The 113691-nt window shown below is 72.9% G+C and carries 101 protein-coding genes and 1 pseudogene (1 of these 102 only partly in view); 54 read left to right on the forward strand and 48 right to left on the reverse strand.

Going from position 1 to position 113691, the window contains the following annotated elements; genetic code table 11:
• Window positions 1-142: 142 nt before the first annotated feature.
• Together HHX33_RS24785 and HHX33_RS24790 are read right to left on the reverse strand one after the other, a co-directional pair.
• Window positions 143-1366 (reverse strand): PP2C family protein-serine/threonine phosphatase, encoded by a 1224-nt coding sequence (locus HHX33_RS24785; RefSeq protein WP_220502177.1) that lies wholly within the window; start codon window positions 1364-1366, stop codon window positions 143-145.
• Between the two features lie 112 nt (window positions 1367-1478).
• A complete protein-coding gene (locus tag HHX33_RS24790) occupies window positions 1479-2177 on the reverse strand; it encodes a methyltransferase domain-containing protein (protein WP_182876818.1) in 699 nt (232 codons plus the stop codon).
• Between the two features lie 211 nt (window positions 2178-2388).
• Here HHX33_RS24790 and HHX33_RS24795 point away from each other — a divergent pair, with 211 nt between their 5' ends.
• A complete protein-coding gene (locus HHX33_RS24795) occupies window positions 2389-2589 on the forward strand; it encodes a hypothetical protein (RefSeq protein ID WP_133305924.1) in 201 nt (66 codons plus the stop codon).
• 20 nt (window positions 2590-2609) lie between these two features.
• A complete protein-coding gene (gene glpK / locus HHX33_RS24800) occupies window positions 2610-4127 on the forward strand; it encodes a glycerol kinase GlpK (protein WP_182876712.1) in 1518 nt (505 codons plus the stop codon).
• On the opposite strand, the gene HHX33_RS24805 is transcribed toward glpK, so the two are convergent.
• Window positions 4128-4814 carry an HAD hydrolase-like protein gene (locus HHX33_RS24805; protein WP_182876713.1) on the reverse strand — a complete coding sequence of 229 codons (687 nt, stop codon included), beginning with the start codon at window positions 4812-4814 and terminating at the stop codon, window positions 4128-4130. It abuts the gene before it with no gap.
• Between the two features lie 209 nt (window positions 4815-5023).
• Here HHX33_RS24805 and HHX33_RS24810 point away from each other — a divergent pair, with 209 nt between their 5' ends.
• The 7 genes and pseudogenes from HHX33_RS24810 to HHX33_RS24835 all read left to right on the forward strand — a co-directional run bounded on the left by HHX33_RS24810 (window position 5024) and on the right by HHX33_RS24835 (window position 10741).
• Window positions 5024-5755 carry an alpha/beta hydrolase gene (locus HHX33_RS24810; protein ID WP_182876714.1) on the forward strand — a complete coding sequence of 244 codons (732 nt, stop codon included), beginning with the start codon at window positions 5024-5026 and terminating at the stop codon, window positions 5753-5755.
• A 24-nt stretch (window positions 5756-5779) separates the two neighbouring features.
• The gene (locus HHX33_RS24815) at window positions 5780-6682 is read left to right on the forward strand and encodes a LysR family transcriptional regulator (RefSeq protein ID WP_111699485.1); all 903 of its coding nucleotides are present in this window, start codon (window positions 5780-5782) and stop codon (window positions 6680-6682) included.
• Between the two features lie 216 nt (window positions 6683-6898).
• Window positions 6899-7873, forward strand: a complete 975-nt coding sequence (locus tag HHX33_RS24820; RefSeq protein WP_182876715.1) for an ABC transporter substrate-binding protein — start codon at window positions 6899-6901, stop codon at window positions 7871-7873.
• A pseudogene (locus tag HHX33_RS36440) lies at window positions 7870-8142 on the forward strand (ATP-binding cassette domain-containing protein); the annotation flags it as partial. The gene HHX33_RS24820 and the pseudogene HHX33_RS36440, both read left to right, overlap by 4 nt.
• Before the next feature lie 187 nt (window positions 8143-8329).
• A complete protein-coding gene (locus HHX33_RS36445; protein WP_396785655.1) occupies window positions 8330-9445 on the forward strand; it encodes an ATP-binding cassette domain-containing protein in 1116 nt (371 codons plus the stop codon).
• Window positions 9442-10254 (forward strand): SDR family NAD(P)-dependent oxidoreductase, encoded by an 813-nt coding sequence (locus tag HHX33_RS24830; protein ID WP_182876716.1) that lies wholly within the window; start codon window positions 9442-9444, stop codon window positions 10252-10254. Before HHX33_RS36445 ends, HHX33_RS24830 begins: the two co-directional genes overlap by 4 nt.
• 61 nt (window positions 10255-10315) lie before the next feature.
• Entirely contained in the window at window positions 10316-10741 is a 426-nt protein-coding gene (locus HHX33_RS24835; protein WP_182876717.1) for an ester cyclase, read from the forward strand.
• Window positions 10742-10864: 123 nt separating this feature from the next.
• Here HHX33_RS24835 and HHX33_RS24840 read toward each other — a convergent pair whose 3' ends face one another.
• Entirely contained in the window at window positions 10865-11638 is a 774-nt protein-coding gene (locus tag HHX33_RS24840) for an enoyl-CoA hydratase-related protein (protein WP_182876718.1), read from the reverse strand.
• A gap of 106 nt (window positions 11639-11744) precedes the next feature.
• On the opposite strand from HHX33_RS24840, the gene HHX33_RS24845 reads away from it, so the two are divergent.
• Entirely contained in the window at window positions 11745-13079 is a 1335-nt protein-coding gene (locus tag HHX33_RS24845) for a PLP-dependent aminotransferase family protein (RefSeq protein ID WP_182876719.1), read from the forward strand.
• A gap of 113 nt (window positions 13080-13192) precedes the next feature.
• On the opposite strand, the gene HHX33_RS36455 is transcribed toward HHX33_RS24845, so the two are convergent.
• The 3 genes from HHX33_RS36455 to HHX33_RS24860 form a co-directional block, all read right to left on the reverse strand.
• Entirely contained in the window at window positions 13193-14590 is a 1398-nt protein-coding gene (locus tag HHX33_RS36455; RefSeq protein ID WP_182876720.1) for a lectin, read from the reverse strand.
• A 295-nt stretch (window positions 14591-14885) separates the two neighbouring features.
• Complete coding sequence (locus HHX33_RS24855) at window positions 14886-16568, reverse strand: MBL fold metallo-hydrolase (RefSeq protein WP_182876721.1); 1683 nt, start codon at window positions 16566-16568, stop codon at window positions 14886-14888.
• Window positions 16569-16590: 22 nt separating this feature from the next.
• Window positions 16591-18072, reverse strand: coding sequence for an MFS transporter (locus HHX33_RS24860; RefSeq protein WP_182876722.1), 1482 nt, complete (start codon window positions 18070-18072; stop codon window positions 16591-16593).
• 79 nt (window positions 18073-18151) lie between these two features.
• Between HHX33_RS24860 and HHX33_RS24865 the strand changes: the two genes are divergently transcribed.
• Window positions 18152-18820 carry a winged helix-turn-helix transcriptional regulator gene (locus HHX33_RS24865; protein WP_182876723.1) on the forward strand — a complete coding sequence of 223 codons (669 nt, stop codon included), beginning with the start codon at window positions 18152-18154 and terminating at the stop codon, window positions 18818-18820.
• Between the two features lie 30 nt (window positions 18821-18850).
• Here HHX33_RS24865 and HHX33_RS24870 read toward each other — a convergent pair whose 3' ends face one another.
• Window positions 18851-19900 (reverse strand): thioesterase domain-containing protein, encoded by a 1050-nt coding sequence (locus HHX33_RS24870; protein ID WP_182876724.1) that lies wholly within the window; start codon window positions 19898-19900, stop codon window positions 18851-18853.
• Window positions 19901-20356: 456 nt separating this feature from the next.
• Here HHX33_RS24870 and HHX33_RS24875 point away from each other — a divergent pair, with 456 nt between their 5' ends.
• Window positions 20357-21811 carry an acyl-CoA carboxylase subunit beta gene (locus tag HHX33_RS24875; protein WP_182876725.1) on the forward strand — a complete coding sequence of 485 codons (1455 nt, stop codon included), beginning with the start codon at window positions 20357-20359 and terminating at the stop codon, window positions 21809-21811.
• 127 nt (window positions 21812-21938) lie between these two features.
• Here the strand turns inward: HHX33_RS24875 and HHX33_RS24880 are convergent, their stop codons facing one another.
• Window positions 21939-23342, reverse strand: a complete 1404-nt coding sequence (locus tag HHX33_RS24880; protein ID WP_182876726.1) for an MFS transporter — start codon at window positions 23340-23342, stop codon at window positions 21939-21941.
• A 129-nt stretch (window positions 23343-23471) separates the two neighbouring features.
• Here HHX33_RS24880 and HHX33_RS24885 point away from each other — a divergent pair, with 129 nt between their 5' ends.
• Window positions 23472-24314: an SAM-dependent methyltransferase gene (locus tag HHX33_RS24885; RefSeq protein ID WP_182876727.1), complete on the forward strand. Its 843-nt coding sequence runs from the start codon at window positions 23472-23474 to the stop codon at window positions 24312-24314.
• On the opposite strand, the gene HHX33_RS24890 is transcribed toward HHX33_RS24885, so the two are convergent.
• Window positions 24281-25465, reverse strand: coding sequence for an MFS transporter (locus HHX33_RS24890; RefSeq protein ID WP_182876728.1), 1185 nt, complete (start codon window positions 25463-25465; stop codon window positions 24281-24283). The two genes, HHX33_RS24885 and HHX33_RS24890, sit on opposite strands and share 34 nt — an antisense overlap.
• Window positions 25466-25618: 153 nt before the next feature.
• On the opposite strand from HHX33_RS24890, the gene HHX33_RS24895 reads away from it, so the two are divergent.
• Window positions 25619-27343 carry a DEAD/DEAH box helicase gene (locus tag HHX33_RS24895; protein ID WP_111701466.1) on the forward strand — a complete coding sequence of 575 codons (1725 nt, stop codon included), beginning with the start codon at window positions 25619-25621 and terminating at the stop codon, window positions 27341-27343.
• 69 nt (window positions 27344-27412) lie between these two features.
• On the opposite strand, the gene HHX33_RS24900 is transcribed toward HHX33_RS24895, so the two are convergent.
• On the reverse strand, window positions 27413-29341 hold the full coding sequence (locus HHX33_RS24900) for a cytochrome c oxidase assembly protein (RefSeq protein WP_182876729.1): 1929 nt from the start codon (window positions 29339-29341) through the stop codon (window positions 27413-27415).
• 380 nt (window positions 29342-29721) lie between these two features.
• Here HHX33_RS24900 and HHX33_RS24905 point away from each other — a divergent pair, with 380 nt between their 5' ends.
• The 4 genes from HHX33_RS24905 to HHX33_RS24920 all read left to right on the forward strand — a co-directional run bounded on the left by HHX33_RS24905 (window position 29722) and on the right by HHX33_RS24920 (window position 33160).
• Entirely contained in the window at window positions 29722-30303 is a 582-nt protein-coding gene (locus tag HHX33_RS24905) for an MFS transporter (protein ID WP_182876730.1), read from the forward strand.
• A gap of 199 nt (window positions 30304-30502) precedes the next feature.
• Complete coding sequence (locus tag HHX33_RS24910) at window positions 30503-31252, forward strand: YcnI family protein (RefSeq protein ID WP_182876731.1); 750 nt, start codon at window positions 30503-30505, stop codon at window positions 31250-31252.
• A gap of 180 nt (window positions 31253-31432) precedes the next feature.
• A complete protein-coding gene (locus HHX33_RS24915; RefSeq protein WP_182876732.1) occupies window positions 31433-32392 on the forward strand; it encodes an ATP-binding cassette domain-containing protein in 960 nt (319 codons plus the stop codon).
• An 18-nt stretch (window positions 32393-32410) separates the two neighbouring features.
• Window positions 32411-33160 carry an ABC transporter permease gene (locus HHX33_RS24920; protein ID WP_182876733.1) on the forward strand — a complete coding sequence of 250 codons (750 nt, stop codon included), beginning with the start codon at window positions 32411-32413 and terminating at the stop codon, window positions 33158-33160.
• A gap of 96 nt (window positions 33161-33256) precedes the next feature.
• Here the strand turns inward: HHX33_RS24920 and HHX33_RS24925 are convergent, their stop codons facing one another.
• From HHX33_RS24925 to HHX33_RS24940, 4 genes are all read right to left on the reverse strand, one after another.
• Window positions 33257-35422: a peptidase domain-containing ABC transporter gene (locus HHX33_RS24925; RefSeq protein WP_310741515.1), complete on the reverse strand. Its 2166-nt coding sequence runs from the start codon at window positions 35420-35422 to the stop codon at window positions 33257-33259.
• A gap of 103 nt (window positions 35423-35525) precedes the next feature.
• The gene (locus tag HHX33_RS24930) at window positions 35526-36524 is read right to left on the reverse strand and encodes a TIGR04500 family putative peptide maturation system protein (protein ID WP_182876734.1); all 999 of its coding nucleotides are present in this window, start codon (window positions 36522-36524) and stop codon (window positions 35526-35528) included.
• 8 nt (window positions 36525-36532) lie between these two features.
• Window positions 36533-37507 carry an MvdC/MvdD family ATP grasp protein gene (locus HHX33_RS24935; protein WP_182876735.1) on the reverse strand — a complete coding sequence of 325 codons (975 nt, stop codon included), beginning with the start codon at window positions 37505-37507 and terminating at the stop codon, window positions 36533-36535.
• 85 nt (window positions 37508-37592) lie between these two features.
• A complete protein-coding gene (locus HHX33_RS24940) occupies window positions 37593-37751 on the reverse strand; it encodes a hypothetical protein (RefSeq protein WP_182876736.1) in 159 nt (52 codons plus the stop codon).
• A gap of 263 nt (window positions 37752-38014) precedes the next feature.
• Here HHX33_RS24940 and HHX33_RS24945 point away from each other — a divergent pair, with 263 nt between their 5' ends.
• From HHX33_RS24945 to HHX33_RS24985, 9 genes are all read left to right on the forward strand, one after another.
• Entirely contained in the window at window positions 38015-38239 is a 225-nt protein-coding gene (locus HHX33_RS24945) for a hypothetical protein (protein ID WP_182876737.1), read from the forward strand.
• A gap of 87 nt (window positions 38240-38326) precedes the next feature.
• Complete coding sequence (locus HHX33_RS24950) at window positions 38327-39331, forward strand: N-acetylglucosamine kinase (protein ID WP_310741516.1); 1005 nt, start codon at window positions 38327-38329, stop codon at window positions 39329-39331.
• Entirely contained in the window at window positions 39328-40971 is a 1644-nt protein-coding gene (locus tag HHX33_RS24955; protein ID WP_310741517.1) for a glycoside hydrolase family 3 protein, read from the forward strand. Before HHX33_RS24950 ends, HHX33_RS24955 begins: the two co-directional genes overlap by 4 nt.
• Window positions 40972-41108: 137 nt before the next feature.
• Entirely contained in the window at window positions 41109-42929 is a 1821-nt protein-coding gene (locus tag HHX33_RS24960; RefSeq protein ID WP_182876738.1) for an ABC transporter substrate-binding protein, read from the forward strand.
• Entirely contained in the window at window positions 42926-43960 is a 1035-nt protein-coding gene (locus HHX33_RS24965; protein ID WP_111697543.1) for an ABC transporter permease, read from the forward strand. The genes HHX33_RS24960 and HHX33_RS24965 overlap by 4 nt, the downstream gene beginning before the upstream one ends.
• A complete protein-coding gene (locus tag HHX33_RS24970; RefSeq protein WP_111697544.1) occupies window positions 43957-44880 on the forward strand; it encodes an ABC transporter permease in 924 nt (307 codons plus the stop codon). The genes HHX33_RS24965 and HHX33_RS24970 overlap by 4 nt, the downstream gene beginning before the upstream one ends.
• A 5-nt stretch (window positions 44881-44885) precedes the next feature.
• A complete protein-coding gene (locus tag HHX33_RS24975) occupies window positions 44886-45929 on the forward strand; it encodes an ABC transporter ATP-binding protein (protein WP_244301842.1) in 1044 nt (347 codons plus the stop codon).
• Entirely contained in the window at window positions 45926-46954 is a 1029-nt protein-coding gene (locus HHX33_RS24980) for an ABC transporter ATP-binding protein (protein WP_182876739.1), read from the forward strand. The genes HHX33_RS24975 and HHX33_RS24980 overlap by 4 nt, the downstream gene beginning before the upstream one ends.
• Window positions 46951-47943, forward strand: a complete 993-nt coding sequence (locus HHX33_RS24985; RefSeq protein ID WP_310741518.1) for a GNAT family N-acetyltransferase — start codon at window positions 46951-46953, stop codon at window positions 47941-47943. The genes HHX33_RS24980 and HHX33_RS24985 overlap by 4 nt, the downstream gene beginning before the upstream one ends.
• A 38-nt stretch (window positions 47944-47981) precedes the next feature.
• Here HHX33_RS24985 and HHX33_RS24990 read toward each other — a convergent pair whose 3' ends face one another.
• Complete coding sequence (locus HHX33_RS24990) at window positions 47982-49088, reverse strand: exo-beta-N-acetylmuramidase NamZ domain-containing protein (protein WP_182876740.1); 1107 nt, start codon at window positions 49086-49088, stop codon at window positions 47982-47984.
• Between the two features lie 30 nt (window positions 49089-49118).
• Between HHX33_RS24990 and murQ the strand changes: the two genes are divergently transcribed.
• The 3 genes from murQ (at window position 49119) to HHX33_RS25005 (ending at window position 52046) form a co-directional block, all read left to right on the forward strand.
• On the forward strand, window positions 49119-50021 hold the full coding sequence (murQ, locus tag HHX33_RS24995) for an N-acetylmuramic acid 6-phosphate etherase (RefSeq protein ID WP_182876741.1): 903 nt from the start codon (window positions 49119-49121) through the stop codon (window positions 50019-50021).
• Between the two features lie 58 nt (window positions 50022-50079).
• Window positions 50080-51159, forward strand: a complete 1080-nt coding sequence (locus tag HHX33_RS25000; RefSeq protein WP_310741519.1) for a serine hydrolase domain-containing protein — start codon at window positions 50080-50082, stop codon at window positions 51157-51159.
• A gap of 74 nt (window positions 51160-51233) precedes the next feature.
• The gene (locus HHX33_RS25005; RefSeq protein WP_182876743.1) at window positions 51234-52046 is read left to right on the forward strand and encodes a DUF1206 domain-containing protein; all 813 of its coding nucleotides are present in this window, start codon (window positions 51234-51236) and stop codon (window positions 52044-52046) included.
• A 101-nt stretch (window positions 52047-52147) separates the two neighbouring features.
• Here the strand turns inward: HHX33_RS25005 and HHX33_RS25010 are convergent, their stop codons facing one another.
• Both HHX33_RS25010 and HHX33_RS25015 read right to left on the reverse strand, forming a co-directional pair.
• A complete protein-coding gene (locus tag HHX33_RS25010) occupies window positions 52148-53368 on the reverse strand; it encodes a hypothetical protein (RefSeq protein ID WP_182876744.1) in 1221 nt (406 codons plus the stop codon).
• A 54-nt stretch (window positions 53369-53422) separates the two neighbouring features.
• Window positions 53423-53929, reverse strand: a complete 507-nt coding sequence (locus tag HHX33_RS25015) for a hypothetical protein (RefSeq protein WP_182876745.1) — start codon at window positions 53927-53929, stop codon at window positions 53423-53425.
• A gap of 184 nt (window positions 53930-54113) precedes the next feature.
• Between HHX33_RS25015 and HHX33_RS25020 the strand changes: the two genes are divergently transcribed.
• Window positions 54114-56963 (forward strand): BTAD domain-containing putative transcriptional regulator, encoded by a 2850-nt coding sequence (locus HHX33_RS25020; RefSeq protein ID WP_182876746.1) that lies wholly within the window; start codon window positions 54114-54116, stop codon window positions 56961-56963.
• Window positions 56964-57055: 92 nt separating this feature from the next.
• Here the strand turns inward: HHX33_RS25020 and HHX33_RS25025 are convergent, their stop codons facing one another.
• Window positions 57056-57640 (reverse strand): TetR/AcrR family transcriptional regulator, encoded by a 585-nt coding sequence (locus HHX33_RS25025; protein ID WP_182876747.1) that lies wholly within the window; start codon window positions 57638-57640, stop codon window positions 57056-57058.
• A 142-nt stretch (window positions 57641-57782) separates the two neighbouring features.
• On the opposite strand from HHX33_RS25025, the gene HHX33_RS25030 reads away from it, so the two are divergent.
• Complete coding sequence (locus HHX33_RS25030) at window positions 57783-58739, forward strand: SDR family NAD(P)-dependent oxidoreductase (protein ID WP_182876748.1); 957 nt, start codon at window positions 57783-57785, stop codon at window positions 58737-58739.
• Here HHX33_RS25030 and HHX33_RS25035 read toward each other — a convergent pair.
• Window positions 58736-59731 (reverse strand): helix-turn-helix domain-containing protein, encoded by a 996-nt coding sequence (locus HHX33_RS25035; RefSeq protein ID WP_182876749.1) that lies wholly within the window; start codon window positions 59729-59731, stop codon window positions 58736-58738. The genes HHX33_RS25030 and HHX33_RS25035 overlap by 4 nt on opposite strands.
• A 275-nt stretch (window positions 59732-60006) precedes the next feature.
• On the opposite strand from HHX33_RS25035, the gene HHX33_RS25040 reads away from it, so the two are divergent.
• From HHX33_RS25040 to HHX33_RS25055, 4 genes are all read left to right on the forward strand, one after another.
• Complete coding sequence (locus HHX33_RS25040) at window positions 60007-60519, forward strand: hypothetical protein (RefSeq protein ID WP_182876750.1); 513 nt, start codon at window positions 60007-60009, stop codon at window positions 60517-60519.
• Between the two features lie 169 nt (window positions 60520-60688).
• Window positions 60689-61711, forward strand: coding sequence for a zinc-dependent alcohol dehydrogenase family protein (locus HHX33_RS25045; protein WP_182876751.1), 1023 nt, complete (start codon window positions 60689-60691; stop codon window positions 61709-61711).
• Between the two features lie 95 nt (window positions 61712-61806).
• A complete protein-coding gene (locus HHX33_RS25050; RefSeq protein ID WP_182876752.1) occupies window positions 61807-62352 on the forward strand; it encodes a TetR/AcrR family transcriptional regulator in 546 nt (181 codons plus the stop codon).
• A gap of 24 nt (window positions 62353-62376) precedes the next feature.
• A complete protein-coding gene (locus tag HHX33_RS25055; protein ID WP_182876753.1) occupies window positions 62377-64533 on the forward strand; it encodes an MMPL family transporter in 2157 nt (718 codons plus the stop codon).
• A 90-nt stretch (window positions 64534-64623) separates the two neighbouring features.
• On the opposite strand, the gene HHX33_RS25060 is transcribed toward HHX33_RS25055, so the two are convergent.
• The 6 genes from HHX33_RS25060 to HHX33_RS25085 all read right to left on the reverse strand — a co-directional run bounded on the left by HHX33_RS25060 (window position 64624) and on the right by HHX33_RS25085 (window position 69445).
• Complete coding sequence (locus HHX33_RS25060; RefSeq protein ID WP_030509898.1) at window positions 64624-64968, reverse strand: RNA polymerase-binding protein RbpA; 345 nt, start codon at window positions 64966-64968, stop codon at window positions 64624-64626.
• A 192-nt stretch (window positions 64969-65160) separates the two neighbouring features.
• Window positions 65161-65922, reverse strand: a complete 762-nt coding sequence (locus HHX33_RS25065) for a hypothetical protein (RefSeq protein ID WP_182876754.1) — start codon at window positions 65920-65922, stop codon at window positions 65161-65163.
• Between the two features lie 43 nt (window positions 65923-65965).
• Window positions 65966-67315, reverse strand: a complete 1350-nt coding sequence (locus HHX33_RS25070) for an MFS transporter (protein ID WP_182876755.1) — start codon at window positions 67313-67315, stop codon at window positions 65966-65968.
• A 46-nt stretch (window positions 67316-67361) separates the two neighbouring features.
• Window positions 67362-68159: a glycerophosphodiester phosphodiesterase gene (locus HHX33_RS25075; RefSeq protein ID WP_182876756.1), complete on the reverse strand. Its 798-nt coding sequence runs from the start codon at window positions 68157-68159 to the stop codon at window positions 67362-67364.
• Between the two features lie 57 nt (window positions 68160-68216).
• The gene (locus tag HHX33_RS25080; protein WP_259402832.1) at window positions 68217-68798 is read right to left on the reverse strand and encodes a TrmH family RNA methyltransferase; all 582 of its coding nucleotides are present in this window, start codon (window positions 68796-68798) and stop codon (window positions 68217-68219) included.
• On the reverse strand, window positions 68795-69445 hold the full coding sequence (locus HHX33_RS25085; protein ID WP_182876757.1) for a class I SAM-dependent methyltransferase: 651 nt from the start codon (window positions 69443-69445) through the stop codon (window positions 68795-68797). Before HHX33_RS25085 ends, HHX33_RS25080 begins: the two co-directional genes overlap by 4 nt.
• A 144-nt stretch (window positions 69446-69589) precedes the next feature.
• On the opposite strand from HHX33_RS25085, the gene HHX33_RS25090 reads away from it, so the two are divergent.
• The 3 genes from HHX33_RS25090 (at window position 69590) to HHX33_RS25100 (ending at window position 72115) form a co-directional block, all read left to right on the forward strand.
• Window positions 69590-70150, forward strand: a complete 561-nt coding sequence (locus tag HHX33_RS25090) for an RNA polymerase sigma factor (RefSeq protein WP_138460647.1) — start codon at window positions 69590-69592, stop codon at window positions 70148-70150.
• On the forward strand, window positions 70150-71058 hold the full coding sequence (locus tag HHX33_RS25095; protein ID WP_182876758.1) for a hypothetical protein: 909 nt from the start codon (window positions 70150-70152) through the stop codon (window positions 71056-71058). Before HHX33_RS25090 ends, HHX33_RS25095 begins: the two co-directional genes overlap by 1 nt.
• Before the next feature lie 136 nt (window positions 71059-71194).
• Complete coding sequence (locus HHX33_RS25100; protein ID WP_182876759.1) at window positions 71195-72115, forward strand: hypothetical protein; 921 nt, start codon at window positions 71195-71197, stop codon at window positions 72113-72115.
• Window positions 72116-72469: 354 nt separating this feature from the next.
• Here HHX33_RS25100 and HHX33_RS25105 read toward each other — a convergent pair whose 3' ends face one another.
• Genes HHX33_RS25105 through HHX33_RS25115 form a run of 3 tightly spaced genes read right to left on the reverse strand, consistent with a single transcriptional unit; the run spans window position 72470 to window position 75374 of the window.
• Window positions 72470-73417, reverse strand: a complete 948-nt coding sequence (locus HHX33_RS25105) for a VWA domain-containing protein (RefSeq protein WP_111697566.1) — start codon at window positions 73415-73417, stop codon at window positions 72470-72472.
• Window positions 73414-74334: a DUF58 domain-containing protein gene (locus tag HHX33_RS25110; protein ID WP_111697567.1), complete on the reverse strand. Its 921-nt coding sequence runs from the start codon at window positions 74332-74334 to the stop codon at window positions 73414-73416. The genes HHX33_RS25105 and HHX33_RS25110 overlap by 4 nt, the downstream gene beginning before the upstream one ends.
• Complete coding sequence (locus tag HHX33_RS25115; RefSeq protein ID WP_138460648.1) at window positions 74331-75374, reverse strand: AAA family ATPase; 1044 nt, start codon at window positions 75372-75374, stop codon at window positions 74331-74333. Before HHX33_RS25115 ends, HHX33_RS25110 begins: the two co-directional genes overlap by 4 nt.
• A gap of 124 nt (window positions 75375-75498) precedes the next feature.
• Between HHX33_RS25115 and HHX33_RS25120 the strand changes: the two genes are divergently transcribed.
• A complete protein-coding gene (locus HHX33_RS25120) occupies window positions 75499-76251 on the forward strand; it encodes a hypothetical protein (protein WP_220502172.1) in 753 nt (250 codons plus the stop codon).
• A 25-nt stretch (window positions 76252-76276) separates the two neighbouring features.
• Here the strand turns inward: HHX33_RS25120 and HHX33_RS25125 are convergent, their stop codons facing one another.
• Genes HHX33_RS25125 through HHX33_RS37370 form a run of 3 tightly spaced genes read right to left on the reverse strand, consistent with a single transcriptional unit; the run spans window position 76277 to window position 81329 of the window.
• On the reverse strand, window positions 76277-77281 hold the full coding sequence (locus HHX33_RS25125; protein WP_182876761.1) for a hemerythrin: 1005 nt from the start codon (window positions 77279-77281) through the stop codon (window positions 76277-76279).
• Window positions 77281-77925, reverse strand: a complete 645-nt coding sequence (locus HHX33_RS25130; RefSeq protein ID WP_182876762.1) for a hemerythrin domain-containing protein — start codon at window positions 77923-77925, stop codon at window positions 77281-77283. The genes HHX33_RS25125 and HHX33_RS25130 overlap by 1 nt, the downstream gene beginning before the upstream one ends.
• Window positions 77926-77969: 44 nt before the next feature.
• Entirely contained in the window at window positions 77970-81329 is a 3360-nt protein-coding gene (locus HHX33_RS37370) for a BTAD domain-containing putative transcriptional regulator (protein WP_182876763.1), read from the reverse strand.
• 217 nt (window positions 81330-81546) lie between these two features.
• Here HHX33_RS37370 and HHX33_RS25140 point away from each other — a divergent pair, with 217 nt between their 5' ends.
• The gene (locus HHX33_RS25140) at window positions 81547-82314 is read left to right on the forward strand and encodes a TSUP family transporter (protein ID WP_182876764.1); all 768 of its coding nucleotides are present in this window, start codon (window positions 81547-81549) and stop codon (window positions 82312-82314) included.
• Window positions 82315-82477: 163 nt separating this feature from the next.
• Here HHX33_RS25140 and HHX33_RS25145 read toward each other — a convergent pair whose 3' ends face one another.
• The 3 genes from HHX33_RS25145 to HHX33_RS25155 form a co-directional block, all read right to left on the reverse strand.
• Window positions 82478-83707, reverse strand: coding sequence for an MFS transporter (locus tag HHX33_RS25145; RefSeq protein ID WP_182876765.1), 1230 nt, complete (start codon window positions 83705-83707; stop codon window positions 82478-82480).
• Between the two features lie 538 nt (window positions 83708-84245).
• Window positions 84246-85025, reverse strand: a complete 780-nt coding sequence (locus HHX33_RS25150) for a DeoR/GlpR family DNA-binding transcription regulator (protein WP_111697576.1) — start codon at window positions 85023-85025, stop codon at window positions 84246-84248.
• A 41-nt stretch (window positions 85026-85066) separates the two neighbouring features.
• Window positions 85067-85459, reverse strand: a complete 393-nt coding sequence (locus HHX33_RS25155; RefSeq protein ID WP_182876766.1) for an ArsR/SmtB family transcription factor — start codon at window positions 85457-85459, stop codon at window positions 85067-85069.
• Between the two features lie 109 nt (window positions 85460-85568).
• Here HHX33_RS25155 and HHX33_RS25160 point away from each other — a divergent pair, with 109 nt between their 5' ends.
• Both HHX33_RS25160 and HHX33_RS25165 read left to right on the forward strand, forming a co-directional pair.
• Entirely contained in the window at window positions 85569-86009 is a 441-nt protein-coding gene (locus HHX33_RS25160) for an ArsI/CadI family heavy metal resistance metalloenzyme (protein ID WP_182876767.1), read from the forward strand.
• A gap of 56 nt (window positions 86010-86065) precedes the next feature.
• Complete coding sequence (locus HHX33_RS25165) at window positions 86066-86767, forward strand: Clp protease N-terminal domain-containing protein (protein ID WP_182876768.1); 702 nt, start codon at window positions 86066-86068, stop codon at window positions 86765-86767.
• A 163-nt stretch (window positions 86768-86930) separates the two neighbouring features.
• On the opposite strand, the gene HHX33_RS25170 is transcribed toward HHX33_RS25165, so the two are convergent.
• The 4 genes from HHX33_RS25170 to HHX33_RS25185 all read right to left on the reverse strand — a co-directional run bounded on the left by HHX33_RS25170 (window position 86931) and on the right by HHX33_RS25185 (window position 93139).
• Window positions 86931-88379 carry a xylulokinase gene (locus HHX33_RS25170; protein ID WP_182876825.1) on the reverse strand — a complete coding sequence of 483 codons (1449 nt, stop codon included), beginning with the start codon at window positions 88377-88379 and terminating at the stop codon, window positions 86931-86933.
• Between the two features lie 110 nt (window positions 88380-88489).
• On the reverse strand, window positions 88490-90253 hold the full coding sequence (locus HHX33_RS25175) for a PQQ-dependent sugar dehydrogenase (RefSeq protein WP_182876769.1): 1764 nt from the start codon (window positions 90251-90253) through the stop codon (window positions 88490-88492).
• Between the two features lie 166 nt (window positions 90254-90419).
• The gene (locus HHX33_RS25180) at window positions 90420-91496 is read right to left on the reverse strand and encodes a PQQ-dependent sugar dehydrogenase (protein ID WP_182876770.1); all 1077 of its coding nucleotides are present in this window, start codon (window positions 91494-91496) and stop codon (window positions 90420-90422) included.
• 134 nt (window positions 91497-91630) lie between these two features.
• On the reverse strand, window positions 91631-93139 hold the full coding sequence (locus tag HHX33_RS25185) for a nitrilase-related carbon-nitrogen hydrolase (RefSeq protein ID WP_182876771.1): 1509 nt from the start codon (window positions 93137-93139) through the stop codon (window positions 91631-91633).
• A gap of 230 nt (window positions 93140-93369) precedes the next feature.
• Here HHX33_RS25185 and HHX33_RS25190 point away from each other — a divergent pair, with 230 nt between their 5' ends.
• From HHX33_RS25190 to HHX33_RS25215, 7 genes are all read left to right on the forward strand, one after another.
• Window positions 93370-94503 (forward strand): sensor histidine kinase, encoded by a 1134-nt coding sequence (locus HHX33_RS25190; RefSeq protein WP_182876772.1) that lies wholly within the window; start codon window positions 93370-93372, stop codon window positions 94501-94503.
• Window positions 94504-94507: 4 nt separating this feature from the next.
• Window positions 94508-95188 (forward strand): response regulator, encoded by a 681-nt coding sequence (locus tag HHX33_RS25195; RefSeq protein WP_182876773.1) that lies wholly within the window; start codon window positions 94508-94510, stop codon window positions 95186-95188.
• 66 nt (window positions 95189-95254) lie between these two features.
• Complete coding sequence (locus HHX33_RS25200) at window positions 95255-96247, forward strand: helix-turn-helix transcriptional regulator (protein ID WP_182876774.1); 993 nt, start codon at window positions 95255-95257, stop codon at window positions 96245-96247.
• A gap of 4 nt (window positions 96248-96251) precedes the next feature.
• Window positions 96252-96851, forward strand: coding sequence for a class I SAM-dependent methyltransferase (locus HHX33_RS25205; RefSeq protein ID WP_182876775.1), 600 nt, complete (start codon window positions 96252-96254; stop codon window positions 96849-96851).
• A 143-nt stretch (window positions 96852-96994) separates the two neighbouring features.
• Window positions 96995-97117: a hypothetical protein gene (locus HHX33_RS36465; protein WP_259402833.1), complete on the forward strand. Its 123-nt coding sequence runs from the start codon at window positions 96995-96997 to the stop codon at window positions 97115-97117.
• A 452-nt stretch (window positions 97118-97569) separates the two neighbouring features.
• The gene (locus tag HHX33_RS25210) at window positions 97570-97968 is read left to right on the forward strand and encodes a VOC family protein (protein ID WP_111697586.1); all 399 of its coding nucleotides are present in this window, start codon (window positions 97570-97572) and stop codon (window positions 97966-97968) included.
• Window positions 97969-98430: 462 nt separating this feature from the next.
• Window positions 98431-98952, forward strand: a complete 522-nt coding sequence (locus tag HHX33_RS25215) for a hypothetical protein (RefSeq protein WP_182876776.1) — start codon at window positions 98431-98433, stop codon at window positions 98950-98952.
• A gap of 177 nt (window positions 98953-99129) precedes the next feature.
• On the opposite strand, the gene HHX33_RS25220 is transcribed toward HHX33_RS25215, so the two are convergent.
• The 3 genes from HHX33_RS25220 to HHX33_RS25230 form a co-directional block, all read right to left on the reverse strand.
• Entirely contained in the window at window positions 99130-99714 is a 585-nt protein-coding gene (locus HHX33_RS25220) for a TetR/AcrR family transcriptional regulator (protein WP_310741520.1), read from the reverse strand.
• A 615-nt stretch (window positions 99715-100329) separates the two neighbouring features.
• Window positions 100330-100803: a DUF1348 family protein gene (locus tag HHX33_RS25225; protein WP_182876777.1), complete on the reverse strand. Its 474-nt coding sequence runs from the start codon at window positions 100801-100803 to the stop codon at window positions 100330-100332.
• Window positions 100804-101014: 211 nt separating this feature from the next.
• Complete coding sequence (locus tag HHX33_RS25230; RefSeq protein WP_182876778.1) at window positions 101015-103075, reverse strand: cellulose binding domain-containing protein; 2061 nt, start codon at window positions 103073-103075, stop codon at window positions 101015-101017.
• Between the two features lie 190 nt (window positions 103076-103265).
• Here HHX33_RS25230 and HHX33_RS25235 point away from each other — a divergent pair, with 190 nt between their 5' ends.
• Complete coding sequence (locus tag HHX33_RS25235; RefSeq protein WP_182876779.1) at window positions 103266-103745, forward strand: pyridoxamine 5'-phosphate oxidase family protein; 480 nt, start codon at window positions 103266-103268, stop codon at window positions 103743-103745.
• A 41-nt stretch (window positions 103746-103786) separates the two neighbouring features.
• Here HHX33_RS25235 and HHX33_RS25240 read toward each other — a convergent pair whose 3' ends face one another.
• From HHX33_RS25240 to HHX33_RS37375, 3 genes are all read right to left on the reverse strand, one after another.
• The gene (locus HHX33_RS25240) at window positions 103787-104272 is read right to left on the reverse strand and encodes a hypothetical protein (RefSeq protein WP_182876780.1); all 486 of its coding nucleotides are present in this window, start codon (window positions 104270-104272) and stop codon (window positions 103787-103789) included.
• A gap of 441 nt (window positions 104273-104713) precedes the next feature.
• Window positions 104714-105487 (reverse strand): SDR family NAD(P)-dependent oxidoreductase, encoded by a 774-nt coding sequence (locus tag HHX33_RS25245; protein WP_182876781.1) that lies wholly within the window; start codon window positions 105485-105487, stop codon window positions 104714-104716.
• A 143-nt stretch (window positions 105488-105630) separates the two neighbouring features.
• Window positions 105631-106425, reverse strand: a complete 795-nt coding sequence (locus tag HHX33_RS37375) for a MarR family transcriptional regulator (RefSeq protein ID WP_310741521.1) — start codon at window positions 106423-106425, stop codon at window positions 105631-105633.
• A gap of 112 nt (window positions 106426-106537) precedes the next feature.
• Between HHX33_RS37375 and HHX33_RS25255 the strand changes: the two genes are divergently transcribed.
• The 3 genes from HHX33_RS25255 (at window position 106538) to HHX33_RS25265 (ending at window position 112199) form a co-directional block, all read left to right on the forward strand.
• Window positions 106538-109825, forward strand: coding sequence for an efflux RND transporter permease subunit (locus tag HHX33_RS25255; RefSeq protein WP_182876782.1), 3288 nt, complete (start codon window positions 106538-106540; stop codon window positions 109823-109825).
• Between the two features lie 149 nt (window positions 109826-109974).
• The gene (gene purB, locus HHX33_RS25260; RefSeq protein ID WP_182876783.1) at window positions 109975-111402 is read left to right on the forward strand and encodes an adenylosuccinate lyase; all 1428 of its coding nucleotides are present in this window, start codon (window positions 109975-109977) and stop codon (window positions 111400-111402) included.
• Between the two features lie 8 nt (window positions 111403-111410).
• Window positions 111411-112199, forward strand: a complete 789-nt coding sequence (locus HHX33_RS25265) for a GNAT family N-acetyltransferase (RefSeq protein ID WP_182876784.1) — start codon at window positions 111411-111413, stop codon at window positions 112197-112199.
• An 8-nt stretch (window positions 112200-112207) separates the two neighbouring features.
• Here the strand turns inward: HHX33_RS25265 and HHX33_RS25270 are convergent, their stop codons facing one another.
• The 3 genes from HHX33_RS25270 to HHX33_RS25280 form a co-directional block, all read right to left on the reverse strand.
• A complete protein-coding gene (locus tag HHX33_RS25270) occupies window positions 112208-112585 on the reverse strand; it encodes a VOC family protein (RefSeq protein ID WP_182876785.1) in 378 nt (125 codons plus the stop codon).
• Window positions 112582-113382, reverse strand: a complete 801-nt coding sequence (locus HHX33_RS25275; protein WP_182876786.1) for an ArsR family transcriptional regulator — start codon at window positions 113380-113382, stop codon at window positions 112582-112584. Before HHX33_RS25275 ends, HHX33_RS25270 begins: the two co-directional genes overlap by 4 nt.
• A gap of 64 nt (window positions 113383-113446) precedes the next feature.
• Window positions 113447-113691 carry the final stretch of an HAD family hydrolase gene (locus HHX33_RS25280; RefSeq protein WP_182876787.1) on the reverse strand. 496 nt of this gene lie beyond the right edge of the window, so the window shows 245 of its 741 coding nt (coding positions 497-741); the start codon falls outside the window, past its right edge — the gene reads right to left on this strand; the stop codon is at window positions 113447-113449.

The following is a 113691-nucleotide window of genomic DNA, read 5'->3' on the forward strand; positions in this document are numbered from 1 at the left end:
GATCACCCATCCCCTCAGCCACGCCCTCGCCTGGTCCCAACACCGACGACACCACCAAGCCCGCGCCCGAGCCAGCCACTACTGGAAACGCTGGCTCCAACATCACGAAATCAGGCTGTAGTACTAGTGGGGGAGAGGCGGCTCAGGGGTTGAGCTTCTCGTGGGCGGCGCCGTGCCATTCGAGGAGCAGCACGGTGGCGTCGTCCTGCAGCCGGTGATTCTGGTAGTCCATCACGGTGCGGATCAGCCGCCGCAGGGTCTCGGGCACCGGCAGCCCCGCGGCGTTCTGCTTGATCATGAACTCGACGAACCGGCCCAGGCCGAACTCGCCGCTGTCGGGGTTGCGCATCTCGGTGATGCCGTCGGTGTAGAGGAGCAGCCGGTCGCCGGGCTCGAGTTGGTCCCGGCAGAGCGTGACGGGAAGCCCGAGATCGAGTCCCATCGGATGGGCGGGCGGGCACTTCAGGGTGGCGATCCACCGGCCCCCGCGGATCAGCACCGGCGCGTGGTGACCGCGGTTGACCCAGCTGAACACGCCGGTGTCCAGGTCGAGGTCGCCGATGATCGCGGTGACGAAGCGGTCGGCCCGGCCGAACTCGTCGATCAGTATTCGCTCGATCATCTCGCTGTTCTGCGCCAGGCCGTGGCCCTGCCGCCGGTTGTTGCGGCAGGCCGCGACGGCCAGGTTGGCGGTCAGCCCGGCCGACACGTCGTGTCCCATCGCGTCGAAGACGCCGACGTGCGCCACGTTGCCGGAGGTCGAGTAGTCGAAGGCGTCCCCGCCGATCTCGTACGCCGGTTCGAGGACCGCGCCGATCGCCACCGTCGGCGTGGCGAAGGTGAGCGGGGGCATCAGGTTCCACTGCATCTCGGCCGCCACGTGCATCGGCCGGGTGCGCACGAGCCGCGCGTAATAGTCGCTGAACGACCGCCTGCTCACGACGATCAGGGAGATCAGGGAGGCGATGTGCCGCATCCGGTCGCCGAGGCCGGCGTCCTCGGCGGCGGGCCTCATGTGCAGGACTCCCAGGCGCTCGGTGCCGTCGAGCATCGGAACCCACCACTGGACCGGGTTGTCGCCGCGCAGCGGGCGCACCTCCTGCAGGGCGCGGCCGGCCAGAGTGGTGTCGATCTTCAGCTCCTCCGGCTGGGCCTCCTCCTCGGCCGGGCCGCACAGCCTGCGCAACACGTTCTGCTGCAGGTCGCAGAGGTAGACGGAGATCCCGTCGAAGCCCGCCAGGTGTTTGTAGTTGTCGATGAGCGCCGGAATGCCTTCGAACGCCGTCAGGTGGCTGTCCGCCAGCATGTTCGTCAGCGCGCCCAGCAGATCGCGGTCCTGAGAAGAAGGGGGGATGCCCTGCTCCATCCTGCTCACCCCCAGGGGTCCTTCACTACCTACCTTCGATGCTGCCCTTCATCCGGTTCTGGGCCAACTGGTATCGACTTTTTTGGACACGGATGACCAGTGCTTCACCGGCTCAGTCGAAGAAGCGGGCCAGCCGCCGCTCGTCCGCGGGCGTGGTGCCGTCCTTCGCCGGCACGAGGTCCGCGTAGACCGTGGACTCGTCGCGGGTGACCAGCAACGGGAACCAGCACCGGCCCGAACCGTCGGGCCGGCACAGGTGCTTGAAGGTCGCGACGTCGATCAGCCGCAGGTGGGTGGGGTCGGCCACCGCGTTGACGTGCCGCCACCAGGGGGCGAGGACGTGCAGCACCCCGCCGGGCCGCAGGATCCGGTGACACTCCCGCAGCAGGGGCAGGTAGTCGGCGAGGTGCTCCAGCACGTGCACCACGAAGACCTGGTCCACCGACTCGTCCGCCAGGGGCACCCCGCGCGACAGGTCGGCCAGCACGTCGACCATCGGCCCGGGGGACAGGTCGAGACCGAGGTTGTCGCGGTGCTGCTTGGTGCCGCCGCAGCCGAGATCGACGACCCGGGGGGTGACGCCGGCCACCCGCACCCGGTCCCACACGGCGAGCACCCCGGCCAGCCGGCCGAGCCGCTCCCGCAGCACCGCGAGAGCGGCGGCGTCCGGCACGTCTCCCTCGACGTGCGCAACCGCGCCGTCGAAACACACCCGCACGTCCAGGCCGCGCAGCCGGGGGTCGTGCGCCAGCAGGTCCGCCGCCGCCTCCTCCAGGTCCCGGTCGACCAGGTCACGCCGCCGCCTGTCCATCCGCACGCCCCCGCCGCTCCCGGCCCGCCGCCGGCTGTCTGACGTGTACCCGCCGCGGACCCCCGGGGACCGTCGCGCACGCACGCTCCGTACGGGTCTGTGAGAAGGTGAATGAGGACCGTACAACGGGGGCAGGTGAGCGGTCATGTGCGATCCGCGGACCGGGGGGACCGGCGGGCGGCGGAGAGGACACGTGGGAGGAGACGCGGACGTGGTTGCCGAAAGATCCGGAGCGCGGGACGCGAGAGGCACCTCACCGGAGCCGCTGACGCCGGAGCCGGACGACGGCGGGCTGGAGAAGATGATCGGCGGAAAGACCGACATCGAGACACCGGCCGCCGAGACGCCGCCCCCGACCGGTGACGAGTCGGCGATGCCCGAGCCCGAGCCGGAAATCGGCCCGACCTCCTGAAGGCCCGGTGAACGGCTGACATGGCTGACTACGTCGGCGCGGTCGACCAGGGGACGACCAGCACCCGCTTCATGATCTTCGATCGGTCCGGCAACGAGATCGCCCGCCACCAGCTGGAGCACCAGCAGATCCTGCCGCAGGCGGGCTGGGTCGAGCACAACCCCACCGAGATCTGGGAGCGCACCCGCGCGGTCGCCGAGACGGCCATGCGTACGGCGGGCCTGCGGGCGTCCGACCTCGCGGCGCTCGGCGTCACCAACCAGCGTGAGACGACCGTCGTCTGGGACCGGCGCACCGGCCGCCCGTACTACAACGCCATCGTCTGGCAGGACACCCGCACCGACCGCATCGCCGCGGCCCTGGAACGGGAGGGCAAGGGCGAGGTGATCCGGCGTAAGGCCGGGCTGCCGCCCGCCACCTACTTCTCCGGCGGCAAGATCCAGTGGATCCTGGAGAACGTCCCCGGGGTTCGCGAGGCCGCCGAGCGCGGAGACGCGGTCTTCGGCACCACCGACACCTGGCTGCTGTGGAACCTCACCGGCGGCGTGGACGGCGGCGTCCACGTGACCGACCCCACCAACGCGAGCCGCACGATGCTGATGGACCTGGAGACGCTCGACTGGGACGACGAGCTGCTGTCGTTCTTCGGCGTGCCCCGGCGGATGCTCCCCGAGATCCGGCCGTCCGCCAATCCCGGCCTGTACGGCGTGACCCGCGCGGGCGGCCCGCTCGGCGGCGAGGTCCCGCTCGCGGGCGACCTCGGCGACCAGCAGGCCGCGACCGTCGGCCAGGTGTGCTTCGAGCCCGGCATGGCCAAGAACACCTACGGCACCGGCAACTTCCTGCTGCTCAACACCGGCACCGAGCTCGTGCGGTCCCGGCACGGCCTGCTCACCACGGTCTGCTACCAGTTCGGCTCGGCCAAGCCCGTGTACGCCCTGGAGGGGTCGATCGCGGTCACCGGCTCCGCCGTGCAGTGGCTGCGCGACCAGCTCGGCATCATCTCGGGGGCGGCGCAGAGCGAGGCGCTCGCCCGGCAGGTCGAGGACAACGGCGGCGTCTACTTCGTGCCCGCGTTCTCCGGCCTGTTCGCGCCGTACTGGCGCGCCGACGCCCGGGGCGCGATCGTCGGCCTGTCCCGCTACAACACCAACGCCCACCTGGCCCGCGCCACCCTCGAATCGATCTGCTACCAGACCAGGGACGTCGTCACCGCGATGGAGCAGGACTCCGGCGTCGTCCTCGACGTGCTGCGGGTGGACGGCGGGGTGACGGCCAACGAGCTGTGCATGCAGCTCCAGGCCGACATCCTGGGCGTGCCGGTCTCCCGGCCGGTCGTCGCCGAGACCACCGCGCTCGGCGCGGCGTACGCCGCCGGGCTCGCCGTGGGCTTCTGGAAGTCCACCGACGATCTCAGGCGCAACTGGCACGAGGACCGCCGCTGGGAGCCCACCTGGACCGGCGAGCGGCGCGAGCGCGGCTACGCCGGATGGCGCAAGGCCGTCCAGCGGACGCTCGACTGGGTCGACGTCGACTGATCACGGATACGGAGGGGCCTCCGTCGTCCGCGACAGCACGTCGAGCAGCAGCCCGGGCGTCTCCACCACGGCGAGGAGCCCGGCGCCGGCGAACACAGGTGCGCCGAACTCGGCCGGGTCGCCGAACCCCCACGTCACGGCGACGGTCCGGACGCCGCACGCGGCGGCCCCGGCGACGTCCTCCAGGCGGTCGCCGACCATGACGGTCGCGTCCGGCGGCGCGCCGAGGACGTCGAGCGCGTGGCGGACCACGTCCGCCTTGTGCCGCCGCGACCCGTCCAGCGTGGCCCCGGCGACGTACGCGAAGAAGCCGTCGAGGCCGAAGTGCGCGAGGATCTTCGCCGCGAAGACGGCCGGTTTCGACGTCGCCACCGCCAGGGTCCAGCCCTCGGCGACGAGGGTCTCCAGAACGGCGGGGATGCCGGCGATCACCTCGTTCTCGTACATCCCGGTCTCGGCGAAGCGCTCCCGGTACGCGTGGATAGCGTCGCCGAGGCGCTCCTCGGGGACGCCGAGCATCAGGAAGCCGTCCTGGAGGGGAGGGCCGATCAGGGCGCGGAGCCGTCCGTGGTCCACCTCCGGGAGCCCGACGGCGGCCAGGGCGTGCCGCAGCGAGGCGACGATGCCGATCTCGGGGTCGGTCAGCGTGCCGTCGAGATCGAAGAGGCAGTAGCGGGCATCGGTCACGTGAGGCCGTCCGTTCGCGGTGGTCGTGCAGCCAGGGTCGTGCAGGCAGGGTCGTGCAGGCAGGGTCGTGCAGGTGGGTACTATTCCAGCCGGTCGTCCCGTCGCTTCGCACGGGTGCGGCAGCCGTACAGGACCTTCCCCCTGGTGCGCGCGGACGCGGAGGTGATCACGCGAGCCGCGGGTAGACCGGTGAGCGGGAGGTGAGGCCGATGACCACGCCGGAGCGGAGCCGTCCCCACGCGGAGCCCGAGGAGGGCGTGCGGCACGGCCGGCTGTCCGCCCGTCCCGTGGCCGTGCCGCGGGCGGCGTCGCCTCCCGAGCCCGGGATCCACCGCCTCGACGGCCGCGCCCTGCTGCACGTGCCGCCCGGCCTCGGGGACGGGCCGGCCCCGCTCGCCGTGGTGCTGCACGGCGCGGGCGGCACGGCGGAGCAGGCGCTGGAGTGGCTGGCCCCCGAGGCCGCCCGTCTCGGGGTGCCGCTGCTCGCGCCGCAGGCCGTCTCGGCCACCTGGGACGTGATCGTCGGCGGGTACGGCGCGGACGTGTCGAGGATCGACGCCACCCTGGAGGAGACGTTCGCCCGCGTGGCCGTCGAACTCGGCGGCGTGGCCGTCGCCGGGTTCTCCGACGGCGCCTCCTACGCGCTGTCGCTGGGGCTGGCCAACGGCGACCTGTTCCACGCCGTGCTGGCGTTCTCTCCCGGCTTCATGGCTCCGATGATCCGGCACGGCCGGCCCCGCGTCTTCGTCTCGCACGGCACCTCCGACCGGGTGCTGCCGATCGACCGCTGCAGCAGGCGCCTCGTCCCCGAGTTGCGGGACGGCGGGTACGACGTGACGTACGAGGAGTTCCGCGGCGGGCACCGGGTCCCGCCCGAGGTCGCCGCGGCCGCCGTCCGATGGTGGCGGAACCCTATCCCCGATGGTCCCTTATTCATGTAGGTAATAGGGGTTATTATCGCGGGTATGGGAGCACTGCTCGACCTCGTGCAACTGCGAACGTTCGTGGCCATCGCCGACTGCGGTGGCTTCGGCCGGGCCGCGTCCGCGCTGCGGACCAGCCAGCCGACCGTGAGCCAGCACGTCCGATCGCTGGAACGCGTCATCGGGCAACCGCTGGTGGAGAAGACCGGCAGGTCCACCCGGTTCACGATGGCTGGCGAGACGCTGCTCGTGGAGGCGCGGCGGCTGCTCGCCGTCCACGACGAGGCCCTCTGCCGGCTGGGGGCCGAGCGGACGGCGGGGCTGACCGTCGGCGCCGTCGAGCACGCGGGTTACCAGACGCTGCCCGACCTCCTCGGCGCGCTGATGGCGGCGCTGCCCACGCGGGACGTCGTGTTCCGGCTGGACCGCAGCACCCCTCTCGCCGAGGCGACCCAGAAGGGGACGCTGGACATGGCGCTGATCCTCGGCGTCGTGCCCGGCGTCGGCGGCAGGCAGGTCGCCGCGCTGCCGCTGCGCTGGCTCGCCGCGCCGGGCTGGTTCCTCCCGCCGCCGGACCGGCCGGTGCCGCTGGTGGCCTTCCAGGAGCCGTGCGCCCTGCGGCGGCAGGCCGTGAGCGTGCTGGAGGGGCTCGGCTGGCCGGTGCGGATCACCACGGAGGCGGTCAACCTGGAGGGTGTGCTGGCGGCGGCCCGCGCCCGGCTCGGCATCGCCCTGCTGCCCACCGCGTTCGGCGTGCCGAAGGGCCTGGAGGAGATCACTCCGCTCCCCGCGCAGGACCCGGTCGGGCTGCGCCTGCTGAGCAGGCGGGGGCTCGACCCGGAGATCGAGTCGAGTGCCTGCGCGGCCCTGCGCGAATTCTTCTCCTCGGTCGCGGAATTCCCCGGCGCGCTCGCCGCACAGGTTGCCATAGGGAATTCGAATTGATTTCAATCGGTATCGCAAATGGGTCGGCGACAATGGCCTAATAAGTTGACCGTCGCGTTTTGTCGTGGTGTGATTCCGTCGATGTCCTGAATTCTCCTGGTCCGCGGGACGGGAATTCGCCAATCGATCCGCCGGTTCCGCCGGGTTCCGGCTATTTCGGCGCGCCCGCGTGCCCCGCCCTCTTCTTTTCCCATCGCGACAGAAAAGGCCTCACCGATGTCAGTGAGCGACGACACCGCCACCCACGTGGACGGCGAACCGGCCGGGCGACGGGGCAGCCTGCGGTCCAGGCGTCCGGCGGTCGTGGCGGCCGCCCTGGTCGTAGCCGCGGCCATCGTCCTCGTCCTGGTCGTCACGACAGGCGGACGGGACGAGCCGTCCGCCGGACGGGCCGGCGCGGCCGGCCCGGTGGCCGGCGGCACCCTCACCTACGCGCTCGCCGGCACGCAGGTGTCGCTCGACCCCGCGGTGGCGGCCACCGCGGTGACCGGCCTGATCGACCGCAACATCTTCGACTCCCTGGTCGTGCAGACCGGTCCCGCCACCTTCGGGCCCTGGCTCGCCACGAAGTGGGCCGTGTCCGCCGACGGACGGACCTACACGTTCACCCTCAGGGACGGCGTCACCTTCCACGACGGCACGCCCTTCACCGCCGAGGCGGTGAAGGCGACGCTCGACCACGTGGTGGACCCGGCCACCAAGTCCGCCTACGCCGCGTCGCTGATCGCGCCGTACGAGAAGTCGCGGGTGGTGGACGACCACGTCGTCGAGGTGACGCTGAAGCGGCCGTTCACCCCGTTCCTGCAGGCCCTGTCGGTGCCGTACCTGGGCATCCAGAGCCCGGCGGCGCTGGCGAAGCCGGTCGCGGACTACCGCCCGGTCGGCACCGGCCCCTTCTCCTACGTCTCCTGGGAGAAGGACCAGCGGGTCACGCTGCGCAGGAACGCCATCCTGGCCACGGTCAACGTCGGCACCGCGCTCATCGCCGGGGCGTCGCTGAGCTTCCTCGGGCTCGGCCCGCAGCCCCCCGCCCCCGAGTGGGGCGCGATGCTCGCCCAGTCGCGCGACTACCTCGACGTGAGCTGGACCCTCGCCCTGTTCCCCGGGGCGGCCATCACGCTGACCGTGCTGTCCGCCACCGTCGCCGGGCGGGCCCTGCAGGCCCGCTACGAAGGACGGGAGGCCCGATGAGCGGCGACCACCCCTCCGCGCCGCTGCTGGAGGTGGCGGGGCTCTCGGTCGGCTTCGCCACCCGGCGCGGCGTCGTACCGGCCGTACGGGACGTCGACCTGTCGCTGCGCGCGGGGGAGTGCCTCGCGGTGGTGGGCGAGTCGGGATCGGGCAAGAGCGTCACGGCCCGGGCGCTGCTCGGCCTCGCCGGCGCGGGCGCCCGGGTGACCGCGCGGACGCTGACCTTCGAGGGACGGGACCTGCACACGCTGGGCGGCGGCCAGTGGCGGCGGCTGCGCGGCCGCCGCATCGGCTACGTCCTGCAGGACGCGCTGACCTCGCTCGACCCGCTCCGCCGGGTCGGCCTGGAGGTGGCGGAGGCCCTGGAGGTGCATGGCCTGGCGCGCCACGACGACCTAGCGGGGACCGGCGGCGGCCCTGCCGGCGTCTCCCGCCCACCCCTACACCGCCGACCTGCTGGCGGCCGTGCCCGGCCTGGACGGCCCGGACAACCCGGGCGGCGGTCCGGTGCGAGGGCTGCCGATCGTCCGGACCGGACCCCCGGCCGCCACCGGCTGCCCGTACGCCCCGCGCTGCGCGCTCGCCGACGACCGCTGCCGCTCCGAGCCGCCGCCCCCCGTGTCGTACGGAGAGGACGGGCCGGACGGGGAGGACGGGCCGGACCAGCAGGACCGGATGGTCCGCTGCTTCCACCCCGGGCGGGCGCGGCCCGCCACCGCCTCCCGAGCGCCGGCGGCGCCGGCCCGGGTGAAGGACCATGCCGTCGTCTCGGTGCGGGGCGTCACCAAGCGCTACCGCTCCCCGGACGGATCGTGGCGTACGGCCGTCGGCGACGTGTCGTTCGACCTGCGCGCGGGGGAGGCGCTCGGCCTGGTCGGCGAGTCGGGGTCGGGGAAGAGCACCACCGCGCGGATCGTGCTGGCGGAGATCGTCCCCGACGCCGGGACGGTGCTGCTCGACGGCGAGCCGTGGAGCGGGCTGCGCGAGCGCGACCGGCGCTCGCGGCGCTCCCGGATCCAGCTCGTCGACCAGGACCCGCTGAGCTCGTTCGACCCGCGCTTCACGGTCGAGCGGGTCGTCGGCGAGGCGGTGCCGGAGAGGATGCCGCGACGCCGCAGGCGTGAGCGGCTCGCCGCGCTGCTCGGCCGGGTCGGGCTCGACCCCGCCCTGCTGGACCGCGTGCCCGCCCGGCTGAGCGGCGGCCAGCGCCAGCGGGTCGCGATCGCCCGCGCGCTCGCCCCGGGCCCCGAGGTGATCGTCTGCGACGAGCCGGTGTCCGCGCTCGACGTCACCGTGCAGGCGCAGATCCTGGCCCTGCTCGCCGAGCTGCGGCGCGGGGCCGGGGTCGCGCTGCTGTTCATCTCGCACGACCTGGGCGTCGTCCGCCAGGTCTGCGACCGCGTGGCCGTGATGAAGGACGGAAGGCTGGTCGAGACCGGCGCCGTCGCCGACGTCTTCCGCGCCCCGCGCGCCGCCTACACCGCAGAACTGCTCGCCGCCGTCCCGCGGATCGACGCGGGGCGTACGGCGGGAGCACTCCCGCACGCCGATGTCAACCTGGAGGCCCCATGACCTCGCCCAACCCCTCCTCTGGCTCCGCTGACTCCTCGGCCGGCCCGGGTCCGCGCGCCGTCCTCGTGACGGGCGCGGGGTCGGGCATCGGCCGGGCCACCGCCGAGCTGTACGCGGAGCGCGGCGTCGCGGTGCTCGCCGTGGACCACGACGAGTACGCGCTCAAGGAGCTCGCCGTGCTCGACGGCGTGCTGACGCTGGCCGGCGACGTGTCGCGGGAGGAGACCAACCACGCCGCGGTGGAGCTGGCGGTCCGCGAGTTCGGCCGCCTCGACGCGGTCGTGCTCAACGCCGGCATCGGCGGCACCCGGCCGTGGGAGTCCCCGGGGGCGGTGGAGGCCGCGGAGCGGATCTTCGCGGTCAACCTCCGCGGCCCGATCCTGGGCATCAGGGCCGCCGTGCCCGCCCTGCGCGCCGCCGGGGGCGGGGCGGTCGTGGTGACCGCGTCCGTGGCCGGGCTGCGCGCCGACCCCGGCAACTGGGCGTACAACGCGTCGAAGGGCGCGCTGATCAACCTCGTCCGCGCGGCGGCCATCGACCACGCGCCCGACGGCATCCGGGTCAACGCCCTCGCCCCGGGGCTCACCTGGACGCGGATCAACGCCGGGGTCCGCCGGGACCCCGTGCTCACCGCCGAGATCGAGCGCCGCATCCCGCTCCAGCGGTTCGCCGAGCCCCGCGAGCAGGCCGAGGCCGTCTGGTTCCTCACCTCGCCCGCCGCGTCGTACGTCACCGGGACCGCCCTGGTCGTCGACGGCGGACTCGACGCGAGCCTCGGCATCCTCCCGCTGCCGCCCGTACGCCCGTGACCCGCACGCCCGTGACCCGCACGCACCGACCACAGCGACCGACAGGAGAAGGAGACCGCCGATGAGCACGACGGAGACGAGCATCACCGAGATCAACCGTACGGTGGCCAGGCGTTTCTACGAGGAGGTCGTCTCGCAGGGGCGGCTCGACGTCCTCGACGAGATCGTCGCCGACGAGGCGACGGACGGCGCGGTGCCCGCCGGGGGCAACCTCGGGCGGGCGGGGTTCGTCCAGCACATCACCTGGCTGCGCTCGGCGGTCGAAGGCGTGACCGCGACCGTGACGGACACCGTCGCCGAGGGCGACCGGGTCGTCGTCTACTGGACCATCGAGGGCGTGCAGCGCGGCGAGGTGTTCGGCGCCCCGCCGAGCGGACGCCGCTTCAGCGGCCAGAGCATCAGCACGATCCGGTTCCGCGACGGCAGGATCGTGGAGTACGAGGTGCTCCCCGATCGCCTGGGCATCCTGCAGCAGCTCAGCAGTTGAGGCAGCCGTCAAGGAGCGCGGGGAGGGGCGCTGCGGGGGGCGCGGCGCCGGCCGGTCGCGTCCCCACAGCCGGCTCATGCGGCCGGATCGTGCCGCCTGCTCGTGCGGCCGGCGAGTCGGCCTTCAGGGCCGGCCGGAGCGGTCGAGGAACCGGCGCAGGCCGTCCCGCACTCCGTCGGTGGACACGGTGGCGGCGAAGCAGGCAGCCTCGACCGCCAGTCCTTCGTCGATCGGCAGGTTGATTCCCCGGGTGACCGACCGAAGGCAGGCCGCGACGGCCGTCGGCGCGTGCCGGGCGATCCGGCCGGCCAGGTCCCGCGCGGCGCCGAGCAGGTCGGCGGCGGGCACGACGGCGTTGACCAGTCCGATCTCGGCGGCCCTGGCGGCGGGGATCGGATCGCCGGTCAGGATCATCTCCAGGCCGCGCTTGCGGCCCACGTGGCGCGGCAGCCGCTGGGAGCCGCCGAACGGCGGAGGGAACCCGAGGGTGATCTCGGGCTTGGCGAACGCCGCGTGCTCGGCGGCGAGCGCGAGCGGGGCGGCTTCGACGATCTCGCAACCGGCGCCGTAGGCGAGCCCGTTGACCGCGACGATCACGGGCTTGGGGAACTCCTCGATCCGCCGGGTCAGCGCGTGACCACGGCGGACGATCTCACGAAGGGCCCGCTCGGTCCCGCCCGCGACGCTGGCCGCGAGGGAGGGGATGTCCGCCCCCGCGCTGAACGCCCTGCTGCCGGCGCCGGTCAGCACGACCACGCGGATCGCGTCGTCGGCGTCGAGGCGGTCGAGCGCGGAGAGCAGCGCGTCGACGGCCGGATAGTCGAGCGCGTTGAGCTTGTGTTCCCGGCCGATCGTGATCGTCGCCAGGTGGTCGCTTCGCTCCACGTGGATGGTCATGCCCGGGGCTCCGTTCGCTCCGTACGCGGGGAGGTGGTCGCGCCGAGCCTAGGAACCGTATTCTGGGACGATCCAGAAATCGTCCCAGATACAGGGCTCACCCGGCATGCGGCCACCGTCCTACAAGGGGATCGTCGACGAGTTCGCGGCGGCGATCCGCTCCGGCGCGCTCCCGCCGGGAGCCCGGCTCCCGGCGCACCGCGATCTCGCCCGCGAACGGCGGATCGCGCTGGGCACGGCCACCCGCGCCTACGCCGAGCTGGCGGCGATGGGGCTCGTCGTGGGGGAGCCGGGGCGCGGCACGTTCGTCCGGCACCGGTCCGGTTACGACGGGCCGGAACCGTCACGCGCCCTGCCGGTGCCGCGCGTCGCCGACCTGTCGTTCAACCAGCCGCTGGCCCCGGACCAGGCCGGCGCGCTGCGCCTGGCCCTGCGGACCCTCGCCGCGTCGGGGGACGTCGAGTCGCTGCTCCGCCAGCACCCTCCGGGCGGACGCCGCCACGACCGCGCGGTCGTGGCCACCTACCTGCTCGACCGCGGGATCGACGCCGCGCCGGACGACGTCCTGCTGACGGGCGGGACCCAGCAGGCGCTCGACGCCGTGCTGCGCGCGCTGACCAGGCCCGGCGACGTGCTGGCCGTCGACGCGCTCAGCTACCCCGGCATCAGGCTCCTCGCCGCGGCGCACGGCCTCGACCTCGCGCCGGTGCCCGTGACCCCGGCGGGCCCCGACCTCGTCGCGCTCGACCGGCTGTGCCGCGCGCGGCCGGTCCGCGCGATCTACACCATGCCCACCCTGCACAACCCGCTCGGCTGGGTCCTCGACCGGGAGCGGCGCGCCCGAGTCGTCGAGATCGCCCGCGCCGCCGGCTGCCTGATCGTCGAGGACGGCACGTACGCGTTCCTCGACGCCGCGCCGCCCCCTCCGCTGCGGGCCCTCGCCCCGGAACGCACCTGCTACGTCGCCGGCCTGTCCAAGAACGTGGCGGCCGGGCTCCGGTTCGGCTTCGCCGTGGTGCCCGGACGGCTCGCCGGGGCCGTCACCAGGAGCCTTCGCTCGGCCGCGTGGAGCGCGCCGGGGCTCGTCACCGCGCTCGCCACCGGCTGGATCGGGGACGGCACGGTCACCCGGCTGGAGGAGGCCCGCCGGCGGGACGCCGCCGCCCGGCAGGGCATCGCCCGGGCGGCGCTCGGCGGCATGGACGTCGTCGCCCACCCCGGGTCGTACATCGTCTGGCTCGGCCTGGAGCCGCACCAGCGTCCCGACCACGTGGCGGCCGTGCTCGCGCAGGAGGGGATCCTCGTGTCCACCGCCGACGCGTTCGCCACCGGCGCCTGGAGTCCCCCCGCGATCCGGCTGGCGCTGGCCACGCCGCCCCTGGACGACCTCGGGCCCGCGCTGCGCCGCCTGAGATCCGCGATCGAGGCGATCCCGCCGTGACCCACCTTGACCCGCCGCAGCCCGCCGTGACCTGCCCGCGTGTCCGGGCCCGGGCCGGGTCTCCGGCGCCGGGCTCAGGCGCGAGGTCGCCAGGTCTCAGGTACGGCGGGGTCTCAGGTGCGGGTCCACCGCTGGTTCGAGCCGCCGTTGCACGTCCACATCTGCACCTTGGTGCCGTTGGCCGTCTGGTTGCCGTTCACGTCCAGGCACAGGCCCGACTGGACGCCGACGACGGTCCCGGAGGAGTTGACCGTCCACCTCTGGTTGGCGCCGCCGTTGCAGTCCCAGATGCCCACCGGGGCGCCCGCCGTGGTCCGCTGGTCGAACACGTCGAGGCACTTCGTGCCGCCGAACGTGCGCAGTTCCCCGGAGGAGGTCAGGGACCACTTCTGGCCCGCGCCGCCGTTGCAGTCGTAGATCTGGAGGGTCGAGCCGTTGTTCGCGGCCCCGCCGGCGACGTCGAGGCAGCGCCCCGACTGGGCGCCGACCAGTGTGAAGCTCTGCTGCGGAGTCTGCGTGGCCGCCCAGGTGCCGGTCGCCGTGTCGATGGTCCAGGAGTCGTAGAACGCGCTCATCGAGGCGGTGGAGCCGCTGATCGAGAGCGGCAGCCAGACGGGCGTCGAGCTGTTGAGGTCGTTGGGGTTCCACCGGTCGCCGACGTAGACGTACGTGGTGCCCGACGACCCCGTGACCGGCACGACGGAGGAGGTCTGCGAGTCGAACGTGCGGCTGCCGTTGGGGGCGAACGTGGTGAAGCCGCTCCACGGCCCGGACAGGGAGGTCGCGGTGGCGTACGCGTTGTCGTTGGTGGACCAGCCCGTCAGGTGCGAGGCGAACAGGAAGTATCGTCCGTTCACCTTGACCATCGCCGGGGACTCCAGGTCGGCGAGCACCGCCGTCGTGCTCACCGCCTGGGTGTAGTCGGCGGACAGCCGGTCGATGCGCAGGCCGTGGGCGCGGTCCTCGGTCAGCAGGTACGCCGTGCCGTCGTCGTCCTTGAACAGGCCCAGGTCCCGGCTCTCGAACCCGAGCGGACGCGAGGAGCCGCGGTAGGTGTACGGCCCGCACGGTGTCGGGCTGGTGGCCACCCCGGCCCGCGCGTCCCCGTAGGAGGAGTTGTCGATGTGCACCCACATCACGTACTGGCCGGTCGACGAGTTGTAGATCACCTTCGGCCGCTCCACGATGCGCCCGGCGGCGAGGTCTCCGCTGCTCTGCCGGCTCAGCGCGTTGCCCTGCCGGGTCCAGGTGGCCAGGTCGGTCGAGGAGTAGCAGGCGACCGCCGTGAACGTCGCGCCTGCGGTCTTGTCCTCGCCGACCATGTAGTACGTCGAACCGACCTTGAACACCCCGGCGCCGTGCGCCTGCAGCCGGTTGCCCGCCGTGTCGTACCACAGGACGCCGGGGCGAAGCGTCGCGGGGGCGGCGAAGACCGGTGCGGGCATGATAAGCCCGGCGATCGTCAGGACGGCCGTGCCGAGCGCCGTGAACCACGCGCGCATGCGTCTCATGGGTGCCTCACCTGGTGGACGGGACGGGCGGGGCCGCGATCGGCGCCGCCCCGCCGGCCAGGCCCGGACGGGGGCCGCGATGAGGAACCAGGCGAAGCGCCGGCGTCACGTGGCCGGGGAGGCGGAGCGTCGATCTTCGGCTTCGGGCGTCCCCGGACCATAGACGCGGTCCGGGGACGGGGGCAACGGCCGGCCCGCCCCGCCGGCTCGCTCACCCGCGATGACCTCGCCCCCGGCCGCCCGCCCCGCCCGGGAAAGCCGAAACTTTCACGTCCGGCGCCGCCGAGTGCCGGGATCAGCCGGCCGGTTTGAGTTCGAGGCCGGCGAGCGAGGCGTAGTGCATGAACTTGAACGGGTTGAGCATCTGGTTCCGCGCGACCATCGACTGCAGCAGGCTCTGCCGCAGGCCGGCGAGCTCGGGAACGCCGGGGTGGCTGAGCAGGCCGAGGTCGACGATGTGCAGGGCCAGCGGGTGCTCGCCGCGCCGGGCGAGTTCGAGCCCCGCCGTGACGAAGGCCGAGGCGCTCCCGCCACCCAGCAGGTCCAGGGCGGCCGACAGTTCGCCGGACGTGAAGCGTTCGACTCCCTCACCGCTCCGGTGCCAGTATCCGGTCCGCTGGCGGTGCACGCGCTGGATGAAGTTGTCGCGGGTGACCAGGTAGGGCATGACCGAGGCGGGATGATCCCTGAGGCTCGCCGGAAGATGGTCGAGCCGAAGGATCTCGGTGAGCGTCAGCCCGTCCGAGATCCCGGCCGTGATGACCTTCTCCAGGTCGCGCAGCGCCGCCAGCAGCCCGGGGAAGGCCTCGATCGTGTAGTTCTCGGTCAGCGCGGGATGCCCGTGGACGAGCTTGCGCGGGTGCAGGTCCATGACCGCCTGCATGGCTTGGAACAGGCCCTGCGGGGAGCCTTCCGCGAGGGTCGGCGCGCCGAGATAGGGCATGCACATGTCGCCGGTGAAGGCCACTTCCAGGCCTGGGAGGTGAACGACCAGCCCGTCCTCGGTCTCGCCTCCCGGAATCGGGACGAGGGTGAAGTCCAGTCCGCCGATCGTCAGCTTCTCCACGTCGTGCACGAGCCGATCGGGCTCGACCCGGGCGCGCCGGTCGTGCCCGACCGGGAGGTAGTAGCCGAGCGGCGGCGGGCCGGAGCTCTGGAGCGCGAGTTCGTGGGGGAAGTTCGCCTGGGCGATCACCTCGGCGCCGTCGGCCGTGAGCGCCTCGAGTCCGCCGATGTGGTCCCAGTGGGCATGCGTGAGGATCACGTGCGTGACCGGCAGGTCGGTGATCTCGCGAAGGTCGCGGAGGGCCGCGGCCGCGTGCTCGGGTGTGCTCGCGGCGTCGACGGCGACCACCCCGGTGCCGGTGACGACGAAGCCGACATCGGCGAAGTCGTAACCCTGCGCCACATGGACGCCCGGTGCGTGTTCGACCATGCGCCGGGGGACGAAACGGAACCCGTCTTCGGGGCTCCCCCAGTGGTCGGTGATCAGGTGGTCGGTGGCCGGGTCACCGGCGCGGCCGCGCGCCCGTGCGGCCTCCTCGGTACGGCCGAGCAGGTCGTACGCGCGTGACAGCGCGGCGTGGACGGGCCGCATGAAGCCCGGCGGGAACTGGTCCTTGACCATGAGGACGAACTCCAGGTCCGCCACGACGGTCTCCGCGCGGCCCGCGCATCCGGGCAGACCGGCCAGGGAGGTTCCGCGGTAGTAGTGGGGCAGCCCCAGGTCCAGGGAGGTGGCGGCGTCGAGCTTGGCGATCGCCGCCCCGGCCTGGCCGTCCAGACGGGCCTGGAAGGCGCCGGCGAGCGCCAGCAGGAGCCCGTCGCCCGGCGTCCGGGACGACAGGTCCGAGAAGAACTCGAACCCCTCCATGTCGAGCCCGGCGGCCCTGAACTGGTTCGCCAGCACGATTCTGACGCGCCGGTCGGCGTTCGGCCACGTGGCCACCTGGGAGAGCGCCGCGATCTCACCGTTCATGTCTCTTCTCCTGATCGTGTCGTCAGCCGGCCGGGTGCCGGTCGGCCGCATCCGGCGTGCCGGTCGCGCCGGGTCGTGGCCGGCGGATGAGTGCGAGGGCGAGGGCGGCGCCCGCCGCGGTGGCGATCATGAACCACCGGACGTCGTCGTGGGCGCCGATCACGGTGGACGCGGTGGGGGTGCCGAAGACGGCGACGAAGGCGGCGACGCCGAGGGCCGAACCGATCTGGCGGAACATGGTTTGGGCGCCGATGCCGGTGGCCAGCGTCCGTGGCGCCAGGGTGGAGGTGGCGGCGATCGTGAACGCGGGCAGGGCCAGGCCCACTCCGCTGCCGCCGATGAGCATGGCGGGGAGGAACAGGGACCAGTAGGCGGGCTCCGGTCCGATGAACGCGACCCACATCACCGACCCGGTTCCGAACAGCAGGGCGCCCGCGCCGCCGACGAGTCCGGGCCCGACGCGCTGCGCGAGCCTGCCGGCGAACGGCGCGCACACCGCGGCCGCGACGGGTCCGGGAGTCAGGGCCAGCCCGGCCCGCAGGATCGAGTAGTGCCAGGTCCCGGTGAGGAAGAGCACGTTGGCGAGCAGCATCGCCGAGAACGCGGCGGAGAACAGGGCCGCCGACAGGCTCGACAGCGCGAACGCCGGGACGCGCACGATGCTCAGCTCCAGGACCGGGGCGCGGTGACGCCGGGAGCGCGCCGCGAACCCGGCCGTGAGCACGACGGCGGCGGCGAAGCAGCCGATCACCCGCCCGTCCCAGTGCCACGAGTGCCCCTGGACGAGGCCGAGATTGGCGAGGGAGACGGCGGCGACGAGGATGACGGTGCCGAGACCGTCGGGCAGCGGCGGACGGGCGGGATCGCGGATCTCGGGCAGCACGCGATACGCGCCGGCGAGCACGATCACGGTCAGGGGAACGTTGACGATGAAGATCCAGTGCCAGCCGACCTGAGTGAGGAGCCCGCCCAGCGACGGGCCCGAGGCGGCGCCCACCGCGCCAAGGGCGGACCAGGCGCCGATCGCGGCCGCCCGGCGCCGCGGTGGGATGGAGGGCAGCAGAAGGCCGAGTGAGGCCGGGGTGACCGCGGCGGCTCCGGCTCCCTGCAGGACGCGGGCGGCGATGAGGAACCCGAGGGACGGTGCGACCGCGCACAGGGCCGAACCCAGGCCGAACGCGAGCAGGCCGGCCGTGAAGACCCGGCGCCGGCCGACGACGTCGCCGAGTCTGCCGGCGGGCACCAGCAGAGCGGCGAAGACGATCGCGTAGGCGTTCAGGACCCAGGACACGTCGGCGACGGTGGAGTGGGCGAAGTCGGCCTGAATCGCCGGGACGGCGATGTTGACGATGAACACGTCGAGCGTGGAGACGAACACCGCCAGCGCCAGCACGGCGAAGACGGCACGTGGGTGACCGGCGCCCGGGGGAGGGGTGAAGGGGGGCGGGCCTGAGGACGGATCCGCGTCCGCGGCGGCGGCGGCTCGCCTGTCGAGAGTAGCCATGGACGTACTTCTAAAGTGATTAGACAAGAAAGTCAAGCAGGTGTGTGATTCTCTCAAGTGCCCCTGGTAGGCTGAGGTTGTGCGCTCCTATGGTCAGTACTGCTCCGTGGCCAAGGCCCTCGACGTCATCGGTGATCGGTGGACGCTGTTGATCGTTCGTGAGCTTCTGGCCCGTGGTCCCTCCCGCTACACCGACCTGCGCTCCGGGCTGCCGGGAATCGCCACGAACCTGCTCGCGGACCGTCTGCGCGACATGGAGGCCGCCGGTCTCGTGGAACGTGAGGACGCCCCGCCTCCGATCGCCACCACCTTGTTCCGGCTCACCGATCGAGGAGGCGAACTGGAGCCGGTCCTTTCCGCGCTCGGCCGCTGGGGCGTGCCCCTGATGCGCGACTACCGGCCCGAGGACGCCTTTCTCGGCCAGTGGCTGCGCCTGCCGGTCCGGATGTTCCTCGCCGACCACGAACCCGATCGGCCCTCGGTCTCGATCCAGATCCGCGCCGGGGACCAGGCGGTGGTGATCGACGCCGACGGCGGCCGGGTCTCGCTCCGCCTGGGAGCCGACCCGGACGCCGACGCGACGATCACCGGCCCGCCACCGCGCGTCCTCGCCCTCTTCAGCGGCAGCGTCGCCCTCGATGACGCCGAGGAGCAGGGTCTGCGGGTCACCGGCTCCCGCGAGGCCGTCCAGCGGGTCCTGCCCCGCGCGGGAAGAGCCGCCGGCGCGGACGGGACCGCCTCCGCCTGAGCTGACCTGTCCCGGCGGCCGAGAGACGGCTCACGCCGCCGGTTCGTCGAGGCGGAGCGTGCCGATCCAGGTGCGGATCGCCTCCGCGGTCGTGCCCGCGTGCTCCTCCAGCGTGGTGAAGTGGTCGCCGGGGATGTCGGCCGTCTCGTGCGACACCGGCCAGTACGCCTGCCAGCGCGCCGGGTCGGCCGGGTCGACCGTGGTGCCGCGCAGCGGCTCCACGGCCCGCAGCAGCAGGATCGGCGTGTCCAGGGGCTTCGGCTGCCAGCCGATGAACAACCGGTTGTAGGCGCCCATCGTCGTCAGCCTGGTGTCGTGCAGCGTCATGTCGAAGCGGTCGACGCGTTCGAGCATGCCGCCGATCATGGCGCCCTGCCACCACTCCATGCCCTCCTGGGCGGAGGCGTCGATCGGGTAGCTGTCGATCAGCGCCAGCCCCGCCGGTCGAAGGCCCTGCTCCTCCAGGGCGAGGGTCACGGCGTGCGCCACGGCGCCGCCCATGGAGCGGCCGACGACCACGAACGGCTCGTCGTCGGCCACGCACCGGCGCAGGCCCTCGACGTTCATCTGGATCAGCGTCTCCAGCGAGCCGGGCAGCAGGTCGTCCTCCCCGTCGGTGAACCCCGGCGACGGCACGACGCACACGTTCCGGTCGTCCCGGAACGCCTGCCCGAACCGGGAGTACTCGTGCGGCCCGGAGATCGCGCTGAGCGCGGGGAAGCAGACCACGGAGACGCGGCCGGGGCCGGTCGCGAGCCTGACCGGGGGGAACGCCTGCCGGTCCCGGTCCGGCGCGGCGAAGCGCTCGCGTACGTGCGATGCCGCGACCAGCAGTCCCGCCGCCTCGTCGTGCTTGCCCGTCTCGTGCATGCGGCGGTGCAGCGCGGCGAGCCCTCCCGTCGGAGCCGATCCGGTACGGCGGGCCGCACCGGCCGGGTCCTCGGCGGAGCCGGGCAGTTCACGGTCGAGGTACGCCGCGACGGCCTCGGGGGTGGGGCGGTCGGGGGGGACGATGTTCGACTTGAGGGAGCCGAGCAGCAGCGGGCGTTCGCGGTCCTGGCCGTAGACCGCTTCGTCCATGCTGAGCGTCCGCCCCTCGTCGAGCCTTGCGTCGATTCCCGCCGCGTTCTCCATGGCCGGCCGGCGTGCCGGCCAGGAAAAAGCCGGCCGTCACCGTCCCGCCGCCCGGCCACTCGGCCCGCCCGCTCACGCCGCTTCCGCCGGAAAGGAGAAATCCGCCCGCCCGGTCGCGCCCACGTGGCGGAACGCGCCGGAAAAGGGATGTGAGCGGCCCGCGGACTTTCTCGCCGGAGCGACGCCCTCCGGCCGGGACCGGCACAATCGACATTTGCACGAATTTCGTGAAATAGTCAACTGTGATGACGAACACGCTTCTTCCGGGCTATCCATAAGGATTTCTTTTGATATTCCATCAAATATTCTGATTAGACCGTGAGAATGGCTCGCGGCTACCGTTCCGGAGAAGGAAAGGCCGGGCCGGACGACCGAGCGGAAACGCGAGCAGGGGGTGCGCCGATGACCGCTGCGCAGACGGAGACTGCCCAGACGGAAACCGTGCGGGAGGACCGGGAGGATCAGGACGATCGCGATCCCGCCGCCCGGCTCGCCCGTCTGCTGGACGCGGACTCGGCGGCGCCGCTGCATCCCGGGGACACGAGCGGCGTGCTGGCGGTCACGGGCCGGATCGGCGGGTCACCGGTGGTCGCCTTCTGCACCGACGCGACCGTCATGGGCGGGGCGCTGGGCCTGGCCGGGGCCCGGCACATCGCCGCCGCCGTGGACGAGGCGCTGCGGCGGCGGGTGCCGGTCATCGGGGTCTGGCACTGCGGCGGGGCCCGCCTCGCGGACGGGGTCGAGTCGTTGCACGGAGCGGGCCTGGTCTTCGCGGCCAACACCCGCGCCTCCGGGCGCGTGCCGCAGATCTCGGTCATCGTGGGTCCCGCGGCGGGCGCGGCGGCCTACGGCCCGGCCCTGACCGATCTGATCGTGATGTCCGGGGCGGGTCGTGTGTTCGTCACCGGTCCCGACGTGGTCCGCCGCGTGACGGGCGAGGACATCGACATGGAGCGCCTCGGCGGCGCGGACGCGCACGGCCGCCGCTCCGGTGTCGTGCACGTGGTCGCCGGTGACGAGCAGGGCGCCTTCCGGCGCACCCGCGTGATCGCCGGCCTGCTGACCGGGACCGGGCGGTTCAACCTGGAGCGCCTGACCGACGACCGGGATCCCGCCGCCCTGCTGCCCGAGTCGGCCCGCCGCGCCTACGACATCCGCCCGGTGATCCGGGCGCTGCTCGACGACGGCGCGGACGGTCCGGCGTTCGTGGAGATCCAGCCTCGCTGGGCGCCGAACATCGTCGTCGGCCTCGGCCGCCTGGCCGGGCACCCGGTGGGCGTCGTGGCCAACAACCCGCTGCGCATGGGCGGCTGCCTCGACTCGGCGTCGGCGGAGAAGGCGGCCCGGTTCGTCCGCATGTGCGACGCCAACGGCGTCCCACTCGTCGTGCTGGCGGACGTGCCGGGCTATCTCCCCGGCGTCGACCAGGAATGGGGCGGCGTGGTCCGCCGGGGGGCGAAGCTGCTGCACGCCTTCGCCGAGGCCACCGTGCCCAGGGTCACGGTGATCGTCCGCAAGTCCTACGGAGGGGCGTACATCGCCATGAACTCCCGCTCCCTCGGCGCGACCGCGGTCTTCGCCTGGCCCGGGGCGGAGGTGGCGGTCATGGGCGCCGAGGCGGCCGTGGGCGTCCTGCACCGGCGCCGCCTCGCCGCGACCGGGTCCGAGGAGGAGCGGGAACGGCTGCTCGCCGAGCTGGTCCGCGAGCACGAGGAGCGCTCGGGCGGGGTCGGCCGGGCGCTCGAACTCGGGGTCGTCGACGAGGTGATCGACCCGAGGACCACCCGGCGGCGGGTGGCCGAGGCACTCGCCGTGGCGCCCGCCTCGCGCGGCGCGCACAACAACATCCCGCTCTGACACCCCGCGCCTTGCCCACCCCGCGGCTCAGCGGCCTCCCGGCCTGGACACGGGGTGGTCTGAGTAGCTCCTGGCCTCGACCCAGCAGCTCCCGGATCCGGGTCCCGGCGGGCCTGCTGCGGAGTTCTCAGTGGTTCCGGGCCTGCGGGCCGGGGACGGCCTCGCCGGCGACGTCGGCCTCGGTCCTGGGCGTCACCCGCCGCCGTACGGCCAGGCCGAAGCACGTGACGGCCAGGCTGAAGACGCCGGCCACGACGAACGGACCGGCGGGGCGCCACGCGTCGAACAGCGCGCCGCCGAGCGCCGAGACGATCATCACGCCGGCCGCGCCGCAGAGCGTGTGGACGCCGAACGCCGACCCCCGCACCTCCGCGGGCGCCTGCTGCGCGAGCAGCGGGCCCGCCGTGGTGATGGCGGCGATCTCACCGACCCCGATCAGCACGGCGACCAGCATCATGCCCGGGCCGAGGGGATCGGTGACGAGCAGCGTCGACAGGTAGGCGACGGCGGCGACGGCCTGCGCCAGGACGACCAGGTCCTGACGCCGCATGCGGTCGCCCAGCCACCCGAACAGCGGCGCCCACAGCAGCGCGACCATCTGCGACACGCCCACCACCGCGCCCGCCTTGGCCAGCGCCGCCGCACCAGTGAGGCCGCCGTGCTCCGTGCCGTAGTTCTTGATCCACAGGGACATGAAGGCGACCACGATCGCGAGGTCGGCGCGGGCCACGAACGACGCCGCGTACGACAGGGCCACCCCCGGGTCGCGGACGAGGGCCACGCCCTCGCGCACCAGGCGGACCAGCGGCACCCGCGCCGCCGCGACGGGCCGCCGCCCGGACAGCGTCAGCCACAGCAGGCCCGCCGCGGCCACGATGCCCGCGGCGATCAGCAGGAACGCCGTGCGGGCCGCCCGCACCGGCTCCATGCCGCCCGACTCCAGCGTCTGCGGCAGCCGCACCAGGACCAGCACGGCGACCAGTGCGCCCAGCCCGCCGAAGAAGCCGACGAGCCCGTACGACGCGCCTCGTGACCTGCTGCGCACATAGTCGATCGCGATCGTGGACAGCATCGCGTTGATCGCCGCGACGCCCAGGCCGAACACCACCCGCAGCCCGGCCAGCGCGGCCGTGTTCCCGGCGAACGGGAACAGCGCGGTGCCGGCGGCGCACAGGGCCAGCCCGGCGACCACGATCACCCGCCGCCCGAACCGGTCGGCCAGCGCGCCGTACCACGCGAGGCTCACGACCATCGCGATCTCGGCCGCCGTGTTGAGGAGGCCGACGACGGTGCCCTGCCGGGACTCGGGCAGGCCCAGGATCACGCTGAGGACGTGCGGCTGGGCCGACGGCAGGAAGGAGATCACCGCCGTCCCCGCCGTGGCGAGCGCCAGCAGGGCCCACATGTTGCCCTTGGTGACGCCGTCGGCGAGCCACGCGCCCAGCACGCGGCGTGCCCGGGAGGACTCGGCGCCGGGCTCGCGGCCAGGCGCGGGGCCGGCCCCTGGGGCGGTCTCGGGGGGTGCGGGCATGAGGCGATCATGACACCGGACGATGCGCCTATTCGGGAAATATCGCGTTCTTCATTGCGATCGGATGAGATGGCTTCACTTTCCCGCCTCCGGCTACGATGATCGCCTCTGGCGAGGGGGGAGATCTCCATGGATCCGGGGGAAAGCGGGACCGGTGGCGAGCCCGTCGTGGCATCGGGCGCCGGGGCTGGTTTCGATCCGAACGTGCCCAACGCGGCCCGGATGTACGACTATTTCCTGGGCGGCAAGGACAACTTCCCCGCCGACCGCGCGGCGGCCGAGCAGGTGCTGAAGCATGTGCCGGAGGTCCCCCTCGGCATCAGGGAGAACCGGGACTTCCTCGTCCGCGCCGTGCGGTTCCTCGCCGGCCGGGGCATCCGGCAGTTCCTCGACATCGGCGCGGGCCTGCCGACCCAGCGCAACGTCCACCAGGTGGCGGCCGAGCACGCGCCCGGCGCGCGGACGGTGTACGTCGACAACGACCCGCAGGTGCTCGCACACGCCCGCGCGCTGCTCCAGGACAGCCCGGAGGTGCGGGTCGTGCAGGGCGACCTGCGGCGGCCGGAGGAGATCCTGGCCCATCCGGACGTGCGCGACCACCTGGACTTCACGCGGCCGGTCGCCGTCCTGCTGCTCGCCATCGTCCACTTCCTGCCCGACTCCGACGAGCCCCGCCGCATGATCGGCCGGATCCGCGACGCGCTCGCCCCCGGCAGCTACCTGGCGATGTCGCACGTCGCGGTCGACGAGCGCCCGGAGCGCGGGCCGGACGTGGAGCGGGTCTACCAGGGCGCCTCCGCGCAGTTCGTCGCCCGCCGGTCGAGCGAGATCACGCCGTTCTTCGAAGGGCTCGACCTGGTCGAGCCCGGCATCGTCAACCTGCACCAGTGGCGGCCCGAGCACGACGCGTTCGATCCGCGCCTGCTGGGCGTCGACAGCTACTTCCTGTGCGGGGTCGGCGCCGTCCGCTGAGGTGCGTCCCGCGCGGAGGGCGCGAGCCTGCCCGCGCCGAGCGCGACCGCCAGCAGCAGCACGGCGACCAGCCCGAACGAGGCGGGCAGCCCGGTCAGGGAGGCGATCCCGCCGATCGCGCTCGGTGCGACGAAGCCCGACGCGTAGCTGACCGTGGCCGCTCCCGCGACGCCCTCGCTCGGCGTGCGCCCGGCGTGGCCCGCCGCCGCGAACACCAGCGGGACGACCACCGCGATCCCCAGGCCGATCAGCATGAACCCGGTCGCCGCCGGGACCGGGGAGCGCGCGGCCACCACGAGCAGCGCGCCGAGCGCCGCCAGCGCGCCGCCGCCCCTGACGGTCGCGACCGGGCCCAGCCTGCGGACCACCGCGTCGCCGCACAGCCGGCCCGCCGCCATCGTGCAGGCGAAGGCCGTGTACGCGGCGGCGCCCACGGCCTGGGACGCGCCGGTCACCTGCCCGAGGTAGACCGCGCACCAGTCCTGGGCCGCGGCCTCGCCGAACACCGCGCAGAAACCGACCAGCCCGATGACCACGACGCCGCGCGACGGCAGCACGAAGTGCGGCGGGGCCGCCTCCTCCTCGCCCGCCCGCACGTCGAGCAGCAGCGGCCCCACCGCCAGGGCCACGAGGAACAGCACGACCGCGGCCCCGCCCAGATGCGCGCGGGCGTCGAGCCCCGCGTTGGCCGCCAGCGTCCCCACCGCGCCGCCCGCGAGCGTGCCCACGCTCCACATCCCGTGCAGGCCGGACATGATCGGACGGCCGAGCCGCTGCTCGGCCACCACCCCCTGGGCGTTCATCGCGACGTCGCCGACGCCGGCCACCGCGCCGTACAGCAGGAGCGCCACGCACAGCAGCGGCAGGTTGGGCGCCAGCGGGGGCAGGACGAGGGCCAGGCACCACAGGCCGATCGAGACCCGCGTGACGGCCCGCCCGCCGAACCGGTGCGTGATCCGGCCCGCGGTCGGCATCGCCAGGATCGAGCCCACGGCCGGCGCGAGCAGGGCCAGGCCGAGGCCGCCGGGCCCCACACCCACGTGATCCTGGATCCAGGGGATGCGGGAGGCGAAACCACCGGTCACCGCGCCGTGCAGGGCGAAGACGACCGACACCGCGAACCTGGCGCGTCTCAGTTCCCGAAGATCCACGGTCGTACGCTATTGCGTGCCCGGCCGTGCGGACGCCCCGGGCCCGTAAGGTCACCGCAGGTGCGCCGCCGAGTGCGGGGGGTGCCATTCGGGGTACGGGCGGAAAGACCGTTAGGGTCTTCCCGTGCACATCCGCCCCATGAGGAGCTTGACATGTCCGTGAACGAGATCGAAGACGGACCCGGCTTCGCCGACCTGGCGCTTGGCCCGGAGCTCCTCAAGGCGCTGTCCGGCCTCGGTTACGAGGAGCCCACCCCCATCCAGCGGGAGGCCATCCCGCCGTTGCTGGAAGGCCGCGACCTGCTCGGGCAGGCCGCCACCGGGACGGGCAAGACGGCCGCGTTCGCGCTGCCCATGCTGCAGCGGCTGCACGGCGTCCTCCGCGCGGCGGGCGGGGAGGAAGGCGGCGAGCCCGGCGGGCTGGTGCTGGTGCCCACGCGCGAGCTCGCCGTCCAGGTGTCGGAGGCGATGCACCGCTACGGCCGCGACCTCGGCACGCGGGTGCTGCCCATCTACGGCGGCCAGCCGATCGGCCGGCAGCTGCGGGCGCTGGAGCGCGGGGTGGACGTCGTCGTCGCCACGCCGGGCCGCGCCCTCGACCACATCGGCCGGGGGACGCTGCCGCTGAAGGGGCTGCGCATGGTCGTCCTCGACGAGGCCGACGAGATGCTCGACATGGGCTTCGCCGAGGACATCGAGGCCATCCTCCAGGACATCCCCGAGGAACGGCAGACCGTGCTGTTCTCCGCGACGATGCCGCCGCGCATCGACGGGATCGCCCGTCGCCACCTGCGTGAACCCGTCCGCATCAGGATCGAGCGGGAGGCGCCCGCCGCCGGGGAGGCGCCGCTCATCCGGCAGAGCGCCTACATCGTGAGCAGGGCGTACAAGCCGGCCGCGCTGGGCCGGGTGCTCGACGTGGAGGCGCCGACCGCGGCGATCGTGTTCTGCCGCACCCGCGAGGAGGTCGACCAGCTCACCGAGACGATGAACGGCCGCGGCTACCGCGCCGAGGCCCTGCACGGCGGCATGGGCCAGGAGCAGCGCGACCGGGTGATGGGCAGGCTGCGCAGCGGCACCGCCGACCTCCTGATGGCGACCGACGTGGCCGCGCGCGGCCTCGACATCGAGCAGCTCACGCACGTCATCAACTACGACGTGCCGTCCGCGCCGGAGTCGTACGTGCACCGCATCGGCCGGGTCGGCCGGGCCGGTCGCGAGGGCGTCGCGATCACGCTCGCCGAGCCCCGCGAGCACCGGATGCTGAAGACCATCGAGCGGGTCACCCGCAGCAGGATCACGGTCGAGAAGGTGCCGACGGTCGCCGACCTGCGCGCCCGCCGCCTGGAGCTCACCCGGGCCGCGCTGCAGGAGAGCCTCATGGAGGACGGCGACCTCGACCGCTTCAGGGTCGTCGTCGAGACGCTCGCCGACGAGTTCGACCTGGTGGACATCGCGCTCGCCGCGGTCAAGCTCGCCCACGAGTCCACCGGAGCCGCCGCCGACGAGGAGGAGATCCCCGAGGTGACGCCGCGCGCGCCGCGCCCCGAGCGCGGGCCGCGCGAGGGCCGTGACGACCGGTACGGACGCGACGACCGGCGCGGGCGGCGCGGCGGCGGCCCGATGAGCCGGGTGTTCGTGGGCGCCGGCCGCAGCGCCGGGGTGCGCCCCCAGGACATCGTCGGCGCGATCACGGGAGAGACCCGGGTCACCGGGCGGGAGATCGGCGCCATCGAGATCGCCGACCGGTTCACGCTGGTCGAGATCCCCGACGCCGCCGTGGACGAGGTGGTCGAAGCGCTGCGCCACACCACCATCAAGGGCAAGCGGCCCACCGTGCGCAGGGACCGCGACGGCGCCCCCCGCGGCCGCCGCTGACGGTCCCGTCGCGGCCGCCGGCTCCGATCCACCGCCCGTGGTCACCCGCCCGTAATCACTTGCCCGTGGTCACCCGCTCGTGGGGCTGGCGGCGCGTTCTCCGCGTTCTCCCGTGGCGTCTCGCGCCGCCGTCCTGCGCAGGGCCGCCCGCCACCGGCCGAGCAGCAGCACGAGGAGGGCCGCCAGGACGGCGACGCTCAGCCCGGTGCCGAGCAGCGCCCCGGTCCGCTGGTCGGCCGCCGGATCCGGGGCCCAGGGCAGCCCGAGCGCCGCGTACCACTGCGGCGCCTGTCCCGGACCGGTGAGCACCGCCAGGCCCGTCCAGATCCGTACGGCGATCGCCGTGGCGAGCATCCACGCGCGGACCTGCGGCCGGATCGCCCACGGGAGCGGGTCGACGCCGGCCGCGACGACGAAGAAGAGCACCCCGGTGACGATCACGACGGTCTGCGCGGCCAGCCGCAGGGCGAGGCTCGGCTGGGCGAACGCGAACAGCCCGGTCAGATACAGCGCCGGGTACGGCAGCGCGTACAGGGCCAGTGCCACCATCGGATGGGACAGCGTGCGGGCCGCCGGGCCGTCGAGCGCGTCCGGGCCGGGGTGGGCGCGCCGCCACAGCGTGAGCGGGGCGCCGGCGGCGAGCAGGACGGGCCCCACCGCGCCGAGCAGCGCGTACTGCGCCGCGTGGGCGGAGAACAGCGCCGGCGCGTACGCCGCGACCCCTCCCGACGTGGCGTAGGCGAGGACCAGCAGGCCCGCCAGCCAGGAGACGGTCCGCCCGGCCGGCCACCCCGCGCCGTCCGCCCGCTGCCGTCGCACGCCGGCCAGGTAGGCCGCCGCGGCCGCCGCGAGCAGGAGCAGCGCGATCGGGTCGGGCCGCACGTCCGTGGCGAGCGCGCCGGGGGTGAACGGCGGGAGGGCGTACCCCAGGGCGTCGTGCTGGTGCTCGGCCTCGCCGGCGGGCGGCGCGCTGCGCCCCAGCGCCACGGCCAGCGCCAGCGTGCCGGCCATGACCGTGATCTCCCCGGCGGCCAGCCGGACGAACGGCGCGCGGGACACGCCGGTCCGCAGCGCCTCGATCGTGGCGCGCCGGTGCCGCCACCCGAACCAGCCCAGCGCGGCCAGTGCGGCGATCTTGGCCAGCACGAGCAGACCGTACCTGGACTGCCACAGCGGGGGGAGTGCGCCGAGCCGGACCCAGGCGTTGAGCGCGCCGGACGCCGCGGCGGCGGCGAAGCAGCCCAGGGCGAGCGTGCTGAACCGGCCCACCGCGACGGCCAGGCCGGGCGCGGCGCGCAGGTGCGCGACGAGGGCGTAGAGGCCGCCGGTCCACAGCACGACGGCCGCGACGTGCGCCATCAGGCTGAGGACGGCGAGATTGTGGTCGGCCGCCGAGGCCGAGTGCCCCACGTACGCCGGGGGGAGCACCGCGAGGATCGCCACCGCCAGCAGCACCGCCCGCCAGGCGCGTCCCCATGGCAGGAGGGACCCGGCGGCGAGGGCCACGGCCGCCGCCGCCACCACCGCGAAGGCCTGGCCCTGCGGGATGTTCAGCAGGAAGACGGTGAGCGCGCCGGAGCGCATCGCCTGGCCCGCGGGCAGCCCCAGGAAGTCCGACAGGGTCAGGACCTCGGTGACCATCGCGCTCAGCGCCCACCCGGCCGCCCACGCGGCGGCGGCCCGGGCGAGTGACCGGGTGGTCCCGGCGTCCGCGGCCCCGGCGCCCGCACGGCCGGTGCCCGAGGAGCCGGCGGGGACCAGGACGACGGACGCGAGCAGCACGCCGACCGTCGCGGCGGCGCACACGTCGAGCACGAGGCGGGCGACGGGCAGGCCCCAGGTGGTCAGCACTCCGGGTGAGGGCAGCCCCTCGATGGCCGGGCGTGGCCCGGCGCCGCCGAACCACAGGGCGAGCACCAGCACGGCCGCCGCCGTCGCCACGACGGCGGTGACCGGCCCGGCGGTGATGAAGCCGCCACGGCGCGGGGGAGAGGTCATCGGGGGGTCCCTCGGTTCGGCACCGTTGATCGGTCATGAGTATGACCGGTATGTGGCCGTTAGGGGAGTCCTGCCGCACTCGCCGGCCGCCGTCTCGGCGTCCCGGTTGAAAACTTCGGCGCCGACGGCGCCGTCCGGTGCCCGGGCGCGCGCGACCGGGAGGATGCGGTCCGGTCCTGGGCGCGGATCCAGGTGGACGCGCCGCAGGCGTGAGCCGGCGGCGGCTTCCCGGCACCGCGGAGGTCTCGGTGCCCGGGAGGAATCTTCGTGACCGGCGCGGCGACGCGGCGAGGCCGAGGCCGGGGCACGCGGAGCAGGCATGGAATCGCTGCACACGACTCAGGGCCGAGATCACGGCGATATGCGATAATCCCCGCGTCATGCGCGCCACGCTCTCCTTCCGGCTCGCGCGGTCGGCCGCCTTCGCGGCCGTCAGCGTGCTCCTCGCCATGGGCGCGCACTGGTTCGCCGGGGGAGGCGGGCCCACGACCGGGGCGCTGCTCACCGGCGTGCTCGCCGTCACGGCGGGCGCGGCCGTCGCGGCGGGCCGGGAACGGTCTCCCCAGGTGATCGTCGGGCTGCTGGTCGGCGCGCAGGCGTTCCTGCACCTGCTGTTCGACGTCACGGCCTCCGCGGGTGAGCCCGGCCACCTCACGTGGCACGGCGGCCTCACCACGCAGACCGGCATGCTCACCGCCCACCTCACCGCCGCGCTGCTCACCGGATTGTGGCTGTCGCGCGGCGAGGAGGCGCTGTGGTCGGTCCTGCGCCGGATCGGCGCCGGGGCGGCCCACTGGCTCACGATGCTCGCCACGCTGGTGGCGCTGCTGCGGGCCGGTCTCGCGGGGACCACCCGTCCGCGCGTGCGCGCCACACCGGGACGGCCTCGCCCGCCGCGCCCGGCATGGGTGCTGCGGCACGCGGTCGTCCGTCGCGGGCCACCCGTTTCTCCCGTCTTCTGAGCTTCCCGCGCGAGCGGCGCGTATCTCCCGGCGGAGGCCTCTCCTCCGTCGTCCCCCGGCACGGAGAGACATGCCCTGCGGAGAACAGCGGCGCCAAGAGGCCTCGTGCCGCCCGGCGACGCTGCCTTCCGGCCGTCCTCTGACGGCACCCCCTGCTCGCGCGTTCCCGGCATTTCAGTACAGAGACTGGAGAACCCCCATGACTTCAACCGTCCGCCGTGTGTCGGCGGTCGCCGCGGGTGCCCTCGCCGTCACCCTCGGTCTCGCCATGCCCGCCCTCGCCCACGTCACCGTCAACCCCGGCACCGCCGAGCAGGGCGGCTGGACCAAGATCGCGTTCCGGGTGCCCAACGAGCGCGACAACGCCTCCACCACCAAGGTGGAGGTGGCGTTCCCCACCGACCATCCGCTGCCGTTCGTCTCGGTCCGCCCGGTGTCCGGGTGGAAGGTCAAGGTCACCCAGGGCAAGCTGCCCCAGCCCGTCGTGTCCGACGACGGCGACAAGATCACCGAATCGGTGCTGAAGATCACCTGGACCGGGGGGAAGATCGAGTCCGGCCAGTTCCAGGAGTTCGAGGCCTCGGTCGGCCCGCTGCCCAAGAACGTGGACGCGCTGGAGTTCCCCACCGAGCAGACCTACTCGAACGGCGAGGTGGTCAAGTGGGCGGACCCGCCGAAGGCCGACGGGTCCGAGGCCGAGCACCCGGCGCCCACGCTCAAGCTCGTCGCGCCGAAGGCGGAAGAGGGTGGCGACGAGGCCGCCGCGGCCTCTCCGTCCGCCGCCGCGGCCGCCGGCCCTGACGTGGCGCCGTCCGTGGCCGCGGTGGCGGAGGACGACGACGAAGGCGGCAGCGGCGCCGCGGCCCTGGTGCTCGGCGGTCTCGGCCTGCTGGCCGGCCTGGTCGGGGCCGGCGCGGGCATCACGGCGCTGCGCCGTTCCCGCGGCTGAGCGGTCCTCCCGCCCGATCCGAACGAGCCCTCTTTCCGGCACCTCCGGGAAGAGGGCTCGCGCCTTCCGCGACCCCTCGTCATGATCCCGTGGCGGGGGCGGCGGGGTGCCGTGAAAAGGTGTTGACTCTCGCCCCAGGGGAGCCGTCAGGCTGGTGTCCCCCTGATCACCGGAGAGCAAATGATCATCGAAGCGCACGACCTGCGCAAGACCTTTCACGCGAAACGAGGACGAGGCAAGAAGGAGGAGGTCGAGGCCGTACGCGGCATCGACCTCCAGGTCGAGCGGGGCGAGGTCTTCGCGGTCCTCGGCCCGAACGGCGCGGGCAAGACCACCACCGTCCGGATGCTCGCCACCTTCACCCTGCCCACCTCGGGCAGCGCCCGGGTGGCGGGTTTCGACGTCGCCAGGGAGGCCGCCAAGGTCCGGGAGAACATCGGCTACGTCAGCCAGGCCGGCGGCGTCGACGACACCGCCCCCGGCATCGAGAGCCTGCTCCTCGCCGCCCGGATCAGCGGGATGTCCCGCCGGCAGGCCCAGGCCAGGGCGGACGAGCTGCTCGCCGCGTTCAGCCTCACCGAGATCGCCAACCGCCCGGCGAAGACTCTCTCGGGGGGTCAGAAGCGGCGCTTCGCGATCGCCGTCGGACTGGTGAACGCGCCGCCGCTGATCTTCCTGGACGAGCCGACCACCGGCCTCGACCCCCAGAACCGGGCAAACCTCTGGGACGAGGTCCGCAAGCTGCGTGAGCAGGGCACCAGCGTGCTGCTCACCACGCACTACCTCGACGAGGCCGACGCGCTCTGCGACCGGCTGGTCATCGTCGACCACGGCAGGATCGTCGCGAGGGGAACGCCGGAGGAGCTCAAGAAGGAGGTCGCGGGCGACGTCGTGACGCTCCGGCTGGAGGACACGGACGCCGCCCGGAAACTCCTCGACGCGCAGCCGTACGTCAAGGAGGTCCGGGCCGAGCCCGGCGTCGTCCGCGCGTACCTCGACGACGGGGAACACGGCCTGATGCACATGCTGCGCACCCTGGAGGAGAACGGCCTGGGCATCCGGTCGGTCTCCCTCGAACGCGCCACCCTCGACGACGTGTTCCTCAAGCACACCGGCCGCTCGCTGCGCGACGCCGCCTGACCTCCCGGGACTCACACGATGACTCGACACACGATGCTCTTCCTCGGCTACGAGCTCAGGAAACTCTTCGCCAACCCGGTCTGGCCGTTGTTCGGGATCATGCAGCCGGTGCTCTACCTGGTGTTCTTCGCGCCGCTGCTGAGGAGCACGGTCCCCGGCGGGAAGATGACGGACGTGCTCGCGATGTTCACGCCGGGCTCCATGATGATGATCGCCTTGTTCGGCTCGATGTTCGCGGGCTTCGGCATGATCAACGAGACCCGCAACGGCATGCTGGAGCGGCTCGCGGTCAGCCAGGCGTGGCGCCCCGCGATCATCCTCGGCCGGCTCGTCAAGGACGTGATCGTCCTGGTCCTGCAGGCGATCCTGGTGATCGGCATCGCCGCACTGATGGGCCTGCGGATCGGGCTGGCCGAGATGCTCCTCGTGCTGCTGCTCATGGCCGCGACCGGCCTGTTCGCGGCCAGCCTGTCCTACGGCCTGGCGCTGACGCTGCGGGACGAGAACGGCATGTCGCAGCTGGTGCAGTTCTTCGCCATGCCGCTGACCCTGATCGCCGGGCTGTTCCTGCCGGTCTCGCTCGGGCCCCAGTGGCTGCAGACGCTGGCGAAGTTCAACCCGCTCTACTACGCCGTCGAGGCGGGCCGGTCGCTGTTCCGCGGCGACCTGAGCGCCGAGACCATCCCGGTCGCCTTCGCCCTCTTCGCCGCACTCACCGCGCTCACCCTGGTCTGGTCGGTGCGCTCCCTGCGCAACCTGGCCGGCTGACCACGAGACGGACCCGCCCGGTCCGCCCGGGCCGGGGCCGGCGCGCCCGGACCGGTGCGGGTTCCGATGACCGCCGAGCGCTCCTGACGAAGCGTCTCAGGGGCCTGGGAGGCGTGTCGGGGGAGCGGATCGCGAGACGACGGCCTGGGCGGCGAGGAGTTCCGCGTACCTGCCGGGCACGGCCATCAGTCGTTCGTGAGTGCCGCGCTGGACGATGCGTCCCGCGTCGAGGACCAGGATGAGGTCGGCGTCCCTGACCGTGCTGAGGCGGTGGGCGATGACGATCCTGGTCTGGGGGAGCCGGGCCAGGTTGGCTTCGACGGCGGCTTCGGTTGCGCTGTCGAGGTTGCTCGTGGCCTCGTCGAGCAGGAGCACCTTGGGCCGGGACAGTACGGCGCGGGCCAGGGCCAGCCGCTGCCGTTGGCCGCCGGACAGGCCGCCGCCCTCGGTCAGCATGGTCTCGTAGTTCATGGGCATCGCCATGATCTCATCGTGCAGTGCGGCCAGTTCGGCCGCCGCGACGATGCGCTCCAGTGGGGCGTCGGGGTCGTTGAGTGCGATGTTCTCCCGTATGGTGCCGTTGAACAGGGACGGGTCCTGGGTGACGACGCCGAACTGGCGGCGCAGGGTGCGCAGGTTGAGCTCGCCGGCGGGGACGCCGTCGTAGCGGATCTCGCCCTCGACCGGGGTGTGCAGTGCCAGCAGAAGCCGGGCCAGCGTGCTCTTCCCGGAGCCGGAGGCGCCTACCAGCGCGACCTTCTGACCGGGGCTGATCGACACCGACACGCCCCGGAGGGTCCACGGGCCGCGCGGGTCGTGCCGGAAGCCGATGTCGCGCAGTTCGATCCGGCCGCGCAGGCGCAGCACCTCGATGCCCTCGTCGGGTTCCGGAGTGGAGATGAGGATGTCGGAGAGCCGGTCGAAGTGGGCGCCCGCCAGCTGGAGGCTCTGGAGGCTGGTCATCAGCGAGCCGAGCGGGGTCAGCGCGGCCAGGGCGATGGCGTTGAGCGCGATCAGCGCGCCGACGGAGAGGTCTCCGTCGAGCACCCGCCAGGCACCGATCCACAGCAGCGCGAGCGGCGTGATCACGTGGATCGCCGACACGACGGCGTCCAGGAGACCGTGGGTGAGACCTACGCGCGCGTCCGCTTCGAGTTGCTGTTCGAAGTGATCCGACCACTGTTTCATCGCTCTGCGCTCGGCGCCCGAGGCCTTGAGCGTCTCGATGCCGCTGAGCGTCTGGATCAGAGTGCCCTGCGATTTCGACAGAGCCGCCAGTTCCTGCTGCGTCAGCATGTGGACGCGCCGGGACGTGGCCAGCAGGAGCAGCGACTGGAGCAGGACCACGCCGGTCAGCGCCGCCCCGAAGATCGGGTCGCGGGCGTAGACGACCACCACGTAGCCGACGGCGAGCGGCCCGTCGAGGACCGCTGTGATGATCTGGCCGGTGAGCAGCTCTCGCAGGGTCGACACACTGGAGGCGCGAGTCACCAGGTCGCCGGTGCCCCGCTGAGTGAAATACGTGTAGGGCAGCGCCATCAGGTGGCCGACCACTCCCCGGCTGAGCTCCTGGTCGGCACGGGTGCGCACCGCCACCAGCAGCGCCGCCCGCAGATATCCCAGGACGAGCTGGGCCGCCCCCGTGATCAGCACCGCCACTCCCAGCAGCGGCAGCAGGTCGGCGCGCCGCGGCAGGACCGTGTCCAGCAGCATCTCGGAGAACAGCGGCAGGACCAGGCCGACCAGCTGCAGCAGCAGCGAGGCCGCGACGACCTGCGCGAGCAGCCCGCGCCGGCGTCGCAGCAGGGTCCGTAGGAATTCCCGCCGCCACGCGCCGGCCAGTGACGACGATCCGCGCCGGAATCCCGCGCCCGGCTCGAAGACGAGCAGGACACCGGTGAACCCCGCCGCGAACTCCGGCGGGGTCAGCCGCCGGCGCCCCTGACCGGGATCGACGATGTCGACCCGGTCGACGGCCCACCGCTCGACCACCACGAAGTGATTGGACTCCCAGTGGGCGATGGCCGGGAGCGGCGCCCGGGCCAGGTCGTCGGGGGCGAGCTGGAACGCCTTGGCGGTCAGCCCGTGTTCGCGGGCACCCGCGACGATGGCGCGGGCGCTGAGGCCGTCGCGGCCGACGCCGAGGCGACTCGACAGCTCGGTGACGGTCGTGCGGTGACCGTGATGGTGCAGCACCATGGCCAGGCACGCCGACCCGCACTCGGTCTGCGTGTTCTGGAGCACCACCCGCAGGCGGTTCACCGGGCGCCCTCGATCAGCACGGCGACGGCCCCGCCCGCCACCGCCAGGAGGGCCACGACGAGCCAGAGCAGCGGAAAGCAGGGGCCACGGCGACGGGACACGGTCACAGCCAGTGCCAGGTGACGGCGGCCTTGGCGCGCCGTTCGGCCATGTACTCCGCGAAGCCCGCGCGACCGGCGGCGGCGAGAGTGCGGGGGTCGGCGAGGTCCGCGGGCCGGCGTTCGCGGACGACGCCGAGCAGGTGGCCCTTTCCATGGGGCACGGGGCCGGTCACGGCCCCCGCGGGGGCGGTGCGCATGGGTTCGGGCAGGTCGAGGGCGGGGCCGTCGGCGGTGGTGACGGTGATCCGGTCGCGGGAGGAGAGTGCCTGGATGAGGGCGGCGACGGGGTCGGGGGCGCCTGCCAGCTCGGTGAGGCGGTCTTCAGGACCTTCCGCCCACAGTGCCCAAACATGGTCGAACTCGGACGGGTTGCGCTCCAGATAATCGCGTGCCGTCTCCTGCTCGATGCGGGCGCGAACCCGCTGTTTGAGGGCCAGACCGAAGATGTGATGGGTGTAGGCCGTCTCGTTCAGACCGACGTCGGTGAGCCAGCGCATCATGTCGGCGCGGCTGCGCAGGCCGTTCCTGACCCTGTAGGCGTCGGACGCCTGCTGGAGTTCCTCCTGAGTGGGCGGGGGCTCCCTGCCGGCCATGTCGCTCAGGATGCAGTAGTCGATCAGCTCCTCCTGCATCGTGCTGTCCCGCTCGGTCCGGGTACGCAGGGTGAGCAGAGCGTTCTGGATGAGCAGGGCGAAGCCGTCGACGGTGACGACCCGGCCGGAGGCCCAGTGAGTGGAGTGATCCAGGGTCCAGGGCACGCCGTCGTCGGCCGGGGCGGTCAGCGCCACGCTTCCCCCGTCGGGGTGGGCCAGCACCAGGTCGTAGTCGACGATGGGGCTGCCGGGCCGTACGTCGGCCACGAGCTGGGCGCGGGTGGCGGGCCGGGTCGCACGCCACTCGGCGACGGCCCGCCGGGCCTCGGGCACGGCGTCGCGGCGGCGTGGCAGCGTCCGCAGCAGGTCCACGGCTTCGGTCAGGGCGGCGTCGAAGGCGCTGGTCATAGGGTGGTTCACCTGTGCGGTTCGGCGGCGATGAGCCAGTCGGCGATGGCGGCGGCGATGGGCAGGCCGGTGGTGGCCTCGATCCAGCCCCACTGCCCGGCGGGGTTGATCTCCAGGTAGACGTACTCGCCCTCGGGAGTGACGATCATGTCGATGCAGCCGTAGTGCAGACCGAGCGAGGCGGTCAGCTCCAGGCAGCGGCGCTCGACGTCGTCGGGCAGGCGATGGATCGCGTAGGTGGAGAAGGTCTGCTCGTAATGGCGGTAGTCGTACCTGGTCGCGCGTGATCCCTGGGAGTGGATCTCGGCGGGGAACACCTGGTCGCCCACCACGGTGATGCGCAGCTCGACGGCCTTCTTGACGTACGGCTGGAGAATGGCCGGGGCCAGGGCCAGCCGGTGCCTGTCGGTGAGACGGCGGCGCGTGACCGGCGTGGTGTAGTGCGAGTGGTCCTCGCCGTCGATCCGGAACTCGACGTACTCCACCACCTTGGCGATCAGCTCGCCTCCGGCGTCCTCCCAGAACGGGATGAGGTCCTCGTCGTCGTTGGTGACGAGAGTGTCGGGGGTGGTGAAGCCCAGGGCGGCCGCGACGCCGAGATTCACGAGCTTGTTCTGGGTGCGGACGATGTCGGAGGTCCTGGCCGGCAGCCAGCGGCTCTCGACGGTGTGCTCCCACCCGTGCAGCAGGATGGCGGCGATCTTCTCGACGTACTTCCGGTGGTTGTCGTCGGTCACCGACTCGGGTGCGTGCGGATGCGTGGGATGGCGGTTCCAGATCGTGGTGAACTGGGAGCAGTCGTACTCGCGGCCCTCGACGCGCAGCGTGTGCCGCCAGGATCCGCCGGTCAGGCGCGAGCTGATCGTGCTGTCGGCGGGGTAACCGCCCGGATCCCACCACAGGAACTCGGCGCCTCGTTCGACGAGTTCGGGGACGACCATCTCCACCGACGCGTCGTTTCTGGCGCTGAGTATCAGAATCACCGAATTTCCTATCATTGACGAAGGCGGCGTGCCCGGTACGCACGGGCACGCCGCTTCACAGCAACGTGGCTTCAGGCGTGGGGCGTCACAGGAGGACGTCCCGCCTGTCGATGGTCTGGCCCTGCTGGCTGCTGGACAGCCACACGCACGGGTGCCACTCGATCTCCTTGCCCCCGACGATGTCGTCCAGGGCGTCCTCGGGCAGCTCAGCGGCGCTGCCGAGGTCGTCGAAGCGAATGCTCATGTCTCGCACCTCCTCTCCGGGAATTCCCGACGAACTCTCGCGACGCCGTCTTGGATCTTGGTTGGAAGTGGCTTGCACCCCCCGGAGGAACCGGAGCGTCTCTTCTCGCCGCGAACGCACCTTCGCCTCAGGGTGACGGCGAGTGCGGCGACCCCCAGGCCCCGGGAAGCGCGACCTCGCGGCCCCGTGCCGCCCGCACCCGCATAGGAGACGGGTGCTTGGGGCATTTCACCAGGTATCGGGGCCTGGTGATTGGGGGAGTCATGGCTGTGACAGCGGACCTTGCCAAGCTGCTCGACCGCGAGTACGAGGACAAGAGCCTGGAGGAGATCGTCAAGGCGCCGGTGGAGGCGCTCGCGGGCGTGACCGCGGAGGACGCGGAGATGCTGAAGAAGGCGTTCCACATCAAGACCATCGGTGACCTCGGCCGCAACAAGTTCTTCCGGGCGGCCACCGCGATGGTGGACCTCACCGACAGCCAGAAGTAGCCCGGCCCCCCGGCCGCTCCGGCCACCGTTGTAGAAGATTTCCACCGACTTATAGGTTGATGGAAGGCATCTCCATAGGGAGCGGTCGTGGGGGCTCTGTTCATCGGCGTGGACGGGGGAGGCACCAGCACGCGCTGCGTCGTGGCCGGGGAGTCGGGCGAGATCGCCGGACGGGGACGGGCCGGCGGCGCCAACGCGATCTCGGTTCCCGACCCGGCGGCCAACCTGCGCGCCGCGCTGGCCGGCGCGCTGACTGGCGTCGACCCGGCCCGGGTCGCCGGAGGCGTGTTCGGCCTCGCCGGAGTCGCCGGCGCGGCCGAGCCGGCCGAGCGGGCCTGGCGGGAGGCAGGGCTCGCGGGACGCCCGGTGGTGGTCTCCGACGTGCTCGTGGCCTTCACCGGAGCGACCGTCGAGCCGGACGGCGCGGTGCTGGTGGCCGGCACCGGCGCGATCGGCGCCCGCGTCCGCGCCCGCCGCGTCGTACGGCGGGCCGACGGGCTCGGCTGGCTGCTGGGCGACGAGGGATCGGGCGTGTGGCTGGGCCGCCGGGGCGCCGCCGCGGCGCTGAACGCGATCGACGGCCGGGGCGCCCCGACCCTCCTGGTCGCCCGGGTGGCCGAGACCGTTCTCGGGCCGGGCTCGGCCGGGGAGGACGACGGGCCCGCGCTCGCCGGGGAACTGGTGGCGGCCGTGTACGCGCGGGTCGCCGAGCAGGGGCCCGCCTGGCTCGGCACGCTCGCGCCGGTCGTGGACGCCGCCGCCCGCGAGGGCGACGAGGTGGCGCGCGGCGTCGTCGGGGAGGCGGCGCGCAGGCTGTGCCGTACGGCACGGGTGGTGTGCGGAGAGGGCGTCACGTGGGGCGGGGCGTGGGCGAGGGGAGGCGGAGGTCCGCTGGTGCTGGCGGGTTCGCTGCTGACCGAGCCGACCGAGCTCGCTCACCTGGTCTGGGCGGAGCTCGGCAGGTGGGCCGAACTGGTGCCCGCGCGGGACGCCGCGGCGGGCGCCGCGGCCCTCGCGCTGCGGGCCGCCCTCGGAGACGATCCCCGGGCCGCCGCGGCGCACCGCGCGCTGATCGGGCAGGCCGTCCGGTGACCGCGGGCCGGGCGAGCGGCGACGGCCTGGACCGGCTGGCGATGGCCGTGCTCCAGCCCGGGTTCGACGGCACCGCACCGCCCGACTGGCTGCTCCGCGCGCTCGCGGACGGCCTCGGCGGCGTGGTGCTCTTCGCCCGCAACGTCACCCGCGCCGCCCCCCGCACCGCCGACCGCAGCGCCGATCGCGACGGCGACGACGCCGGGGCGGCGGGCGGCCCAGGCCCAGTGAACGGCCCAGTGGACGGTGCGGTGGGCGGCGCAGGGGACGGGACGAGTGCGCTGGTCGCCGCGCTGCGCCGGGAGCGGCCGGACGTGGTCGTGGCGGTGGACGAGGAGGGCGGCTCCGTCACCCGGCTGGAGGCCGCGACGGGAAGCTCCTGGCCGGGCAACCTCGCGCTGGGCGTCGCGGACGACGAGTCGCTGACCCGGCGGGTCGGGCGGCAGATCGGCAGGATGGTCGCCGCGGCCGGTGTCACGCTCGACTACGCCCCGGTCGTCGACGTGAACGCCGACCCCCGCAACCCCGTCATCGGCGTGCGCTCGTTCGGCTCCGACCCCGAGGCGGTCGGCCGCCACGGCGCGGCGTGGATCGAGGGCCTGCAGAGCGCGGGCGTGGCCGCCTGCGCCAAGCACTTCCCCGGTCACGGCGACACCGTGACCGACTCCCATCTCGCGCTGCCCGCCGTACGGGCCGCGCGGGAGGTGATCGAACGGCGCGACCTGCCGCCCTTCCGGGCCGCGATCGCGGCCGGGGTGCGCGCGGTGATGTGCGGGCACCTGCTCGTCCCCGCCGTCGACGCGCTCCCGGCGACGCTGAGCCGGGCCGTGCTGACCGGTCTGCTGCGCGAGGAGATGGGGTTCGGCGGGCTCGTGGTCACCGACGCCATAGAGATGCGCGCGGTCGCCGCCCTGCACGACCCCGGCGAGATCGCGGTGCGCGCGCTGGCCGCCGGGGCGGACGCGATCTGTGTCGGGGTGTCCTCGGCCAGAGGAGAGAGCGTGTACGCGCTGCGCGACGCGATCACCGCGGCGGTCCGCGAGGGGCGGCTGAAGGAGGATCGCCTCGCCGAGGCGGCGGGCCGGGTCCGGGACCTGGCCGCCTGGTACGACGCGCGGGCGGACGCCAGGGCGGCGGCGGCCGGGGACGCCGACGAGGGCCTCGGGCTCGCGGCGGCCGCCGCCGCGCTGCGGGTGACCCCCGGACCCACAGGACCTGCGGCGAGCGAGGCTGAGGCGGTGGGGCCGGGCGTGCTGACCCGGGCGCCACTGGTGGTGAGCATGGCGGCGCGCCCCAGCCAGGCCGTGGGCCGCGTCACCCCCCTCACCCTGGGCCAGGCGCTGGCGGAGATCCTGCCGGGGACCACGACGGCCGAGGTGAACGACGAGGAGGACGCGCCGGGCCTGCTCGCCACCCTGGGCGACACCGGGCGCCCGCTGGTGATCGCCGTCCACGACGCCGTACGGCACGCCTGGATGCGGCGCCTGCTGGAGGAGGCGCTGCGGGCCCGGCCGGACGCCGTGGTGGTCGAGACGGGGGTGCCCGGGACGCCCGCCGGGCGGCTGTACCTCGCCACCCACGGCAACTCGACGGCGTCGGCGCGGGCGGCGGCCCGCTGGCTCGCCGGCCGGTCGCAGTGACCGCAACCGGAAGGGTGTTCCCGCAGGTCACGGGCGTCGGTAAAAATTAACTCCATAGCGGTGTCCAGGCATGGAAAAAATTGACGGGTCGCGAGTGCGCCCGTATTGTCCAGGCAATCGGGAACCAGGAGCAGCCCATGAAGCGACTCGCAGCGATCATGGCAGTGGCGTCGATCGCCACGGCCACCGCCTGCGGCACTACCGGGACGACGGAGACCGCCCGCACGGGCGGCGGCGTGTTCACCACGATCGACGGCAGCAAGCAGATCAACGCGAGCGCGCCGATCAACCCGTTCAACCCAGTCGGATCGGTCTTCTCGGGATACAACGGCATGGCGCTGGCGTGGCCCAAGAACGACCCCACCGATCCCAACCAGTTCTACCCGGCCATCGCCGGAAGCTGGACGACGTCCCCCGACCGGTCGCAGGTCGACATCCACCTGCGCCCGGAGGCCAAGTGGTCCGACGGCGTGCCCGTGACCAGCGAGGACGTGCGGGTCTCGATCGGTCTCGCCTACACCCAGGGCGGCACGGCGTACGCGCTGGACCCGAAGGCGGCCGGCGCCGCCGCCGACATCCAGGTCGTCGACCCCACGACCGTGCGGATCACGCAGGGGGCCAACCGCAGTTCGACGTTCCTCGCCAACCTGCTGTCGACCGTGGTCGTGCCCGCGCACGTCTTCGGCAAGCTCCTCCCGGCGGACTTCTGGCAGCTGCTCAAGACCGCCCAGCACGGTCAGGGCGCGGCGGCCGACAAGGCGAAGAACACGATCACCGGGCTCGCGGAGAAGGTCATCGCCTTCGACCCGGGCCACGACGTGTCGGCCGGGCCCTTCGTGCTGGAGCGGGTCAACCCGGGCGCGGCGCTGCTCACCCGCAACCCCTACTTCTACGACCGGCAGAAGATCGCGCCGGACAAGGTGAAGATCCTCAACTACACCGGCAACGAGCAGATCTGGAACTACCTGATCGCCGGCCGGCTGGACAACGCCCCCTTCACCTCCGTGCCCACCGCCGTCATGAACCGGATCCGCGAGGCCCGGGGCAGTAAGGTGATCAAGGGCTACTCGCCGGTGGCCGTCTCGCTCGCGTTCAACCAGGCGCACAAGCCGTACGACAACGTGCACGTGCGGCGGGCGCTGGCCTACCTGATCGACCGCGCCCAGGTGACGAGGATCGCCTCCCCGGAGGGCGGCACCCCCGCCGCCACCACGTCCGGCATCCACGCCCAGGCCGCCCGCGCCTGGCTCGGCTCCGGGTTCGACGGCCTGGAGCAGTACCGGATGGACCCCGCCAAGGCCGACGCCGAGCTCAAGGCGGCGGGCATGACCAAGCGCAACGGCCGGTGGGCCATGCCGGACGGCAGCCCCTGGAAGGTGCGCATCCACGTGCCCGCGTCGTTCTCCGACTGGGTCGCCGCGGCCAAGTCGATCAGCAGCCAGCTCGCCGACCACGGCGTCGACGCGAGCGTGGTCACCGCCGCCGACTACACGCTCTACCTGGGCGAGCTGGCCGACGGGAAGTACGACCTGGGACTGTGGCTGATCGGCCTCGGCCCGTCGCCGTACAACATCTTCCAGCGGCTGTTCGGCCAGGCGAACGGCTGGCAGATGTTCGGCGGGCGGCTGCGGCACGTCGCGCCCGGCACCGAGGGCAACTGGATGGGCGGCCCGGAGAAGGTCGACGCCGGCGCGGCCGGGGTCGTGAACCCGGGCGAGCTGACCGGCAGGCTGAACTACGCGTCGCAGGACGAGCAGAAGCGCATCGTCGGCATCCTGGCCAAGGTCGCCAACGAGCAGCTGCCGGTCGTCCAGCTCTGGGACTACGTCAACACGCAGTTCGTCAACACCTCCCGCTACACCGCGTTCCCGCCCGACGACGACCAGGCCCTGCGGCTGTCGTCCGGCGTGTGGATGCAGCTCGGGATGATCAGGAAAGCGGAGAAGGGGCGGGTATGACGCAGACGGTCCCCGGGCGGCACCGGGCCGCCGCCATCGCCAGGAAGGTCGCGGGCCACGTCGTACGCGGCCTGGTCATGATCTGGGCCGTGGCCACGATCAGCTTCGTCATCATCCGGGAGATCCCCGGCAACCCGGTGCTCGGGCAGTACGAGAGCCTGATCCAGAAGGGCATGTCGCCCGAGCAGGCCGAGCGGGCCACCGCCGTCCTGTACGGCTTCCTGCCCACGGGCAGCCTGTGGCAGCAGTACGTGGGCTACCTCGGCTCGCTGCTCCACTTCGACCTCGGGCGTTCGCTCAGCACGCCCGGCGTCGAGGTGACCACGCTGATCGGCCACGCGGCCCGCTGGACCGTGCTGCCGGTCCTCGCCGGCACGCTGCTCAGCTTCCTGCTCGGCGTGACCATGGGCGTGTACGCCGCGATCAAGCGGTCCGGCAGGCTCGGCGACGCGCTCGCCCTGTCCGGCTCGCTGCTGCACGGCGTGCCCGTGTACGTCATCGGCCTGCTGCTCACCGCGATCTTCGCCACGCTGTGGCCGATCATGCCGTCCGGCGGGCCGGTGGACGTCGAGTTCGTCCCCGGCCTCAACCCCGGATACATCGGCTCGCTGGTGCACCACGCCGTGCTGCCGGTGGTGACGTACACCCTGGCCAGCTACGGCGGGTGGATCCTCGCCATGAAGTCGAACGTGGTCGCCGTGCTCGGCGACGACTTCATCCTCGCGGCGGAACTGCGCGGCCTGCGGCGCGGCATCGTGTTCCGTTACCTCGCGCGCAACGCGATCCTGCCGCTGTTCACGATCCTCGCCCTGTCGATCGGCATGCTCTTCGGCGGCTCGATCTTCATCGAACAGATCTTCAACTACCCGGGCCTCGGCCTGCTGCTCGTCAACAGCATCAGCAGCCGCGACTACGCCCTCATGGGCGGCACGTTCCTGGTGATCACGGTGGGCATCGTCGTCGCCAACATCGTCGCCGACCTGCTGTACACGGTGATCGACCCCCGGGTCAGGAGCGGAGGCGCGGCATGACCGTCATCGTCGACCCCGCCGGGCCTCCGGCGGCACCCCCGGAGACCACCCGGGCCACGCTGCGGCGCAACTTCTGGCGCGGCGTGTGGCGGGTGCTGCGGCGCAAGCCCAGCCGGATGGCCGGAGTGGTCATCGTCGCCCTGTTCGCGCTCATGGGCGTGGCCGGGCCGCTGCTCTACCCCGCCCAGCTGCCGCGCGACGACAACGCGCTGTACGCGCCGCCGAGCCTCGCGCACCCCTTCGGCACCGACTTCGAGGGCACCGACGTGCTCGCCCTCGTGATCACCGGCGCGCGGTACGTGCTGCTGACCGGCCTCGCCACGGCCGTCATCACGGTCGCGCTCGGCACCGCCATCGGGCTGTTCGCGGGCTTCCACCGAGGCCGGTGGGACACCGTGCTCATGCGGCTGACCGACATGAACCTCGCCATCCCCGGCCTGCCGCTGCTGCTCGTGCTGTCCACCGTGTGGAAGTTCGAGAGCCCGCTGGAGATGGGCCTGGTGCTCGGCGTGCTCGGCTGGGGCGGCATCGCCCGCGCCGTGCGCTCGCAGACGCTGTCGCTGCGCGAGCGCGGCTTCATCGAGGCCGCCCGCGGGCTCGGCCTGCCGACCCGGCACATCATCGGCCGCGAACTGCTGCCGAGCATGGCGCCGTACATCGCGATGAACATGCTCATCGCCGTCACCGGCGCGGTGTACGCCCAGGTCGGCCTGTTCTTCCTCGGCGTGCTGCCGTTCGAGTCCAACAACTGGGGCGTGATGCTGAACCTCGCCGTCTTCAACGGCGGGGCGCTCACCACCCCGGCCGCGCTGCCGTACCTGATGGCCCCGCTGATCGCCATCCTGCTGCTCACGCTCGGCATCGTGCTGATCGTCGACGCGATGGACGAGATCTTCAATCCCCGTCTGCGGGAGGAATAGCCCCTATGACCGCTCACACGGCCGCACGTCACACGGCAGCACGTGACATGGAAGCACCGGGGGTCCGCATCCGGGACCTCACGGTCGTCTACAAGACGCCGGCGGGCGAGCTGCCCGCCGTCCGCGGCGTCGACCTCACCCTCGCCCCCGGCACGATCACCGGTGTCGTCGGCGAGTCGGGCTCGGGCAAGTCGACGCTCGCGTTCTCGCTGCTCAACGCCGTGCAGCCGCCCGGCAGGATCGCGGCGGGCAGCGTCGAGATCGACGGGCTCGGCGACGTGCTGGCGCTCCGCGGCGAGGACCTGCGCCGCGCCCGCGGCCGCGAGGTCGGCTACGTCTTCCAGGCCGCGCAGAACTCGCTGAACCCGCTCAAGACCATCGGCAAGCAGTTGCTCGACCTCGGCCGCTCCCACGACGTGGAGGACCTGCGGGCGCTGGTGCGCGACGCCAGGGACCTGCTGGCCCGCATGGGCATGGACGGCGCCCGGGTGCTCGACTCCTACCAGCACGAGCTGTCCGGCGGCATGCGCCAGCGGGTCGGCATCATGCTCGCGCTCGTCCTGAACGCCAAAGTCGTCGTTCTGGACGAGCCGACCACCGCCCTCGACATGATCACCCAGGCGACGATCCTGCGGATCATCCGCGAGGTCCACGAGGAGCGGGCGCTCACCACCCTTGTCATCACCCACGACGTCGGCGCGGTCGCCGAGGTCGCCGACGACCTCGCCGTCATGTACGGCGGGCGGGTCGTCGAGCACGGGCCGGTGACCGAGGTGCTCGGCGACGCCCGTCACCCGTACACGCGGGGCCTGATCCGGGCGATCCCGCGCCTCACGGGCGATCTGTCCCTCGCCCGGGCGCTGCCCGGCCGCCCGCCGACGCTCGGCACGCTGCCCGCGCAGGGCTGCGTGTTCCGCGAGCGCTGCGAGCGGCGCATGGACGTCTGCGAGACGGACGACCCCGCCGCCGTCACCCGAGACGGCCGTACGGTCGCCTGCCACGCCACCGGCCGCCCCCTGGAGCTGGTCGGACGAGAGGAGCTGGTGTGATCACGGGAACCGGGATCTCCAAGACCTTCCGCCAGCGCGGCGGCGTGCTCGGCGCCCGCGAGGTGCCCGCGCTGCGCGACGTCGACTTCGCCGTCGAAAGGGGCGGAGCCGTCTCGTTCATCGGCGAGTCGGGCAGCGGCAAGACCACCCTCGGGCGGATCATCGCCGGCCTGGAGACCCACGACGCCGGCGAGATCGTCATCGACGGGGTGCCGATGTCGTCGCTGAGCCACCGGCGGCGCCAGCCGTACTTCCGCCGGGTCCAGCTCATCCACCAGGACCCCTACTCGGCGCTCAACCCCACGCGGACCGTCCACCAGGCGCTGGAGGCCCCGCTGGCGCTGCGCGCCCGCCAGACCGGCCGCCCGAGGTCGTGGATCGACAGCCGGGCGCAGGAGCTGCTGTCGATGGTCGGGATCGACCCCGGCTACGTGCTGCCGCGCTATCCGCACCAGCTGTCCGGCGGCATGCGGCAGCGCGTCGTGATCGCCCGCGCGCTCACCATGGACCCCGAGGTCCTGGTCGCCGACGAGGCCGTCTCGATGATCGACGTGTCGCTGCGGCTGGGCATCCTCGCGCTGCTCAAGGACCTGCGCGAGCGGGTCGGCGTCGGCGTGCTGTTCATCACCCACGACATCGCCACCGCCCGCTACATCGGCGACGACGGTGAGTTGTACGTGCTCTACCGGGGGCAGGTGGTGGAGCGTGGCGCCACCGAGAAGATCATCGCCGACCCCGTCCACCCGTACACGCAGTCGCTGCTGTCGGCGATCCCGGTCCTGCACGGCCTGGAGCGGCCCGGGGCCGAGCGGGTCGTGCCGAAGGAGCCGCGAGGGGAGACCCAGGGGGAGGGGCGGCCGGGCGGGTGCCTGTTCGTCCCGCGGTGCCCGTTCAGCACCGAACGCTGCGAGCGGGAGACGCCCGTGCTGGGGCGCGACGGCGGGCCCGGACAGGAGACCGAGCAGGAACACGCCTGCTTCCACCCGAGGCGGCGTAGCGTGATCCCGGTGGGGGTGGGTGAGTGACGCAGGCCCAGGTGGAGGCGGTCGAGGTGGACGGGCGGCTGGAGCGCCTGGCCGCCGCCGCGCTGTGGGCCGAATCCGAGGACGCCGCGCTGCTCGTACGGCGGCTCGCCGACCCGCCGCCCGGCCGTGAGTGGACCGTCCTGGCCGTGCCGGGCATCGAAGGGTCTGTCCGCGAGGGGAACGGCACTGAGCCGGCCGGTCCCCAGAGCGCGGGTCCGGAGAGCGCGGGTCTGGAGGGTGCAGGTCCGGAGGGCACCGGTCCGCAGGATGCGGGTCTGCGGGGGGCGGTGTTCGCGTCGATCGGTGCGGACGGCGCCGGGCACGTCGACCTGATCGCCGTCGACCCCGCCGCGCGGGGCCGGGGGATCGGCCGGGCGCTGGTGGCCGCCGCCGAGGAGTGGATGCGGGAGAAGGGCGCCGCCGAGGCGAGGTTCGCCGGCAATCCGCCCTGCTACGCCTGGCCGGGCATCGACGTGCGGTACACCCCCGCGGCCTGCCTGGCCGAGAGCCTGGGCTACGAGCGCTACCGCGTCGCCTGGAACATGACGGCAGACCTGCCGGCGCGGTTCGACCCGGCCGAGCACGAGGCCGACCTGGCGCGGCTCGCCGACGCCGGGGTGACGCTCGCGGCGGCGCCCGCGGGGGAGCGGGGCGACGTCGTGGCCTTCGTCCGCGAGCAGTGGAACGACGCGTGGGCCTGGGAGGCCGAGCAGGCGACCGGGCTGCACTACGCCACCCGCGCCGGGGAGATCCTCGGCTTCGCCGCCTGGGGCGCCAGGCCGTCGTGGTTCGGCCCGATGGGGACGGCGGAGGCCGCCCGCGGGCTCGGCGTCGGCCGGGTGCTGCTGCGCCGCTGCCTTGCCGAGCAGGCCGCCGCCGGGCTGACCTCGGCGCAGATCGGCTGGGTGGGCCCGCTGCGGTTCTACTCCCGGGCGGTGGCCGCCCGCGCCGAGCGGGTCTTCTGGCTCTACCGCCGCCGCCTCGGCTGATGTCCGCGCCGATGCCCGGACTGATCGCCGGGGCGGGGTCAGCCGTACAGCAGGTCTCCCTCCGGCGGCCCCGGCGGCGGGCACAGCCCGCGGGGGTCGCGTCCGGCCTCCAGGTGCGCGCGCAGCGAGTCCGAGCCCCACAGCAGGTCGAGGAACGGGTCGCAGGCGAAGTCGCCCGGATACAGGGTGCGCAGCACGTGCAGCAGGGACACCCCGGTCAGCACCGGCGGGAAGGTCTCCCGGTCGGTCACGTGCAGCTGGACCCCCCGCACCGGCACGCCCGCGTGCCTGCCGGACGCGGGGGTGAACGACGTGTCGCGGAAGCGCACGCCCGGCAGGCCGAGATCGCTCAGCGCGGCGGCGAGCCGCCCGTCCGCGTACGGCGCGCCGACCAGCTCGAACGGCCGGGTCGTGCCGCGGCCCTCCGCGGCGTTCACGCCCTCCAGCAGCCCGGTGCCGGGGTAGACCAGCGCGGTGTCGAGAGTCGGCATGTTCGCCGACGGCATCACCCAGGGCAGCCCGGTCCGGTCGAAGTGCCACTCCCGGCGCCAGCCCTCCATCGGCACGACCTCCAGCGCGGCGCCGGCCGCGCGGTTGGCGGACAGCGCGATCTCGCCCGGCGTGAGCCCGTGCCGGAGCGGCAGCGCGGCGCGGCCGACGAAGCTCGCGAAGGCGGGGTCGAGCACCGGGCCCTCGGCCACCGCGCCGCCGATCGGGTTGGGCCGGTCGAGCACGGTGAACCGCAGCCCGAGGCGGGCCGCCGACCCCATCAGATCGCACATCGTCCACACGTAGGTGTAGAACCGGGCGCCCACGTCGCCCATGTCGAAGACCAGCGCCTGTACGCCGGACGCCGCGACGAGCGCGTCCAGCTCGGCGCCCGTACGGCCGTAGGTGTCGGCCACGGGCAGGCCGGTGACGGGATCGACGGCGGCGGCCTCGCCGCCGCCCGCCTGCGCCGTGCCGCGCAACCCGTGTTCGGGACCGAAAAGCGTGGTCACGCGCGTTCCCGCGGCCAGCAGGGCCGGTGCGGCGGGGGTCAGATCGGGCAGGACTCCGGTGGGGTTGGTGACGAGACCCACCCGCTCCCGCCCGGGCCGCGGCGTGGCCGTCAGCCGTTCCAGTCCCGTACGCACGCGATCCATCAGTACAAGGCACTCCGAAGCTGAGGAATCATGACGCACTCACTCGCCGCTCTCGCCACCGAACAGAGCGATCCCCGCTACAGCGGAATCGACACCCTGCCGACGGAGGAGATCGCGCGCCTGATGAACGCCGCCGACGCCGCCGTCCCGGCCGCGGTGGGCCTGGCGGTCCCGGCGATCTCCGCGGCCGTCGACGCGATCGCCGCCCGGATGGCCGGCGGAGGCAGGCTGCTCTACGTCGGCGCGGGCACCTCGGGGCGGCTCGCGGTGCTCGACGCGTCGGAGTGCCCGCCGACCTTCGGCACCCACCCCGACCTGGTGCAGGGCATCATCGCGGGCGGTGAGGCCGCGCTGGTGCGCTCCGTCGAGGGTGCCGAGGACGACGCCGGGGCGGGCGCCGCCGTGATCCGCGACAAGCAGGTCGGCCCGCTCGACTCCGTCGTCGGGATCTCCGCCAGCGGGCGCGCGCCGTACGTCGTCGGGGCGGTCGAGGAGGCCCGGCGGCGCGGCGCGCTGACGGTGGGCCTGGCCTGCAACACCGGCACCCCGCTCGCCCGGGCCGCCGAACGGGGGATCGAGGTCATCGTGGGGCCGGAGGTCGTCACCGGCTCGACCCGGCTCAAGGCGGGCACGGCCCAGAAGCTGGTGCTGAACATGATCTCCACGATCACGATGATCAGGTCGGGCCGCACGTACGGGAACTTCATGGTCGACGTCGTGGCCAGCAACTCCAAGCTCGTCGACCGGGCGGCCCGCATCGTCTCCGACATCACCGGCGCGGACGTGCCGGACGCGCGGGAGGTCCTGGAGGACGCCGGACGCGACGTGAAGACGGCCGTGGTGATGATCGAGCGCCGAGTCGGGGCCGACGACGCGAGGGCGCTGCTCGCCGCGCACGGCAACCGGCTCGGCCCGGCGCTGCGCGGCGCCTGAGCGGCCCGGTGGATCCGGAAGCGACCCGATGTCTTACTTTGTAAAGGCGCGTAGTTCGGTGCTGGAAGAGGTCCTGCGTGCGGCCGTACCCGAGGTCGCCTCGGCGGCGGTCGCCGTGATCGCCCTGGACGGGCGCACGGTCGCCGCGGCCGCCGTGGGGGAGGCGGTGCGGTACGCGGGACCCTCCGGAGAACCGCTGCCCGGGCTGGATTCAGGGCTGCCGCCCGGGCTGGATTCAGGGCTGCCGCCCGGGCGGCCGGCCGTGGCGATGGACGCGCTCTTCGACATCGCCTCGCTGACCAAGATGTTCACGGCCGCGGTGGTGGTCTCGCTGGCCCAGGAGGGCGCGCTCGGCCTCGACGAGCCGGTGGCCGCGCGGCTGCCCCGGTTCTACGGGCATCGGCCCGAGATCACCGTACGGCACCTGCTGACGCATTCGGCCGGCCTGCCCGCGAGCCGCCGGGTGGAGAGGGAGCCGGAGGAGGCCCGCTGGGGCCTGGTGCTGTCCACCCCCGCGCAGGGGCCGCCGGGCACGCATCTCTACTCGGACGTCGGCATGATCACGGCCGGGCGGGTGGCGGAGGCGGCCGGCGGCGCGCCGCTGGACGTGCTCGTGCGTGAGCGGGTCACCGGGCCGCTCGGGCTCGGCGCCACGACGTACGGGCCGGTCGAGCCGGGGCGGGCCGTCGCGACCGAGTTCAAGCGGGAGCGGTGTGCCGGAGGCTGCGTCAGAGGTGAGGTGCACGACGAGACGGCCCACGCGCTGGGCGGCGTGACCGGCCACGCCGGGCTGTTCTCCACGGCCGCCGACCTCGTGCGCTTCGGCGAGGCGCTCCGCACCGGCGGCGGCCCGATCCTCTCGCCCGAGTGGACCGCCGAGATGCTGCGCGACCAGGGCGTTCCGGGCGCCGCCTTCCGGCAGGGGCTCGGGGTGCGGATCGATGACCCAGCCATCGTGGGCCCGCTCACCGGCGCGTTCGGCCATTCGGGCTTCACCGGCACGTCGCTGGTGGTCGACCCCGCCCGCCGCCTGACCGTCGTGCTGCTCACCAACAACGTCCATCCTCTGCGGGGGCGGCCCGGCATCCGCGACCTGCGGCACGCCGTCGCCGCCGAGGCCCTGCGCCTGTCCGGCTGAGCAGGGAGACGTTTAATCCTCCTCGTCTGGGTCAGCGGGAAGATCGATCCGCCTCCAGAGGGAGAGGTACTGTGATGACGACCGCGCATCAGACCGGCCGGCGATTGGAAGGCGCGGCCCGGAGGGCGGCTGACCATCCCGCTCTTGAGAAACTCGCCAAGGTCGGCTTCGCCGCCCGGGGCGTCCTTTACGCGATCATCGGACTGGTCGCGCTGCAGATCGCCTTCGGCGGCGGCGGGGAGGCCGACAAGAGCAGCGCGCTCCAGATCGTGCGCGACTCGCCCCTGGGCGACCCCCTGCTGTGGATCATGGCCGTCGGCCTGGCCGCGCTGGTGATCTGGCAGGTCTCCGAAGCCGTCTGGGGCCGGCCCGAGGCCAGGGAGCGCGTGGAGGCCGTGTCCAGGGCCGTCGTCTACGCCGCCCTCGTGTACTCGATGGTGGCGCTGCTCACGCAGAACAAGGGCGCCTCCTCGTCCGACAGCCAGTCGGAGGACGCCACCAAGGCGCTGTTCGACCTGCCCGCCGGGCAGTTCCTGGTCGGGCTGATGGCTCTCGGCGTGATCGCCCTCGGCGTGTACTGGATCTACGAGGGCTGGACCGAGAAGTTCATGCGCGACATGCACGTGACCGAGCCCCGCACCCGCGGTGTCGTGGTGAAGCTCGGCAAGGCCGGCTACATCGCCCGCGGCGTCATCGCCCTGGCCGCCGGCGCCCTGATCGGCCAGGCGGCCCTCACGTACGACCCGGACAAGGCGGCCGGCATCGACGACGCGCTCAAGGCGCTCGCCGACACCCCGGCCGGTCCGTGGCTGCTGGTCGTGGTCGCGATCGGCCTGGTGCTGTTCGCCGTCTACTGCTTCGCGGAGGCCCGCTGGCACCGGGTGTGAGTGGATTCGCCGGAACACCCTGGGGCCGGCCGCGCGCGGCGAAGCGCGCGGCCGGCCTCTGCCGTAGCCGCGGGGGATGGGCGGCGCCCTTGGCCGGCTGATCACCCGTCGCGGGGCGGTTCGGCCCACCGAGGTGTCCCGGCGCCGTCGACGACCACGAGGCGTCCCGTCTCCGTGTAGCGCGCGGACGACACTCCGGCGGCGCGCACCAGGGTGCGCCCGCCCTGGTCGACGATCTCCAGGCCCGCCTCGCCGGAAAGCGCGAACTGCCGTCCGGACGGGTGAGCCGCCACTTCCACCTCTGCCGGAACGTCACGTGCCCACGTCTCCCGTCCGGCGGCGTCGACGCCCCGCAGGGCCGTGTGCGCGGTGCCGCCGGCGTCGATCCATCGGGCCAGCAGCACGGCGCCGTCCCGGCCCGCGGCGCATTCCCCCACCTGCGGCAGGTCCGAGGTCAGCGGCGCCGGCGTGCCGTGGGCCAGCAGCGTTCCGCGCGGACCGGCCAGGATCGCCGGACCTCGCACGCCACCCAGGCAGCCGCCCCAGGCCTCCGCCACCGGCCGGGGCCGACCGCCGGGACGCCACCCACGGCCGTCCCGGCGGAACGCCAGCACGCTCGTTCCGGCGTGGCCCGGTCCGCGGTAGACGGCCAGGGCCGCCGAGCGGCCGGCGTCCTCCACCCACAGCACGCCGGCCGTGTCGGCCACGTCGACAAGCACCCGGGTGCGGTCGGTGCGGTCCGCCCGGATGCGGGCGCCCCGCCCACCGCGGCCGTCCTCGACGAGGACCGCGTCGGAAGGTCCCCGTACGGCCAGTACGCGCTGCACGGGCGCTCGGCCCGGGGCCATCAGGCGGGCCCGCGTCCCGGTCCGCAGCCGGACGCGGTTCGTCCCGTTCCGCCCGGCGGCGGTGATCACCGCGTCCGGGCACCGGACGGCGCAGACCACTTCGGCGTCGTTCCGGTAGGCGTCCCGGTCGATCCAGGAGAGTTCGCCGGTGGAGGTGTAACCGCGGTAGGACCTCGTGGCCGGATCGGCGACGACGGCTCCGCTGGACGACGCGGCCAGGACCACCGCGCCCGGCGCCGCGCCCGGTTCGAGGCCCGGTTCGAGGCCCGGTTCGAGGCCCGGTTCGAGGCCCGGTTCGAGGCCTGCTTGGAGGCCCGGTGCCACGGGCGCGTGCCCCCGCGGCACGCCCGAGGCCGACGCTCCCCGGGACGGTGTGGCCGGAGCCGCCGGGGGCGCGGGACCGCGGCCGGAGCAGGCGGCCAGCATCACCGCCGTGGCCGTGCCCAGGACGAGCGTCGCGTAGCGCGGGAACACGAATCGGCCCTCCAGGAGGTTCGCCGCCCCGCCCGGGGGCGGGGCGGCCCGTGGTCAGATGTTCTGGGTGTGGCTGCCGCAGCGGGGGTCGGTGCCCTTCTTGTCGAAGACGGCCTTGAACTCGACGTAGGCCTTCTTGTTCTTCGCCACCTTGACGCCGCTCTTCGGCACCGGGCGGTAGGAGTTCGCGGACGTCAGCTTCGAGTAGCCCTTGCGGGTGTTGTCCAGCGAGATCCAGGTCCAGTGGATGGTGTCGTGCCCCGCCGTGTTGTGGTGCTTGACCCGCAGCTCCACGTTGTTCTTGTTGCGGACGCCGCTGCCGCCGATGCTCCAGTCGAAGGAGGTGAAGACGTGGTAGCGGCTGCTGTTGTGGTAGTAGGCGTTGAAGTTGATGAAGGCGCCCTTGTTGCTGCAGGAGCCGCTCGTCGACGCGGCGCGGGCGGTGGCGGCGTTCACTCCCGCGGCCGCGCCGGTGCCTGCCTGGGCCGGCGCGGTGAGTCCGGCCAGAACGGCCAGCAGCCCCGCCGTCGTCGCGACCGCGATGATTCTCGTGCGTGCCATTTCGCTTCCCCTTCTTCTCGGGTTGTCCATTTACGGAACTGGTCCGAGTGTGCAAACCGCCGCGTTAGTGCCGCTTTCATGACGCCTTAGTGGCTGGTCAGAGCCGTTTGTGTGGAGTGCGGCGATCGAGCGTCAAGTGGACGGGCTAGCGTATGTTTCGCACGGGCATGCCCTGGGAGGTGGCGTGACGGAAGCCGTTGGAAGGGTCCGGTATTCGCTGCTCGGCCCGATGAAAGCGTGGCGGGACGGGGAAGAACTGGATTTGGGCTGGGCCAGGCAGCAGGCGGTTCTGGCGGTGCTGTTGCTGGAGATGAATCGGCCGGTGTCCGTCACGGCGCTCGTCGACGCGGTGTGGGGCGCCGATCCGCCGCGTAACGCCCGCAGCACCGTGCAGACATATGTCAGCCGGTTGCGTCGTGTCGTGGAACCGGGCCGGGCGTCGACCGCGCGGAACGCGGTGCTGGTTTCCTCCGACGCCGGCTACCAGGTGCGCGGCGACCCCTCGGAACTGGACGTCGCGATTTTCGAGCGGCATCTCACGGCGGCGGAGGACCTGCGGGCACAGGGAGACCTCGAGGCGGCTGCCGGGAAGGTCGACGCGGCGCTGGCCCTGTGGCGGGGTGAGCCCTTCGGCGGCCTTCAGGGTCCCCGGCTGGAGGCCGAGCGACGGAGACTGCACGAGCGACACGGTTTCGCCTGGGAACTGCGGGCGACGATCAGAGTCGAACTCGGCCAGAACACGGCGGCCATCGCGGAGCTGACGCGGCTGATCGACGAGTTCCCGCTGCGGGAACGCCTTCGCGGGCTGTTGATGCTCGCGCTGTACCGGGCGGGCCGTCAGGCGGACGCCCTGACGGCGTTCCACGACCTCCGCCGGCTGCTCGCGGAGGAGCTGGGCATCGATCCCGGGCCGGAACTGCGGGACCTGCATGAGCGCATCCTGCGCGGAGACAAGGAGCTGGACGGGCCCGCGCCCATGACGGTGCGCCCCCTCGCCCAGGGGCCGGGCGGCGGCCCGGAGCCCGTCGGCCCGGACGGCGCGCATCGCCTGGACCGGGCGGCGCTCGAACTCGCGCTGGGGGTCGCCCAGCAGTGGACGGCGGAGGCCGCGGCCCGGTACCTGCACCGTCCGGCACCCGTCCGGCTGCGCTGGTCCAGCACGGGCCGGTCGATCGCCGCCACGGCGTCCGCGGTGCTGGGTGACGACAACGACGCGACCGGCCGCGACGATCGCGTGGACCTCCGCGGCGACCTGGACGACCTGGTCGACGCGTTCCGGCGGCTCCCGGCACGTCAGCTGGTCATTCTCGGCGAGCCGGGCGCGGGTAAGACGGTGCTGGCGATCCTGCTCACTCTCGGGCTGCTCGGCACCGCCCGGCCAGGCGAGCCCACACCGGTGCTGGTGCCGCTCTCGTCATGGAGCCCGCGACGCGAGCACCTGCACACCTGGTTCGCCCGCAAGCTGGTCGAGGAATACCCGGGGCTGGCCAACAAGGCGGCGTACGGACCGGACGCCGCGGCGCGCCTGGTGAGCACGGGACGGGTGCTGCCGGTTCTCGACGGCCTCGACGAAACCCCGCCCGGCCTGCACGCGGCCGCGATCGACGCCCTCGACGAGGCCGTCGCCGGTGGCCGCCCTCTCGTGGTCACCTGCCGCAGCACCGAGTACGAGAAAGCGGTACGGCGCGGAGGCGCCATCCTGGCCAGGGCGGCCGTCGTCGAGATCGAGCCCGTGGATGCCGAGGACGCCATCGCCTACCTCACCGCACGCCGGCGGCTCGGCGAGGACCGCTGGGACCCCGTCGCGGAGCATCTGCGGGCACACCCTCGGGGACCGCTGGCGTCCGCGCTGTCCACCCCTCTTATGGTCGACCTCACGCGCACCGCCTACGCCGACGCCGCCGCCGACCCCACCGAGCTGCTGGACGTCGCCCGTTTCCCCGGCCCGGCCGAGATCGAAGACCACCTTCTCGACGCGTTCCTGCCCGCCGTCTACCGGCACCATCCGCCGGCGCCGGGCATCAGGCCGCACCCGTTCCCCCGGTACCGGAGCGAACACGCCCTGCGGTGGCTCACCTTCCTCGCCGGTCACCTGGGGCGCAGGCACACCCACGACTTCGAGTGGTGGCGGCTGGCCGACACCGTTCCGCACCGCACCAGAGGGGTGGTGTTCGGACTGCCACCCGCGGTCCTGTGCGCACTCACCGGCGGCCTCGCGGCCGGGCCCGTGATCGGGCTCGTCTACGGGCTGTCGTTCGGGCTGGCGGGCGTCGTCGCGAACGCGCGTGGCGGGCGGCCGGGGCCGGTACGCGTCGAGGTCCGGTTCCGCGGCACCGCGAGACGCTTCCTGAGCCGGTTCGTCATCGGCCTCGCGATCGGTGTGGCGCTCGGGCTCGGCTGGGCGCTGCCGTCGGTCCTGACGCTCATGCTCTGCGTGGTCTTCGGCCTGGCGACAGGGTCGCATGTGTGGCTGGACATCCCCGCCGACGCGACCCGGGTGTCCAGCCCGTCGGCCATCCTGAGACAGGACCGCGTCGCCACCCTGTGGTTCGCGCTGTCCATCGCGGTGACACTGGGCCTGTTCTACGCGACGGCCTACACCTTCAGCCGGGACATCCGGGCGGTTCCGGTCCTCGGCGGCGTCTTCGACCTCGAACTCGCCGTGCCCGCCGGAATCGCGGCGGCGATACTGGGCCGCTCCCTGTTCGGGCGTCTCGGCAGCGTGACCTACGGGCTCGCGGCCGCCGTGATGGGCGGCCAGGTGATGACGCCGGCCGGCACGCTCGCCACCGGGCTCGCGGCAGGGGGTGTCTTCGGACTCGCGGTCGGGCTGACCGTGGCGTCGTCCAGAGCCTGGGGGGCGTTCACCGTCGCCCGGATCTGGCTGGCCCTGACCGGACGGACACCGCTGCGCCTGATCCGGTTCCTCGACGACGCCCATCGGCGGGGCGTTCTGCGGCAGACGGGAGGGGTGTACGAGTTCCGGCACGCCCGGCTGCGGGATCACCTGGTCGGCAGGAGCGGTCACGCATGACCGGGACGGAGGCGAGCCACGGCGCCGGAGACCGCCGACGGGCCTTCGCCGGCTCCGCCGGGCCGGCTTCGCGCGTCAGCCGGCTTCGCGCGTCAGCCGGCCCCGTCGGCGCCGTGGCGCAGGCCGTCCACGAGCAGGTCGATCACCCGCCCGGCCTGCTCGCGCTGCGCGGGCTCACCCGCGGCGAGGCAGGCGCCGTTCATGCCGGTGAGCAGATCCTCGGCCGCCACGTCCCGCCGGAACACCCCCGCGGCGGCCCCCGCCTCGATCAGCGTGCCGATCGCGCCGACCAGCCGGTCGCGGCTGTGCGCGTACGGGTTGGCGCCGGTGGCGATCACCGCGCGGAGCGCGTCCGCCATGCCCCGCTTGGTCGCCAGGTAGTCGACGAAGCGGCCCATCCAGGTGCGCAGCGCCACATCGGGCGGCATCTCCTCCAGCAGTCCGGCCGCCGCGTCGCACAGCTTCGCCAGTTCGTTGCGGTAGGCCGCCTCGATCAGCGCCTCCCTGGTGGGGAAGTGGCGGTAGAGCGTGCCGATGCCGACGCCCGCCTCCTTCGCGATCGCGTCGAGCGTGACGTCCGGCCCATCCTGGGAGAACGCCCGTACGGCGACGTCGAGCAGCCGCTCGCGGTTGCGCCGGGCGTCGGCGCGCAACGGCTTGGGTCCGGGGGTGGACACGGCTCCTCCACGGCACGGGTTGCTAACCGGAGGAAGCTCCGGTTAGAGTCACAAAGCGTACCGGAGGTTCCTCCGGTTTGTTCTGATTGTAGCGGCCCGGACTCCCAGGGGCCCGCGCCGCCGTACGGGACGGGGAACGAACATGACTCGGAACACGACTCAGGCCACGCGCGTCACCACGCCGTTCACCGCCGGGTCCACCGCCGCCGAGGTGATAGAGGGCGTCGACCTGCGCGGGCGGCGGGCCGTCGTGACCGGCGGCGCGTCCGGCATCGGCGTCGAGACCGCGCGGGCGCTGGCCGCCGCGGGGGCCGAGGTGACGATCGCGGTCCGCGACCTCGGCGCGGGCAAGCGGGTCGCCGACGACCTCGCCCTCGGCACCGGCAACGCGCGGGTGCGCGTGGCGCCACTCGACCTGATGGACCGGGCGTCCGTCGCGTCGTTCACCGCGACCTGGGAGGGGCCGCTGCACATCCTGGTCAACAACGCCGGCGTGATGGCCTCGCCCGAGGCGCGCACGCCCGAGGGCTGGGAGTCGCAGTTCGCCACCAACCACCTCGGGCACTTCGCGCTGGCCGTCGGCCTGCACCCGGCGCTCGCGGCGGCCGGAGGCGCCCGCGTCGTGTCGGTGAGCTCCAGCGCCCACCTGCGCTCGCCGGTCGTCTTCGACGACATCCAGTTCCGGGAGCGCCCGTACGACCCGTGGCTGGCGTACGGGCAGTCCAAGACCGCCAACGTGCTGTTCGCGGTCGAGGCGGGCAGGCGCTGGGCCGGCGACGGCATCGAGGTCAACGCGCTCATGCCCGGCGCGATCCCGACCAACCTCCAGCGGCACGTCACCGAGGAGGAGCTTGAGCGCATGCGCACCCAGATGGGCGGCGACGGCCCCGCCTGGAAGACGGTCGAGCAGGGCGCGGCCACCTCCGTGCTGCTCGCGGCCTCGCCGCTGGTCGAGGGCGTCACCGGTCGCTACTTCGAGGACTGCCAGGAGGCCGGGCCGCATCGCCCGGGCACCCGCCGCGGCGTCGCCGAGTACGCGCTCGACCCGGAGGCGGCCACCCTGCTCTGGCAGCTGTCGGCCGACCTGCTCGACCTCTAACCGACCCCGGGATTCTCCGAAGGGTCGTCGCCCGCCGCCCGCTTACGGTGATCGCGGGGTGACATGCCGTACGCGGAGCGGAAGGCCCGGCTGAAGGCGGCGGCATCGGTGAAGCCCCAGTGAGTGGCGATGGCCTGGATCCGACGGGAACGCTGCCGGGGATCGGCGAGATCGCGGTGGCACTGTTCCAGCCGGCATCGGCGGATCCAGGCCGCCACCGTGACGCCCTGCTCCTCGAAGAGCTTGTACAGGTGCCGGACGGAGATCTGGTGTGCCGCGGCGATCGTCTGAGGGGTGAGGCCGGGGTCGCCGAGCCGCTGCCGGACGAAGTCGTGGATCAGCGACAGCAGGGCCCGGCGTCGCGATTCCGGTGACAGCAGGGCGGTGGCCTCCAGCCGGTCGGCGCAGGCGGCCGCGATCAGGTCGAAGGTGACGTCGGCCACCGTCTGCGCGTCACGGGAGGTGAGACCGTCGGCGTTCTCCGCCAGGTGCTTGAGATGCCCGGCCAGGACGCCGGTGATGCCGTTCTGTACGGGAATCGGCGCGGCGGTGAGCTGCCCGACCATGTCGGACCGCAGGCCGAGCGCGGCCCGGGGGAACTGGATGATCAGTGACCTGGCCGGATCGTCGGCGGATCCCCGCCACCCCCCGAACGGCCGGGAGGAGTCGATGAGGAGCAGCTGTCCCGCCTGGAAGGCGGCATCCCGTCCCGCCTGCGTCATGCGGCCACGGCCGCGGAGAATGAGATGCAACTGGAAGACTTCCGGATCCGACTGGCGGATGAGCTTCACGGGCCGGCTCGCCTGCAGCAGGCAGTGGTTCATCAGCGACATCTGCAGTGCGCCGAGGCCGAATACCTGCGCTGATCCGTCGAAGCGGGCGGGATGGTCGGTGGCCAGCCGCACCGGCACAAGAGTCCTCGACATGGTGTCGTTCCAGAAGGTGAACCGATCCGGGACGGCCATGTCTCTGGTGTTCCACGCGATTTTCATGTGTCCTCGGCGGTCGTTGTCATGGAATGGCGGCTTTCTTCACCGCGAAGCACCTCCGCCATGCGGGCGCGTCGCCGGCCCGGTGGCTGTAGGAGACTTTGTGTACGGCATGCAGAAATCGTCATGAAGCGTGCAGAACAAGTCAAGACATTCTCGTCTGCGCTGGGCAACCTGGCTGTATGGACACGTGCCGATCGGCGTGAGATATCGCTTTCTCGGCCGCAGGCAGGCATCTACTTCTTGGAGTCCATGTGACGTGGAGCCTGAAAGGATTCATGGCACTGCCTGCGGGTGAGCTGACGCGACTGTTCGCCTGCGGAGCGCCTGAAGAGGCGCTGCCGGATCCCAACGACTGGCTCACTCTCGTCGAGGCGCTTACTCAGGCTGTCGACAGTCCCACGATGGACTCGGCTGATCGCGGGCGTGAGATCGAGGCATTGGTCTGCGTGCTGAACGCCGCGGAGCAGGCGGGAGGGCTGGAACGATCCGAGGTCACGATCAGGCGGCTGAATGTCGTAGCGGCCCTGATCGGTCTTGATGAGACTCCAGCGGGGACGTTGAGTCCGGAGTCTGCCGCCGAATCATTTCTCGCGGAGGTGCCGTACTCTCTGCCGGACGCGACCGCCCTGGCACAAGATTGGCGATCCTTGGATCTGCGGACAATCAAGAAACTGCGATTCATCAAGAATATGCTCATGCCACTCCATGTCATCGAGGAATCGCTACCCGCGGGGGAGGTCAGGACCGCGGTCCGGAACTGGCTGCGCCTGTCGAAGGCCCTGCCCTGACCCAACGGCCCGGCGGTGTGGCCGGGGTGTCCCGTCAGTACGCCTATCATCAGAGCCTCCCTGCCCTCTGGCCAGCGCGTTCACTGGGTTGTGGCCACGCCCGGCCCCAGGGTTTGACCGGCGGCCCGCAGGCAAGCCGCTGAGAGACGCCCACCAAGGAGTAGACGAGATGCGAGCGGTAGTGATGCACGCCCCCGGTGACGTCCGGGTGGAGCAGCGCGAGGAGCCGAGGATCCTCGAACAGACCGACGCGATCATCCGGGTGTCCGCGGCCTGTGTCTGCGGCTCGGACCTGTGGCCCTACCGGGGTGTGACCAGGCAGGACGGGCCGGAGCCGATGGGCCACGAGTACGTCGGCGTCGTCGAGGAGGTCGGCAGCGAGGTCCGCGATCTCAGGCCCGGCCAGTTCGTGGTCGGCTCGTTCTTCGCCTCCGACAACACATGTGAGATCTGCCGGGCCGGCTACCAGTCCCGCTGTGTGCACGCCGTGCCGATGGGCGCGATCGGCACCCAGGCGCAGCGGGCCCGTGTTCCCCTGGCCGACGGCACCCTGGTCGCCACCCCCGGCATGCCCGACGCGGACCTGATTCCGAGCCTGCTGGCCGCCTCCGACGTGCTGGGCACCGGCTGGTTCGCCGCGGTCGCCGCGGAGGCCGGTCCCGGCAGGACGGTCGCGGTCGTCGGTGACGGCGCCGTCGGCCTGCTCGGCGTGCTGGCGGCCGGCAGGCTGGGCGCCGAGCGGATCGTCGTCTTCAGCCGGCACGCCGACCGGCAGAAGCTCGCCGTCGAGTTCGGCGCCACCGACATCATCACCGAGCGCGGCGACGAGGGCGTGGCCAGGCTCAAGGACCTGACCGGCGGGCTGGGCGCGCACTCGGTCATCGAGGCGGTCGGCACCCAGGAGTCGATGATGCAGGCCATCCGCTCCACTCGTCCCGGCGGGCACGTCGGCTACGTCGGGGTCACCCACGAAGTCGAGCTGCCCGGCATCGAGCTGTTCTTCTCCGCCGTGCACCTGCACGGCGGCCCGGCCCCGGTGCGCCGCTTCCTGCCGGAGCTGATCCGGCTGATCTGGGACCGCGAGATCGACCCCGGCAAGGTCTTCGACCTCGAACTGCCGCTGGAGGAGGCCGCCGAGGCCTACAGGGCCATGGACGAGCGCCGGGCCGTCAAGGTCCTGCTGCGCCCCTGACGCCGCATCTTCGCACCAGGCGCCCACCGTTAGATCCATCACATAGCTGGCCGATCGGTCAAATACTGGCCGATCGGTCAGCTATTGTGTTCCGCATGGCACGCGCAACCACGACGCGCGCGGACATCCTCGACTCGGCCGTGCGGCTGTTCGCCGCCCATGGTTTCCGCGGCACCTCGCTGCAGGACATCGCCACGGACGCGGGCTGCTCCAAGGCGTCCTTGCTGTACCACTTCACGAACAAGGACGCGATCCTCACCGAGCTGCTTGCGCCCGTCGGCCCGGAGTTCGCCGAGCTGGAAGGGCGGCTCGCCGGGCTGCATGGTGAGGAGGCCGCCCGTGCCGCCGTCACCGGGCTCGTCGACCTGTCCCTGCGCTTCCGGCTCCAGGTGAAGATCCTCCTGCAGGACGTCGACGCGCTGATCAACCGGCCGGAGCTGCCCGACGCCGACCACATCGTGGAACGGCTCACCGAAGCCCTGTCAGGCCGTTCGGACGCCCCCCAGGTCCGCGTCTGGGCCTGGATGGCGATGCTCGGGATCATCCTGACCAGCGCCAGTGAATGCGTGATCCCCGAAGAGACACTGCGCGCGGAACTCACCCGCGGCGCGTTGCGGACGCTCGGTCTGCCGACCGGCTGACCCTCCCCGAGAAAGAGATCTGCTGTGGCAACCCTGCTGTACCGGCTGGGCCGGTTCTCCTTCCGCAGGCGCGGGCGCGTCGCCGCCCTGTGGCTGCTCCTGCTGGTGGTCCTGGGCCTTGCCGCCGCGGCCTTCCACGGCCCGGCCGGCGACAAGTTCTCGATGCCCGGCACCGAGTCACAGCGGGCGCTGGACGCCCTGGCCAAGGAGTTCCCGCAGGCCAGCGGTGCCACCGGGGCCATCGTGGTGGCCGCTCCGCAGGGCCGGAAGCTGGAGCCCGCCGCGGTCGCGCCCGTGGTCAAGGAGGCCGCCGCCGTTCCCGGCGTGGTCGCCGCCCTCGACCCGTTCAAGACCGGCGCCGTCTCTCCCGACGGCCGCTACGCCCTGGTCCAGGTGCAGTTCGCCCACGCGGCCAAGGACGTGACCGACGCCCAGCGCGCGGCGTACCTCGAAGCCGGCTCCTCGGCGGCGGGGCTGCGGGTCGAGCACGGCGGCGAGGTCCTGAACGCCCCGCCGGAGGTCGGCGGGTCGGAAGGAATCGGCGTCCTGATCGCCGCCGTGGTGCTGATCGTCACCTTCGGCTCGCTGGTGGCCGCCGGCATGACCCTGCTGAACGCGCTGATCGGCGTGGGCGCCGGCATGGGCGGGCTGTTCGCGCTCAGCGGCGTCGTCGAGCTGACCTCCGTCACGCCGGTGCTGGCACTGATGCTGGGCCTGGCCGTCGGCATCGACTACTCGTTGTTCATCACCTCCCGCTACCGTCAGTTCCTCGCGGAAGGCGTGGCGCCGGAGGAGGCCGCCGGCCGGGCGGTCGGCACCGCCGGATCGGCGGTCGTGTTCGCCGGGGCGACCGTGGTCATCGCGCTCGCCGGCCTGTCGGTCGTCGGCATCCCCTTCCTCAGCGTGATGGGCCTGGCCGCCGCCGGCACCGTGGCCGTCGCCGTCCTGGTCGCCCTCACGCTGCTGCCGGCCTTCCTGTCGTACGCAGGGGCCCGCGTGCTGCCCCGCAGGCAGCGCACCGGAGACGACGCAGACGCAGGGGGCCGCGGCTTCGGCTACACCTGGGGACGGGTGGTCACCCGGCTGCGCGTGCCGATCCTCGTGGCCGGCGTGCTCGCCCTGGGCGCGCTCACGCTGCCGGCCCAGGATCTGCGGCTGGCCCTGCCCGACGCCGGCACCGCCGCCCCCGGCACTCCGGCCCGCGAGGCGTACGACCTGACCAGCGAGGGATTCGGCGAGGGCTTCAACGCCCGCCTGATCGCCGTGGTCTCCGCCGCCGACCGCGCGGCCACGACCGCCGCCGCCGGGCAGGCCGCCCAGCTGATCCAGCGGACCCCCGGCGTGCTGGCCGTGGCCCCGCCGCAGCCGAACGCCGCGGGCACCACCGCGCTGCTGACCATCATCCCCAAGGCCGGGCCCACCGACGCCGCCACCGAGGACGCCGTCCACGCCATCCGCGCCAAGGTCGCCGCCATCGGCGGCGCCGAGATCGCCGTCACCGGCGCCACGGCCGTGGGCATCGACGTCTCCGACAAGCTCGCCGACGCCATGCCGGTGTACCTGCTGCTGGTGGTCGGCCTGTCGGTGCTGCTGCTGATGCTCGTCTTCCGCTCGATCCTGGTCCCCGTCAAGGCCGCGCTGGGCTTCCTGCTCACCGTCGGCTCGACCTTCGGCATCACGGTGGCGATCTTCCAGCAGGGTCACCTGGCCGGTCTGCTGGGCGTGGACGTCCCGGGCCCGCTGGTCAGCTTCCTGCCGATCCTGCTCATCGGCATCCTGTTCGGCCTGGCCATGGACTACGAGGTGTTCCTGGTCTCGCGGATGCGCGAGGACTACGTGCGCGGCGACGCTCCCCGCCAGGCGACGATCAACGGCATGGGGCACAACGCGCGGGTCGTCACCGCCGCGGCGCTGATCATGACGGCCGTGTTCGGCGGGTTCGTGTTCATGAACGACCCCATCATCAAGTCGATGGGCTTCGCGCTCGCCGTCGGCGTGCTCGTCGACGCCTTCGTGGTCCGGATGACCCTCGTCCCCGCCGTGATGTCCATGCTCGGCCGCGCCGCCTGGTGGCTGCCCCGCGCCCTGAACCGGGCGCTGCCCGACCTCGACGTCGAGGGCGAGCGCCTGCGCCACCACCTCACCGTCGCCGAGCCCCCGGAGCGGGCCGGGGTGTCCTGACGCCTCGCCCGTACCCGCGGACAGGCCGGCACAAGCGAAACGCCCCCGGCGGCCCTGGAGACCAGGGCCGCCGGGGGCGTCACAGGCGTCCTACGCGCTCTTGCGCCGCTGCTCCCTCAGAATGGCCAGCCGCTCGTTGAGCACCTCCTCCAGGTCCTCGATCGAGCGGCGCTCGAGAAGCATGTCCCAGTGGGTCCGCGGCGGCTTCGCCTTCTTCTGCTGCGGCTGCTCCGCGTCCACCCGCAGCGCCGGGCTACCGCAGTGACGGCACTCCCAGGTCGTCGGGATCTCGGCCTCGACGGCGAGCGGGACGGTGGTGAGATGACCCTTGGGGCACGTGTAGGACACCTCCTGGCGCGGGGCCAGATCGGTGTTGCGGTCGTTCTCGTAGCTGGTCGCGCCGAGCCGGGTACCGCGAAGTGCACGCTCGCCCATGTTCTTAAGCCTCCTGAGGTCCCCGCCTTCGAGGGGGTTCGTTCGCCACCGCGTACAACGCCTGATACCGTGTGTGGATTCCCAGCCGAGACCTGATCCAATCGCGCTTTTTCCGTCCCACTGGTCCCAGCTGTGCGGTATAAATCGCGCCCTCAAGATCGAGTCACACCGCCGACCGATACCGGACAGGCATCATCTCGGGTATCGGGTGGCCCTGCTCGATCGCCTCGGCGAGCCGGGCGACGTCGACACGATCCCCGCCGGGACCGACGAGTTCTCGCTGGCGGAGCGCCTGACCGTACCTGTAGCCCTGCATCCGCAGGTGGTGATGGAGAACGGGGAGAAGGACGCAGACCCCGGCTGTCGGGTGGGTGCACACCCACTCTCTGTGCTCCCGGACGAGCTCCGCACCGCGCCCGGCCACGAGGATCTCCACTCGACGGTGAGACCAGGCGTGGACAGGATCGGGTCCGCGGCCGGCCTGGGCGCCTGGTCGAGGCCGATCCACAGCTCCGTACGCCGTGGCCCCAGCCGAGTGCCACCGCTCTCGGCGACAGGGGCGAAACACACGCGTGACGGGCGTCGGACTCCGAGCTCGTCGGCGACCTCGGCGACGGCCGCCAGCAGGACCGGGTGGTCCGCGCGCCGCGCGACGTGCCGATCGCGCACCGGTGCGGGCCGGACGACGGGCACCAGCCGGACGGCGACCAGCACGACGCCGGCGACGACGATCAGCTCTTCACCCTGCCGGCCGAGGCGCCAGGCGATCATCGTGGAGATCGCGGCGGCAAGCGCGGGCGCGAGCCCGTTGTCCACCCAGCCCGGGACGCGGGTCCAGCGCCGCGCTCCCCACCCTCCGGGCAGCGGTGGCCACCAGCCGGCCCTCACCCAGGCGGGAACGAAGGCCCTGGCGCGATGGGTCAGCACGAGCCACACCGCCCGTCGGGGGGTCATGCCTCCAGGCAGCACGGACGGTCCCTCCCAGGAACTCCCCCTCCTAGATGTGGTCGGGGACCTCGTTGCCCGCGTCGCGGATGGCCCGGGGCAGGTTGACGGTCGTGAGCAGCACGAATCCGAGAACGAAGAACACGATCAGCGAGACGATCGCGGTGCGGTAGCTGTCGGTGAGCTGGAGCGCCAGCGTGAGCACCAGTGAGCCGAGGAACGCCGACCCCTTGTCGCTCACCTGGTACAGGCTGAAGTACTCCGCCTCCCGCCCCGGCGGGATCACCAGCGAGTACAGCGACCGGGAAAGCGCCTGCGTGCCGCCCATGACGATCGCGATGGCGAAGGCGATCGCGTAGAACTGCAGGGCCGCGCCCTTCTGCAGGAAGTAGGCCACCCCCACCACCACGGTCCACACCACCAGGCTGGCGAGGACCGTGCGCTTGGTCCCGAACACCGCGGCGAGCCGCCCCAGCCCGAGGGCGCCGCCGACCGCGATGAACTGCACCATCAGGATCGCGCCGATCTGGTGGGTCTGCCCCAGCCCCAGCTCCTGGTCGGCGTACGTCGCGGAGAACCCGATGACGGTCTGCACGCCGTCGTTGTAGACGAGGTAGGCCACCAGGAACAGCAGCGTGCGGGGATAGCGGCGCGCCTCGGCGATCGTGCGGCCGAGCTGGCGCACGCTGCCGGCGACCGCCCGCGCCGCGGTCGCCTCGTGGACCGGCACCCGCCGGTCGCGCAGGCGCAGCATCGGGATGATCGTGAAGGCGCCCCACCACAGGCCCGCCGAGGCCAGGCTGATCCGCACCGCCAGGCCCTCGTCGATGTCGGCGAACAGGTAGACCACCAGGTTGAGCGCGAGCAGCAGGCCGCCGCCGAGGTAGCCGAAGCCCCACCCCCTGCTGGAGATCGTGTCGCGTTCCTCCGCCCCGGCGATCTGGGGCAGGAAGGAGTCGTACACGACCCGCGCCGAGCCGAAGGTGACGTTGGCGAGCAGGAACAGCGCGCCGCCCAGCAGGTACGCGTCGCCCGAGACGAGGTAGAACCCCAAGGTCGCCACCGCGCCGGTGAAGGCGAGCGACCCGAGGATGCGCCTCTTGCGCCCGGTGTGGTCGGCCACGGCGCCGACGACCGGCATGACCACGATCTGGAGCAGCACCGAGATCGTCACCATCGCGGTGAAGTACGCCTTCGGCCGCAGGTCCAGGCCGAGGAACGACACGAAGCCGTCCGGGCCGCCCGCCGCCGTCGTGGCGACCGAGGTCAGGTACGGCCCGAGGAAGACGGTCAGGACGGTCGTCTGGAACGCCGAGTCGGCCCAGTCGTACCAGTACCAGCCGCGCTGCTCCCGCCGACGCGCGCCGGGAAGCTCCTCCTGAACGACCTGGGGGGCGGTCATCGTCTCTCCTCGCCTGTGGAGCGGTCGTGCCGGGCGGTCCCGCGGGTTACGGGACCGCCGGGCGGGGGTGCCACTGCCCGCGCGACTTGAGGACGTCGCGCAGGCCGCTGATGTTGTCGGTCATGATGCCGTCCACGCCGAGGTCGAGCAGGTGGGCCATCGTCACCGGGTCGTTGACCGTCCACACGTGCACCTGCATGCCGATCGCGTGCGCGGTCCGTACGAGGGCGCGGGTGGTCACCCGCAGGCCGCGGAACCCGATGGGCGCCTGCGCGCACGGAACCCCCGCCCGGGCCAGCCCCGACAGCAGCCGGCCGTACCCGCCGCCCATCGCGGCGGTGCGCAGGGCGGCCAGCCCGCGCGGGCCGAGTGAGAAGCAGACCTCTCCGTCGACCGCGCGCAGGGCGCGCGACAGCCGGGCGTCGGAGAACGACGTCAGGCAGACCCGGTCGTGGGCGCCGGTGCGGCGGATCGCCCGGGCCAGCGGCGCGATCGCGGCGCTCTCCTTGACGTCGATGTTGAACCGCACGTCCGGCCAGGTGCCGAGCAGGTCCTCGATCAGGGGGATCTCGTGCCGCCCGCCGATCCTGGCCGCCCGCACCTCCCGGTAGGGGAGGCGGGAGACACGTCCGACGCGGTCGGTGACGCGGTCGAGCGTGTGGTCGTGGAACGCGAGCAGGACGCCGTCGGAGGTCGCGTGGGCGTCGGTCTCCAGGTAGGTGTAGCCGAGGCCGACGGCCCTGGAGAAGGCCTCCATGGTGTTCTCCCGGCCCTCGGCGGCACCGCCGCGGTGCGCGAAGGCGAGCGGGCCGGGATGGTCGAGGAACGCGAAACGGCGGTGCACGAAAGGAGTATGCCGGGTCTCGGAGAGTGCGTCAGCGCACGGACATGAACATTTGGGTCACGAGGCGCCCAACGACGCCCATTCCCGTCGCCTGGCCTCGGCCATCGCGATCGCCGCGGCCACCGCCACGTTCACCGACCCGACCCTGCCCACCTGCGGGATGTAGGCCACGGCGTCGGCGGCCTCCAGGCAGGCGGGGGAGCAGCCGTGGTCCTCGCTGCCCAGGACCAGGCAGACGTCCCCGTCCAGCGCGGCCTCGTGCAGCGGCGCGGCGTCGCCGGTCAGCTCGACGGCGACGACCCGGTAGCCCTCCTGCCTGGCGGCGCGTACGGCGTCGGTCACCGGGACCGGCTCGTGCCACTCGACCAGCCGATCGGTGCCGAGCGCGGTCTTCTGCGCCTTGGGGTTGGTGGGCGGCGTGGCGTTGCCGGCCAGCCAGATCGTCTCCACGCCGAACGCGGCGGCGGTGCGGAAGATCGAGCCGATGTTGAAGGGGCCCGTGACGGATTCGAGGATCAGCGCCAGCCGGCCCTCGGTGTTGCGGCGCCAGGTGCGGTTGAGCCGCTTGACGTCGGTCGGCTTGAGCTGCCTGCGCGGGTTGGTCGTGGTCGTCCTGGTCGTGTTCATCGGGGCGCTCATCGCTCCTGGTCGCCGGAAGAGCCGCGCACAGTGGAGGGCGCGGGGGAGGGTGCGGGACGGGCGTCCACCCGCAGGACGCGGTAGGCGGACCGGGAGGCCAGCCGCGAGGCGGGCCAGCCCTGCTCGGTCAGCCAGCGCTGCAGCGAGTCGGAGCCCAGGTGTTTCTGCACGACGAGGTACGCGCTGCCGTCGGGGGTGAGCCGGTCGAGCCACCGCGTGAGCATGGCGTGGAGGGCGGCCTTGCCGATCCGGATGGCCGGATTCGACCAGATCGCCCGGAACCTGACGTCCTCCGGCACCTCGTCGGCGTGCACCGACCTTACTTTGTCAAGGCGGGCGCTCGCGGCGTTCCTGCGGCACAGTTCCACCGAACGGCGGTTCACGTCGACGGCCCACACCGTCGCCCCCGGCGCCCGGGATGCCATGGTCAGCGCGATCGGGCCGTAGCCGCAGCCGAGGTCGAGCAGGTCGCCCTCCGGGGGCGGCGGAGGCACGGTCTCCAGCAGCACCCGGGTCCCGGCGTCGACCCGCTCGGGGGAGAACACCCCGCTGTCGGTCTCCAGGCGCAGGTGCAGATCCGGGAGGACCAGGGTGACCGTCCCCGGCCGGCTGTCCGCCTCGGGACGCTCCTCGAAGTAATGGGCCACGTGCCCAAACGTACCAACGCCGCGGAGCGGTGATCTCCACGGACGGCTCCGCGGAGACGGGGGTGAAACACTTCCGGCCTTCCGGACACGTACGAGACGGCGGGAAAAAACGGTGAAGGGGGAGCAGCGGTGGGCCGCGGGGACATGAGGCGTCGTTTCGAGGAGATCTACGTGGCGCACTACGCGGATCTCCTCGCCTACGTCCGGCGCCGCACCACGTCCCCCGAGGACGCCGCCGACGCCCTCGCCGAGACCTTCGCCACGGCCTGGCGGCGCATCGGCGACGTCCCCGCCGGTCCGGCGGCCCGCCTGTGGCTGTACGGCGTGGCCCGGCGGGTGCTGGCCAACGGCCGCAGGGCCGAGACCCGCAGGAGCGCGCTCGTCGAGCGGCTCGGAGCGGAGCTCGCCCTGTGGGACGCGCGGCGGCGGGAAGAGCCGCCCTGGCCGCCGGACCACGGGGAGCTCGACGCCGTACGCCGGGCGTTCCGGCGGCTCGGCGCCGACGACCGCGAGGTGCTGGCGCTGGCGAGCTGGGAAGGGCTGGCGTCGGCGGAGATCGCCACGGTGCTCGGCTGCTCGCGCGGGGCCGCCCGCCTCCGGCTGCACCGGGCCCGCAAACGCCTCGCCGCGGAGCTGAGCTCGGCGGGAGTGGACATGGCACGGTACGGGGTCCGGATGGCGGCGCTGGCGGGAGGAGAGGCGTGATGGACCACCACGCGAACCACGGACGTGACCACGACCTGCGCCGCCTGGTCGCCGGCATCGCCCCCGATCCCGGGCCGGGGCTGACACCGCCGGCCATGGAGCTGCTGGAAGAGATCGTCTCGGAGCCGCTTCCGGCACACGGTCGCGGGAACCGGTTCCGGCGCGCGGCCGGCGGGGCCGTCCGGAGTCTCCGGCTCCGCCTGGCGGCGGTCGTCCTTCCGTTCGCCGCCGTCCTGCTCGCCGTGTCGTGGATCGTCCCCGGGGCGGCCGGACTCGGCCCCGCTCCCGCCTCCGCCGCGCTCGACATCAGGCGGGAGGGCGGCCACTACGTCGTCATGGTGCGGGACCTGTTCGCCGATCCCGCGACGTACCAGCGTGAACTGCGCCAGCGCGGCCTGGACGTGGAGGTGCGGATCGTGCCCACGGCCCCCGCTTCGGCGGGACGGGCGCTCTACGTCGACGGCACCCGCGACAACAGCGCCATCACCCCGATCCAGGCGCCGGGCACGTGCGCGCGCCTCGCCGGCTGCCCGGCCGGGTTCCGCATCCCGGTGGACTTCCGCGGGCACGCCGAGGTGCTGATCGGCCGCGCCGCCCGGCCGGGGGAGCGGTACGGCCTCATGGAGCACATCGACATGGAAGGCCGGCCCTTCCACTGCGTGGACTTCCTCAACAGGACCGTCGCCGAGGTCCTGCCCCTGCTGCGGGAGCACGGCGTGCGAGCGGAGTTCACCTCCTACGCCGCCGGCGGCGCCCGGCTGCCCGCCCCCGCCGGCTGGTACGTCCACGAAGGGATCATGGTCGCCGACGGACAGGCGCTCCTGCTGGTCGGCCCCGCCCCCAACCCCCGGCCACGCGCCAGGGACGCCTACTGCCCGGCGGCCGCCGAGTCACCGTCCCACCCCTGAGCCGCCGAGCCGCCGGGCCGCGCTGAACCACGCGGCTCGGCGAGGCGACCGACCTCCCGCCGCGATCACGGAACCGGGCCACTGGGCGCCGTGCGCGGATGACGCCTGCCCGTCTCCCTCTCCGATCGGATTCGCCATGCTCGCGTACGCTCACCGCCTGCTCCCGGTCCTCGCCCGGGCCGGGCGGCACCGCGCCTTCACGGTCACGCTGACGATCGCGGCCGCGCTCCGGGTGGTCACCATGCTCGGCTACCCGCCCGCCCGGCTGTACTGGTACGACTCGTTCACCTACCTGCACAACGCCGTCCACCTGCGGGCCGAGCAGGGGTTCCACCCGATCGGATACCCCCTGCTGCTGCGTGCCCTCCTGCCCTTCCACAGCGTCGAGGTGGTCGTCGCCGTGCAGCACGCGATGGGACTGGCGACCGGCGTCGTCGTCTACGCGGCGCTGCGGGGCAGGGGAGCGCCAGGCTGGGCCGCCGTGGCCACCGTGGCCGCCTCGGCGCCGGTGCTGTTCGACGCGTCCTTCCTCCGCCTGGAGCACGCGGTGCTGTCCGACTCGCTGTTCGTCCTGCTGGTCGTGGCGGCCACGGCCCTGCTGGTCCGCCGCCCGGTGCCGTCCGCGCGCGCCGCCGCGGCCGCCGGCCTGCTCCTCGCGGGAGCCGCCCTCACACGGACGATCGCGCTGCCGCTGATCCTGCTCGCCGTGCTGGTGCTCGCCGTACGCCGCGTCCCCTGGCGCCGCCTGGCCGTGCTCGCCCTGTCCGGGCTGCTGCCGGTCGCCGCGTACGCGGGCTGGTGTGCCGGGGTCCACGGCAGGTTCGCGATCGGCGGCGGGGACGGGGTCGCGCTGTGGGCCCGCACCATGACCTTCGCGGACTGCGCGCTCGTCCGGCCTCCGCCGGACCTCGCGCCGCTGTGCCCGAACGGCCTCGCGCTCGACGCGGCGAGCGAGTACGTGTGGGCGGGTGAGTCCTCCCTCAACCGGCTCCCCGGCGGGCACGCCGCGCTCAACGAACGGGCCCGCGCCTTCGCGCTGCGCGCCATCGCCGCCTAGCCGCTGGACTACCTGCGCGACGTGGCGAGGGACACCGTGCTCGCGTTCGCCTGGATCCCCGTCGCCCACCCGGCGCGCACCGTCCCCGCGTTCGGTTTCGCCCACGGCACCTGGCCGCTGCCCGCCGATCAGCCGCTCGCCGGGCAGGTCAGAAGGGAGTACGACCCGGATCTCACCGGCATGCGGTCGGTCCGGCCGTACGCGGACCTGCTCGTCGCCTACCAGTACCCGGCCTACCTGCGCGGGCCGCTGCTGGCCGCCGTCCTGCTGCTGGGCGCCGCGGGCGCGGTGCGGCGACCCCGGACGGCGGCGCGGCCCGCGAGGCGCCGTTCGCCGGGACGCGGGCGTGATCCGTCAGGGGATGCGGGCGCCGAGCAGCATGGCCGCGGCGGCGGCGAGCATCGCGGCGATGATCGCGGCGACGAGGAACCGCTGGGTGATCTCCTGGTGCACCACCTTGAACCCGAGCGAGGTGCCGATCTGCGCGTAGACGTCCCGCAGTTCGCTCCCCGACTCGGCGGTGTACGCCCGGCCCCCGGTGCCGTCGGACAACGACTGCAGCGTGGCCTTGTTGACCGGCACCTGCACCGCCCGGTTGTCGATCGTCACGGTGCCCTCCGGCGTGCCGTACGCGATCGTGGACACCGGCACCTTGGCGCCGACGGCCGCCTCCACGGCCTCGTTGACCGACCGGCCGGAGGTGTTGTCGCCGTCCGACAGCAGCACGATCGCCGCGGGCGGCGGGTCGGTCACCGCCCGCTGGTCGAACGACCTGATCGAGTCGAGCGAGTTGAACACCGCCTCGCCGATCGCCGTGCCGGCCCGGGTGGTCAGGCTGGAGATGGCGGTGGTCACGGCCGCGTGGTCGGTCGTGGGGGAGATCACCACGGCCGCCGACCGGGCGAAGGCCACCACGCCGACGTTGAACCGGTCCGGCAGGTCCCGTACGAACTGCTGGGCGGCCTGCTTGGCCGCGACGAGCCGGGTGGGCTCGACGTCGTTGGAATCCATCGACAGCGACACGTCCACAGCGATCATGATGGTGGCCCGGTCCCTGGGCACCTTGACCGCGCCCGCGGGCCTGGCCGCGCCCATGACCAGCAGGGCCATCATGATCAGGAACAACACGGCCGGCACGTGCCGCCGCCACGAGGGCCGCTCCGGCGCCACCAGCGACAGCAGCGCCAGGTTCGTGAAGCGCAGCGTGTAGCGGCGGCGGGCGAACTGCAGCGCCACGTACGCCGCGATCATCGCGGCGACCAGGACGAACAGCCAGAGCCAGCCGGGGGACAGGAAGGTCACGCGCCCGCCCTCCTGCCCGCGGCCCGCCGCATCAAATGGGCCGTGCGCCGCTGCCGCAGCACGAACCCGGCGAGGTCGAAGACCCAGTCGCGGTCGGTGCGCAGGACCAGGTGCGCGGCCCCGGCCCGGCGCAGCGCCGTACGGATCTCCCAGCGCTGCTCGGCCGCCGCCTCGGCGTACCGCTCCCTGATCCCGCGCGACAGGTGGACGCCGCGCGAGCGCCCGGTCTCCGGATCGGTGAGGGTGACGAAACCGACGTCGGGAAGCTCCAGCTCGCGCGGGTCGACCACCTCGACGGCCAGCACCTGGTGCCGCGCGGCCAGGCGGCGGAGCGGCGGCTCCCAGGAGTCCGCCGGGTCGAGGAAGTCGGAGACGACCACCCGCAGCCCTCGTTTGCGGTGCGCCGCCGCCATCATCTCCAGCCCCTCCCCGAGATCGACCGAGCCCTGCGCGGGCGGCGCGCCGAGCAGCGAGTGCAGTAACGCGTAGAGCCGGGGCCTGCCCTGCCGGGCCGGATACCGGTGCACGTCGTCGCCGTACAGGATGTAGGCGCCGAACCGGTCGCCCACCCGTCCGGCGAGGATCCCGATCGCCCCCACGGCGGAGATGACCAGGTCGCGTTTGGAGACCTCGGCGGTGCCGAACTCCATGCTGGCCGACAGGTCGGCCAGCGCCCAGGTCTCCAGCTCCCGGTCGGCGATCAGGTCCCGCACGTGCGGGACCGTCGTGCGGGCGGTCACCGCCCAGTCCATGCGGCGCACGTCGTCCTCGCCGGGCACGTACACCCGGCTGTCGCCGTGCTCGCTGCCCGGCCCGGGGATGAGCCCCTGGTGGCGGCCCTGCAGCAACCCGTCCAGCCGCCGCACCACCGTGAGCTCCAGCCGCCGGAGCGCCTGGTCGGGGTTGCCGCCGCTCATCGCATGCCCTGGTTCCACACCACGAGGGGCGGCGGCACGGCCCGCAGGATGCGCCCGACGACCTCGGCGGGGTCCACCTCGTCGGCCAGCGCGTCGAAGGTGAGCATCAGCCGGTGCGCCATCACGTCCACGGCGACGTCGCGGATGTCGTCGGGCAGCAGGTAGTCGCGGCCGCGCAGCAAAGCCAGCGCCCGCCCGGCGGAGACCAGGCCCAGCGTCGCCCGCGGGCTCACCCCGATCTCGATCGTGTCCTCCAGGTCGGGCAGGCCGTACTCCGACGGGGTCCGCGTCGCCATGACCAGCCGTACGACGTAGTCGGCCACGAGCTGGTGCACCGAGACCTCCTCGGCCATGTCCTGCAGCCGCAGCAGGGTGGCCGGGTCCAGCACCGGCCTCGGCACCGGCGGCCGGACGCTCATCCGCTGGAGGATCTCCAGCTCCTCGTGGGCGCTCGGGTGGGACACCAGCACCCGGAACAGGAACCGGTCGCGCTGCACCTCGGGCAGCGGGTAGACGCCCTCGGACTCGATCGGGTTCTGCGTGGCGAGCACGACGAACGGGCGGGGCAGCGGGTGGGTCCGCCCGGCGAGCGTGACCTGCCGCTCGGCCATCACCTCCAGCAGCGCCGACTGCACCTTCGCCGGGGCGCGGTTGATCTCGTCGGCCAGCAGGAAGTTCACGAACACCGGCCCGAGCTCGACGTCGAAGCTCTCGGAGCCGGGATGGTAGACGCGGGTGCCGACGATGTCACTGGGCACGAGGTCGGGGGTGAACTGGATCCGGGCGAACGATCCGCCGGTCACGGTGGCCAACGTGGAGGCCGCGAGGGTCTTGGCCACCCCCGGCACGCCTTCCAGCAGGCAGTGCCCCCGGGCGAGCAGCGCCACCAGCAGCCGCTCCACCATGTGGTCCTGCCCCACGATCACACGGCGGACCTCGGCCAGCGCGTCCATCAGGGAATCCAGCCGAGCCTCCCCGTCCTCCTGCTCCGCGACGCCCTCGCCGGGCTCGGGGTCACTGCGTTCATCGGCAACGGTCATGCTCGTTATTCAACCGTGACTCGGCGGGAGAATCCATTTCTCTCCCATTTGCCCGTCCCGGCGCGCGCCACACCCCCTGTCGCGCCCGTGTGTTGTCGTGCTTGTGTGTTTTGATGTGGAGGAGATGGTGACCCCTCTGCAGTACGGCGACCCGTCCCACGTGGGACCGATCGCGTTGCAGGCACGCCTGCGCACGGCCCAGGGCGGCCTCGTCTACCTGGGTCAGGCACCCGACGGCCGGGTGGTGTCGGTGGCGGTCCTCAGCAGCGGCGCCGCCCTCGACGCCGCGGCCCGGGACCGGTTCGTCACCGCGATCAGAGAGGCCGAGCGGCAGGGCCGTACGGGCGTGCTCGGGTGGGGCGCCTCCCTGGTGGACCGGATGCGCGGCCGGGGCGCCCCCGACACGCCGACCGTCCTGGCCATGCACGACGGTCCCGCCCCCTGGGTCGCGGTGCCGTACGTGCCGAACGCCCCCGGGGCCGAGCGGTTCCTCGACCCGGTCACGGTGTCCGGCACGCTCATCGGGCAGCGGCACGGGCCCGACTTCCTGCACTACTGGCAGGGCGACGCCACCCCCGCGGTGCCCGGCCCGCCGGCCCCGCCGCCCCCGGTGGTCGCCACCCGCCGCTCGGTCGTGCTCGCCTCGACGCTGCTCGCCACCCTGGTACTCGTGCTCCTCGTGGCGGCCTGGCTGCTGCTGTTCCGCGGCGAGGACGAGCAGGAACCGGCCCGGCCGCTGCCGAACACGCAGTTCGTGCCCAGCCCGCCGCCCGAGCCCGCCTCGCCGGTGCCGCAGCGGCCCACCCCCGGCCAGTCCGGGAGCGGCAGCGAGTCGCCGTGGCCGATGGACCTCGACGACGGCCGCGGTCCCATCTGAGCCCCGCGTACGTCCGGCCGACGTGTCAGTCAGGCTGGGGGCGGCGGACGCGGGGGACGGGCTGGCCGCGGCGGGCGGCCTCGGCCTTCAGGCGCTTCCTGAGCAGCCTGCCCTGGCCGAGGAACGAGCGGTTCCGCTCGCGGCGGTTCCCGGAGAGGCTCCAGTCGTTCAGGGCCCGCTCGACCCGCACGCCGAGCCGGTCGCCCGCCCCGGTCGCGGTCCCGACGAGCACCACGTTCTCCTGCCACTCCATGGCCGGGCCGTGCCGGTGGAAGGTCAGGCACACCGGCCCCTCGGCCGCCTGGACCCCCGCGGGCAGGCGCAGGTCGAAACCGGCCTCGGTGCGTACGGCCGAGCGGGTGCGCACCGCCAACGGCACGCCGTCGGCGACCATGGTGACGACGGGCTCGCCCAGGCGGGCCGCGCGATCGGCGAAGGGCCGCCAGTCCGCCGGCGGGGCCGATCGGCTCGGCAGCCGGGGGCCTGTGGGGGCCGGATCGGAGGCGGGGACCGCGATGTCCCCGGGGGCCGTCCAGATCTCGGGTGTCCTGGACAGGTCGCCCTCGGGCCACCAGACGATCCTCTCGGGGGTGACCTCCACCCAGATGCGAGCGAAATACCATCCCAGCCGCTTCATCAGGAACCACGGCATCCCGGCGAACCCGGCGCCGGTCTTGGCGAGCGACTCGCGGACGTACCGGTCGGTATTGGCCTGCAGATCCGCGTCGCGTACGGTCGCCCGGCCCTGCACGAGGACGACGGGCGCCCGGTGACGGACACGGTCCGGTCCGGTGCCCTCGGCATCGGAGCAGAGCAGCGCGACGCGCGGGTCGCGCCGGGCGCGCTCGGCCTTGTCCGGGTAGGTGAGCCCGGTGCTCACGTCCAGCGTGCCGCCTGAGCCGACGTACGGCGTGACGGGCCAGGTGACGGGCCGGCCGTCGCGGGTCAGCGAGGCGTACTCGCACACCATGGCGCGGTCGAAGAGCTCGGCCGTCTCGCGCGGCCACATGGTCGATACGGGCGTGGTCATCACGGCTCCAGGACGGCGTTCGCGGGGGCGGCGGCGCCGTACAGGCGGGTGAAACGCCGCCGGTAGGCCGGCCACCAGAACAGGCGGAACATGAGCCGGGCCACGACGGGCAGGTCGGCGTACGACGTGGCGAGCAGGCGGGTGTCCGCACTCGAGGCGAGCCAGCCGAAGATGACGGGGACCCGGCGGCGGCCGAAGTCGTCCATCGCCCGACGTTTGTCGGCCTCGACGTCGTCGAGGGTGAGGTGGCGGAGCATGAGCGGCACGGCGGTCCGCTCCTCGTGGTCGAGGTGCTCGTTGACGAGTTCGTGCAGCCGCCGCAGGGTGGGCGCGCGCCCGGCCAGGGGTACCCCGCGGTCGGAGGCGGCCGCGACGAGCGGGTCGAGCACGGCGTGCTCGGACTCCAGCTCGGCCAGCACGTCCGCCGCCTCCGGGGCGCGGCCGGCGAGCGTGGGCCACAGGTGGGCGTCCTCGTGCGAGTGGTGGGCGTGCAGCATGTCCAGCACGAGCGCGAGCTGCTCCTCCAGCAGTTCCTCGTGCGCGTCGTCACGCGGGTTCGCGCACGCCTCGGCCAGGCGGCCGAACTCGGCGCGGAAACCGGCGTGCATCATCAGGAAGCCGGTCAGGTGTTCTGGTGTGATCATCAGTCTGTTCCCTCACTGTCGGGAACAGCGTGCGCGTCACGCCCCTACGCGCACTTGTCGAGGGCTTGTCGGGCCCTTGCCAGCCAGTAGCCCCCGCCCGCCTGCTCCAGCAGGCGCACCGCCTCCCGCAGGTGGGCCCGCGCCCCCTCGCGGTCCCCGAGCGCCAGCAGCGCCTCGCCCATGTGGCCGTCGTACGCGCCGTCGATCGTGGTGCAGGTGCCGCTCACATGCAGCAGCCCGGCGAAGGGACGGAACGCGTCGTACACCTCCCGCACGACGTCCGTCTCGCCGAGCCGGATCGCCGCGTGCAGCCGGCACATGGCGGACATCGACCAGTGGTAGTCGCGCGGCGGCAGCGGGGTCTCATGCAGGAGCCGCCGGGCACGCTCGTGCTCGCCCCGGTCCGCCAGCGCGTACGCCAGGACGTAGGCGAGCCCGGCCATGCCCGTCCGCCGGAACATCTCCTCGATCCATTCCGCCTCCTCGGCGAGACGGTCCTCCTGAATGAGCGTCTCGGCCCGCACCGCGAGCATGCCCACCTCGAAGTACGCGAGATCGGAGAAGGACAGCGTCGCCCTGACGGGCTCGAAGTGGCGAGTCGGGTCCGGCACACCCTGGAACAGGTCGAGACCGACGTGTGCGATCGCCGCCTGCAGTGCCAATGTGGGGTTGTGCAGGTCGCGCAGCAGCGCGCCGGTCTCCGTCAGCAGCGCGCGGGCCTGCGGCACGCGCCCGTGCTCGACGTGATGGGCGACGAGGTGGAGCTGGGCGATCACCCTGAGCTGGGACGACAGGTCCGGCTCGGCCAGCAGGCGCCGCGCGGTCGCGGCGAGCTGCTCGATGAAGTCCTGTCCCTGCATGGCGAGCAGCCGCAGGTGGAGCACGCGCCGCAGCAGGGCGGGGTCGCCCAGGCGTTCGGCCGCCGCCACGGCCTGCGACGAGACCGCGTCGACCTCGTCCTCGCGGCCGGTCTGGGCGAGCACGACGGCCCGGACGGCCTGTGCCGTCGCCCACGCGGACGTGTCCGGGGACAGCTCGCGCACGGCCCGGTCCATCGCCTCCCGCAGGGCGGCAACATCGAGGCCGTAGCGGAACGGCACCCAGACGCCGTGTCCCATCGCGATGTCGGCGGCCCTGACGGCCTGGTCCAGGTCGGCGCCGGCCAGGGCGAGCGCCTGCTCGACCGCCTCGTAGCCCTCGTCGAACCGCCCGGCGGCGTAACGGCTCTCGGCCAGTCCGACGGCGAGCTCGAACCGCTCGGCCGGACCGGCCCCGGCCGGTTCGGCCGCCGCCAGCGCCTCCTGCCACGACACGGCCGCGTCGTCGGGCGCGTGCCGCCGCAGGGCCGCCCGCGCGGCGCGGGCGGAGTAGTCCATCGCCATGCGGGCGGGCTCCGCGCCCAGCTCCGCCGCCGCCAGCCAGTGCCGCGCGATCACCGCCGCGTGGTCGTCCCGGTCCCCGTGGACGTGGGTGAGGACGCCGGCGACCTGCTCGTGCACGCGCGCCCGCCACAGCCGCGACCGGCGCGACAGCAACGCGTCGGTCACCAGGGCGTGCGCGAACTCGTACCCGCCCAGCCGGTACGACGACTCCCGGATCAGCCCCGCCTCGAGGGCCGCGTCGAGCGGCGGCAGCAGGTCGCCGACCGTGCCGCCGGCGACCCGGGCCAGGACGCCCGCCTCGAACTCGTCGCCCATCACGGCGGCGAGCTCCAGCACGCGGGCCGCCTCCGCCCCCAGGGCCGCCACCCGGTGCAGCACGACGTCCAGCACGCCCTGCGGCAGCTCCTCACCCGCCCGGGCCAGCTCCGCGAGGAAGAACGGGTTCCCGGCGGTGCGCCCGCGCAGCTCCTCGGCCCTGCGGCCGCCCGGGTCGCGGCCGGACAACTCCCGGACGAGCGCGCGGACCTCCTCGGCGGTGAGCCCGTCGAGCCCGAGCCTGCGCGCGCCGAGCCGCGACAGCGCCGACAGCGTGCCGGTGAGCGCCGACGCCTCGTGCCGCCGGAAGGTCGCCACCAGCAGCAGACCCGGCCGGGCGGTGGACGCCACGTGGACCAGCAGCCGCAGCGTCGCGTCGTCGGCCGCGTGGACGTCCTCCAGCACGACGATCACCGGGCCGGTGTCGGCCAGGAACGTGCCGACCGCCTCGAAGAACCGCAGCCGCGCCCCCTGCGCGTCGGCCGCCGGAATCGCCTCCAGCCCGCCCGACAGGAACGTGCTGACCTCGCCGGGCAGGGCGGCCTCCGGGAACGCGGCGGCGAGGTCGCGCAGGACCCGTTCCCAGGGCCACAGGGCGGGCGCCGTCTCGTGGTCGGGACTCGACCCCCAGCCCACCGGCACGGCGGTGGTCGCGCGGAACCGCTTCAGCAGGCTCGTCTTGCCGACCCCCGGCTCGCCGTCCACCAGCACGACCTGCCCGGCGTCGGACGACGCCTTGGCCGCCGCGTGCAGGAACTCCAGCGCGCTCTCGCGGCCGACGAAGACCGTCTGGTCCGCCGCGGGCTCGGGAGCCCTGCGCGCCGTCGCCTGTTTCGAAGCCGTCCGCTTCGGCGTCGTCTCTCTCGGCGTCTCTTCCGGCGTCTCTTTCGGGGTCCGCGCCGGAGGCCGCCGCGGGGGTGACGGCGTGGTGGGCCGCTCCGGCGGGAGCAGCGCCGGGTCCTGGCGCAGCACCGCGCCTTCGAGCGCCCGCAGCCGCGGCCCGGGGTCGATGCCCAGCTCCCCGGCGAGCACCTCCCGCACCCTGCGCAGGCGTTCGAGGGCCGCGGCCTGCCGGCCCGCCCGGTAGTCGGCCAGCACCAGCAGTTCCCAGGCACGCTCCCGCAGGGGGTGTTCGCGGACGAACGAGTCCAGCCGCGCGACCACGTCCGTGTGGCGGCCCAGTTCCAGCAGGGCCGTGGCCAGCCCCTCCACCGCGTCCAGCCGCACCTGTTCCAGACGGCCGATCTCCGGCTGGGCCCACTCCTCGGACCGCACGTCCGCGTACGGGTCGCCTCGCCACAGGTCGAGCGCCTCGGCGAGGGCGGCCGCGGCCTCCTCGTGCCGTCCCTCGGCCAGATCGCCGGACCCGGCCGACACGAGCGTCTCGAAGTCCCTCGTGTCGAGGCCGAGCCCGCCGGTCATCAGGCCGTACCCGTCGGCGGCGCTGACCAGGACGGCCGGGGTCGCGCCCGGCCGCCGGTCGGGCTCCAGCCGGCGGCGCAGGTTGGAGACGTAGACCTGCAGGCTCCCCTGGGCGCTGGGCGGCGGGTTGCCCGACCACAGGCGGTCGGCCAGGAGGTCCGCGGGGAGCACCCGGTCGGAGTTCATCACGAGGAGGGCCAGGAGGGCTCGCTGCTTCGGCGGTCCGGCCGATACGGCCTGCCCGGCCACGACGAGTTCCACGGGCCCGAGGACGTTCAGCCGCACGGGCCAATGGTAAGGAGCACCGTTCAACCGGTCCAATTGTTACATTTCCGGAGCTGTCCGATTTTCCAGCGCAACGACCGATCGTCCTGGTCGCGGCCGGACTTCGGCCGTTCTCGTCACCTTCGCCGACGTCGGCCACACGGCCGCCCGCTAGGCTCGGCTCTGTCCGGCCAGGGTCAAGCCGGGGCAAAAGCGGGGGCAAAGGGGGACGCGGCGCATGCACGCCGGGCAGATCGTGCTGCTGCTGCTCGCCGCGGTGGCCGCCGGGTGGGTCGACGCCGTCGTCGGCGGCGGGGGCGTGCTCCAGCTTCCGGTGCTGCTGCTGGCCGGCGTCCCGCCGGTCCAGGCGCTGGCGACGAACAAGTCCGCCGCCATCTTCGGCACGGCCTCGGCCGCCCTGACCTACGCCCGCAGGACGAAACTGGACCGCGCCGTGGCCGTGCCCGCCGCGGCGCTGGCGGTCGCCTTCGCCGGCCTGGGCGCCGCGTCGGCGGCCCTGCTCGACGCCGCCGTGCTGAAACCGCTGGTCATGGTCGTGCTGCTCGGAGTGGCCGCGTTCGTGACCCTGCGACCGGCGTTCGGCCGCCTGCCCCAGCCGCACCTGCGCACCCGGGGGCGTGTCGTGGCGGCGCTGGCGGTCTCGGGCATGGCGATCGCCTACTACGACGGCATTCTGGGGCCGGGCACCGGGACGTTCCTGCTCATCGCGTTCACCTCGATCCTCGGGATGGACTTCGTCCACGCCTCGGCCACGGCGAAAGTCATCAACACCGGCACGAACCTGGGCGCTCTCATCGTCTTCGCCGCGCAGGGGCACGTGCTGTGGGCCGTGGGACTGACCATGGCCGCCTGTAACATCGCCGGGGCGCAGATCGGCGCCCGGATGGCGCTCAGCCGCGGCTCCGGGTTCGTCCGGGCCGTCCTGCTGTGCGTGGTGGCGGCCCTGGTCGCCAAGCTCGCCTACGACCAGTTCCTCGCCACCTGACCACCCCTGATCCTCCGGGGGAGCCGGGACCGGGCCGCCGCCATGACGGATGTCATGGTCGGCACACGACGCTCGGCACTGATCACGCCGGCCGGCCATCCGTAGGCCGCGCGGTGGACCCGGCGACGGCCGGCGCCTCTGGGCCTCTCGTCCGCGTGCGCAGCTACGGCGTCTTCGGCGGCGTCAAGGTCACCCGCGCCTGATCGTCGGGCTCGCGCCGCGGCGCCCGTACGGCCGGGGCCGCGAGGGCGACGAACAGCGCGAGCAGGGCGGGCACCAGCAGCGCGTACGGGAGGGTGATTGCCTCCGCCAGGCCGCCGATGAGAACCGGGCCGGTCAGGAAACCGGTGTAGCCGAGACTCGCCACGGCCGCCAGCGCTCGGCCCGACTGCGCGGGGTCGCGGTGCCCGGCGGCCGAGAACACCTGCGGGATGATGCACGACAGTCCCGCGCCGAACAGCCCGAACGCCACCACACCGGCGACCGGCCGGGCCACGAGGACCCCGGCCGCGAGACCCGCCCCGGCGAGCACCCCGCAGCAGCGCACCAGCGTGACCGGGCCCAGCCAGGCGGCGAGACGGTCTCCGGCGAACCGCCCGGCCGTCATCATGATCGAGAAGGCGGCGTACGCCGCGGCGGCGAAGCCGGGGGAGGACCCCAGGTTGTCACGCAGGTAGACCGATCCCCAGTCGGCCGAGGCGCCCTCACCGACCAGGCAGCAGAACGCGAGGGCGCCGAGGAACAGCACGCCGCCGCTGACGCGCCGCCGGGCCGGGCCGCTTCCGGAGGGCGCGGAGGGCGCCGTGCGCCCCGGCGGGTCGTCGCGCAGCGCCCAGCGGGCGCTCAGCAGCGCGACGAGCAGGATGACCACGCCCACCGACGCGAAGGTCAGGGCCGGACTCACATCGGCGTGGGCGAACAGCCCACCTGCGGACGCCCCCGCGAACCCGCCGACGCTGAACACCGCGTGGAAGGACGACAGGATCGGCCTGCCGTAGGCCCGCTCGACCACGACGGCGTTGGCGTTCATCGCGACGTCGAGGGTGCCGTGGACCGAGCCGAAGACGAACAGGGCGAGTGCGAGCACCGGCAGGTTCGGGGCGTACGCGGGGAGCACGAGCACGACGCCCTGCGCGACGGCCACCGGCAGCATCGTCCGATAGCTGCCGTACCTGTCCACCAACCGGCCGACGATCTGCATGCCGGTGATCGCGCCGGCCGCGATGCCCAGCAGTCCCAGGCTCAGCGCGCCGTCGCTGAGCAGCAGGTCGGCCTTGACGGCGGGGATCCGGCTGGTCCAGGTGCCGATGGCCATCCCGGACAGCAGGAACAGACCGTAGACGGCCACCCGGGCGCGTACGAGCGTCGGACGGGCGGGGGCGGACAGGGCCATGTCGCATCGCTCCTCGAAGGCTGTGGTCGGGTCGGTAGAGGCCCGGGCCGCCGGGCCTGCCGAACTGTGGCGGTGTGCGTACGAATGCCGGTGGATGTGCGATCGATCACGTCCGGCGTGCGGGATGGTGGAAGCACCCGTCCGTGGCCGTGCTTCGGACACGCGTGCTTTGGACACGTGGGGGGATGCGGGGTGCGTGGGGGAGAGGGGCTACGCCGCGCCGGGCCGGCGCCGCCTGGCCTCACACGCGGCGCGGTGAGATCGGCGCTGTGCCATCGGACGCCATGGCGTAGGGACTGGGGATCGGCGCCGGCAGGCGGCGCTGCGACAGTGATCGGCACCGCGACAGCGGTCGGCGCGGTGACCAGGACGGTGAGCGGGACGGTGTGCTGGCCGAAGCCGGGCGGCCGCCCGTGAGGGCGGGACGAGACCCCGCACGATCGGCGGCGAAGTGACGTAGGCGGGCGGGCGACCTCCGTGGGCGTTCTGGTCGGGCGGGTACGGGACGGGCGGCGCGATCCCGCGTGGTGTGGATCCGTCAGGGAACGGACGCCGTCCCGGGAACCGTGCGCACGGTGACTCCGGCGGCGGCGAGGGCGTCGTGCTGGTCCTTGGGGATCCCGTCGTCGGTGACGACCACGTCGAGCCGGTCGAGTCCGCAGACCGCGCCGAACGCCGTCCGGTTGAACTTACCCGAGTCGCAGACCACCACCACCCGGCGGGCCGAGGCGATCGCGGCCTGCTTGATGGCCACTTCGGGCAGGTCGTGCGCGGTCAGACCGTGCTCGGCGGACAGGCCGCAGCAGCCGACGACCGCGGTGTCGAACCGCAGCGCCTTGATGGACGCCTCGGTGAGCGGACCGACGAAGTTCATCTCACCGTGACGCACCTCCCCGCCGGGCAGCACGAGACGGACGCGGGGCGCGGCGGCGAGCTCCTGCGCCGCCTGAAGCGCCAGCGGCAGCACGGTCAGCCGCCGGTCGCGTACGACCCGCGCGACCTCCAGCGCGGTCGTGCCGCCGTCGAGCACCACGGCCTCACCATCGGCGAGCAGGGAGGCGACCTCCGCGGCGATGCGCCGCTTGGCCTCGACCGCCTCACGCTCACGCACTCCGAACGGCGGTTCCTCGCCGCGCAGCAGCAGGCTCAGCGCGCCGCCGCGCACCCGCCGGACCACGCCCTGCTGAGCGAGTTCGTCGAGGTCGCGGCGGATGGTCATCTCCGAGACCCCGTACGCCAGTGCCAGCTCGGCCACGGAGACGCTGTCGGTCGTGCGCAGCGCATTCATGATCGCACGCATGCGGTCGGCACTTTCCATGTGTTCATTTGAACACATGGTCTGTCCGAGAGCAACTAAATCTACTTTGTAAGGCCGGGTGCGGGAGTCGAGACAGGATGGATCAACGCGGACATCCGAGCCAGCACACCGGGGTTGACCCGGTAGTACACCCATGTGCCCCGGCGTTCGGAGCCGATGAGCCCGGCCTGCCTGAGCACCTTCAGGTGGTGGCTGATCGTCGGCGGGGTGAGGTCGAAGGCGGCCGTGAGATCGCACACGCACGCCTCGCCGCCCTCGTGGCAGGCGATCAGCGACAGCAGGCGCAGCCGCACGGGATCGGCGACGGCCTTGAACAGCGGCGCGAGCTCCACGGCCTCACGCTCCGGCAGCGGCTCGCAGGTCAGCGGTGCGCAGCATCCCCCGCCGGGCGCATCCGCACCCGCGTCGGCGATCGGCGGCTGTTGCTTCGACATCTCTCTAATTTGACACATCTCTATTCAGGGGCACAATCTGCCGATAACTTGATTAGACAGTTGTCGAAGCAGCGGGCGTGCCTGCCGCTTCACGTCCACGGAGGAACCGATGTCCCGTGTTCAGCTCGCCCTGCGTGTCGCCGACCTGGAAGGGTCGATCGCCTTCTACTCCAAGCTGTTCGGCGTCGAGCCCGCCAAGCGGCGGCCCGGCTACGCCAACTTCGCCGTCGCCGAACCCCCGCTGAAGCTGGTGCTCCTGGAAGGCGAGCAGGGGGAGCCCACCCGGATGGACCACCTCGGCGTGGAGGTCGAGGACGCCGCGCAGGTCACGGCCGCGACCGAGCGGCTGAAGGAGGCCGGCCTGGCGACCTTCGAGGAGAACGACACCACCTGCTGCTACGCCCTGCAGGACAAGGTGTGGGTGCACGGCCCCGGAGGTGAGCCCTGGGAGGTGTACGTGGTCAAGGCCGACGCGGAGGTCATCGGCAGGAGCGGGACGGCGACCGCCGACGGTGCCGCGTGCTGCGGCACCTCTGAGGAGAAGGATTGAGGGAAGGCCGTCAACTGAAGATTGACGATCGAGAATCGTCAAGCTACGGTTGACGCATGAGCCCACTCAACATCAGCCTCGCCGACCTGATCGCCCGTCTCGACGAGGAACTCCCCGACGCCGACCACCTGGCCCGCATCAGCGAGGCGCAACTGCGCGCCCAGACCCTGTCCGACCTCGCCGACCAGCTCGTCGGCCACTACGTCGGCAAGGCCAAGCAGGCGGGCGCGTCGTGGAGCGAGGTCGGCGACGCCATCGGGGTGTCCAAACAGGCCGCCCAGCAACGCCACGCGCCGAACGTGTTCGATCGGTTCACCGACCTGAACCGGCACACCATCGTGCTGGCCCAGGAGGCCGCCCGAGCGCACAAGCACGACTTCATCGGCACCGAGCACATCCTGCTCGGCCTGCTCGGCGAACCCCGGGGCCTGGCGTACGAGGTGCTGATGGCGAAGACCGAGTCGGAGCCACGCATCCGCGACGCGATCGAGGAGGCGATGCCGCCGGCCGGGCCCAAGGCGCTGCGGGGCCACATCGCGTTCCGGCCGGAGAGCAAGGAGGTCATCGAGCACGCGAGCCGCGCGTCGGCAGACCTCGGCCACGACTGGGTCGGCACGGAACACACGCTGCTGGGCCTGATCCGCGCCGAGGAGAGCCCGGCCGCGCAGATCCTGCGCAACCTCGGCTTCACGTCGGACGAGCTGCACGAGACGGTCAGGACCGAGATCGCCAAGCGATCCGCGGCCCGCGACGAGTAGGCCGGCTCGACCTGCTCCCAGGCGTCCCCGTCCAGTGGCTTCGCACGCGGGTCGCCCCACTTCGTGGGTTCGGCCGAGACAGGCCGGAACAGATCGCCCGGCGCCGCACGTGACGGCGTGGCGCGTGGCTTGCAGGCCGGCCCGCTGACCGGCGCTGCCGCCGTCAGGCAGCCGTCATTCGGCGGCCCTTCGGCCGTCGGTCAGTGCGGTCGAGGACGTTCTCGCGGGCCGCGGCGTACTGCTCGCGGATCGCCGGCACCGGGTCCGCCTCGTGCGTCTCGACCTGCCCGATCGTCCACGACGGCGGTCGCTGCCCGCCCGACAGCACCCAGGCCGCCTGGCGGGCGGCGCCGTCGGCGACGTACTCGCCCAGTGGTGGGACGAGCACGGGGCGGCCGAAGACCGTCGGCGCGATCCGGCGCACCGCCTCCGAGCGGGCGCCGCCGCCGACCAGGATGACCCGGTCGACCGTCGTGCCCTGCGCGATCATCGCGTCCAGCCCGTCGGCGAGTGCGCACAGCATGCCCTCGACCGCCGCGCGGGCCAGGTGCGCGGCGGTCGAGGTTCGCAGGGTCAGGCCGTGCACGGCTCCGGTGGCGTGCGGGCGGTTCGGTGTGCGCTCGCCCTCCAGGTAGGGCACCAGGACCAGCCCGTCGGCGCCCGGCGGGGCCGACAGCGCCAGCGCCGACAGCTCCGCGTGGTCCACCCGCAGCATGGTCGCGGCCGCGTCCAGCACCCGGGCGGCGTTGAGCGTGCACACCAGCGGCAGGAACCGGCCGGTCATGTCGGCGAACCCGGCGACGATCCCGCTCGGGTCCGCGGCCGGCATGTCGGAGACGGTGGACACGATGCCCGAGGTGCCGATCGACACGATCACGTCACCCGGCTCGGCACCGGCACCCAGCGCCGCCGCGGCGCAGTCCCCGGCGCCGGGGCCCAGCGGCGCGCCGGTGCGCAGGTGCCCGGCCTGACCGGTCGGTCCGAGCACCTGCGGCAGCAGCACGTCGTCGCGGCCGAACGCCAGCCGGATCAGGTCCAGGCGGTAGTCACCGGCCGCGGCCGACCAGTATCCGGTCCCGCTGGCCTCGCTGCGGTCGGTGCGCAGCGCGTCGAGCCCCGGCGCGCCGGACAGTCGCCAGGTCAGCCAGTCGTGCGGCAGACACACCGCGGCCGTGCGGGCGGCGTTGTCCGGCTCGGCCGAGGCCAGCCAGCGCAGCTTGGTGACGGTGAAGCTGGCCACCGGTACCAGGCCGACCGCCTCCGCCCATGCTCGCCGTCCCGCCTCCCCGCCGCCGAGGTCCGAGATCAGGTCGGCGGCGGCGCCGGCCGAGCGGGTGTCGTTCCACAGCACCGCGTCCCGGATCACCGCGCCGCCCGCGTCCAGGCACACCATGCCCTGCATCTGCCCGGCGATCGAGGCCGCCGCCACGTCGTCCAGTCCGCCGGCCTGTGCGACCGCGTCGGACAGTGCGGCCTCCCACGCGGCCGGCGGGACGGCGGTCCCGGCGGGGTGTGGTGCGCGGCCTTCGCGCACCAGTTCCCCGGTCTCGGCGTCGCGGACGACGACCTTGCACGACTGGGTCGAGGAGTCGACCCCGGCCACGAGGGGCACCGGTCCTCCGGGGGTGTCGGGCGCGGACGAGCGCGCCGGCTGCGTCGCGAAGATCATGACATACCCGTCGCGGGCCACCGAAGCCGCTCGTGAGCGGCCCAGCCGGGGGGTCAGGTGGCCGTACAGGTGATGGGCGACGGCGCTCCGACGGTGCCGCCGGACCAGCTGATCGCGAAGTCCGTCGTCACCGACGCGCCCGGCGGCAGCGCGCCGTTCCAGGGCTGGTTGGGGACGGTCACCGTGCCTCCCGGCGGGACGCGGCCGCCGTTCCACATCTGCACCCAGCTCAGACCGTTGGGGACCTTGAAGGTGACGGTCCACGAGGAGATGGGCAGCGTTCCCGTGTTCCGCACCGTCAGTTCGCCGTATGAGGGCCCCGCCGACGACAGGATGAAACGGATCGTCGCTTCGCACGAGCGTGTACCGGTGGACGGCGACGGGCTGGGCGACGGTGAGGGGCTGGGCGACGGGGAGGGGCTGGGGGAAGGGCTGGGAGAGGGGCTCGGTGACGGTGAGGGGCTGGGCGTTGGCGAGGGGCACGGCGAGGCACTCGGCGAAGGGCTGGGGGAGGGGCTGGGCGACGGTGACGGCGAGGGGCTGACTGACGGCGTCGCCGAAGGGCTCACCGACGGGGAGGGGCTGACTGATGGTGACGCGCTGGGCGACGGCGTCGCTGATGGGCTGGCCGACGCTGACGGGCTGGGCGAGGGGGAGAGGCACGGCGAGGAGCCGCCGGACGGCGAGGGCGACGGGCCGGCCGACGGTGAGCGCGACGGACTGGCTGACGGCGAGGCCGGCGGCCAGCCTTCCACGGGCGGGATCCGGATGATCCGGTCGTCGCCGTAGACAGGAGTCCCGCCGGCGTCGTGGTTGCTCGTCGTCACCCAGAGCCAGCCGTCCGGGCCGACGGCGACGGTGCGCAGCCGTCCGTACCTCCCCTGAAGCTCGGCCACCGGCGTGCCCGCCATGCCGCCCGCGACCGGCACCGCCCACACCCGCGTCCCGCGCAGGGCCGCGGCGAAGACCGTCCCGTTGGCGTACGCCAGGCCGCTGGGCGACGCGTCGGCCGGGCGCCAGGTCACGATCGGGTCGCGCCAGCGTGCGTCTCCGCACACGCCCTGGCAGGACGGCCAGCCGTAGTTGCCTCCCGGGACGATGGCGTTGAGCTCGTCCCAGGCGTCCTCGCCGAACTCCGTGGCGTACAGCCTGCCACTGTCGTCCCAGGCGAGGCCTTGGACGTTGCGGTGGCCGTAGCTGTAGACCGGCGAGCCGGCGAACGGGTTGTCCGCGGGCACCGTGCCGTCGGGCCTGAGGCGCAGGATCTTGCCGCCCAGGGTGCCGTTCTGCGCGTTGACGGGGGTGCCTGCGTCGCCGGTGGCGACGTACAGCATGCCGTCGGGACCGAACGCGATCCGCCCGCCGTTGCGGGACTGGCCGCGCGGAATGCCGCTGAGGACGACCTGCTGCGTGTTGGGGGCGCCCCACCGGAACCGGACCACGCGGTTGTCGGAGGCGCTGGTGAAGTAGACGTAGACGAACTGGTCCTGAAGGAAGGCGGGGGACAAGGCGATGCCGAGAAGGCCGCCGTCGCCCGTCGTGTACACGTTCGGGATGGTGGTCACCCGTGTTTGCATGTATCCCGGATACACCCGCCAGATGTCCGCGGTGGCGCGTTCGGTCACGAGGGCGCTGCGGTCCGGCAGGAAGGCCATCCCCCAGGGTGACTGCAGTCCCGTGATGGAGACCTGCGCCCTGGTGAAGTCGAACCCGCCGGTGGCCGCTCCCGCGGGGACCGGCCGGGTCGCGACGAGCACCGCGGCGGCGGTCACGGCGCAGAGGACGGCCGCGAGTGCCGCGGACAGACGCTTGGGCATCACGTGCTCCCGGGAGGAGACGGGGACCGCATACCGGCTTGTCAATCATCGAAAGCGTCCGCCGCGCCCGAGGCAACGGACCGGCGGGAGCCCGTCCGGCGGCCTGCGTGTTCGTCCGCCGCAGGGGCCCGGGTGAGGAAACTTTCAGACCCGGCGACGGTGAGGGTCAGCGGGCCGCGGGCCGGACGCGGATGATCCGGTCGTCGTCGGCGGCCGGGCTCCCGCGGCCGTCGCGGTTGCTCGTCGCCACCCACAGCGAGCAGTCCGGCCCGACCGCCACGGTGCGCAGCCGCCCGTACGTCCCCTGGAACTCGGCCGCCGGGGTGCCCGCCGCGCCGTCGCTGATCGGCACCGTCCACAGCCGCGTCCCGCGCAGCGCCGCGGCGAAGAGCGTGCCCTTGGCGTACGCGAGGCCGCTGGGCGACGCCTCGGCGGGACTCCACGTCACGAGGGGATTGGTGAAGCGCGGGTCGGAGCACACGCCCTCGCAGATCGGCCAGCCGTAGTCGCGGCCGGGGAGGATGCGGTTGAGCTCGTCAAAGGTGTTCTGGCCGAACTCGGTGGCGTACAGCCGGCCGCTGTCGTCCCAGGCGAGTCCTTGGACGTTGCGGTGGCCGTAGCTGTAGACCGGCGAGCCGGCGTAAGGGTTGTCGACGGGCACCGTGCCGTCGGGCCTGAGGCGCAGGATCTTGCCGCCCAGGCTGTTCAGGTTCTGCGCGTTGGCCGAGTTCCCGGCGTCGCCCGTGCCCACGTACAGCCTGCCGTCCGGGCCGAACGCGATCCGCCCGCCGTTGTGGGTCTGGGCGCGGGGGATGCCCGTGAGGATCGGCTGCTGCGTCTGGGGCGAGCTCAGCCGGAACCGGACCACCCGGTTGTCGGTGGCGCTCGTGTAGTACGCGTAGACCCACTGGTCCAGGGCGTAGACCGGGGAGACCGCGATGCCGAGCAGGCCGCCCTCGCCCCCGGGCGACACGTTCGGGACCGTGGCCACCTTCACGGGCGCGGATCCGCGGCGCACCCGCATGATGTCCGCCGTGTCGCGCTGGGAGACGAGGGCGCTGCCGTCGGGCAGGAAGGCGATCCCCCAGGGCGCCCGCAGTCCCGTCGTGACCACCTGCGGGTGGGCGAAGTCGTATCCGCCGGTGTCCGCGCCCGCGGGCACCGGCCGGATCGCGACGAGAGCGGCGGACGCGGTCACCGCGCTGAGCGCGGCCGAGAGCGCCACGACGAGACGCTTGGGCATGAGAGGCTCCCGGTGCGGGACATTGGGCTTACGGCTCGTGACCGTACAACTCGCGAAGTGGGGAATCCGCCCGCCGCGCCGGTGGGGACGGACAAGGCGTCACGCCGGCCGTCCGAGCGGTGACCGCCGGGTGGTCAACCGGGCTGAGCTGTTCGATCCCGGTCCTGGAGATCCCGCCGTGGGGGAGCGGCCGGCGCATGCCGGGTGCCTGCCGCGGCCCGGACGCGGGTCAGGGACGCGAGCGCGAGCAGCAGCAGGAGAGCGCAGGCCCAGGCGAACCAGTCGCCGAACCGTGTGTAGGGCGTTTCGGCCGACCGGGTGGGCAGCGCGGTGAGGACGGACACGATCGGCGCGTCCGCGCTGTGCGCCTCGGTCCGGATCCGGCCGTTGGCGTCGCTCACGACCAGGTCGCCGTCCCGCGCGGCACGCGCCACCGTAAGCCCGGTCTCGACGCCCCGGGTGACCGCCATCCTGCCGTGCAGCCAGCGGTCCCGATCGAAGTCCCAGGCGGGGACGAAGACGGCCGTGGCGCCGCTCCTGCGGTAGTCGCGCACCAGACCGGGCAGATCGAGGTCGAAGCAGATCGCGATCCCCCAGCGGAGGCCCGAACCGGGCACGAAGGCCTTGCGGTTCCCGGGCCGGAACTCGCTTTCCAGCCCGGGGATGAGGTGGTGCTTGAAGTACTCGACCGGCCGGCTCCCGTCGGCGGGGAAGTCGACGGCCGCGTTGCGGAGGCCATCGGACCGCTTGAGGATCAGCCCGGCGATGATGTCGACGTGGTGGTCGGCGGCGAGCCGCGCCAGCGGCCCTGCCAGGACGGGCAGCGTCGTGTCGTCGGCGACGAAGACCTTCTCCGGCATGACCACGACCCGTGCGCCGCGTGCGGCGAGTTCCGGGATCCGCGCCGTGTACCTCCCGAGGAGGGCGCGTCCCTCCGCCGAGGCGACCGGGACCGAGCCGTTCCGGTCGGCGGCGAGCAGCGCCACCTTCTCCGAGCCCGATCCGTCCCCGTACGGCAGGCGCAGCCGCCAGGCGCCGTACCCCACGGCCAGGGTCAGGACGATCGCGGCGGTGACCGCCACCCGCAGCCGCCCGCCCGTACGCGGTGCGAAGAATGCGGCGACGGCCGTGGGAACCCCGAGGACCAGGAACGTGACTCCCCATGGTCCGGTGACCGAGACGGTCTGCAGGACCGGAAGGACGTCGGCCTGGGTGTAGGCCATGCTCCACCATGCCCCGTTCGGCGACAGCACCGAGAACGCGTACTCGACGGCGACCCAGGCCGCCGGCACGACGGCGGCGGCCGTCAGCGGACGTCCCCTCAGCACCAGCGCCCGGGACGTCAGGACGACCAGCCCGAACAGCAGCGCCGACCCGACGATCAGCGACACGACCATCGGCGGCGGGATCCGCACCGTGTCGAGGAAGTAGCCCCACATCGCCGTCTCGCCGCCGAGCCACGCGGCCGACGCCGCGAGGAACGCGGTGCGAGCGCCGACGTGGTGGGCGAGGACGAGCACCGGCAGCGGTGCGAGCCAGGTGAGCCAGGGCACCGGCGTGAGCCCGGTGCCGAGATGCAACAGCGCCGCCGACAGCGCCGTGGCGGCGAGCGCCACGGTCGGACGCCGAATCGGTGAATTCATCGTGCAGCCTCCTTTTTTCAGCCGCCCCGACCCTCCGGGACCCGGCCTGGACGCGCATCACCGGAGGGAGCGGTCCGGGTGCCGGTCGCAGGGACCGGGGCCGCTCGGAGAGTCGTGGCAGCGGGTCTCACTCGAAGGAGTGAGACGGCCGTCAGCCGAGCGGCGGAGGCGACGGCGGGGGCCGCGCGCATAGTCTTGCCGGGTTCTCTCAGACAACCCCGGAGCCGGTCATGCGGGCGAGCATCCTGAGTCCATCAAGGGCCGACGTCGCGATCGCCGCCGTCGTCACCGTGATGACGGTGACGCCCGTCCTGGTCCCGTACCGGCAGCCGTGGTGGGCCGTGGCGCTCGCCGTCCTGATGTCGGTGCCGGTGCTGTGGCGGCGCCGCGCCGTTCTCCCCGTCGGGGCGGTCGTGGGCTGCGCCACGACGGTCCTGGCGATCGCGGTGAAGCCGCTGCCGCACTCCGGGGTTCTGGTGCTGCTGCTGCCCTACGGCGTGCTGGTGTGCACCTACACGTTCGCGGCGGCGGACCTCTCCCGGGCGCGGCGCGCCGGGGGCGTCGCGGGTCTCGCCGCCGGCGTGGCCGTGTCGCTCGTGGTACCGCAGGAGAACCTGGAGACCTACCGTTACCTCCTCACCGCGATCGTCGCCGCGTACGCGCTTGGTGTGAGCGCACGGGCCCGGCGGGCGGGCCGGGAGGCCGAACGGGAGCGGGAAGCGCGCGTCCGCGAGGAACGTGCCGCCGCGGTCGCGCGCGAACGCACCCGGATCGCCCGCGACATGCACGACATCGTGACCCACTCGGTCGGGCTCATGGTGATCCAGGCGGAGACCGGCCCGCTGGTGGCGCGCGACCACCCGGAGAAGGCCGAGGCGGTCTTCGAGGCGATCGCGGCGGCGGGGCGGGACGCGATCGGCCAGCTCCGGCTGATCCTCGGCGCGCTGCGCGGAAGCGAGGGGCCCGGTGGCCCGGCTCCGGTCCGGGGGCCGCAACCCGGGCTCGACGCCCTGCCCGGCCTGCTGGACAACGCCCGCCGGGCGGGCCTGGACGTCTCCGCCGACGTGCGGGGCGAGCCTCGGCGCCTTCCCTCCGACGTGGACGTCGCCGCGTACCGGATCGTCCAGGAGGCGCTGACCAACACGATCCGGCACGCCGGCGCGAGCACCGTTCGCGTCGGGCTCCGCTGGTCGGGTGACACCCTGGAGGTCGAGGTCGCCGACGACGGCCGGGGCGGGCGTGAGCTACGGGAAGGACACGGCATGATCGGGATGCGGGAGCGGGTCACGGCCTGCGGCGGCCGGCTCGCCGTCCGGCCGGGAAACCCGGGGCTCACCGTCGCCGCGACCCTGCCGATCGGCTGACGGCGTGCTGCGCGTGCTCGTCGCCGACGACCAGGACCTGTTCCGCGGCGGCTTCGCGATGATCCTCGGCGCCCACGACGACATCGCCGTGGTCGGCGAGGCGGCCGACGGCGCCGAGGCCGTGGCGAAGGCGGTCGAACTGGAGCCGGACGTGGTGCTCATGGACATCCGGATGCCCGGCATGGACGGGGTCGAGGCCACCGCGCGGGTGTGCCGCAGGACCGGCGCGAAGGTGCTGGTCCTGACGATGTACGACGTCGACGAGTACGTCTACGACGCCCTGCGCGCCGGGGCCAGCGGTTTCCTGCTCAAGGACGTGCGCCGGGACGACCTCGTACGCGCCGTCCGCCTGGTCGCCGAGGGGGAGTCGCTGCTGGCCCCCGCGATCACCCGGCGCCTGGTCGCCGAGTTCGTCGGGCGTGGACGTGCCCGGCCCCGGCTGCAGCGGCGGCTCGCCGAGCTCACCGACCGGGAGACGGACACACTGCGGCTGCTCGCACGGGGCCGGTCCAACGCCGAGATCGCCGCGGATCTGGTCGTCTCCGAGCACACGGTCAAGAGCCACGTGAGCAACCTGCTGACGAAACTGGACCTGCGCGACCGCGCCCAGGCCGTCGTCTTCGCGTACGAATCCGGACTGGTCGTCGCCGGCGAGCAGGAGATGCCCCGCAGCGGCCGGCGCTGACGGTGCGGGGCCGCTTCCTGACGAGGCCGGATTGATCTACATTGTAAAGGTGGCAGACTGGTTGATATGCGTGCGAGCCGGTTGCTATCCCTGCTCCTCTTACTCCAAACCCGCAACAGGGTGACCGCCGCCGAACTCGCCGAAGAGCTCGAAGTGTCGGTCCGCACCGTCTACCGGGACGTCGAGGCGCTTTCCGCCGCCGGGGTGCCGGTGTACGCCGACCGTGGGCCGCTGGGCGGCTACCGGCTGCTCGACGGCTACCGCACCCGCCTCAACGGGCTGACCGCGGAGGAGGCGTCCTCGCTCTTTCTGGCGGGTCTGCCGGGGCCGGCCGCCGAGCTGGGGCTGGGCGAGTTCGCGGCGGCGGCGGAGCTGAAGCTGCTGGCCGCGCTGCCGCCCGGACCGCGGTCGCACGCGGCGCGGATGCGGGAGCGGTTCCACCTCGACGTGCCGGGGTGGTACCGCAGCGCCGACGAGGCGCCGTTCCTCACGGAGGTCGCAGAGGCGGTCTGGGAGGAACGGGTGCTCCGCACGCGGTACCGCCGCTGGGGACCGGCCGAGGTCGAACGCCTGCTGCATCCGTACGGCCTGGTGCTGAAGGGCGGCTCGTGGTACCTGGCCGCGGCCTGTTCTGGCACGGTGCGGACCTACCGGGTGAGCCGGATCATCGAGGCCGAGGTCCTCGGCGAGCGCTTCGAACGGCCGCCGGACTTCGACCTCGCGGAGTTCTGGCGCGACTTCGCCGAGGAGTTCGCCGCCCGCATGTACACCGCCGAGGCGGTCGTACGGCTCGCACCCGGTGGGGAGGACCTGTTCCGGTACACCCTCGGCGGCGACGTCGTGGACAAGGCACTGGCGAACGGGCATGCCGAGCCCGGCGGGTGGACGCGGCTGACGGTGCCGATCGAGTCGCTCACGCACGCGCGATGGCTGCTGCTGCGCCTGGGCACCCTGGTCGAGGTGCTGGAACCCGCCGAGTTGCGCGCGCTGATGGCCGAGGCCGTCGCGGACCTGTCCCGCCTGTACGGCACGCGGCAGGAGCCTGGCACGGCAGGATGAGCGCATGTCAGAGATCACCGGCAGACGGTGGAACGGCAACATCCACTATCACCCCCACATCCTGCGCGCGGTTTCCGGCGGGGCCCGGCGCGCCCTCGACGTGGGCTGCGGCGAGGGCATGCTCGCCCGCGAACTCCGGCGGACGGTGCCGGAGGTCGTCGGCATCGACCTCGACGCGCCCAGCATCGAGCAGGCCCGTGAACACCCCGGCGACATCGACTACATCCTCGGCGACTTCCTGACCCACCCCTTCGAGCCGGCCTCGTTCGACGCCGTCGTTTCCGTGGCCACCCTGCACCACATGGACGCCGCGACCGGGCTGGCCCGCATGCGCGACCTGCTGCGTCCCGGGGGCGTCCTGGCCGTCGTCGGCCTGGCCCGCAGCACCATGCCCGCCGACCTGCCGCACGACTTGGCCGGCACCGTCCTCGGTGCCTTCTTCCGCGCCACGAAGGGCCACTGGCAGCATCCGTCCCCCATGGTGTGGCCGCCACCGGTGACGTTCCCGCAGATGCGGCAGCTGGCCGCCGAGCTGCTGCCCGGCTCTCGGTATCGCCGTCACCCGCTGTTCCGCTACAGCATCGTCTGGCGCAAACAGGCCTGAGCCGGGCTGCCCGCCCGTCAGCCGTCGAGCAACGCGTGGCCGCGACGTAGATCACGGCCCGGCCGACCCGGTGCTTGGTCACCAGACCGGCCGACGGCAGCAGAGTGAGCTGCTCGGAGGCGACGGCGCGCACCGGATAGGTGATGGCCGCCTGGCCGGGAAGCCACGGCAGGCGGGTGTTCGACGGCGGTGACGTCCGGTCGTGGCACCTGGCCGAGGTCGAGCGGGGCAAGAACGGCTCGCTGTTCCTGGACTGCCGCCGCTGAGACTCCGATCAAGCGGTGGCGCGGCGTACCGGGCGGTGGACCCGGTACGCCGCACCGCGGTCGTCTTCAGCAGGCCCGGGCCACCGGATGGTGCAGACGGTGCCGTTCAGGGTGAAGGCGGTGGGCAGGACGTCGGGGCCGCCGCAACACCACGCGGCCGCCTCCACCCCGGGGGCGGCAGCGCCCTTTATGCGACCCCCATGCGGCGTCACTGACCGGCACCGACCTCCACCTCCGCACCCCAGGCGGCGCCCTCTGCGCCTGCGGCGTCACCGTCGACGACACCCGCCGCATGGTCATCTGGGCGAAGAACACGATCCTCCGCCAGCAGGGCAAGGCCGCGGTACTCGCCGAGCTCCAGGCGGCGCCCGCCGACTGCGGCCCCGCCCGCGCGCTCCACCGCGCCTTCAACCCCGGTCTAGGCGCCCTTGATCTTGTGACACGATCGCGGAATGCTGCGACTCACCGATTTCATCATCGACTGCCCGGACACGATGAAGCTGGCGGCCTTCTACTCCGAGGTGACGGGTCGCCCGATCAAGGAAGGCAGCCACGAGGACTGGGCCGGCATCAAGTTCGGCGAGATCGAGCTGGCCTTTATCCGGGTGGACGACTACCGCGCTCCTCAGTGGCCCGACAGTGAGCACCCCAAGCAGTTCCACCTCGACTTCGAAGTGGACGAGATCGAGTCCGAGCAGCGCCGCGTCCTCGACCTCGGCGCGACGCTGCAGCAGGACTTCTTCGGCCCCAACGGCTACGGCTGGCGGGTTTACACCGACCCGATCGGCCACCCCTTCTGCCTGTGCCGCAACAAGGGCGTCATCTGGACCGACCAGGGCCTGATGATCTGACCAAAGCGCGACCAGGGCCTGTCTTGAAGCCATCTGCCCTGCTGCGCAACGACTTTGAGATGAGCCCGCGCGGCCGGCAGCGGCCGCCTGCCGTGCCTTCTTGTCGGCCGGCCAGGTTCCCGCAAGTACCGGTCGAAGTGGGGCCGCACCCTCGGCTCGTCCTTGTCGGCCGCCGCCACCTCGGCCTCCACCTCCCCCGGGGCACCGCCGTACATCACCAGCCACGCGGCCAACCGGAACGCGGTGTTCCGCGCGCGCTGTCCCGGCTTGCTCATCGACTCCGGCCGCTCCTCCACCGGCTCCCCGGCGGCCGCCGGTATCTGCGCCTTCTGGAACAGCTTGGGCAGCGACTTGTCGAACGTCCGCCGCACCCGAGGGCGCTCTCTTCGGCCGGCTCGGCCTGGATCACGTCGGGGTTCTCCCCGCGCAGCGCCAGCCGGATCGCGTACTCCCACCCCGCTTGTGTCCCCCGGCGACGACGACCGCTTCTCCGTGCCCTCGGTCCGCGACGCGATGGACGCCGACAACTTAGACGAGCCCGGCCTAGGGCACGTCCTGCGGGAGGCGCTGCACGAGGACTACGCCGACGACGACGCGATCGAGGCCGTGCTCGACGGAATGAGCGCGGCAGAGGCGTTCAGCTTCGAGAAGGCCTTGCGGCGAAGCCAGCGAGATGTCAGCCATGTCATGGCCAACCCGCTCGTCGGGCAGGGCCTGCGAACGGCACTTCCCGCCGGGGCCGGTGCCTTGGGCACGCTGATCGATGGCCCGACCGGTACCGCGATCGGCAGCAAGCTCGGCACCCTCGCAGCAGGCGCACTGACCCAGGCCGGCAAGCCCACGAGAGTGCCAGGCATCCCTTCTAGCAGTAGCGGCGGGGCCTTGCGCTCATTTCGGCCACGGGATCAGTCAGGACGACGGCGGAGCGCCGAGCGTGTGCAGACTGGGCGGTGTCAGCGTGCCGTCAGCGTCTTCCGCGCCTGAATCAGGGCGTCACGCGAGCAGGCCGTGGTGCCGCGCTCGGAGCCTGGCGGCTGCCGCACAGCATCACCGGCCCTGTTCAAGCTGTCCTCGCTCTGTGTCCCAACGCCCCGAACCGAGCTGCAGAGGGCCGGGGTGCCCCTACGAACACCCGGGCTGTGAGTGAAGGCGACGGCGTGCTCAGGCAGCGGTGACCACGTCTGCGTGAGCGGCCCGCAGCAGGGTGCGGGCGGCGTCCTTGGCGTGACGGGCGGGCTCTGGAGATCCGGAGATGGCCGCTGTGGTCATCGCGCCCTCGGCGAGGGGAACGAGCTGGTCGGTCAGCCGAGCGGGTGCGTCCGCGGCGGCCACGAGATCGGCGAGATAGCGCCGGAAGGCATCCTTGTGGGCCTTCGCGATGTCGGCCACGGCCTGGGACGTCGCTCCCAGTTCCCCGAAGGAGTTGATGAAGCCGCAGCCGCGGTAGTCCGGCTCGCTGAACCAGCGGTACAGCCAGTCGAAGACCGCCAGAATCCGCTGCGTAGGTGAGTCGTGGGCATCCACGTACCGAGCCAGATCATGGAGCCACCTCGCGTCCCGCCGCTTCAGGTACGCCTCGACCAGGGTGTCCTTGGAAGGGAAGATCTGGTACAGGCGCTTGAGGGGCACGCCGGAGGCGGTGCGGATCGCATCCATTCCCACCGACTGTATGCCTCGGCCGTAGAACAGTTCCTCGGCAGCGTCGAGGATCCGCTGCTCAGTCGTTTCGAGCTCCACGTCGATCACCCATTCTCGAAAACGAACGTTCTCTTACGGTACAGCGCTCCAGGTCGCAAGGCACATTCCCGGGCGTGGGCCTGACCGTCGCCGTAACGCGGCCTGCCCGGAGCGAGGCCGGGCAGGCCTGCCCTCTGCCTTCTCAAGCGAGCACAAGGCCCGCCCGGGACGCCCCGGCCGGTGCGTGGCGACGCGCACACCGGCGCGGTCCCGTCGGCGATGCCGTTCCTCAAGCGTCCCCGTCCAGTCCGTCAGCAACTCGACGATGCCCACGCCGTGGCCGTGCTCATCAAAGGGCGATCATGCCGTGCCGGTGCATGCCCGTACGAGCATGGGCCAGCGCCGGGGTCACGGGGGTTGTCCGGGGCTGCTCGCCGGACAAGGGCAGCGCCATCGGCGGGGGTTGCGTTGCGGTGTGCGAAAGGGTCATGGGAACGCTGCCGAAATCTGGAGCAACGACCCACGCTCACCGCAGGTGAGAGGGTCTTCAAGGCCTGCGAGGGAATCCTGAGGCCAAAGACCTCCAGGTACGCGGCGGCCCTTGCCGCAGGTACAGCCTCACGCACGAACGGCCACGCCGTGGATCCGGCGTCGGGCCCGGATCCACGGCGCGGGGGCGGGCGGTCAGAGGCCGAGGTCGCTCAGGCCGGGGTGGTCGTCGGGGCGGCGCCCGAGGGGCCAGTGGAACTTGCGCTCCGACTCCTTGATGGGGAGGTCGTTGATGCAGGCGTAGCGCAGTCGCATCAGGCCGTTGTCGTCGAACTCCCAGTTCTCGTTGCCGTAGGAGCGGAACCAGTTGCGTGAGTCGTCGTGGCATTCGTAGGCGAAGCGCACGGCGATGCGGTTGCCTTCGAAGGCCCACAGCTCCTTGATGAGCCGGTACTCCAGCTCCCGGTTCCACTTGCGGGTGAGGAAGGAGATGATCTCGTCACGGCCGGTGGCGAACTCCGCGCGGTTCCTCCAGCGCGAGTCCACGGTGTATGCGAGGGCGACTTTCTGCGGGTCGCGGGTGTTCCAGCCGTCTTCCGCCAGGCGGACTTTCTGGATGGCGGTCTCCCGGGTGAACGGCGGGAACGGAGGGCGTGCTTCGTCAGTCATGTCGCTTCCTTGGGCCTGTGCGAGAACGTTCGTTCTGGTGCGAGAACGAACGTTCTCACCGTCAAGCACGACCGTACGAGAACGACTGCTCTCGCGCAAGACCGACACGACCACGACCTGGCAGCCCTCCCCTCTGTCAAGCGGCGGCGCGGCGTACCGGGCGGTGAACCCGGTACGCCGCGCCGCGGTCGTCGTCTTCAGCAGGCCCGGGTCACCGGGTGGTGCAGACGGTGCCGTTCAGGGTGAAGGCGGTGGGCAGGACGTTGGGGCCGCTGTAGGCGCCGACGAAACCGATGGAGGTGGCGGCGCCGGAGGCGAGCCTGCGGTTGTCCGGGGTGCTGGTGACCGTCACCGTCCTCCCGCTCTGCGTCCAGTTGGCGCTCCATCCGCTGCTGACGCTCTGCCACGTGGTGGGCCAGGTGAAGCCGAGGGTCCAGCCGTCGAGGGCGGCGGTGCCGGTGTTGGTGATCTCGACGTTGCCGACGAATCCGCTGCCCCAGTCGGTGGTGTCCGTCAGACGTACGGAGCAGGAGCTCTCGGCGGGAGAGCCGGTGGTGAAGGTGAGCGGCGCGGAGGCCCAGGAGACGCGCCCGGCGGTGTCGCGGGCGATCACGTTGACCGTGTAGCGGGTGCCGGGAACGAGGTTGTGGACCACGTAGGAGGTGACGGAGGTCTCGCCGAGCTGTTCGGTGACGGCGCCGTTCTGGCGGTGGATCTCGTACTTGGCGACGGGAGCGGCGCCCGGTGCGGCGGCGGGCCAGGAGATGGTGGCGGTCCTGTCGGTGACACCGCTGACGGTGGGCTGCCCGGGAGCCGCGGGAGCGCCCGTGGCCGGCGCCGCGGGGTGCAGCACCAGCGTGGTCACCGAGTACGGCGGGAGGGTCTGGGTGGTGGCGGTGCCGCCGTGGCCGGTGGTGACGGACGTCGCGCCGTTGGTGAGGCTGGACACCGTGGGCGCCTCGTCGGCGGGGGCGAACCCGGCGTACCCGATCTTCACCTGGCGCTCGCTGTCGGGGTCGCGGTTCACCAGCAGCACGGCGAGGTCGCCGTTGGGGCGGCGGACGGCGTGCGCGGCGACCAGCGGCTCGTCGGTGGCCGCGCGGACGAACTGGTCGCCGGGATGCGCGAACGCGCTGACCATGGAGATCGCGTGGTAGGGGGCGAAGGGCGTGTTGAAGGGGGGTTCGCAGACGTCGCCCGTGCAGCCGGCGCTGGACAGCATGCCGAAGTCGCCGTAGTCGGTGTGGCCGGCGACGGTGCTGACGGTGCCGATGCCGTTGTGGACGTTCCACCAGTCGATCGTGAACAGTCCCTGTTCCATGAGAGCCGCGTAGGCGTCGGCGGCGAACAGCGCGGCGGGCTGCGTGTTGTACGCGATCCCGCTGTTGATCTCGGTCATGGCGATGCCGATGTCACCGGCGCGGGCGCCCGCGTGCTTGGCGATCTGCTGCTTGACCATGTAGATCATGTCGGGGATGTGCGCGGTCTTGGTGAGGACGTCGGCGACGTCGGTGTGCGGGGGATACCAGTGCAGGATGACGAAGTCGATCTTCGAGGCGGCGATCGACAGGACGGTGTCGTTCCAGGTGGCCTGGTCACCGTCGGCGACGATGCCGTCGGGCCAGTTGGCGGGGGCGGTGAGCACCGCGCCGATCTTGACGGTGGGATCGACGGCCTTCATGGCGTCCGAGTACTTCACGACGTTCCTGGCGTACTCCGCCGGGGTCTTGTCGGCGTGGTCGTCGGCCTCCCAGTCGGCGCCGTAGTGGCCGTTGCCGTAGTTCTCGTTGCCGATCTCCCAGTATTTGACGCCGTACCCCTTGGTGACGTTGGCGTACTTGACCCAGTCGGCGGCCTCCTCGGCGGTGCCGGTGCCGTAGTTGGCGATGACGATCGGCTGCGCGCCGGTGCGCTGCGCCCCGCGGATGAAGGTGTCGAAATCGGTGTTGGGGGCGACGTAGCCGCCGGGGGCGGTGTGGGTCTTCCAGTGGTAGATGTCGGCGTACGACCCGCCGGGGTAGCGCAGCATCTTCACACCGGCGGCCTTGAGGAGGTCCGCGGTCTCGTTCGTCCCGAGGTTGGAGTCCCAAATCGCGTGGTTGGTGCCCACCGCGGTGTCGGACGCGACCGCCAGGGCCGCGCGGGTGTTGACGGTGACGGTGACCGGCGTCGTCTCGGCGCCGGCGGAGGGGATTCCCGCGAGGGTCTGGGCGGCCACCGCTGCGCCCATGAGGAGCGCGAGGGCCGGCCTGGAGGTGCGCAGGGTGCTCATGACGTCCCTTTTCTGGAGGATCTTGCGGTGCGATGGTGATCAGGCCGTGTGGAACGGTCAAGGAGAGCGCCTAGTGCGCAGTCATGAGCTGCGGGGGAGTTAGGCGGGGCGTGCAACTTTCATTCGCCTGGTCTCACCGCCGGCGCGGGTGGATCGGCGGAATGTCGGTGGAGTTCGGCAGGATGGCCCCATGGCTTCCTGGCAGGAGATCGAGAAGGAGAATCCCACGCTGGCGGCGCGAGTGCTGGCGAGCATGGGAAAGGGCAGGCACAAGACCATGGCGACGCTGCGGCGGGACGGCTCGCCACGCATCAGCGGGACCGAGGTGGAGTTCAAGAACGGGGAGGTGTGGCTGGGGTCGATGCCGGGGGCGATGAAGGCGCTCGACCTGCGCCGCGATCCGCGGGTGGCGATCCACGGCCCCTCGGTCGACCCGGACGAGGCGGATCCGGCCTCCTGGGACGGCGAGGCCAAGCTGGCCGGCCGGGCCGTCGAGGTCACCGACCCGGCCGTGCGTGAGGCGTTCGGCGGGCCGCCCGGGCAGGATTTCCACCTGTTCCGGGTCGACGTGAACGAGGTGGTCTACACGCGCGTCGACGAGTCGGGGGAGCATCTGCTGATCGAGATGTGGCACGAGGGCGCCGGTCACCGGGTCGTCCGCCGCCGCTGACCCCTCCCCTCCGCAGGGGAGGGTGGTGCCCGGAAGGGGCGTCAGGACCTGAAGTGGGTGGGCATGTTCTGCCCGACCAGGCAGACGGCGGGCCGGGACCCGCAGACAAGGGCCTGCCCGGCGTACCCGCCGACGTCGGTGACCACATGCTGGGTCCGGCCCATGACGAAGGTGGGGGCCTGCAGGCCGTTGAGGTTCTGGTTGGACCTGCCCGCGCCCGACCGGCCCTGCGCACCGGCCGCGCGCCCGCCGCTGATGACCTGCCCCCCGCCGCCGCCACCGCCGGGGTGGGGCGCGTGGAACGCCGCGGCCGCCGTACGGGGATGGTGCGAGGCGACCCGCACCCCGGCCGAGTGCACCCTGGCCGACTGCACCTCGGCCGACTGCGCGGCGGAGACCCGCGCGGTTGGGGGCTGGGCGGCGGCGCTTCCCGCTGGTATGACAAGCACGGACACCAGCACGGACACCAGCACGGACACCACAACGGGCGTCAGCGCGGTGAGGAGCGCGGCCGCGGGTGGGGCCATCACCATCGCCGGGGTCGGGGCCGGCCGCCGGATCGCGGGGACCGTCGCTGTGCCTCTCGCGGGGACTGTCGCGGGGACTGTCGCGGTGTCTCTTGCGGGGACTGTCGCGAGGACCACGGCGCCGCGCGGGCTCCGCGTGCGGTAGCGGGACATCTCGGTGTGTGCCTTCCTGTTCCTGCCCCGGCGCTCGCTGTCGCTCGTTCCGGTTCCGCCGGGACGTGACCCTCCTACCCGGCGGGGCTCCCCGGTAGTTGCGCCCAGGGGCCAAGGAGCGGTGCGCTGTCGTCATGCACTCGGCATCACCGGGGCCCGCTGGACCGCCGTGCGGAAGGCCCTGCCGAAGGGACCGCCCCGATGGGCCGGATCGCATCCACGTGCAGCCGCCGGCTACCGGTTACGGCGCCAGGCGACGCCGGCGCCGGACGTGCCGACCGGCGTCTCCTAGTGGACGCTGAAACCGCCGTCGACGCAGATGGCCTGGCCGGTCACGTACGACGCGGCGTCGGAGGCGAGGAAGACGGCCACGCCGTGGAAGTCACCGGGAACGCCGTTGCGGCCGGTCATGCTCCGGGCGGCCATCGCCTCCACCCGCCCGGGGACGGCCTGGGCGGGCGCGGTCAGCGGAGTCAGCACGAATCCCGGCACGATCGTGTTGGCGGTGACTCCGCGGCCGGACCACGCCTCGGCCTGGGAGCGGGTCAGCCCGCACACGGCGGCCTTGGCCGCGCCGTAGACGCCGCTGTCGCCGAAAGCGCTGATCGACTGCTGGGAGCCGATGTTGATGATCCGTCCCCAGCCTCGGGCGGCCATCCGGGGGCCGAAGTGCTGCCCGAGCAGGAACGGCGCGGTGAGGTTGACGGCGATGGTCTGGTCGTAGTCGCCGGCGGTGAGGTCGGCCATGGGCCTGCGGATGTTGTTGGCGGCGTCGTTGACGAGGATGTCGATTCCGCCGAAGAATCCGTCCGCCTGCTCGCACACGCGGGCGATGGCGGCGCGGTCGCCGAGGTCGGCGCTGATCGTCGCCGCGCGCACCCCGTGGCCGTCGAGCCGGGCGGCGGCTTCGGCGAGTTCCCTCTCGCGGCGGGCGACCAGGACCACGGCCGCCCCCGCCCGCCCGAGGGCCTCCGCCATCGCGTATCCGATGCCGGAACTGCCTCCGGTGACCAGGGCCACCCGGCCGGTCAGCGAGAAGAGCTCTTCGATGTAGATCGGCACATCGGGCGACGCTAGCAGCGGTCCGTCCCGGTCCGGCGTCCGCCCTTGCCTGCTCCGCACCCCGTCCTGGTCACCCCGCACGCCGCGCCCCGGTCACGTACGCGCCGTGCGGAGGGGCGCGAGGCCTGCGCGCCGCGCGGGCGTCAGCCGGGGTCGGGGAACCGCCCGGTGGCCGCCGACTCCTCCGTGGCCACCGTCGCCTCGGCGGCGTGGGCGGCGACACCCGAGGACACGTCGGAGGAGATGTCGGAGGAGATGTCGTCGATGACGCCGTTCACGGCGTCGGTGACGGTCTCCTCGGCGTGCAGGTCGCGCATCGCGTCCTCGATCTTGCGCATGACCGTCTCCATGGTGCGCAGGGTCTCGGTGTCGAGCCGCCGCAGGAGGCGGACGTAGCCGCCCGTCCCGGCTTCGATGATCTCGCCGGTGAGCCGCCGCCCCGCCTCGGTGAGCTCGACCAGGCGTACGCGGCGGTCGTGGGGGTCCTCGTGCCGGGTGACCAGGCCCTGCGCGACGACCCGGTCGACGATGCCGGTGACGGTCGCCAGGCCGACGCCGAGGTGGCGGGCGAGCTCCTGGCCGGAGGTGGGCCCGGCGAACGTCAGGAACATGACGACCTTGAACTGCTGCATGGTCAAGGTGGACGCCATCAGCGGCATCGAGCGGTCGCGCGCGAAGAAGCGGCCCAGGCTACGCTGGAGATCCGCGAGCCTGGTGATGATCGATCCTCGCTCGGCCTCCTCTTCAGAGGTGTCCGGCTCCGGGGTGGCCTCCACCGTGCCGGTGGCGGGGGCATCCGGGCGGCCGGCCCGGGGGCGGGGGCCGCTCGTCCCGGGCGGCTCCGAGGCCGCGTCCACGCTCACCTCCCGGCTCGCGTACGGGCCCTCTTCGGGTCCCGTTCCGGTGCGGGGGCGTCGCTCGGCTGCGCTGTCGTTCACGTTCCACCTCTCGTCACGAGAGGTTACCAGCGTTTAATACACCGGCTAAATCTTAGGGTCATGCGAAGTGTTAGGGTTGCCCCAAACACTTCCTCCGTTGTCAGGAGTTCGGATGACCTCCTTGGCCAGGCTGAGCCTCGCCAACCGCGCACTCGTGATCTTGGTCGCGCTGGTACTCGCGGGGTTCGGCCTCTTCGCGATCCCCTCGCTGAAGCAACAGCTCTTCCCGTCCCTGGAGTTCCCGGCGGCCTTCGCGGTGGCGAGCTATCCCGGCGCCGCTCCCGACATCGTGGAGGAGCAGGTCACCAAGCCGATCGAGAGCGCCTTCCAGGGCATCGCCGGCGTCACCGACATCACCTCCACCTCCCGCGAGGGGGTGTCGCAGGTGCAGGTCGCCTACGAGTACGGCACCGACATCGACGAGATGACCGGCAAGATGCAGCAGGCCGTGAGCCGGATCAAGGCGCAGCTTCCGGCCGACGTCGACCCGCAGGTGGTGGCGGGCAGCACCGACGACATCCCGGTCATGGCGATCGCCGTGGGCGACGGCGGCGACGAGCACGCCATGGCCGACAAGATCGAGCGCATCATGGTGCCGGAGCTGCAGTCGATCGAGGGCGTCCGGGACGTCACCGTCAGCGGCGCCCGCGAGCAGCAGGTCGTCATCACTCCCGATCAGGGCAGACTGGCCCTGCTGGGGTTGTCGGCCGCCGCGATCCCCGACCTCCTGCGGACCAACGGAGTGTCCATCCCGGCCGGCACGCTGACCGAGGACGGCAAGTCGCTGACCGTGCAGATCGGCGATCCCGTCCGTACGGTGAAGGACCTGGAGAACCTGTACCTCACGCCCGCGAGCACGGCCGGGCAGGCGGGCGCGGGCCAGCGCGGCGCCGGCGCGGGGACGGGCGCGGGCCAGGGATTCCCCGGTCAGGCGTCGGCCGGCCGGGGCGCCGCTGCCGGGGGAGCCGGTGCGGCGGGCGCGGCGGCGCCGGTCCAGGCACCCAAGCCACCCAAGCCGGTCAAGCTGGGCGACGTGGCCGAGATCAAGGTCGAGAACGCCACCGCGACCACGCTCACCCGCACCAACGGCACCCCGAGCCTCGGCGTCTCGATCACCATGGTTCCCGACGGGAACGCGGTGCAGATCTCCCACGACGTCAACGACGCCCTTCCCGGGCTGACCCGCGCCCTCGGCGACAGCGCCGAGCTGAACGTCGTGTTCGACCAGGCGCCGTACGTCGAGAGGTCCATCGAGGACCTCGCCACCGAGGGCCTGCTGGGCCTGGCGTTCGCCGTACTCATCATCCTGGTGTTCCTGCTGTCGGTGCGTTCGACGCTGGTCACGGCGGTGTCCATCCCGTTGTCGGTGGTGATCGCGCTGATCGCGCTGTGGGCGGGCGACTACTCGCTGAACCTGCTGACGCTGGGCGCGCTGACGATCGCGGTCGGCCGGGTGGTCGACGACTCGATCGTGGTCCTGGAGAACATAAAGCGTCATCTCGCCTACGGCGAGGAGAAACGGCGGGCGGTCCTGACGGCCGTGCGCGAGGTGTCCGGCGCGGTCACCGCCTCCACGCTGACCACGGTCGCGGTGTTCCTGCCGATCGGCTTCGTCGGCGGGCTGGTCGGGGAGCTGTTCAGCTCCTTCGCCATCACGGTCACCGTGGCGCTGCTGGCGTCGCTGCTGGTCGCGCTGACCGTCATCCCGGTGCTGGCGTTCTGGTTCCTCAAGGCGCCGGAGCTCACCCCGCAGGAGGCGCAGGCCGTACGCGAGGACGCCGAGCGCCGGGAACTGCGCAGCCCGCTGCAGCGGATCTACCTGCCGGTGCTGCGCTTCGCGACCCGGCGGCGCCTGGTGACGGTGCTCATCGGCGTCGTGGTGTTCGCCGCGACGATGGCGCTGGCGCCCAAGCTGAAGACCAACTTCCTCGACTCCTCCGGCAACGACACCACACAGATCAGCCAGCGGATGCCGACCGGGACCGACCTCGCGACCACCGACGCGGCGGCCAAGAAGGTCGAGGAGGTGCTGGCCGCCGACAAGGACGTGAAGTCCTACCAGGTGACGGTCGGGGGCGGCAACCGCTTCCTCGGAGGGCTGGGCGGCTCCGCCGACCGCGCCTCCTACTCCGTCACCCTGGAGGAGGGCGTGGACACGCCCGTCCTGGAGGAGCGGCTGCGGGAGCGGCTCAAGGGCCTGACCGGCATCGGCGACATCACCGTCGGCGGCAACGGCGGCGGCGGGTTCAACTCCGACCAGGTGCAGGTCATCGTGCAGGGGCCGGACCAGGACGAGCTGAAGACGGCCGCCGCCTCGGTCCGCGACGCCATGACCGGCGTGGGCGGCCTGCGGGACGTCACCTCCAACCTCGAAGACAGCATCCCCCGGGTCGAGGTGCACGTGGACCGCGAGAAGGCCGCCGCCCGCGGCCTCACCGAGGCCGCCGTCGGGCAACTGGTCGCGCAGGCGTTCCGCGGCGCGCCGGTCGGCTCGATCGACGTGGACGGCCGCTCCAGCGACGTGATCCTGCGCGGGGCCGGCGACGCCCCCGACGACCTCGCCGCGATCAAGAAGCTGACCGTTCCGACCGCGACCGGCCTGGTGAAGCTGTCCGACGTGGCCGACGTCGTCCAGGCCGACGGGCCGACCCAGATCACCCGCCAGGACGGCGACCGCACCGCGACCGTGTCGGGCGCGGCCGACGCCTCCAACCTGGGCGCGATCACCACCAAGGTCACCGAGAAGCTCAAGACGCTGACGCTTCCGGCCGGGGTGACGTACAAGATCGGTGGCGCGAGCTCCGACCAGCAGAAGGCGTTCGCCGACCTGGGCATGGCGATGCTGATCGCCATCGCGATCGTCTTCATGATCATGGTGGCGACGTTCCGCAGCCTGGTGCAGCCGCTGATCCTGCTGGTGTCGATCCCGTTCGCGGCGACCGGCGCCATCGGGCTGCTGCTGGTCACCGACACCGCGCTCGGCGTGCCCGCCCTGATCGGCATGCTGATGCTGATCGGCATCGTCGTCACCAACGCCATCGTGCTGATCGACCTGATCAACCAGTATCGCGAGCAGGGGCTCGGCGTGACCGAGGCGGTCATCGAGGGCGGGCGGCGCCGCCTGCGTCCCATCCTGATGACCGCGATCGCGACGATCTGCGCGCTCACCCCGATGGCGCTGGGCGTGACCGGGTCGGGCGGGTTCATCTCCCAGCCGCTGGCCATCGTCGTGATCGGCGGCCTGCTCTCCTCCACCCTGCTCACGCTGGTCCTGGTGCCCGCCCTCTACGTCATCGTCGAACGGCTGAAGGAGCGCATGCGCCGCACTCCCGCGCGGCCCGGCGGCGACGACGGCGAGGTCACGGTGTACGACGAGGAGGCCCTCGAACCCGCCCGATGAGAGCCCCGTCAGGGTCCCGGTGACGGCCCTGTGCAGGCACCATGGAGGAAGGGAGGACCCCGGGACGGTCCCCGCGACGACCGTCCCGGGGACCGTCCCGGGGTCCTCCCGCGTTCGGCGTCCGGCGGACCTCAATAGACTGGGCCAACGTGAGTGCCAAGCCGCGTATCCCGAATGTCCTCGCCTCCCGTTACGCCTCGCCGGAACTGGCCCGCCTGTGGTCACCCGAGCACAAGGTGGTGCTGGAGCGCCGGCTCTGGCTGGCCGTGCTCAAGGCCCAGGCCGACCTCGGGATCGACGTACCCGAACAGGCGATCGCCGACTACGAGAAGATCGCCGAGCAGGTCGACCTCGCCTCCATCGCCGACCGGGAGAAGATCACCCGGCATGACGTGAAGGCCCGCATCGAGGAGTTCAACGCCCTCGCCGGGCACGAGCACGTCCACAAGGGCATGACCTCCCGCGACCTGACCGAGAACGTCGAGCAGCTGCAGATCCGCGACAGCCTGCTGCTGGTACGCGACCGGGTCGTGGCGCTGCTGGCCCGCCTGGCCCGCCTGGCCGCCGAGCACGCCGACACGGTCATGGCCGGCCGCTCGCACAACGTCGCCGCCCAGGCCACCACACTCGGCAAGCGCTTCGCCACCGCCGCCGACGAACTGATCGTCGCCTACGAACGGCTGGAGAACCTGCTGGAGCGCTACCCCCTGCGCGGCGTCAAGGGCCCCGTCGGCACCGCGCAGGACATGCTCGACCTGCTCGGCGGCGAGGACCGGCTGGCCGCACTGGAGGACCGCGTCGCCGCGCACCTCGGCTTCGCCCGCCGCTTCACCAGCGTCGGCCAGGTCTACCCCCGCTCGCTCGACTACGACGTGCTGACCACCCTGGTGCAGCTGGCCGCCGCCCCCTCCTCGCTGGCCAAGACCATCCGGCTGATGGCCGGGCACGAACTGGTCACCGAGGGCTTCAAGGAGGGCCAGGTCGGCTCCTCGGCGATGCCGCACAAGATGAACACCCGCTCCTGCGAGCGCGTCAACGGCCTCGCCGTGGTCCTGCGCGGGTACGCCTCGATGGCCGGGGAGCTCGCCGGAGACCAGTGGAACGAGGGCGACGTGTCCTGCTCGGTGGTGCGCCGGGTCGCGCTGCCCGACGCGTTCTTCGCCTTCGACGGCCTGGCCGAGACCATGCTGACCGTGCTCGACGAGTTCGGCGCGTTCCCCGCCGTCATCGAGGCCGAGCTGGGCCGCTACCTGCCGTTCCTCGCCACGACCAAGATGCTCATGGCCGCCGTGCGGGCCGGGGTGGGCCGCGAGACCGCCCACGAGGTCATCAAGGAGCACGCCGTCGCCTCGGCGCTCGCCATGCGCTCGCGCGGCACCGGAAACGAACTGCTCGACCGCCTCGCCGCCGACGAGCGCTTCCCGCTCGGGCGCGCCGAACTCGGCGCGTTGCTCGACGACCGGTCCTCCTTCGCCGGGGCCGCCGCCGGTCAGGTCGCGGCGGTCGTCGCGCGGGCCGAAGAGATCACCGCGCGCCATCCCGGCGCGGCCGCGTACACCCCCGGCGCGATCCTGTAGGGACGCCGATGCGGCTGAGCCCGCTGGCCGGTGAGGCCGAGGTCGCCGCCGCCTCAGGCGACGACGACCTCGTCGTGTGGGCGGCGCAGGGCATGCGGCCCGGCGTCCGCGCCTGGGCGTACGGCGAGGCGGTGGCGGTGGCGAGCCCCGCGGCGGCGCGGCGCGACCGGCTCGCGGTCACGGGCGAGCCGGCCCAGGTCGTCCCGCTCCTGCGGCACGCCCTGGCCGAGGCGGGCCCGTCGTTCCGGCCGCTCGGCGAGGCCGCCCTCATGGAGGAGGTGGTCCGCGCCGCGCCGGAACTGGAGCCGGTGGGTCACTTCACCTGGATGGTGACCGAGAAGCTCGCCCCGCCGCGCGCGGGCGCACCCGGCCTCGCGGACCGCGCGCCGGAAGGGGCGCCGGACGGTTCCTCGGAGGCCGCCTGGCTGGAGCCCGGCGAAGAGCGGGAGGTGGCCGCGCTGCTCGCCGCCGCCCACCCCCGCTCGTACGCCGTGCCGGGACTGCCGGGCGTACGCCGGTGGGCCGGGATCCGCGACGGCGCGCGGTCGCTGCTGGCGGTCGCGGCCGACGCGTGGTCAGCGCCGTCCGTGGGACTGCTCGCCGGTGTCGCGACCGCGGTGCCCGCCCGGGGGCACGGGCTGGGGGAGCGGGTGTGCCGCTTCACGGCGTCCGCGCTGCTCGACGCGCACGGGCGGGTGGCGCTGATGGTGGACGACTGGAACGCCCCGGCGATCGCCGTCTACGAACGGCTGGGTTTCACCCGCCGCGGTCTCGGCGTCGCCGCCGTACGCGGCTGACCCCGGCGTCAGGCGGGCTGGAACAGCTCGATCAGGTTGCCCGCGGGGTCGGCGAGCAGGATCTGCCGCCCGCCGGGGCCGGTGACCACATCGCTCCGGAACGGCAGCCCCGCGGCCCGCAGCCGGGCGACCTCGGTGTCCAGGTCGTCGACGATCAGGTGGACGCGGTTACGGCCGGCGGCGCCCGCGTCGTCCGGGGTGGCTCGGGCGCCGGAACTGGCGGGCCCGGACAGCAGCAGCCGCAGTGGCCCGCGTACGACGTCGGCGAAGGCGGGCGCGGCGCCGGCCCGCAGGGTGAATCCCAGATGCATCGTGTAGAAGTCGACGGCCGCCTGGACGTCGTCGACGATGTAGCGGACGCCGGCGAACCGGTCGGGCGATGTCATGACTGGGCCTCCTCGGCCGGGTTCTCCCCTGCGGGGTGGGTGAGGACGGGCAGCAGATAGCGGATGCGGGTGTCGATCTCTGCGGCGGCGCGTTCGACCGCCGGGTCGCCGGCCTGGCCCGTCTCGTCGCCGGGGGCGGCCGGGTCGGGGATGCTCCAGTGCAGGCGCCGCGGGTGGCCGCCGAGCTCCGGGCAGACCTCACGGACCTTGTCGCACAGGCTGATCACGTAGTCGAAGCGGCGGCCGTTCAGCGTGTCCAGATGCCGGGGACGCCGGTCGGCGATGTCGATGCCGTACCGCCGGCGCAGCACCCGTACGGCGCCGGGGTGCGTGCGGGGCTTGGGGTGGCTGCCCGCGCTGGCCACGTCGGCGCGGCCGCCGGCGCGGTGCCGCAGCAGTGCCTCGGCGACGGGTGAGCGGGCGCTGTTGCCGGTGCACACGAACAGCACCGAAGACGTCACCGCGTCGCCGGTCGCGGCCGCCGGCGGGGCGGGGACCAGGCGGAGCGCGGGATGCAGGGCGGTGCCCGCGGCGGCCAGCGTGTCCGCGCAGCGTTCCAGGTCGAGGCGGTAGTAGCTGTCGCGGCCGTCGTGACTGCTGCGCCGGGCCGCGACCAGCCCGGCCGAGCGCAGGAGCCGCAGATGGTAGGAGATCACGTTCTGCGGCTCGCCGACCAGCGTCACCAGTTCCCGCACCCGCAGGTCACCGTACGCGAGCTCGCTCAGCAGCCGCCACCGCACCGCGTGCGCGGCCAGCCGGACGAACACCGGCGGGACGGCTTGCGCGGACGGCACCATGACGAGCATGGTACATCAAACTGCTTTGATTGATCTGTCCCGGTGCCGGGCCGGCCGTTCCCGTTCAGGCGGCGCGGACGGACTCGGCCAGGCGTAGATTCAGGCCGTCCAGCACGCCGGTCAGATCACGCAGGGTGGTGATCCTCGCGACCGGTTCCGCGGACGAGGTGAACGCGGGGGAGGGCTCGGCGCGGTAGCGGTCCAGCCAGACACCGTGCATACCCACCCGTGTGGGCGCGACGGCGTCGAGCAGCAGGTTGTCACCGACCATCAGCACTTCCTCGGGCCGCAGCCCCAGCTTCGCCGCCG

It is taken from the genome of Microbispora sp. H10670 (genome assembly GCF_014161385.1).
Taxonomy (GTDB): Bacteria; Actinomycetota; Actinomycetes; order Streptosporangiales; family Streptosporangiaceae; genus Microbispora; species Microbispora triticiradicis.

Coding starts and splice junctions, on each gene's coding strand:
- HHX33_RS24785 (WP_220502177.1), bottom strand. CDS start 1,366: ATGGAGCAGGGCATCCCCCCTTCTTCTCAGGACCGCGATCTGCTGGGC.
- HHX33_RS24790 (WP_182876818.1), bottom strand. CDS start 2,177: ATGGACAGGCGGCGGCGTGACCTGGTCGACCGGGACCTGGAGGAGGCG.
- glpK (WP_182876712.1), top strand. CDS start 2,610: ATGGCTGACTACGTCGGCGCGGTCGACCAGGGGACGACCAGCACCCGC.
- HHX33_RS24810 (WP_182876714.1), top strand. CDS start 5,024: ATGACCACGCCGGAGCGGAGCCGTCCCCACGCGGAGCCCGAGGAGGGC.
- HHX33_RS24815 (WP_111699485.1), top strand. CDS start 5,780: ATGGGAGCACTGCTCGACCTCGTGCAACTGCGAACGTTCGTGGCCATC.
- HHX33_RS24820 (WP_182876715.1), top strand. CDS start 6,899: ATGTCAGTGAGCGACGACACCGCCACCCACGTGGACGGCGAACCGGCC.
- HHX33_RS24830 (WP_182876716.1), top strand. CDS start 9,442: ATGACCTCGCCCAACCCCTCCTCTGGCTCCGCTGACTCCTCGGCCGGC.
- HHX33_RS24835 (WP_182876717.1), top strand. CDS start 10,316: ATGAGCACGACGGAGACGAGCATCACCGAGATCAACCGTACGGTGGCC.
- HHX33_RS24840 (WP_182876718.1), bottom strand. CDS start 11,638: ATGACCATCCACGTGGAGCGAAGCGACCACCTGGCGACGATCACGATC.
- HHX33_RS24845 (WP_182876719.1), top strand. CDS start 11,745: ATGCGGCCACCGTCCTACAAGGGGATCGTCGACGAGTTCGCGGCGGCG.
- HHX33_RS36455 (WP_182876720.1), bottom strand. CDS start 14,590: ATGAGACGCATGCGCGCGTGGTTCACGGCGCTCGGCACGGCCGTCCTG.
- HHX33_RS24855 (WP_182876721.1), bottom strand. CDS start 16,568: ATGAACGGTGAGATCGCGGCGCTCTCCCAGGTGGCCACGTGGCCGAAC.
- HHX33_RS24860 (WP_182876722.1), bottom strand. CDS start 18,072: ATGGCTACTCTCGACAGGCGAGCCGCCGCCGCCGCGGACGCGGATCCG.
- HHX33_RS24870 (WP_182876724.1), bottom strand. CDS start 19,900: ATGGACGAAGCGGTCTACGGCCAGGACCGCGAACGCCCGCTGCTGCTC.
- HHX33_RS24875 (WP_182876725.1), top strand. CDS start 20,357: ATGACCGCTGCGCAGACGGAGACTGCCCAGACGGAAACCGTGCGGGAG.
- HHX33_RS24880 (WP_182876726.1), bottom strand. CDS start 23,342: ATGCCCGCACCCCCCGAGACCGCCCCAGGGGCCGGCCCCGCGCCTGGC.
- HHX33_RS24885 (WP_182876727.1), top strand. CDS start 23,472: ATGGATCCGGGGGAAAGCGGGACCGGTGGCGAGCCCGTCGTGGCATCG.
- HHX33_RS24895 (WP_111701466.1), top strand. CDS start 25,619: ATGTCCGTGAACGAGATCGAAGACGGACCCGGCTTCGCCGACCTGGCG.
- HHX33_RS24900 (WP_182876729.1), bottom strand. CDS start 29,341: ATGACCTCTCCCCCGCGCCGTGGCGGCTTCATCACCGCCGGGCCGGTC.
- HHX33_RS24905 (WP_182876730.1), top strand. CDS start 29,722: ATGCGCGCCACGCTCTCCTTCCGGCTCGCGCGGTCGGCCGCCTTCGCG.
- HHX33_RS24910 (WP_182876731.1), top strand. CDS start 30,503: ATGACTTCAACCGTCCGCCGTGTGTCGGCGGTCGCCGCGGGTGCCCTC.
- HHX33_RS24915 (WP_182876732.1), top strand. CDS start 31,433: ATGATCATCGAAGCGCACGACCTGCGCAAGACCTTTCACGCGAAACGA.
- HHX33_RS24920 (WP_182876733.1), top strand. CDS start 32,411: ATGACTCGACACACGATGCTCTTCCTCGGCTACGAGCTCAGGAAACTC.
- HHX33_RS24930 (WP_182876734.1), bottom strand. CDS start 36,524: ATGACCAGCGCCTTCGACGCCGCCCTGACCGAAGCCGTGGACCTGCTG.
- HHX33_RS24940 (WP_182876736.1), bottom strand. CDS start 37,751: ATGAGCATTCGCTTCGACGACCTCGGCAGCGCCGCTGAGCTGCCCGAG.
- HHX33_RS24945 (WP_182876737.1), top strand. CDS start 38,015: ATGGCTGTGACAGCGGACCTTGCCAAGCTGCTCGACCGCGAGTACGAG.
- HHX33_RS24960 (WP_182876738.1), top strand. CDS start 41,109: ATGAAGCGACTCGCAGCGATCATGGCAGTGGCGTCGATCGCCACGGCC.
- HHX33_RS24965 (WP_111697543.1), top strand. CDS start 42,926: ATGACGCAGACGGTCCCCGGGCGGCACCGGGCCGCCGCCATCGCCAGG.
- HHX33_RS24970 (WP_111697544.1), top strand. CDS start 43,957: ATGACCGTCATCGTCGACCCCGCCGGGCCTCCGGCGGCACCCCCGGAG.
- HHX33_RS24975 (WP_244301842.1), top strand. CDS start 44,886: ATGACCGCTCACACGGCCGCACGTCACACGGCAGCACGTGACATGGAA.
- HHX33_RS24990 (WP_182876740.1), bottom strand. CDS start 49,088: ATGGATCGCGTGCGTACGGGACTGGAACGGCTGACGGCCACGCCGCGG.
- murQ (WP_182876741.1), top strand. CDS start 49,119: ATGACGCACTCACTCGCCGCTCTCGCCACCGAACAGAGCGATCCCCGC.
- HHX33_RS25005 (WP_182876743.1), top strand. CDS start 51,234: ATGACGACCGCGCATCAGACCGGCCGGCGATTGGAAGGCGCGGCCCGG.
- HHX33_RS25015 (WP_182876745.1), bottom strand. CDS start 53,929: ATGGCACGCACGAGAATCATCGCGGTCGCGACGACGGCGGGGCTGCTG.
- HHX33_RS25030 (WP_182876748.1), top strand. CDS start 57,783: ATGACTCGGAACACGACTCAGGCCACGCGCGTCACCACGCCGTTCACC.
- HHX33_RS25035 (WP_182876749.1), bottom strand. CDS start 59,731: ATGAAAATCGCGTGGAACACCAGAGACATGGCCGTCCCGGATCGGTTC.
- HHX33_RS25040 (WP_182876750.1), top strand. CDS start 60,007: ATGGCACTGCCTGCGGGTGAGCTGACGCGACTGTTCGCCTGCGGAGCG.
- HHX33_RS25045 (WP_182876751.1), top strand. CDS start 60,689: ATGCGAGCGGTAGTGATGCACGCCCCCGGTGACGTCCGGGTGGAGCAG.
- HHX33_RS25050 (WP_182876752.1), top strand. CDS start 61,807: ATGGCACGCGCAACCACGACGCGCGCGGACATCCTCGACTCGGCCGTG.
- HHX33_RS25060 (WP_030509898.1), bottom strand. CDS start 64,968: ATGGGCGAGCGTGCACTTCGCGGTACCCGGCTCGGCGCGACCAGCTAC.
- HHX33_RS25065 (WP_182876754.1), bottom strand. CDS start 65,922: ATGACCCCCCGACGGGCGGTGTGGCTCGTGCTGACCCATCGCGCCAGG.
- HHX33_RS25070 (WP_182876755.1), bottom strand. CDS start 67,315: ATGACCGCCCCCCAGGTCGTTCAGGAGGAGCTTCCCGGCGCGCGTCGG.
- HHX33_RS25080 (WP_259402832.1), bottom strand. CDS start 68,798: ATGAGCGCCCCGATGAACACGACCAGGACGACCACGACCAACCCGCGC.
- HHX33_RS25090 (WP_138460647.1), top strand. CDS start 69,590: ATGAGGCGTCGTTTCGAGGAGATCTACGTGGCGCACTACGCGGATCTC.
- HHX33_RS25095 (WP_182876758.1), top strand. CDS start 70,150: ATGGACCACCACGCGAACCACGGACGTGACCACGACCTGCGCCGCCTG.
- HHX33_RS25100 (WP_182876759.1), top strand. CDS start 71,195: ATGCTCGCGTACGCTCACCGCCTGCTCCCGGTCCTCGCCCGGGCCGGG.
- HHX33_RS25110 (WP_111697567.1), bottom strand. CDS start 74,334: ATGAGCGGCGGCAACCCCGACCAGGCGCTCCGGCGGCTGGAGCTCACG.
- HHX33_RS25115 (WP_138460648.1), bottom strand. CDS start 75,374: ATGACCGTTGCCGATGAACGCAGTGACCCCGAGCCCGGCGAGGGCGTC.
- HHX33_RS25120 (WP_220502172.1), top strand. CDS start 75,499: ATGGTGACCCCTCTGCAGTACGGCGACCCGTCCCACGTGGGACCGATC.
- HHX33_RS25125 (WP_182876761.1), bottom strand. CDS start 77,281: ATGACCACGCCCGTATCGACCATGTGGCCGCGCGAGACGGCCGAGCTC.
- HHX33_RS25130 (WP_182876762.1), bottom strand. CDS start 77,925: ATGATCACACCAGAACACCTGACCGGCTTCCTGATGATGCACGCCGGT.
- HHX33_RS25140 (WP_182876764.1), top strand. CDS start 81,547: ATGCACGCCGGGCAGATCGTGCTGCTGCTGCTCGCCGCGGTGGCCGCC.
- HHX33_RS25145 (WP_182876765.1), bottom strand. CDS start 83,707: ATGGCCCTGTCCGCCCCCGCCCGTCCGACGCTCGTACGCGCCCGGGTG.
- HHX33_RS25150 (WP_111697576.1), bottom strand. CDS start 85,025: ATGGAAAGTGCCGACCGCATGCGTGCGATCATGAATGCGCTGCGCACG.
- HHX33_RS25155 (WP_182876766.1), bottom strand. CDS start 85,459: ATGTCGAAGCAACAGCCGCCGATCGCCGACGCGGGTGCGGATGCGCCC.
- HHX33_RS25160 (WP_182876767.1), top strand. CDS start 85,569: ATGTCCCGTGTTCAGCTCGCCCTGCGTGTCGCCGACCTGGAAGGGTCG.
- HHX33_RS25165 (WP_182876768.1), top strand. CDS start 86,066: ATGAGCCCACTCAACATCAGCCTCGCCGACCTGATCGCCCGTCTCGAC.
- HHX33_RS25175 (WP_182876769.1), bottom strand. CDS start 90,253: ATGCCCAAGCGTCTGTCCGCGGCACTCGCGGCCGTCCTCTGCGCCGTG.
- HHX33_RS25180 (WP_182876770.1), bottom strand. CDS start 91,496: ATGCCCAAGCGTCTCGTCGTGGCGCTCTCGGCCGCGCTCAGCGCGGTG.
- HHX33_RS25185 (WP_182876771.1), bottom strand. CDS start 93,139: ATGAATTCACCGATTCGGCGTCCGACCGTGGCGCTCGCCGCCACGGCG.
- HHX33_RS25190 (WP_182876772.1), top strand. CDS start 93,370: ATGCGGGCGAGCATCCTGAGTCCATCAAGGGCCGACGTCGCGATCGCC.
- HHX33_RS25200 (WP_182876774.1), top strand. CDS start 95,255: ATGCGTGCGAGCCGGTTGCTATCCCTGCTCCTCTTACTCCAAACCCGC.
- HHX33_RS25205 (WP_182876775.1), top strand. CDS start 96,252: ATGTCAGAGATCACCGGCAGACGGTGGAACGGCAACATCCACTATCAC.
- HHX33_RS36465 (WP_259402833.1), top strand. CDS start 96,995: ATGGCCGCCTGGCCGGGAAGCCACGGCAGGCGGGTGTTCGACGGCGGT.
- HHX33_RS25210 (WP_111697586.1), top strand. CDS start 97,570: ATGCTGCGACTCACCGATTTCATCATCGACTGCCCGGACACGATGAAG.
- HHX33_RS25225 (WP_182876777.1), bottom strand. CDS start 100,803: ATGACTGACGAAGCACGCCCTCCGTTCCCGCCGTTCACCCGGGAGACC.
- HHX33_RS25230 (WP_182876778.1), bottom strand. CDS start 103,075: ATGAGCACCCTGCGCACCTCCAGGCCGGCCCTCGCGCTCCTCATGGGC.
- HHX33_RS25235 (WP_182876779.1), top strand. CDS start 103,266: ATGGCTTCCTGGCAGGAGATCGAGAAGGAGAATCCCACGCTGGCGGCG.
- HHX33_RS25240 (WP_182876780.1), bottom strand. CDS start 104,272: ATGGCCCCACCCGCGGCCGCGCTCCTCACCGCGCTGACGCCCGTTGTG.
- HHX33_RS25255 (WP_182876782.1), top strand. CDS start 106,538: ATGACCTCCTTGGCCAGGCTGAGCCTCGCCAACCGCGCACTCGTGATC.
- HHX33_RS25265 (WP_182876784.1), top strand. CDS start 111,411: ATGCGGCTGAGCCCGCTGGCCGGTGAGGCCGAGGTCGCCGCCGCCTCA.
- HHX33_RS25270 (WP_182876785.1), bottom strand. CDS start 112,585: ATGACATCGCCCGACCGGTTCGCCGGCGTCCGCTACATCGTCGACGAC.
- HHX33_RS25275 (WP_182876786.1), bottom strand. CDS start 113,382: ATGGTGCCGTCCGCGCAAGCCGTCCCGCCGGTGTTCGTCCGGCTGGCC.